The following is a 115,343-nucleotide window of genomic DNA, read 5'->3' as shown; positions in this document are numbered from 1 at the left end:
CCGAGGATCTGCGACTCCTGCCCGCGCCACCGGGTGAACAGCATCGGCTGCCCGTAGGACGCCTCGGGCAGCTTCCAGGACGAGTGGTCGAAGTCGCGGATCCGCCCGTGCCACAGCGGTTCGCCCCAGGGGGTACGGGTGTAGAAGGTGAGGGTCTGCGCGAGGCGCCGGTCGGCCCACAGCACCGGCAGGTCGCGGTCGTGCTCTTTCAGGTGGACGCGCAGTTCGTTCCACGCCGTGTCGCGCGGCAGGTACGGGACGGTGCGCACGGCCGCGGCGACATAGGCCGTGCCCAGGACGACGGCCAGGGTGGGCGCGACCACCGTGCGGAGCCGGAAGCGCGCCACCGCCTCCTGGGGAAGCCGCCGGGCCAGCAGGATCAGCGACCCGGTGCCGCCCGCCAGCAGCGCGGGGAACACCGCGAACCAGTACCGCAGCAGCCAGGCCCGCAGCGAGATGTCGTGCGGGTCGATCACCCCGGCGAACAGCGTCAGCGGGACGGCCAGCGCCAGGAACCACACCAGCGCCAGCGCCAGCCGCCGGTCCCTGGTCACCGCCCAGCCCACCACGGTCAGGACGAGCGCCACCACGAAGATCACACCGAAGGCGTTCCCGTCGTCCATCGCCCGGACGAACGACGCGAGCGCCAGCGCCCGGGTCACATGGTCGCGGGACTCGCCGCCGTGCGACGCCGCCGACATCAGCCCGGCCAGCGGGTCGCCCCAGACCAGCGCGTTGTGGACGAGGCTGGCGGCCAGGACCGCGATCATCGGCAGCGCGACCGTGACGTTGCGCCGCCACCCGATCCGCAGCAGCGCCAGGTACAGGGGGATGGCCAGGAACAGGAACGCCAGGAACTCCCTGACCAGGAAGGACGCGCCGAACAGGGCGCCCGCGGCCAGCAGCGCCCGGGTCTGGGCGCGTCCCGTCCGGCGGCTCGCGGCCACCAGCGCGGCCATGCCGAGCGCGAACAGCCCCGCGCCGGGCATGTCCGGCAGCATCACCCCGTGCGACCAGGTGATCTCCACCCCGTACGGGTTGGTCAGCGTGAAGAACGGGTGGACGATCAGCGGCAGCGTGGCGGCGACCCCGGCCAGGTCGCCGAACAGCGACCGCACGGCCAGGTAGCAGCCCACGAAGAACAGGCAGCCGCCGGCCGCCGCGACCGTGAAGTACGCGATCTGGCCGTCACCGAGCAGCTCCTGCGCCGCCCGCGCGGGCAGGACGAGCCCGAGCCTGGTGACCTGGTGCGGGACGGTGCTGTAGGGCCACTGGTCGAGGGGGATGTCCGGCCAGCCGCGGGCGGCCAGCCACACGTAGTACGGGTCGAAGTACAGCGGCGGCGTGTCGATCACCCATTGGGCCAGGACGGCGCACGCGGCCACCAGCCCCGACAGCCACCAGACGCGGCCCCGGCGCCCGCCCCCGCCGCGGGTCCGGGCGCGTTCCGGGGCGCCGGCCGCGGCCTCGTTCTCGCCGGCCGGCTCGCGGACCGTGGTCTGGGGCATGGCGTGGTCAACCTTCGCTCGCGGGGCCGGGGGATGTCCGGTCCGCAGGGTATCGGCAGGCCCGCCCTGCCGGGCGGGGATATCGTCCGAGCGGGCCCCCGGGCCCTCTAGTCTGGAGACATGTCCTCGTCGAGCCGACACATCCTCACCGCGCCCGCCTGGCCGTACGCCAACGGGCCCCGCCATATCGGGCACGTCTCCGGCTTCGCGCTGCCCGCCGACATGTTCAGCCGCTACCAGCGGATGGCGGGCAACCAGGTCCTGATGGTCAGCGGCACCGACGAGCACGGCACGCCCATCCAGGTGCAGGCCGACAAGGAGGGCGTGACGGCCCGGGAGCTGGCCGACCGCTACAACCGGGTGATCGCCGAGGACCTGCTCGGGCTGGGCATGTCCTACGACCTGTTCACCCGCACCACCACGGCGAACCACTACGCGGTCGTCCAGGAGATCTTCAAGGGCCTGTACGACAACGGCTATATCTTCCCCAAGACCACGATGGGCGCGATCTCGCCGTCCACCGGCCGCACCCTGCCCGACCGCTACATCGAGGGCACCTGCCCCATCTGCGGGTACGACGGCGCGCGCGGCGACCAGTGCGACAACTGCGGCAACCAGCTCGACCCGATCGACCTGATCAACCCGGTCAGCCGGATCAACGGGGAGAAGCCCCAGTTCGTCGAGACCGAGCACTTCATGCTCGACCTGCCCGCGTTCACCGAGTCCCTGGGCCGCTACCTGCGCTCCAAGCAGGGAGGGGCGGGGAACGGCGAGGGGCAGTGGCGGCCGAACGTCCTGAAGTTCGCGCTGAACCTGCTGGACGACCTCCAGCCGCGGGCGATCAGCCGCGACCTCGACTGGGGCGTCCCCATCCCGCTGGAGGGCTGGCGCGACAACCCGGCCAAGAAGCTGTACGTGTGGTTCGACGCGGTGGTCGGGTACTTCTCCGCGTCCGTCGAATGGGCCCGCAGGAAGGGCGACCCGGAGGCGTGGCGCGCCTGGTGGCAGGACCCCGACGCCCTGTCCTACTACTTCATGGGCAAGGACAACATCGTCTTCCACGCCGAGATCTGGCCGGCGATGCTGCTCGGCTACAGCGGCAAGGGCGACAAGGGCGGCACGCCGGGCTCGCTGGGCGAGCTGAACCTCCCGACCGAGGTGGTGTCGTCGGAGTTCCTGACGATGGAGGGCCGCAAGTTCTCCTCGTCCCGGCAGGTGGTCATCTACGTCAAGGACTTCCTGGAGCGCTACGACGTCGACGCGCTGCGCTACTACGTGGCGGTGGCCGGCCCGGAGAACCAGGACACCGACTTCACCTGGGCCGAGTTCGTCCGGCGCAACAACGACGAGCTGGTCGCGGCCTGGGGCAACCTGGTCAACCGGTCGATCAACCTGGCGGCGCGGAACGTCGGGGCGATCCCGGAGGCGGGCGAGCTGACCGATGCCGACCGGGCGCTGCTGGAGCGCAGCCGCGACGCGTTCGGGACGGTGGGCGCCGAGCTGCGGCGGTCCCGGTTCAAGAACGCGATCACCGAGGCGCTGGACGTGGTCCGCGACGCCAACCGGTACCTGTCCGACCAGGCGCCGTGGAAGCTCAAGGACGACCCGGAGCGGGTCAAGTCCATCCTGCACGTGGCGCTGCAGGTGGTGGACGACGCCAAGTCGCTGCTCACCCCGTTCCTGCCGAACTCCTCGCAGAAGGTGTACGAGATGCTGGGCGGCGAGGGCGTCTGGAGCGGCATGCCGCGGCTGGAGGTGGTCTCCCAGGAGGGCGGCCCGGACTACCCGGTGCTGACCGGCGACTACGCCACCGAGGCGGTGTGGGAGTCACGCCCGATCAAGCCGGGTGTGCCGCTGGCCAAGCCGGTGCCGCTGTTCAAGAAGCTGGACCCCTCGGTCGTCGACGAGGAACTGGCCCGCCTCCGCGAGGAGGCGGGGGAGACCGAGACCGGGGACGCCGGCGGCTCGGGGGAGGGCCGGTGACAGGTCGGGCCGGGGAGGCCCCGCGGCCCCTCCCGCCGCTTCCCGAACCGCTCCCGGTGGAGGTGTTCGACAGCCACTGCCACCTGGACGCGGCCGGCACGCCGATCGAGGAGGCGCTGGCGTCCGCCCGCGCCGCCGGGATCGGGCGCATCGTCACGATCGGCTGCGACCTGCCGTCCTCGCGGTTCGCCGTGGACGCCGCCCGCGAGCACGAGCGGGTGTTCGCGGGCGTGGCGATCCACCCCAACGAGACCTCGGGGATCACCGACGCCGTCCTGGCCGACATCGAGGCGATGGCCGCGCACGACAAGGTCGTCGCGATCGGTGAGACCGGGCTCGACTACTACCGCGACCGGGCGTCCAAGGACGACCAGCACCGTTCGTTCCGCGCGCACGTCGCGATCGCCAAGCGCACCGGCAAGGCCCTGGTCATCCACGACCGCGACGCCCATGACGACGTCCTGCGGATCCTCCAGGAGGAGGGCGCCCCGGAGCGGGTGGTGTTCCACTGCTTCTCGGGGGACGCCGCCATGGCCAAGGTGTGCGCCGACCGCGGCTATGTCATGAGCTTCGCCGGCAACGTCACGTTCAAGAACGCCGAGCCGCTGCGGGAGGCGCTGCGGGCGGCGCCGCTCGATCTGATCCTGGTGGAGACGGACGCGCCGTTCCTCACCCCGGTGCCGCACCGGGGCAAGCCGAACGCCTCCTACCTGATCCCGCACACGGTCCGTTTCATGGCCGAGGTGAAGGGCGTCGACGTCGCCGAGCTGTGCACCGCCATCGCCTCCAACGGCGAGCGGGTCTTCGGAGCCTGGTGACCGCGCGGTTGCTCGGACCCGCCGAGGTGCGGGACCTGGCGGCGCGGCTGGGCGTGCGCCCGACCAAGACCCTGGGCCAGAACTTCGTCATCGACGCCAACACCGTCCGCCGCATCGTGCGGGCCGCCGACCTGGCGCCCGGCGACGTGGTCCTCGAGGTCGGCCCCGGGCTGGGCTCGCTGACGCTGGCGCTGCTGCCCGAGGTGCGCAGGGTCGTCGCCGTGGAGATCGACCCCGTCCTGGCCGGGGCGCTGCCCGCGACGGTCGCGGAGCGCGCCCCCGGCCTGGCGGAACGGCTGGAGGTCGTCAACGCCGACGCGCTGCGCGTCGAGTCCGTGCCGGGGCCGGAGCCGACCGCGCTGGTCGCGAACCTCCCTTACAACGTCGCCGTCCCGGTCGTCCTGCACCTGCTGGCCGCGCTGCCGTCGCTGCGGCGCGCGCTGGTGATGGTGCAGGCCGAGGTCGCCGACCGGATGACCGCGAGCTCCGGCAGCAGGATCTACGGGGCGCCGTCGGTCAAGCTCGCCTGGTACGGGCGGGCGCGCCGGGCCGGTCCGGTGAGCCGGGCGGTCTTCTGGCCCGTGCCGAACGTGGACTCGGGCCTGGTGTCCTTCACCCGCGGCGATCCGCCGCCGTGCCGGGTCTCGCGGGAGGAGGTGTTCGCGGTGGTGGACGCGGCGTTCGCGCAGCGCCGCAAGACCCTGCGCGCCGCGCTGGCGGGCTGGGCCGGGTCCGCCGCGGCGGCCGAACGGGCGCTGCGCGCCGCCGGTGTGGATCCCCGGGAACGGGGCGAAGCGCTCGACGTGGCCGCCTTCGCCAGGATCGCCCAGTATGGTCCAGGGGGCGTGCTGGACCGGAGCGAGGCGGAGGACCATGCTGAAGGGGCGGGCGACGGTGCGTTCGCGGACGAGAGCGGACAGACCCGCGGTGGTGGTGGCGGCGCTGGCGCTGGCGCTGGCGACCGGGTGCAGTGACGGGACGAACGCCACCCCGAAGATCACCACCACCGCCCGTGCCGGCGTGGCCCCGGTGCCGCCCAAGGAGGGCGCGTACTTCGGCGCCTGGGTCCCCCGTTCCGCCGACGCGTCGCGCTCCCCGTCCAGCGAGGCCCCGGAGCCCGGGGACGCGCCGCCGGGCGCGCCGTCCGCGCGGCCCCTGCCCGGCCCGATGGGCGACTTCGAGCGGCATCTCGGCCGGCCGCTGGACATCGTCCACCACTACCGGGGCTGGAAGAGCGACTTCCCGACCAGGGAGGACACCCAGGTGCTGGGCGCCGGCTCCCGCTACCTGCTGCTGACCTGGGGCGGCGCCGACACCCGTGAGATCGTCGCGGGACGGCACGACGCCCTGATCCGCAAGCGCGCGAGGGCCGTCAGGAACACCCGCAAGCCGGTCTTCCTGCGCTGGCAGCAGGACATGGACACCGAGGGCGCCCAGGCCAGGACGCACGGCGCGAGGAACTTCGTCGAGGCGTGGAAGCACCTTCGGACGATCTTCGCCCAGGAACGGGTCGACAACGTCGCGTGGGTGTGGTGCCCCACCGCGAGCGGGTTCGGCAGCCGCAACGCGCAGTCCTTCTACCCGGGTGACGACCAGGTCGACTGGATCTGCGCGGACGCGCAGCCCGGCGGCGACCACGACTACCAGGACCTGTCGGAGACCCTGGAGCCGTTCCTCGACTGGGCCGGGGACCGCCCCAAGCCGATCATGGTGGCGGAGTTCGGCGTCCCGGTGTCCTACGGCGTCCGCCGCGCCGAATGGCTGCGCAGGGCCGCGGAGACTTTGCAGAACCCGCAGGTCAAGGCGGTGGTGTACTTCAACTCCGACGAGCGGGCGCGGACCCCGGGCGACCGCCGCCGCCGGTACGCGGTGACCGGCGACAAGCAGGCGGTGTCCGCGCTGCGCGAGCTGGCCACCACGCCGTACTTCAACCCGCGCAACCTGCCGGTCACGAGTGGCTGACCGGGGCGATGCCTTGGGACGGGGCCGGGGTCCTCTACGCTTCCGTGACGTGACCTCTGTGACCGTACGGGTGCCCGCCAAGGTCAATCTTCAGCTCAGCGTCGGGCCGCTCCGCGACGACGGGTATCACGACCTCGTCAACGTCTTCCACGCCGTCTCGCTCACCGACGAGGTGACCGCCGTCCCGTCCGAGCGGCTCCACATCTCGGTGGAGGCCGCGCCGCGTTCCCGGGTGGACGTCGCCGGCGTGCCGACCGGCCGCGGCAACCTCGCGGCGCGGGCGGCGCTGCTGGTGGCGGCGCGGCTGGGGGTGGAGCCGCAGGCCGCGCTGAGGATCCGCAAGGCGATCCCCGTCGCGGGCGGGATGGCGGGCGGCAGCGCCGACGCCGCCGCCGCGCTGGTGGCCTGCGCGCGGCTGTGGGACGACCGGGAGGACCCGCTGCTCGGCCGTGCCGAGCTGCTGGAGCTGGCCGCCGAGCTCGGAAGCGACGTGCCGTTCGCGCTGGTCGGCGGGACGGCGGTGGGCCTGGGACGGGGGGAGCGGCTGACCCCGGCGCTCACCCGCGGCACCTTCCACTGGGTGTTCGCCCTCGCCGAGGGCGGCCTGTCCACGCCCGCCGTGTACGACGAGTGCGACCGGCTCCGCGCCGCGCGAGGGGAGCGGCCGCGGTCGCCGAAGGTGTCGGAGGAGCTGATGACCGCGCTGGCGACCGGGGACGCCAAGGGCCTCGGCGGCGCGCTGACCAACGACCTGCAACCCGCGGCGCTGCTGCTGAAGCCCGCGCTGCGCCGCACCCTGGCCGCCGGGCGGGACCTCGGCGCGCTCGGCGCGCTGGTGTCGGGGTCCGGCCCGACCTGCGCGTTCCTCGCCGAGTCCGACGAGCACGCGGCGGACCTGGAGGCCGGCCTGGACGCCGCGGGCGTGGCGGCCGCGCTGGTCCGCGCGCACGGGCCCGTCTCCGGGGCGACGATCATCTGATCATCTCGGCCGAACCATGGCGTCCCCGCGGGCGTCCCATACCGAAACCCCCTTGCGGAAGGGAGGCCAGATGGGTTCCATCGCTCTTCTGGCGGTACTGGTGATCGTGGTCGCCATCGTGGGCGTGCTGGTGGCGCTGGTCGTCGTCGCCGTGAACGCGGGCGGATCGGGCGCCTCGTACGGGGCCGGATACGGCGCGGGGACCTACTACGACGAGCCGGGTGCCGCGCCCGCCACCCCCGACCCGGGCTCCTCCGAAGGGTCCTGGCACGGCGGCTGGAGCGGAAGCGACAGCGGTGGAGGCGACAGCGGTGGAGGCGGCGGCTTCTGACCGCGCGCCGCGCGTCCGGTACCGCCCCGGCGGGGCATTAGCCTGGACAGCGCCGTGAATCTGATCAACGTTGAGAACGTCACCAAGAGCTACGGGCCCGAGCCGCTGCTGGACGCGGTCTCCCTCGGCATCGACGAGGGCGACCGCGTGGGCGTCGTCGGGCGCAACGGCGGAGGCAAGACCACCCTGGTGGAGATCCTCGCCAAGGCCGCCGAGCCCGACGAGGGCCGCGTCACCCACGCGCGCGGGCTGCGGGCCGGGTACCTGACCCAGCGGGACGCCTTCCCGCCGGGCGCCACCGTGCGCGGCGTCGTCCTCGGCGACCGTCCCGAGCACGAGTGGGCGGGCGACACCCGCGCCCGCGACATCCTGTCCGGGCTGATCGGCGACCTCGACCTGGACGCCACGCTGGACGGCATGTCCGGCGGCGAGCTGCGCCGGATCGCGCTGGCCCGGCTGCTGGTCCCCGACCTCGACCTGATCATCCTGGACGAGCCCACCAACCACCTCGACCTGGAGGCCATCGACTGGCTGGCCCGCCACCTGCGCGGCCGCCGCGTGGCGCTGCTGGTGGTCACCCACGACCGGTGGTTCCTGGACGAGGTCACCGACCGCACCTGGGAGGTCGTGGACGGCCGGGTCGAACGCTACGAGGGCGGCTACTCGGCGTACGTCCTGGCCAAGGCCGAACGGGCACGGATCGCCGCCGCCACGGAGGCCAAGCGGCGGAACCTGCTCCGCAAGGAGCTGGCCTGGCTGCGCCGCGGCCCGCGGGCCCGCACGTCCAAGCCCAAGTTCCGGGTGGACGCCGCGCAGGCGCTGATCGCCGACGAGCCGCCGCCGCGCGACGCGGTGGAGCTGACCCGGTTCGCCACGGCCCGGCTCGGCAAGACCGTCCTGGAGGCGGAGGACGTGACCGTCCGGGTCGGTGCTCCGTCCCGGACCCTGTTCGAGCACCTCACCTGGCGGCTCGGCCCCGGTGACCGGATCGGGGTGGTCGGGGTCAACGGCAGCGGCAAGAGCACGCTGCTGCGGTTGCTGGACGGCTCGGTCGCCCCCGGCTCGGGACGGCTCGTGCGCGGGCGCACCGTCCAGCTCGCGCACCTGTCGCAGAACCTGGAGGAGCTGGACCCGTCCCGGCGGGTGCTGGAGTCGGTCGAGGAGATCAGGCGCCGCATCACGGTCGGCAAGCGGGAGTGGACGGCAGGCCAGCTCCTGGAACGCCTGGGGTTCCGGGGCGACCGGCAGTGGACCCCGGTCGGCGACCTGTCCGGCGGCGAACGCCGCCGCCTCCAGTTGCTGCGGCTGCTGATGGGCGAGCCGAACGTGCTGCTGCTGGACGAGCCCACCAACGACCTCGACATCGAGACCCTCACCGAGGTCGAGGACCTGCTGGACGGCTGGCCCGGCACGCTGGTCGTCGTCAGCCACGACCGGTACTTCCTGGAGCGGGTCACCGACCGGGTCGTGGCGCTGCTCGGCGACGGCCGGGTCTCGCCGCTGCCCGGCGGAGTGGATGAGTACCTGCGGCGCCGCGCGGAGGGCACCGTCCCGGCCCGTGCCACCGCGTCCGGGACGACCGCGACGGCCGTCACCGCGCCCAAGCCCGCGGACGGCGGGGCGAAGGGCGGCGCGGCGAAGGGCGGCGGTCAGGAGTGGCGGGCGCGCAAGGAGCTGGACCGGCTGGAACGCCGCCTCGACCGGCTCGCCCAGCAGGAGGCCGAGCTGCACGAGCAGCTCGCCGCCGCCGCCACCGACTACGAGCGTCTCCAGGAACTCGACGGCAGGCTGAAAGCGATCCAGGCCGAGGCCGCCCGGGTCGAGGAGGAGTGGCTGATGCTCGCCGAGGACGTCTCCTGAACGCCGCGCCCGTGACCTACGGGCGCTCGGGCGTGTCGAACGGGATCAGCAGCTTGCGCAGCAGCCCGGACAGCGTCTCCCGCTCGGCCGCGGTCAGCCCGTCCAGGATCAGGTGCTCGCGGGCCAGCAGGTCGGCGAACGCGGCGTCCACCCGGGTCATCCCCGCCTCGGTGAGCCGGACCAGCACACCGCGCTTGTCCGCCGGGTCGGGATGGCGCTCCACCAGCCCGGCCGCCGCCAGCCGGTCGATCCGGTTGGTCATGGTGCCCGAGGTGACCAGCGTCGCGCGCAGCAGCGCGCCGGGGCTGAGCTGGTAGGGGGCCCCGGCGCGGCGCAGCGCCGTGAGCACGTCGAACTCCCAGCCCTCCAGCTCGTGCGCGACGAACACCGCACGCCTCGCGCGGTCGAGGTGGCGCGCCAGGCGCGACACCCGGCTGAGGACCTGCAAGGGCCGGACGTCCAGATCCGGGCGCTCGGTGTTCCACGCCTCGACCAGCCGGTCCACCTCGTCCTGCATGGCGGACAGCCTAGCCCGTCTCGATCTCCAGACGACTTTTCTTGACATCAAGATTACCGCCTTGGCATGCTGTCTCTCGATGTCGAGACAAGCAGCCGCTCCCAGGTGGGACCCCGTCCAATACGGGGCGTTCGGCGACCACCGGGCGCGGCCGTTCGACGAACTGCTCGCCCGCGTCGACCTCACCGCACCCGCCCGCATCGCCGACCTCGGCTGCGGATCGGGCGAACTGACCGCCCGGCTGGCCCGCCGCTGGCCCGACGCCTCCATCGAAGCCCTCGACGCCTCACCCGAGATGATCGAGGCCGCCCGCGCCCACGCCATCCCCGGACGGCTCGCCTTCACCGTCGGCGACCTCACCCGCTGGCGCCCCCGAACGCCGGTCGACCTCATCATCTCCAACGCCGCCCTGCACTGGATCCCCGGCCACACCGACCTGCTCCCACGCTGGACCGGCGACCTCGCACCCGGCGGACGGCTCGCCTTCCAGGTCCCCGGCAACCACGACGCCCCCAGCCACGCACTCCTGCGCGAACTGTGCCAGGCACCGCGCTGGCGCGACCGGCTCGGCGCACTGGCCCCCCAGCGGCCCGTCCTCGACCCCCAGGGATACCTCGACCTGCTCACCCGCCACGGCTGCGCGGTCGACGCCTGGGAGACCACCTACATCCAGGTGCTCCAAGGGGACGACCCCGTCCTCGAATGGGTCAAAGGGACGACCCTGCGCCCCATCCTCACCGCCCTCGGCACCGGCGAGGCACAAGACTTCCTGGACGCCTACGGCGCCCTGCTGCGCGACGCATACCCGCCCGGCCCGTACGGCACCGCCTTCCCCTTCCGGCGCGTGTTCGTCATCGCGGGCCGGGCCGGCCCATGAACCCGCCGCCCACCGTGCGCGACCAGTGGCTCGTTCCCCTGCGGTGCGCGGGAACGCGCGGCGGGCGGCGCCCCGCCACGCCCCGAACAGGGCCACGGCGGCGGGCCATCACCATCAGGACTCCCGGCCTCGAAATCCGACGGCCGGGCCAGCCGGTAACACGGTGACCCCTGCCGGTGGCCGCCGGGACGAACTCCAGGCGGCCACCGGCTCACCCAGGGCCTACGACTCCCCGCGCTCCGGGGCTCCCAGCGGAGCCGCCTCGTCCTGCGCCGGCGCGACACCGTCCTCGGCACCGTCCTTGGACGCGGGCTCCACGGCAGGCGGCGCCTCGGCGCCCTCGGACTTACGGCTCTTGCGCCGTTCCTTCTCGGCCTTGGCCGCCGCCTTCTCCTCGGCCTTCTGCGCCTTCTCGGCGGCCTTCTCGGCCCGCTTCTCCTGCCGTTCCTGCTCCTTGCGGCGGCGCTTGGGATCGAGGGACGGACGCGCCTCCAGCCCCGACAACCCGTTCCAGGCCAGATTCACCAGATGCGCCGCGACCTCCTCCCGCTTCGGCCGCCGCGCGTCCAGCCACCACTGGCCCGTCAGCGCCACCATGCCGACCAGCATCTGCGCGTACATGGGCGCGTACTTGTCGTCGTAATCACGGCGATCCAGCTCCTGCGCCATCACATACTCGACCTCACCCGCGATCTCGCTCAGCAGACTGGCGAAACTCCCCGTCCCCGTCCCCCCGTGCGAATCGCGCACCAGGATCCGGAAACCGTCGGTGTTGGTCTCGATGTACTCCAGCAGCGCCAGCGCCGCCTTCTCCAGCTTGCCGCGGTAGTGGACCGCCGAGTTCAGCGCGTCGATCACCAGGGCGAGCAACCGCTCGAACTCCCGGTCCACCACCACCGCGTACAGCCCCTCCTTGCCGCCGAAGTGCTCGTACACGACGGGCTTGGACACCCCGGCCTTGGCGGCGATCTCTTCCACCGAGGTGCCGTCCAGCCCGCGCTCGGCGAACAACGTCCGGCCGATATCGAGAAGTTGTTCGCGGCGTTCCTTACCGGTCATCCGCTTTCTGCGGGATCTGGGGGCGGGTTCTGTCACAGACTCGATTGTGACGCTCACGCGGCGCGCTTCGTGCGCTTGGCCGCCAAACGCTCCGCATTCGGCCACCGCACATTGTGCGCCCAGCCCGCCTTCTCGAACATCCAGATGATCCGGGCGCTGATGTCCACCTGCCCGGGCAGCACCCCGTGCCGAGCGCACGTCGGGTCGGAATGGTGCAGGTTGTGCCACGACTCACCGAGCGACGGGATCGCCAGCCACCACACGTTGCGCGACTTGTCGCGGACCTCGAAGTCCTCGACGCCGAAGGTGTGGCAGATCGAGTTGATCGACCAGGTGACGTGGTGCACCAGCGTGACCCGTACCAGGCCCGCCCAGAAGAACGCGGTCAGCGCGCCCGCCCACGACATCGTGATCAGGCCACCCAGCACACCGGGCAGCAGCAGGCTGACCGCCACCATGGCGGGGAACGCCTTGTGGATCCGGACGATGTCCTTGTCGTTGAGCAAATCCTTGGTGAACCGCTCCTTGGACGTGCGGTTGCCGTTGAACAGCCACCCGTAGTGCGCCCAGGCCAGGCCCTTGGTCAGCGCCTTCCAGTCGTTGCCGAAGCGCCACGGCGAGTGCGGGTCAGCCTCCTTGTCGGAGTGCTTGTGGTGCCGCCGGTGGTCGGCCACCCACGTGATCACCGGGCCCTCGATGGCCAGGCTGCCCGCGAGCGCCATCGCGATCTTCAGCGGCCGCCTGGCCTTGAACGAGCCGTGCGTGAAGTAGCGGTGGTAGCCGACGGTGATGCCGGCCGCGGAGACCAGGTAGAAGATCGCCATCAGGATGACGTCGGTCCACCCCAGGAAGTTTCCCCAGGCCAGCGGCACGGCGGCGAAAAGCGCCAGGAACGGAACTCCGGTGAAGACCCCGACGAGGACCCGCTCGAGCCTCCCCTGCGGTTCCGGCTCGACTTCGGGACGGCCTTGTGGGCGGGGTGGATCGAGAGCGGGGGCAGTAGCCATGAGTCACCACTTCCTGCTTCTTGGCTGCCTTACCTACGCTAACGTAACCTACGGTCCCGTAGGTTGGACAGGGCCCAAGCGTAAAATCGTCGGGATCCGTCCCGGCCGCCACCGGTCGGCCCCAGAAACACCTGGTCAGAGCGTTCACGGGACGCGACCGAGTGATGCCTCTCACCTCCCCGGCAACGTCCGGCACGCCCCAAAGGTTCGCGCGCGCACCGCCCTCCCGTGCCGGCACCGGACTCCCTCGCGCGCTCGCCTTCCACCCCATCCGCTTGTCGCACCACCTGCGCGCCTCCCCGTTCCGGGAAAACGGGCAGGTGGCTTGGAACGGTGCGTGCTCGCTAAGAAGCAACCTAAACCACCCTCACCTGAACAAAAGCCATCAAGTTCCGATCAATGGTGACTGGGAGTGGTTCCATCGCTACGGATTGTCGGTGCGCCGCCGTACCTTGCGCGCATGACCAAAAAACTCCCCGAAGAACTCCGGGAACTGGCGATCTCCCTCCGCAGGGAAGGCAAGACCTACCGCGAGATCGCCGGCTCCCTCGGAGTCTCCATCAGCACCTGCTCCCTCTGGCTCCACGACGTCCCCGCCCCCGAGCGCCCCGGCTACCACCAAGAGCGCGTCGCCGCGATGTGGGAGTCGCGCTGGGCGCCCTACCACACAGCCCGAGAGCAGGCGCGTCTCCAGAGGAAGCTCACTGCGGCGGGCCAGATCCGAGCCCTTACCGATCGCGAACTGATCATCGCCGGGGCCCTGATCTATTGGTGCGAGGGTGCCAAGGACAAGGTCTACCGGCGCTCCGAGAAGGTCAACTTCATCAACAGCGATCCTGCGGTCATCACCCTATTCATGCGGTTCCTTCGGGCCGTAGGGGTGTCCGAGGAGCGGCTCCGGGTCCGGGTTCACATCCACGAGACGGCCGATGTCGAGGCGGCTAAGCGCTACTGGGCGGGCATCGCAGACGTGCCTGTGGACAAGTTCCAGAAGACCATCCTTAAGCGCCACAACCCCAAGACGGTGCGTAAGAATCTCACGGAGGACTACAGGGGGTGTCTGCAGGTTCTCGTCCTGCAGAGCGCCGAGCTGTACCAGCGCATCGAAGGATGGGCATACGCGTGCATGCTAGGGGAGGAAGGAGCCGAGGCTTTCTTCCGTGAACGCTCTGAGCGCATGCTCGGACGCCTGGCGCGGCCGCGGCCGCCGTCGCCCCCGGCCAAATAGGTCGGGGACGGGAGACGGTCGTCGCTATCATGGTGGCCGTCTCCCGTTCTTGTCGGGCACATGTCCGACTTGAGATGTTTGATCCGCCGTGGCGTAATTGGCAACGCATCGGGTTTTGGTCCCGAAGTTCCAGGTTCGAGTCCTGGCGGCGGAGCTCCTTGTTCGGATCCCGGCGGGCGGAGGCCCGCCCCCGGGCCGGAGCGGGCCGCGCCCCCGTCCTGAGGGTGGGCGCCGGGGTGACATGAGGCGGCCTGACGGTATCCTTCGGATGTCGGGCGTGTTGCCAACCTGTTCGAGCAGGTGGATCTCGATGGGCTGAGCCCCGTGATCGGCGTCCGAGGCCAAAAGGATCCCGTCCCCGCGATGCCGAGGAGCTTTCACGTGCCCGCTCGCCGCCCGGCCGCCGTCATCGTCCTCGCCGCCGGTGAGGGCACCCGGATGAAGTCCCGCACCTCCAAGGTGCTGCACGAGCTGTGCGGGCGGAGCATGCTCGGGCACGTGCTGGCCGCGGCCGGCGCGCTGGAGCCGGAGCGGCTGGTGGTGGTGGTCGGGCATCGCCGTGAGCAGGTGATCGCACATCTGGAGGAGATGGAGCTGACGCCGCGTCCCGAGCCGGTGGTGCAGGAGCGCCAGGGCGGTACGGGGCATGCCGTGCGGATGGCGTTGGAGCAGGCGTGGGGCGAGGAGAAGGGCGAGCTGTGCGGCACGGTGGTGGTCACCAATGGGGATCATCCGCTGTTGCGTGGTGAGACGCTGGCCGAGCTGGTCCGGGTGCATGAGGACGAGGGCAACGCGGTGACGGTGCTCACCACGGAGATGCCGGACGCGACGGGTTACGGCCGGGTCCTTCGTGAGGAGGACGGCGCGGTCGCGGCGATCGTGGAGCACAAGGACGCGACGGAGGCGCAGCGCGCGGTCCGTGAGATCAATGTGGGGATGTACGCGTTCGACGGGGCGTTGCTGGCGGACGCGCTGAAGCAGGTGACCACCGATAACGCCAAGGGCGAGGAGTACTTGACCGATGTGGTCGGGATTCTGCGGGGGCATGGGCATCGGGCGGGCGCGTTCCTGACGCCGGACTGGGTGGAGACGCAGGGTGTCAATGACCGGGTGCAGTTGGCGCAGGCGCGGCGGCAGTTGAACGATCGTCTTCTGGAAGGTCACATGCGTGCCGGGGTGACGATCGTGGATCCGGCTACGACGTGGGTGGATGTGCAGGTGACGGCTGAGCCGGACGTGGTGGTGCATCCCGGTACGCAGTTGCGTGGCCGTACGCACTTGGGTGAGGGTGCGGAGGTCGGCCCTGGTTGCACGTTGACGAACACTCGTGTGGGGGCGGGTGCGACGGTGGTCAACGCGGTGTGCGTGGACGCGGAGGTGGGTCCGGAGGCGTCGGTGGGCCCGTACGCGTACTTGCGGCCGGGTACCCGGCTGGCGCGCAAGTCCAAGATCGGCACGTATGTGGAGACGAAGAACGCCGATGTGGGCGAGGGCAGCAAGGTCCCGCATCTGACGTATGTGGGGGACGCGGAGATCGGCGCGGGGTCGAACATCGGGGCGGCCTGCGTGTTCGTCAATTACGACGGGGTGTCCAAGCATCGCAGTGTGGTGGGCGACCATGTGAAGGTCGGCAGCGACAACATGATCGTGGCGCCGGTGACGATCGGGGACGGCGCGTACACGGCGGCCGGCTCGGTGATCGTTCAGGATGTGCCGCCCGGGGCGATGGCGGTGGCGCGGGGGCGGCAGCGGAACATCGAGGGCTGGGTGGAGCGGAAGCGGGCGGGGACGCCCGCGGCCGAGGCCGCGCGGCGGGCGGCCGAGCGGGCCGCCGCGGTGGGTGACCGCCGGGCCGCGGACGGGCTTGAGGACGAGTCCGGGGACGGGGACGGCGACCGATGATGACTTCCCGGGGCGCGCTGAGGGCGGCCGTGGGAGTGGGGACGTGCCACGAGGGTGGGATCCCCGCGAGAAGCACCGTTCCATTGAGGGGGAGTTGTCCAAGGTGAGTGGGATCAAGGCGAGCGGCCAGAAGAAGCTGATGCTCTTCACCGGCCGCGCCCACCCGGACCTGGCCAGGGAGGTCGCCGACAACCTCCAGCTCGAGCTGACGCCGACGTCGGCGTACGACTTCGCCAACGGCGAGACGTTCGTGCGCTTCCTGGAGTCGGTGCGCGGGTCGGACGCGTTCGTGATCCAGAGCCACACGGCTCCCATCAATCAGTGGATCATGGAGCATCTGATCATGGTGGACGCGTTGAAGCGGGCGTCCGCCAAGCGGATCACCGTGGTGGCGCCGTTCTTCGGGTACGCGCGGCAGGACAAGAAGCACCGTGGTCGTGAGCCGATCTCGGCGCGGTTGATGGCGGATCTGTTCAAGACGGCGGGCGCCGACCGGCTGATCACGGTGGATCTGCACACGGCGCAGATCATGGGGTTCTTCGACGGTCCGGTGGATCATCTGTTCGCGTTGGATCTGCTGGCGGCGCATTTCGAGTCGCGGCTGGATCTGGCGCGGGTGACGGTGGTGGCGCCGGACGCGGGCCGGGTGCGGGTGACGGAGCGCTGGTCGGATCGGCTCGGGGGTGTCCCGATGGCGATCATCCACAAGAAGCGTGATCCGGACGTGGCCAACGAGGTGAAGGTCTTCGACGTGGTCGGGGAGGTGGAGGGCCGGACGTGCGTGGTGGTCGACGACATGATCGACACCGGTGGCACGATCGTGAAGGCGGCGGACGCGTTGTTCGACCATGGCGCCGCGCGGGTGGTGGTGGCGGCGACGCACGGCGTTCTGTCGGGCCCGGCGGTGGACCGTTTGAAGAACTCGCGGGTGTCCGAGGTGGTGTTGACGAACACGCTGCCGATCCCGGAGGAGAAGAGGTTCGACAAGCTCACCGTGGTGTCGATCGCGCCGCTGGTGGCGCGGGCGATCAACGAGGTGTTCAGCGACGGCTCGGTGACCAGCCTGTTCGGCGGGCACAGCTGATCGGCGCGGTGCGCGGCGGGCCGGGGGCGGCTCGGCCCTTGGCCCGCTGGCTTCGTGGGCGGGGACGATCGGCTAGACTTGCGGGGTCCGCGTAGGGCCCGGGTCGTCTCAGTGTGGCTCCGCCAGAGGACTCGCGCTCCCCGGGTTACGCAAAGAATCTTCGAGGCGCCTGACGCATCGAGCAACGCCTGATTCGCTTTGTCCGTAGCGGACGTCCAGCGCTGGACGGCCGTGGATCGCAACAACGAGGAGTTTTCGCCGTGTCCGAGGTACGTATCGCCGCCGAGCCGCGCACCGAGTTCGGTAAGGGTGCCGCGCGGCGCACCCGCCGGGCCGGCAAGGTTCCCGCCGTTCTGTACGGTCATGGCACCGAGCCGCAGCACATCTCGCTGCCCGGCCATGACCTGATGCTGGCGCTGAAGACCCCGAACGTGCTGCTGCGCGTGGAGGGCGTGGGTTCCGGTTCGGAGCTGGCGCTGCCGAAGGACGTGCAGCGCGACCCGATCAAGGGTTTCCTTGAGCATGTCGACCTGTTGCTGGTCAAGCGGGGTGAGAAGGTCAGCGTGTCCATCCCGATCCAGGTGACCGGTGAGGTGGTGGCCGGTGGCCGGCTGGTGCAGCCGGAGGTGGAGATCGCCGTCGAGGCGGAGGCCACGCAGATTCCGGAGGCGGTGACCCTCGACATCGAGGGCCTGGAGATCGACTCTCAGGTGCTGGCCAAGGATCTGACGCTGCCGGCGGGGACGACGCTGGTCGCGGACGAGGATCTGCTGATCGCGCAGATCGTCGACGCGTCCATGTCGACCGAGCCGGCCGCCGAGGAGGCCGAGGCGGAGGCGGAGGCCGCTCCCGAGGCGGAGGCCGAGCCCACCGAGTGACCGTGGTCGCCTGGTGCGATCGGTGTGGTGTCGTGGCGGCTCCGTCGGCGTTCGCGCCGGCGGGGCCGTCGGTGTTGTGAGCCGGAGGGAAGGGTGAGGCGGGTGCGCGGTGACGCCGGCCTGTTTCCCCTTGCCGATGGGGCGTCGGGCGTTGCGGTCGGGTCCGGAGGCGGGTCCGGGCTTGCGGGAGGCTGATCGCGGAGTGGGCCGTGAAGGCGGCGAGCGCGGTTCGCGGCCGCGCTCGGGGCCGTGGGTGGTCGTGGGGTTGGGCAATCCGGGGCCGTCGTACGCGGGGAATCGGCATAACGCCGGGTTCATGGTGCTGGACGTGCTGGCGGAGCGTGCCGGGGGGCGGTTCAAGTCGCATCGGTCGCGGTGCGATGTGCTGGAGGGGCGTCTGTCGGGTGTGCGGGTCGTGCTGGCGAAGCCGCGGAGTTTCATGAACGAGTCGGGTGGCCCGGTGAAGGCGCTGCGGGACTTCTACAAGGTGCCGGTGGAGCGTCTCGTGGTCGTCCATGACGAGCTGGACATCCCGTACGGCGCGGTGCGGTTGAAGCGCGGTGGTGGTGACGGCGGGCACAACGGGTTGCGGTCGGTCACCCGGGCGCTGGGGGACCGGGAGTACCTGCGGGTGCGGTTCGGTGTGGGCCGCCCGCCGGGGCGGATGGACGCGGCCGCGTTCGTCCTCAGGGATTTCTCGTCGGCCGAGCGCAAGGAGCTCGACCTGAACGTGGAGCGGGCGGCGGACGCGGTCGAGGCGCTGCTGACCGGGGGGCTGGAGGCGGCCCAGAACGTCTTCCACGCCTCCTGAACGTTCGATCCTTCCGGTCCTGATCACTTTCCGGGTTCCCGTTGGTGCGGGCCGTGGTCGTCCGCGTGGGTGTGCCCGGCCTTGTCATGCATCGGATTGTTCAGTCTTCAGGTGGTTCGTGACTCGCCTTTATAAAATGCTGCGCAATATGCGCGCGGGACGTGTGAACCTCACCTGTCGTTCAGCCGTCTTCGAGACGGATCGTGCGTGACGGGGCGCATGCGGCAGGGGTGGTGATAGTCGGTGGCCGTCGTTGACGAGATCGGCAGGGCGCAGGCCCGGACCGGGCCTGGACCGGCTCGGCGTCCTTCGGGGCCCACCTGGACGTCCCGGTATCGCCGGTACGCGGTTTCCCTGGATCTGGCCAGCATGCTGTCCGCCGGCGTGATCGCGTTCGTGCTGCGGTTCCCGGGGATCCCGAAGGAGCCGAACGTCCCCTACGTCGCGCTGACCGTTCTGCTGCCGCTGCTGTTCCTGTCGGTCCTGGTGCTGTGCCGGGCGTACGAGCCGCGTTTCGTCGGTGTCGGGTGGGAGGAGTTCCACCGGGTGCTGCGGGCGGGGTTCGTGCTGACCGCGACCGTGGCGATCGCGGCGTACGCGACCAAGACAGAGGTGGCGCGCGGGTACGTGGTGATGGCGTTGCCGCTGGGCACCTTCCTGGCCCTGGTGGCGCGGTACCGGCTGCGCAAGTGGCTGCACAAGCGGCGCTGGAAGGGCGACTTCATGCGCCGCGTGGTGGCGGTCGGGCACCGCACGTCGGTGGCCGACCTGATCAAGCTGCTGCGGGAGAAGCGGTACCACGGGATGGACATCGTGGGGGTGTGCCTGCCGCCCGCCATGGCCTCCGGTGAGGACGCGGTCGACGAGGTCGAGGGCGTGCCGGTGCTGGGCGACTTCTCGCAGGCGGCGGGCGTGGTGCAGCGCAGCGGCGCCGACTCGGTGGCGGTGCTGGCGTGCCCGGAGATGGACGGGGTGGCGCTGCGCAGGCTGGCGTGGCAGATCGAGCGGGACGACGTCGAGCTGGTGGTGGCGCCCGCGCTGATGGACGTGACCGGCCCGCGCATCTCGATCCGGCCGGTGGCGGGGCTGCCGCTGCTGCATGTGGAGCATCCGGAGCTGGAGGGCGCCCGCAAGCTGCTCAAGGGCCTGTTCGACCGGGCGTGCGCGCTGGCCGGGCTGGTGCTGCTGAGCCCGCTGCTGCTGGTGGTGGCCGTCCTGATCAAGGTGACCAGCGAGGGCCCGGTGATGTTCCGGCAGGTCAGGGTGGGCCGGGACGGCCGCGAGTTCACCGTGCTGAAGTTCCGCACCATGGTGCGGGACGCCGAGCTGCGCAAGGACGAGCTGATCGCCTACAACGAGCATGACGGCGGCGTGCTGTTCAAGATCAAGTCCGATCCGCGGATCACCGCGGTGGGCCGCCGGCTGCGCCGCTACTCGCTGGACGAGCTGCCCCAGCTGTTCAACGTGCTGCGCGGGGAGATGTCCCTGGTCGGGCCGCGCCCGCCGCTGCCGGACGAGGTCGCCCGGTACGGCGGGGACGTGTACCGGCGGCTGGCGGTCAAGCCGGGCATGACGGGGCTGTGGCAGGTGAACGGCCGGTCGGACCTGTCCTGGGAGGAATCGGTCCGGCTCGATCTCCGTTATGTGGACAACTGGACGCTGGCGCTGGATCTCCAGATCCTCTGGAAGACCTGGTCGGCGGTGTTCCGCGGCTCGGGGGCGTACTAGCCTCCACGCTCCTACCAGGGGCCCTGGTGTCCCGGCGGGTGTCCGGTGTGCAGGACAATGTGTACCGGGCATCTGGTGACGCATGAGCCGGGGACGTGAGGGCCGATGACGGAGCGACCGGCGGCGGGGACCGCCGTCACCGCGGACGACCATGAGCTGGCCGGGGAACTGGCCGGTCAGGCGGGGCGGCTGCTGCTGGCGGTCCGCGACGAGGTCGGTTTCGCCGACGCGCGTGCCCTGAAGGACACCGGTGACCTGCGGGCGCACGAGTACCTGATGGGGGAGCTGGCCGGGCGCCGTCCCGGTGACGCCGTGCTGTCGGAGGAGGGCCGGGCGTCGGTGGCGGGCAAGAGCGTCACCGCGGTCGCGATGGAGGGCCCGCCCACGGCCAACACCGACGAGGCGCTGAGGCTCGCCGCGTCCCGGGTGTGGATCGTGGACCCGCTGGACGGGACCCGCGAGTTCGCCGAGGAGGGCCGCGGCGACTGGGCCGTCCATGTCGCCCTGTGGGACGGGGCGCGCGGCGCGCTCGGCGCGGGTGCCGTGGCGCTCCCGGCGCAGGGGGTGACGCTCAGGACCACCCCTCAGGGCGCCGTGAGCGCCTCCCTCAAGGACGGCTCCGAGGAGCCCCTGCGGATGGCGCCTCCGGCGCCCGGGGCGCTGCGGATCGCGGTGAGCCGCTCCCGTCCGCCCGAGTTCGTGGGCCGCCTGGCCGAACGGCTGGCGGACGGCGGTGTCGCGGTCGAGCCGGTGCCCATCGGCTCGGCCGGGGCGAAGATCGCCGCCGTGCTGCTGGGCGAGGTGGACGCCTACGTCCACGCGGGCGGCCAGTACGAATGGGATTCGGCCGCTCCGGTCGCGGTGGCGCTGGCCGCGGGCGCCCACGCGTCCCGGATCGACGGCTCGGCCCTGACCTACAACCGTGAGGACCCGCGGCTCCCGGATATCCTGGTGTGCCATCCCGGGTCGGCATCGACGCTGCTGACCGTCATCCGGGAGGTCACGGGAGGCCCGCCGGGCTGACGGGGCGGCGTCCGGGTACATCTCATCCGGATCGTCCGCCGAACCGACCAGGTGCACTGCCAGACGAGCGTGGAGAGACACCAGACCATGCAGCGTTGCGATTACCTGCTGTCCCAGCTAGACGTCCTCGAGGCCGAATCGGTCCACATCATCAGGGAGGTCGCCGCCGAGTTCGAGCGGCCGGTCCTGCTGTTCTCCGGCGGCAAGGACAGCATCGTGATGCTGCACCTGGCCCGCAAGGCGTTCGCGCCCGCGCCGATCCCGTTCCCGGTGATGCACGTCGACACCGGCCACAACTTCCCCGAGGTGATCGAGTTCCGGGACGGGACGGTCGCCCGGATGGGCGTGCGGCTGGTGGTGGCGTCCGTGCAGGAGTCCATCGACCGGGGCCGGGTGGTGGAGGAGACCGGGCGGCGGGCGTCCCGCAACCGGTTGCAGACCACCACGCTGCTCGACGCGATCGAGGAGCACCGGTTCGACGCGGCCTTCGGCGGCGCCCGCAGGGACGAGGAGAAGGCCCGCGCGAAGGAGCGGGTGGTCTCGTTCCGGGACGAGTTCGGCCAATGGGACCCCAAGAACCAGCGTCCCGAGTTGTGGAACCTTTACAACACCAGGATCCGGCAGGGCGAGCACGTGCGGGTGTTCCCGCTGTCCAACTGGACGGAACTGGACATCTGGGACTACATCCGGCGGGAGGGGCTGGAGCTGCCGCCGATCTACTTCGCCCACACCCGGCTGGTGTTCGAGCGGGACGGGATGCTGCTGGACGCCGAGACCACGTTCGCCAACCGCGGCGACGACGAGCCGGCGTTCGAGGCGACCGTCCGCTACCGCACCGTCGGCGACGCGTCCTGCACGGGCGCGGTGAAGTCCAGCGCCGCCACGCTGGAACAGGTGATCGAGGAGATCGCCGCCACGCGCGTCACCGAGCGCGGCCAGACGCGGGCCGACGACCGGTCGAGCGAGGCGGCCATGGAGGACCGCAAGAAGGAGGGGTACTTCTGATGCCCGCGCAGGAGACCGCGCAGACCGCTGGACCGGCCACGGGCCATCAGATGGACATCCTGCGGTTCGCCACCGCCGGGTCGGTGGACGACGGCAAGTCCACGCTGATCGGGCGGCTGCTGTTCGACTCCAAGTCGATCTTCGAGGACCAGCTGGAGTCGGTGGAGCGCACCAGCGTCGACCGCGGCGAGGAGTACACCAACCTGGCGCTGCTCACCGACGGCCTGCGGGCCGAACGGGAGCAGGGCATCACGATCGACGTGGCGTACCGGTACTTCGCCACGCCGCGGCGCAAGTTCATCATCGCCGACACCCCCGGGCACATTCAGTACACGCGGAACATGGTCACCGGGGCGTCCACCGCTGACCTGGCGATCGTCCTGGTGGACGCGCGCAAGGGCATCCTGGAGCAGTCCAGGCGGCACGCGTTCCTGACCACGCTGCTGAAGGTGCCGCACCTGGTGGTCGCGGTGAACAAGATGGACCTGGTCGGCTACGACCGGGGGACCTTCGAGCGGATCGTGGACGAGTTCACCGCGTTCGCCACCAAGCTGGAGGTGGCCGACCTCACCTTCATCCCGATCTCGGCGCTGCACGGCGACAACGTGGTGGACCGGTCGCCGAACATGCCCTGGTACAAGGGCACCTCGCTGCTGCACCACCTGGAGCACGTGCACATCGCCTCCGACCGCAACCTGATCGACGTGCGGTTCCCGGTGCAGTACGTGATCCGCCCGCACGCGTCCACCGACCCCGAGCTGCACGACTACCGCGGCTACGCGGGGCAGGTCGCCGGCGGCGTGCTCAAGCCCGGCGACGAGGTGGTGCACCTGCCGTCCGGGCTGACCACGACGATCACGCACATCGACGGCCCGAACGGCCCGGTGGAGGAGGCGTTCCCGCCGATGTCGGTCACGCTGCGGCTGGCCGACGACATCGACATCTCCCGCGGCGACATGATCGCCCGGCCGAACAACCGTCCCGAGGTCGCGCAGGACCTGGACGCGATGGTGTGCTGGATGACCCCGGACCGGCAGCTCACGCCGCGGATGAAGGTCGTGATCAAGCACACCACCCGGACCGCCAGGGCGATGGTGAAGGAGCTCAACTACCGGCTGGACGTCAACACCCTGCACCGGGACGAGAACGCCCCGGCCCTGGGGCTGAACGAGATCGGCCGGATCTCGCTGCGGGTCACCCAGCCGCTGTTCGTCGACGACTACGCCCGGAACCGGATGACCGGCGGCTTCATCCTGATCGACGAGTCCACCAACAACACGGTCGCGGCCGGCATGATCGTCGGCGCCCGATAGGCGGCGTCCGGCAGGCGTAGGCGATACCCCCGGGAGGGGCTGGTCCTGGCCCGGCCATCGGGACACCCGGCGCGGCGGACTACCGGTAATCTCGGCGGGTAACCAGACTTTTCCGGCATCACTGGAGCCTCGTTGAGACCGTCCGTTCCCAGCAGTTCCCAGGCGGCGCCGTGAAGGCCCTGGTCCTGGCCGGCGGCTCCGGGTCGCGGCTGCGGCCGATCACGCACACCTCGGCCAAGCAGCTGGTGCCGGTGGCCAACAAGCCGGTGCTCTTCTACGGCCTGGAGGCGATCGCCGACGCCGGCATCCGCGAGGTCGGGATCGTGGTCGGCGACACCGCCGCGGAGATCCGGGCGGCCGTCGGCGACGGGTCCTCGTTCGGGCTGACGGTGACCTACCTGCCGCAGGAGGCGCCGCTCGGGCTGGCGCACGCGGTGCTGGTGGCCCGCGAGTTCCTGGGCGAGGACGACTTCGTCATGTACCTGGGCGACAACTTCATCGTCGGCGGCATCACCGGGCTGGTGGAGCGGTTCCGGCGGGAGCGCCCGGACGCGCAGATCATGCTGACCCGGGTGAAGGACCCGCGCGCGTTCGGCGTGGCCGAGGTGGACGCCTCGGGACGGGTGATCGGCCTGGAGGAGAAGCCGGAGCGGCCCAAGAGCGACCTGGCGCTGGTCGGCGTGTACATGTTCGGCCCGGCCGTGCACGCGGCGGTGGCGGGGCTCACGCCGTCCTGGCGGAACGAGCTGGAGATCACCGACGCGATCCAGGCGCTGATCGACGGCGGCGCCCGGGTGGAGTCCACGGTGATCTCCGGCTACTGGAAGGACACCGGCAACGTCACCGACATGCTGGAGGTCAACCGGCTCGTCCTGGAGGGCCTGGAGCCGTCGGTGCGGGGACGGGTGGACGAGGCCAGCGAGCTGATCGGCCGGGTCGTGGTGGAGGAGGGCGCGGAGGTCACCGGGTCCCGGGTGGTCGGCCCCGCGATCGTGGGCGCCGGATCGGTGGTGCGCGACTCCTACATCGGCCCGTTCACCTCGATCGACCGGGACTGCACGGTGCTGGACAGCGAGATCGAGTACTCCATCGTGCTGCGCGGCGCGTCCATCGACGGGGTCGGCCGGATCGAGGTGTCGCTGATCGGCCGGGAGGCCGCGGTGACCCCGGCGCCCCGTGTCCCGAAGGCGCACCGCCTGGTCCTGGGCGACCACAGCGCCGTGCAGATCAGCGGATAGATGAGGACGGTCGGCAGATGAGGGTCCTGGTCACCGGCGGCGCCGGTTTCATCGGCTCGCACTTCGTGCGCGAGCTGGTCTCGGGCGGCTACCCCGCGTGGGCGGGGGCGGAGGTGACCGTGCTGGACCGGCTGACCTACGCGGGCAACCTGGCCAACCTGGAGCCGGTCGAGGGCGGGTTCACGTTCGTGCACGGCGACATCTGCGACGACGAGCTGCTCGCGCAGGTCGTGCCCGGCCACGACGTGGTGATCAACTTCGCGGCCGAGTCGCATGTGGACCGGTCGATCGCCAGCGCCGGCGAGTTCGTGCGCACCAACGTGCAGGGCGTGCAGGCGCTGCTGCGCGCCTGCCTGGCGGCCGGCACCCCCCGGATCGTCCAGGTGTCCACGGACGAGGTGTACGGCAGCATCGACAGCGGCTCGTGGGACGAGTCGGCGCCGGCCGCGCCGAACTCGCCGTACTCGGCGTCCAAGGCGGGCGGCGACATGATCGCCCGCGCGTACGCGCGGACGCACGGGCTGCCGGTCAGCATCACCCGTTGCGGCAACAACTACGGCCCGTACCAGTACCCGGAGAAGGTCATCCCGCTGTTCGTCACCAACCTGATGGACGGCCGCCCGGTCCCGCTGTACGGGGACGGCGGCAACGTCCGCGACTGGGTGCACGTGGCCGACCACTGCCGCGGCGTCCACCTGGTCGCCGAGGTCGGCGCGCCGGGCGGGATCTACCACATCGCCGGGACGGCGGAGCTGACCAACCTGGAGCTGACGCGGCGGATCCTGGACGCGCTGGGCGCGGACTGGGACATGGTGCGGCGGGTGCCCGACCGCAAGGGCCACGACCGCCGCTACTCGCTGAACGACGCCAAGCTGCGCGCCCTCGGCTACGCCCCGCGGGTGTCGTTCGAGAACGGGCTGGAGGAGACGATCCGCTGGTACGCGGAGAACCGGGCCTGGTGGGAGCCGCTCAAGAAGCGCGCCCATGACCGGTTCGGCGAGGGCCCGGGTGCCTGGGAGCCCGCGCCCGGACGGCACACGGACGCCCGGTGACCTGGCTGATCACCGGCGCGGGAGGGATGCTCGGCACCGACCTGGTGGAACGCCTGGGCGGTGAGGCGGTCGGGCTCACGCGCGCCGAGCTGGACCTGTGCGACCCCGCCGCCGTCCAGGCCGCGCTGCGCCGTCACCGCCCGGCCGTGGTCGTCAACTGCGCCGCCTGGACGGCCGTGGACGACGCCGAGACCCAGGAGGAGGCCGCCCTGGCCGTCAACGGCACCGCCGTGGCGGCCCTGGCCCGTGCCTGCGGCGACGCGGGCGCCACGCTCGTCCAGATCTCCACCGACTACGTCTTCGACGGCAAGGGGGACCGCCCTTATCCCGAGGACGCACCGACCTGCCCCATCAACGCCTACGGTCGTACCAAGCTCGCCGGTGAACAAGCCGCGGCCAGCGTGAACGCCTACATCGTCAGGACGGCGTGGCTGTACGGGGCGCACGGCGGCAGCTTCGTGCGGACGATGGCGCGGCTGGCGTCCGAGCGTGACACGGTGAGCGTCGTGAACGACCAGACCGGCCAGCCCACCTGGACCGGGGACCTGGCCGACCGCGTCATCGCCCTGGTCTCCGCGGGCGCCCCGCCGGGGATCTATCACGGCACGAACGGGGGCGCCACGACCTGGTACGGCCTCGCCCGCGAGGTGTTCACGCTGCTCGGGCTGGACCCGGACCGGGTACGGCCCACCACCAGCGCCGGCTTCCCCCGGCCCGCCCCGCGCCCGGCGTACGGCGTCCTCGGGCACGACGGCTGGGCCAAGGCGGGGCTGCCGCCGATGCGCGACTGGCGCGATGCCCTGCACGAAGCCTGGCCCACCCTGCGGGCCGTCTGGTCCTAGCCGTCTTGACCGCCCTGGCCGCCCTGGCGTCCGGCGTAGAAGTCCAGGCACGTGCGGTAGTCGGGGAGCAGCCCCGACTTCTCGGCCTCGGCGAGGGTGGGCGCGGCGGCGTCCTTGGGCGACAGGATCGGCTCGACATCCGAGGGCCAGGGGATGCCGAGGTCCGCGTCCAACGGATGCACCCCGTGCTCGCGCCGCGGCGCGTACGGTTCCGAGCACAGGTACATGACCATCGTGTCGTCCGCCAAAGCCATGAAGGCGTGGCCGAGCCCTTCGGCGATGTAGAGGCAGCGGCGGTTGCCCGGGTCCAGCGTCACGGCCTCGTGCCGTCCGAACGTGGGTGAGCCGACACGCAGGTCCACGACGACGTCGAGGATCGCGCCGCGCACGCACGTCACGTACTTCGCCTGCCCCGGCGGGACGTCGGCGAAGTGCACGCCGCGCAGGACGCCCTTGGACGACACCGAGCAGTTCGCCTGCGCGAGCCCGAAGGTGTGACCGGTCCGCTCCAGGTGGTCCTGCCGGAACCACTCGTGGAACGAGCCGCGCTCGTCATCGTGCGCTTGGGGGGTGAAGGCGTAGGCGCCTTGGATGGTCAGCGGATCCACGCCCGCGAGTTTAGGGGTGCCGGTCCGTGCCCGGTCCGGCCCGCACCGCCTGTACGGGGACCGGGTCGCCTCCCTGGCGGCGCAGCACCTCCGTCCACGCGACGAGGAGCAGCAACCAGATGCCCGAGACGTTGGCGGGCGCCGCCATGCCCTCGTTGGTGATGCCGTTCAGCAGGAAGCAGGACAGCATGCCCAGCAGCATGCCGGCGTCGGTGCGCAGGCTGCGGTGACGCGCCAGCAGGAGCAGGACGAACCCGAGCGTGAGCAGGAGCGCGGCGAAGATGGCCGTGCCGACCGCCCCGTTGTCGACCAGGGTGTTGACGAACGCGTTGTGCGCGCCGCCCAGGCCGATGTCGTCCAGGAACAGGCCCCTGGACGCGCCCAGGCCGCGCCCGAAGACCGGCTCTTCCGCGTAGGCGCGCATGGCCAGCGCCCACAGCTCCGTGCGCGAGTTGAGGGAGGCCAGACTCTCGGCCGACTCGCCCCGCGACACGAAGGCCAGGATCTTCTCGGAGAACGCGAGCGCGGCGACGGTCGAGACGGTGGCGCCGAGCACCAGCACGTCCACGCGCCCGCGCGGGCCGCGCGAGGTGGCCAGCAGCACCACCAGCCCGGCGGCGCAGCCCGCCGCCGCTCCGCGCGTCCCGGTGGCGATCAGCGCCCCGGCGAGCACGGCCATGGCGCCGAGGTACAGCAGCGGATGCCACAGCCGGTGCTGCGGCGTCTCGAAGCGGATCAGGTAGCTCACCGTGAGCAGCAGCGCCACCGCCAGGTACACGGCCGCCTGGACGGGGTGCACGTACAGCCAGTTGAAGCGGTCCTCGGTGAGCGAGGTGCGCGGGAACGGGTGGGCCACGCCGATCGCGACCGAGGCCAGCGCGATCGCGATGAAGGCGTGCCCCAGCCGGTGCATGTCGCGCGGTTCCGCCCGGGTCGCCAGGACGTACGCCAGGGACATGGTGATCAGCAGCTGGACGCCGCGGACGAGGCCCAGCGAGAGGAAAGGCGACCACAGCGCGGACAACGCCAGGTAGGCGGCGAACGCCCACGCGGCCAGCAGCAGCCCCGTCGTCGGCCGGGACGGGGGGCGCAGCCCGAACCTGTAGTAGAGGTAGATGGCGGCGAAGCCGTAGATGCCGATCTCCGTCAGGATCGTGAGGTCGGCGCTGCCGCTGACCGTCTGTTCCGCCTCGCGGCTGCGCAGCTTGTAGTCGCTGGACAGCATGAGGGCCAGCGGCACCACGACGGCCCACCACCCGGACACCGGCGGCAGCGGCCGGTACCGGGGGAGGAGGGTCAGGCGCGGGAATCGCCCCGGTGCGGTCATCGCGTTCTCCTGTTGGTGCACGGCGCCCCAAGGATAAGCCGCCCCGCGCCCGGTGACGCTCAGTCGGAGGCCATCGGCCACGCGCCCGTGTGACGGGCTCCGGCGGGACGGCCGAGCAGGGCGGCGACACGGGCGGGCAGGGGACGCGCGGCCGACGCGGCCCGTGCGGCGACGGCGGAGGAGAGCGCGCCGTCCGCGCCGGCCGCCGCCGGGTCGTCCACGGCGATGCCCGCCCTCTCCTGGCCGGTGGCGTCCCGGAACGCGGCCAGGCCGGTGTAGGCGTCCGGTGCGCCCGCGCCGCGCGACCACACGATCAGCCGCCGCGGCGAGCCGGGGCCGGGCCGGACGAACACGTCACCGTCGGCCGTGATCCCCATCGCGGCCGCCGAGCGGTCGTGCGTGTGGTCCTCCACGCACAGCAGGCACGGGGCGCCGGGACGCGCGTCCGCGAGCACGTTGTTGCCCAGCGTGATACGGCCGAGCCGCCAGGTCATCGTGGGATCGGGGAACGGCCGGCGGGGGTCGCGGCCTCGCGCGCCGGGCGCCTCGGGCCGCCGCTCGTCCTGCACGAGATGGACGGCGCGGCCGTTCGTCACCAGCGTGTTGTTCCAGATCTGCACGCCCTCGGTGTCGTTGACGCGGAGCCCGTCGCCGCCGTTGTCCCGGACGAGGTTGCCCGCGACGACCGCCTCCGCGCTCAGCTCCAGGACGATGCCGTGACCGGCGTTGCGGGCCACCCGGTTGCCGGTCACCGTGATGCCGTGCACCGACTCGTCCAACCAGAGGCCCTTGCCGAGGTTGCCGGACAGGACGCTGCCGGTCACGGTCACCCCCCGCGACCGGGTGACCTTGACGCCGCCCGACACCGGCGCCTGCTTGAAGCGCTCCAGGTTGTTACGGGTGCTGCGGACGCGTTCGAGACGCAGGTCGTCGGCCTGGTTGCCGTGGACGCCGAGCATGCCGTTGCGGGTCAGCGTGACCCGGCGGACGCGGGCGTGCGGCCCCACCACGCTGAGCCCGGTCGTGGCCGAGTCGGTGACCGCCACGTTCTCCACGCTCACCCCGGAGCCGGTCACGCGCACGCTGGCGAGCTGCGGGAGGGACGGAGCGTAGCGGCGCACGCCGACCCCGCGCAGCGCCGACCCGTCCCCGCCGATCGTGATCGCGATGCCGAGCGTGCTCGCCCGCACCGTCCGCCCGCGCGGGTCCGAGCCCAGGTACAGTCGTCCGGCCCGCTCGTCGACGTAGAACGCGCCGGCGGTCACCTCGTCACGGGAGGAGACCTGGCGCTGCGCCACATCGTCGATCCACACCTGGTCGGGGTGGGCCGCCATCGGGTGGGCGGGATCGATGAACTGGAAGTTCGGGTTGTCGCTGGGCGGCGCCCCGCGCGTGTAGGACGGGCTGGCGTCGAACCTGACCGTCCAGCCGTCCTTGACCCAGGCGTCGCCTTCCCGCGTCCAGCCGTCCACGGGGGAGCTGCCGTCGAACCAGGCGGCCTCGCCCGGGTGGGACTGGACGGTGAGGCGCTTGCCCGGCGGGATGGTGACCGACTCGTGGTAGGTCCCGCCGCGCAGCACGATCGTGCCGCCGGAGGGCGCCAGCGCGATCGCCCTGCCCACGGTGCGCAGAGGTGCCTGCATCGTGCCCGCCGCCGTGTCGTCCCCGGACGGGGAGACGACGGTGGCCTTCTCCGGCACCTCGTAGGCCGCGGTGCCCACCGTGACGGCGCCCGCGGCGCCCGCGGCGGTCGCCGTGCCGGGGGACGGCCCGGCCTCCCCCGGGTCCCCGTCCAGAGGCCGCCAGACCAGCAAGGCGGCGACGACGGTCACGGTCAGCGCCGGCACGCCGGCGACGAGGACCCGACGTGCCGGGCTCACCGCTGGAGCGATCCCGCGAACACGGCCGTCTTGTGCTTGTCGTCGAAGGCCACGCCCAGCACGACCGCGCCGTAGCCCTCGGGCGGCAGGTCGAAGGCGTACGAGGCCGAACGGCTCTGGCCCGGCGCCACCGTCCCGTAGAAGTCGTTGATGTTGGCGTACGAGGTGGGGCTCGCCTGCGTGCGGGCCTTGCCGTAGCGGGCGACCACCTGGACCTTGTTGAGGTCGAGCGGCTGCGCGGACCCGTTGGTGAACCGCAGCGTGAAGATCGTCAGGTTCCGGCCGGTGATCTCGCCCGGCCCCATGGCCTGGTTCTTGGCGTACCGGATGTCGGTGATCGCGACGGTGATCTTGTCCGGGTAGGTGACGGGCTTGCGCAGCCCGGTCATGTCCTTGAACGCCACGGCCCCGGGCGCCGCGGTGGTCTCCGCCTCGGACCGCTCGCTGGGCGGCGGGGGCTTGGGGCCTGAGGCGGGCTTCTTGTCGCCCGAGCATCCCGCCACCGCCACCGCGAGTGCGAGGGACAGCGCGAGAGCCGTGCCCCGGCCCGCCGAGCGAGAAAACGTGGATGGGCGCGATCCCCGGAGGGGCATGCGGATATCTCCTCGGTCGTGTGTCGCGGAAAGATCGGCGCCCGAGTGAACGGGGAGCCCGGAGCGCCGCTAGTGGCCAACAGTTTAGACAGTGGCTCCGCTAATCTTCCTTTGCCTTCTTTAGCTTGGATGGGGGATTTCAGCCGGTGATAACTGTCTCCGTCTTGCGCCCGGCCGTGAGAAGGGCCGTCCTGGCCACCGTCACGGCCTTCGGCACGGCCGTCTTCGGTCTCACGGCGATGCCCGCGGCCCCGGCCGCGGCCGACACCGCGCCGCCGCCGGGCACCCCGCCGACGGTGAGCGCCGACGCCTTACCGACCTGGCAGGTCAACGGGGTCGTGTGGAGCATGACGACGGTCGGCAACACCGTCTACGCCACGGGCAACTTCACCAAGGCGCGGCCGCCGGGCACGGCGGCGGGCAGTCCGCAGGAGGTGACCCGCAACAACATCCTGGCCTTCGACATCAGGACCGGTGAGCTGGTCACCTCGTTCGACCACTCGCTGAACGGCCAGGGACTGCGCATCGTCCGCTCGCCCGACGGCAGCCGGGTGTACGTGGGCGGCGAGTTCACCACGGTCGACGGGCAGCCGCGCAGCCGGATCGCCGCGTTCGACACCGCCACCGGCGCCCTCGACCCCGACTTCAAGCCCACCGTGTCCAACGTGGTGCGGGCGATCGCCGCGACCGACTCGACGGTGTACTTCGGCGGCAACTTCTTCAACGTCAACGGCAGCTCGCGGACCCGGCTGGCCGCGGTGCGGGCCTCCGACGGCGCGAACATCAACACCTGGCGCCCGACCGCCGACGACAACGAGGTGTACGCGATGGTGATGGCGCCCGGCGACACCCGGGTGCTGGTCGGCGGCCGGTTCCAGACGCTCAACGGCGCCTCCCAGGTCGGCATCGGCGCGATCGACGCCACCACGGGCGCGCTCGCCCCGTGGAGCAGCCGCCCGATCCCCAGCAGGTCGGGCAGCAACTTCTCGTACGTGACCGACCTGTTCGTGTCGGGCGACACCGTGTACGGGTCGGCCAACGGTGAGGGCGGTCACTGGTTCGACGGGCGGTTCGCGGCCAAGGCGGCGACGGGCGACCTGGTGTGGCTCGACAACTGCTACGGCGCGACCTACGGCATGTTCGTCGAAGGCCAGTCCGTCTACAGCGTCTCGCACGCGCACGACTGCTCCTCGCTGGGCGCGTTCCCCGAGACCAACCCGAGGAGCTGGCACCGGGCCCTGACCGAGACCACGTACCCGACCGGGACGGACCTGATGCCGCCCGGCACCAACAGCAACTACAGCGGGCAGCCCATCCCGAGCCTGCTGCACTGGTACCCGACCCTGTCGGCGGGCACGTTCACCGGGCAGAGCCAGGCCGCCTGGGCCGTGACGGGCACCTCCGACTACGTCGCCATGGGCGGCGAGTTCCCCCGGGTCAACGGCGTCAACCAGCAGGGCCTCGTGCGGTTCGCCGTCAAGGACAAGGCCCCCAACGACCAGGGGCCGATCGCGTCCGAACTGGGAACGCCCACCGCCCAGTCCGTGCCCGGAGGCAAGGTCCGCGTGAGCGTGACCACGACGTGGGACATGGACAACAACACGCTCACCTACGAGCTGCTCCGCGGGAACGGCACCACCCCGGTCGCCACCGTGGAGAAGCCATCGACGTTCTGGCGGAAGCCCATCGTGTCGCTGTTCGACACCACGGCGGAGGCCGGGTCGTCCAACACCTACAGGGTCCGCGTCAAGGATCCGAGCGGTAACACCATCACCAGCGCGGCCTCCAACGCGGCCAGTCCCGGAAGCGGGACGCCCGGCACGAGCGGCCCGTACAGCGGCGTCGTCCTCGGGGACGCGCCCGACGCGTACTGGCGGCTCGGCGAGCCCAGCGGTTCCGCCCTCGACCACGCGGGCAGGAACGACCTCACCCTGGGCTCGGGGGTCACGCGCGGGCAGACGGGCGGCATCTCCGCCGACTCCGACCGGGCGATGGCGTTCAACGGCACCACCACCGGCACGGGCGCCAGCGGCGCGGTGCCCACGCCACGCGACTTCTCCATCGAGGCATGGGTGAGGACCACCAGCGCCAGCGGCGGAGAGATCATCGGGTACGGCAACAGGACCAGCGGGAACAGCACCAACTACGACCGCAACCTGTACCTGACCAACGACGGCCGCGTGGTGTTCGGTGTCAACAGCGGCGGCGTCAAGACCATCATGAGCGGTCCCGGCCTCAACAACGGCCAGTGGCACCACGTCGTCGGCACGCTCGACTCCGGCGCCGGCATGAAGCTGTACGTGGACGGGCAGCAGGTCGCCGCCAACGCCACCATCAAGAAGGGGCAGGCGTTCTCCGGCCTCTGGCGCGTGGGCGGCGACAACCTCAGCGGCTGGACCAACAGGCCGTCCAGCGACTACCTCAACGGGACGCTGGACGAGGTGGCCGCCTACCCGCGCGCCCTGACCGCCGCCGAAGTGGCCGAGCACCACGGCGTGGGCGCGGGCACGGTCACGCCCAACCAGCCGCCCACGGCCGCGTTCACCTCGTCCTGTGACGAGCTGGAGTGCTCGTTCGACGCGTCCGGGTCCACCGACGGCGACGGCACCGTGGCGTCCTACGCCTGGGACTTCGGCGACGGCCAGACCGGTACGGGGGCCACGCCGTCCCACTCCTACGGAGCGGCGGGCCAGTACACGGTGAAGCTGACGGTCACCGACGACGACGGCGCCACCGACGAGGTCACGCACACCGTCACCGTGACCTCGTCGACGCTCGCGTCCGACGCGTTCGAGCGCACCGTGGCCGGCGGTTTCGGGACGGCCGACGTCGGCGGCGCGTGGACGAGCCTCGGCACGCCAGGCGCCGTGTCGGTCTCGGACGGCGCCGGCCGCGTCACGCTGGCGGCGCCGACCAACAGCGGCGGCGCGTACCTCAACGGCGTCAGCACCGACGCGTCCGACGTCTCGCTCAAGGTGTCGGTCGACAAGGAGGGCACCGGCAACGGCGTCTACTTCTGGGCGCTCGGCCGCCGCGTCACCGGGGTGGGCGAGTACCGGGCCAGGCTCAGGCTGCGGCCCTCCGGCGTCGTGTCGGCCTGGATCGTGCGTACCGACGCCGCGCAGGCCGAGGCGGGGATCGTCGCCGAGCAGACCCTGCAGGGGCTCACCTACACGCCGGGACAGCGGCTGCGGCTGCGCTTCCAGGTCACCGGCGCCTCGCCGACCACGCTGAGGATGAAGGCGTGGGCGGACGGGACGGCCGAGCCCGCCGCGTGGCAGCTCACCGGGACCGACGACACCGACGGCATGCAGGTGGCGGGGAGCGTCGGGCTGCGGGCCTATCTCTCCGGCAGCACCACCAATGCGCCGATCGTGGTCTCGGTGGACGATTTCCTGGCGACCAGGGCCGGCGGCTGACCGACGAAGGGGACGACGCATGAAGGCGCCCCGGGGTTGTCATCCCCGGGGCGTTTTCTTTCCGTTCTGAAAGGTTCTCCCGGACGCGTGCGAGGACCGGTGTAGAGGGATTCATCACGATTTCGATAAGTGACCCTTCCCTCGCCCCGCGGAGGCTTACTATCGCCAGGCCAGTGTGACCGCAGGGGTCACAGGGGGCTATGAGCAGGGGAACCGATCACGTGAGAGCTGGACTGCTTGCGCGCCGCGCCGCATCGCGGAGCCGCCTTCCCGTCGCGGTAGCGTCCATCGTGCTTCTCGGCGCCGGACTGGTGCCCGCGGGGACGGCCGCGGCCGACACCGCGCCCGCCCAGGGGACCCCGCCGACGGTGAGCGCCGACGCCTTGCCGACCGTGCAGGTCAACGGCGTCGTGTGGAGCATGACCACGGTCGGCAACACGGTGTACGCGACGGGCAGGTTCACCAAGGCCCGTCCCGCCGGAGCGGCGCCGGGAAGCGCGCAGGAGGTGACCCGCAACAACATCCTGGCCTTCGACATCAGGACCGGGAAGCTCATCACCTCCTTCAACCACTCGCTGAACGGCCAGGGACTGCGCATCACCCGCTCGCCCGACGGCAAACGCGTGTACGTCGGCGGCGAGTTCACCACCGTGGACGGGCAGGCGCGCAGCCGCCTCGCCGCGTTCGACACCGCCACCGGCAAGCTGGTCGCCGGGTTCAAGCCCAAGGTCTCCAACGTCGTGCGCGCCATCGCCGCGACCAACAAGTGGGTGTTCTTCGGCGGCAACTTCTTCAACGTCAACGGCAGCTCGCGGACCCGGCTGGCCGCGGTGCGGGCCGCGGACGGCTCGCTCGGCTCCTGGAAGCCCTCCGCCGACGACAACGAGGTCTACGCGATCGCGATCCACGGCAACCGGGTGATCGTCGGCGGCCGGTTCCAGAAGCTGAACGGCACGGCCAAGGTCGGCATCGGCGCGTTCAACGGCTCCACCGGCGCGCTGGAGCCCTGGAGCAGCCGCCCGATCCCGACCAGGAAGGGCAGCAACTACTCGTACGTGACCGACCTGTTCGTGATGGGCGACACCGTGTACGGGTCGGCCAACGGTGAGGGCGGTCACTGGTTCGACGGGCGGTTCGCGGCCAAGGCGGCGACGGGCGACCTGGTGTGGCTCGACAACTGCTACGGCGCGAGCTACGGCGTGTTCGCCACGGGCCAGTCGCTCTACAGCGTCTCGCACGCGCACGACTGCTCCTCGCTCGGCGCGTTCCCCGAGACAAAGCCGATGACCTGGCACCGCGCGCTGGCCGAGACCACCTACGCCACCGGCAAGGACAAGGCTCCTCCCGGGACCAACAGCAACTACAGCAAGCAGCCCGTCCCGAGCCTGCTGCACTGGTACCCGACTCTGACGGCGGGCACGTTCACCGGGCAGAGCCAGGCGGCCTGGGCCGTCACCGGCAACGCGAGCTACATCGCGATGGGCGGCGAGTTCCCCCGGGTCAACGGCGTCAACCAGCAGGGGCTCGTGCGGTTCGCGGTCAAGTCGATCGCGCCGAACAAGCAGGGCCCGATCGCGTCGGCCCTCGGCACGCCCCGCGCGGTCAAGAGACTGAACGGCATCACGGTCTCCTGGAAGACCACGTGGGACATGGACAACAAGAACCTGACCTACGAGATCCTCCGGGACAACGGCACCACCCCGATCGGCACCGTGAAGCGCGACTCGACCTTCTGGTCCATGCCGACGCTGTCGTTCACCGACAAGTCGGCGCCCGCCGGGTCGCACACCTACCGGATCCGCGTGAAGGACCCGCTCGGCGTGACGATCACCAGCGCGCGGTCCAACGCGGTCGGCTGAACGGGACGACGGACGAACGGACGAAGACGCGCCCCCGGGTGACCGGCCACCCGGGGGCGCGTTCACGTGCGCACCGGCTTCGTCTACCGCCGTGCCCTGACGGTCTTGCGGGTCAACCTGCGGGCCACCAGGTCCTCGCAGAGCCGTTCGTAGGCGGCGGCCACGTCGTCCCACACATAGCGTTCCGCGGCCCGCTTGCGCGCCGCGGCGCCCCGTTCCGCCGCGGCCTGCGGATCCGCCTCGGCGGCCTCGATCAGGTGCGCCAGCGACACGGCGTCGTCGAAGAAGCGGCCCGCCTCCTCGCCGAGCACCTCGCGGTTGAAGTTCACGTCATAGGCCACCACGGACGCCCCGGCGCCCATCGCCCGCAGCAGCGACGGGTTGGTGCCGCCGACCGAATGCCCGTGGACGTAGGTCAGCGCCCCCGCGTACAAGGCGTCCAACAGGTCCTGGTCCCAGACGCCGCCGAGGAACCGGATCCGCGGGTCGTCGCCCGCCAGCTCACGCACCCTCTCGGTGTAGGCGTCGGAGTACGGCGCCGAGCCGACGACCACCAGAGGCTTGACGGCACCGCTGCGCCGGTAGCCCTCGACCGCCAGGTGGACATGGTTCTCCGGCTCGAACCTGGCCACCACCAGGTGGTAGCCGCCCGGCTGGTAGCCGGCCTCGGTCAGCTTGGTCACGTCGGTGCCGGCCAGGATCGGCGCGCCGTAGGCGATGAACACCGAGGACGCCCCGAACCGCTCGGTGTAGTAGTCCTGGATGCCGCGGGCGTCGGCGATCAGGGCGTCCGACCAGCGCACGGCCAGGCTCTCGGCGTTGCGGTAGTAGCGGCGGCCCGCCCCGCTCCACTTGGTGCGCTTCCACTCCAGGCCGTCCACGTGCGTGGCCACCGGGATCCGCATCATCCGCAGCACCGGCAGCAGCGGCGCGTTGGCGGCGTTGAAGACGAGCGCGACGTCCGGGCCCTTGCGGGCGACGCGGCGCGCCGCGGTGTGCGTCACGGAGAACGCCGTGTGGCTGAGCGTCTCGGCCACCTTCTTCTTGACGGCGGGCAGATGAACCAGCCGCATCCCGAGGTACTCGCCTCCGGGATGGCGCTCTCCCCGGCAGTAGACGGTCACCTCGTGCCCCGCCTTCACCAGCCGCCGGCCGATCTCCTCGACCGCCGTCTCGAAGCCGCCGTAGCGCGCCGGCACTCCGCGGGTCCCAACCATGGCGATGCGCAACGTGACCTTCCGCCTCCTCTTCGCGACATTTCCGCCCAGGACTCGGCATTTTGCGCCGAGGCTGCTAACCGCTGCGGTCTTCAGACGTCTAGACCGTAAAGGAGAGTTAATCTGAGCGTGGCGCGAAAGCGGTAGTCAGGTTGTCAGGGATTGCAGAGGGAGGCACGTTGGCCGAACGTGACGCAGGTCCCGTGGTGGTGCTCGCGCACCCCTCGCCCGACCTGTACGGCTCCGACCGCATGCTGGTCGAGTCGGTGCGGGCGCTGGCGCCCACCCGCCAAGTGGTGGTGACACTACCGGCCGAGGGTCCGCTTTCGCAGGTGCTCAGGGACGCCGGGGCGCGGATCGAAATCCTTCCCATCCCGGTGCTCCGCAAGGCGTACATGTCCCCGATGGGCCTGCTGCGGCTGGCCTTCGCCAACCTGCGCGCGCTCCCGAAGGCGCGGCGGCTGCTGCGGCGCACCGGGGCCGAGGCGCTGTATGTGAACACCATCACCATCCCGATCTGGCTGGCCGCCGCCAAGCTCGCCCGAGTCCCCGCGCTGTGCCACGTCCACGAGGCGGAGGAGGGTCTGCCTCGCCCCGTGCGCGCCGCGCTGTCGGCCCCGCTGCGGCTGGCCCGCACGGTCGTCGTCAACGGCCGGGCCAGCGCCGCCGTCCTCGGCTCGGCCGGGCGGCGCGCCCAGATCATCCACAACGGCGTGGAGGAGCCCCCCAGCGTCACCGAGCCGCGGGCCACGCTGACCGGCCCGGTGCGGATCACGCTGGTCGGCCGGCTGACGCCGCGCAAGGGGTCCGACATCGCGATCCGCGCGGCCGGACTGCTGCGGGAGCGCGGGTACGATGTCATCTTGACCTTGGTCGGCAGCGTCTTCCCTGGCTACGAGTGGGTCGAAGAGGAACTGCGGGAACTGGCCGGCGACGCCTTGGAGGACGGGCGCGTGGTGCTGGCCGGGTTCCGCCCCCAGGTCTGGGACTCGCTGGCCGAGACGGACGTGGCGATCGTGCCCTCCAAGGTCGAATCGTTCGGTAACGCCGCGGTGGAGGCGATGCTGGCCGGCCGCCCGGTGGTGGCGTCTGACCTGCAGGGCCTCGCCGAGATCGTGACCGATGGCGAGAACGGTGTGCTGGTCCCGCCCGGCGACCCGGTCGCTCTGGCGGACGGGGTGGCCCGCCTGCTGGACGATTGGGACGGGGCACTGGCCATGGCCAAACGCGCACGCGCGGACGCCGCCCGGCGGTTCGGCAAGGATCGGTACCACCGGGAGATGCGGGAGGCGGTCCGTGCCCTCACCGATCCCGGTGCCCCTATGAGGACTTCGAGCATCCGATGACAGCACAGACCCCCGCCACACCAGAGATCGGCCTGGTGGAGGCCGTCTGGCGCTTCAGGCTGATGTCGTTCCTCATCATCCTGGCCAGCGTGCTGGCCGCCGCGGCGGCGACGCAGCTGGTGTTCAGCGACGTCAAGGCCACCGCGAGGTTCGCGGTGACCGACCCCACCAACACCAACAACGTGCTGCGGCAGGGCGTGATGTCCGGGCAGGGCTACGCCGCCTACACCGCGCAGCGGGCCGCGTTCGCCGGCTCCACCGCGGTGATGAGCCGCGCCGCCGAGATCCTCAAGGAGGAGAGCGGCGGGCCCGTCCTGACCGGCGGGGCGCTGCGGGCCCGCGTGCAGACCTCCAGCAAGCCCGACGGCGGCGTGGTCATCGTGACCGCGACCGCGTCCACCATGCGCGAGGCCGCCATGCAGGCCAACGCGGTGGTGAAGGCGTACCAGGAGGTCACGGTCAGGACCAACCAGCAGCAGCTGGACAAGCAGCTGGCGACCCTCCAGGCCACGAAGCAGAAGCTCACGAACCGGCTGCAGCTGGCCACCCCGGGGACCCGCGAGTACCGGGTGCTGACCGCGGACCTGCTCAAGCTTCAGGAACGCGAGTCCGGCGTGATGTCGGCGCGTTCCAACACCAACGACGGCGTGCAGTTCGTCGACACCGCCGACCCGTCCGCCGCCGCGCCGAGCAAGCTCCCGCGCAACGCGGCGATCGGCCTGGCGATCGGGACGATCCTGGCCTGCGTGGTGTCGTTCCTGCGGGCCGCGGGCCTGGCCCGGCGCGAGGCCCTCGCCATGGCCCAGGGCCCCGCGTCCCCCGGTCCCGGCCTGGCGCCGCGCGGCTACGAGCTTCCGCCCGGGTACGGCGAACCGCAGACCGGCTACGGCGATCTGCCGCCGGGCGGCGGCTACGGCCGGCTGCCGCGCGGCTCCTACGCCGAGAACGAGGTCCGCGGCGAGCTGGAGGCACCGGCCGCCCGCGCCGAGATCCCCCGCCCGGCGGCACCGCCGCGCCGCGCCGGGGGCGGCGAGCGGTCCAGGGGCGGGCGCCGCCGCGGCGCGCGTGACAGGGTGTCCGAGCCGCCGGCCGACCGGCCGGGACGCCGCCGGTCCGACGAGGTCAACGGCGCCGCGCCGGCGCCCTCGCCCTCGTCCTCGTCCTCGTCCTCGTCCGTGCCGTCCTCACCTAAGCCCCCGCCCCCCTCCACCGAGGCGCTGCTCGACCGCGCCGAGGCGCTGCTCGACCGGCAGGAGCCCGGCGCCGCCACGCCCGGCCCGCCTCCACCGCCTTCCTCGCCGCCCCCTTCGTCCAGCGGCGGCCCGCTCGGCCGTTCCGGCTCGGGGAGCGGCGCGTCGTCGCGCGCCAAGAAGCCCGCGGCTCCCAAGCCGCCGGCCTCGGCGTCCGCGGACGCCAAGGTCGCCGGCGGTCCCAAGAGGTCACGTTCCAAGGGCGGCGCGCACGCCGCCGACGCGCCCGCCGACGATCCGGCGAAGAGGGATATCTCGGCAGAACTGTGGGCGGAAGGCATCGATCTGAGCGGGGACCCGAACCAAACGATGAAGGACAACCCGATCATCTCCGACACGGACGCGGCCGCCATGGACGCGGCCGCCATCCTCAGGGAACTGAGCGAAGAGGCGGAGAAGGGCAAGGGCGGCGGCTCGTCGTCCCTGATGCGCTACAACGACAAGTGAGCCCGCGCCGTCCCGGAGGGGCCGGGCGGGGACTGGGCCGGGCGGGACGGCTGCTGTCGTCCGCGGGCGGCGCGGTGACGGTCCAGTTCGTCACCGCCGGCGGCAGCCTGGTCGTGCAGGCGCTGGCCGCCCGCAACCTGGGCGCCGACGGGTTCGGCGCGTACGCGCTGCTGCTGTCCGTGCTGGTGATGATCACGGCCCTGCAGACGTCCTTCGTGGGCGACACGCTCACCGTCTTCGACCGGTTCGAGCCGCGGATCCGCGGGGCGCTGCTGCTCTCGGTGGCCGGCACGGTCGCCGCGGGCACGCTGGCGGGCGCGGCGGTGGCGGTGGGCCTGGGCGTCGCGGTGCCCGTCGGCGCCGCGCTGTTCGCGCTCTGGCTGCTGAACGAGACCGGACGGCGGATCTTCACCGCGCGGGGGGAGTTCTGGCGGCTGGCCGCCAACGACTGATGCTACGTCGTGGTCACGCTGGGCACGCTCGCCGGTGCGCTGGCGCTGGACGTGCCGGCTTCGGTGGATCTGCTGCTGGGCGCCATGAGCGTGGGCTGCGCCGTCTCGATCGCGCTGGCCGTGCTGCGGCTGCCCAAGCGGGAGCTCGCGCCCGCCCCGCTGCGCGGCAGCGCGCTGAGGGAGGTCCTGGGGTTCGCCTGGTGGCGTTCGGTCCAGGCGGCGATCCGGCCGAGCGCGCTGCTGGCGGCGCGCTTCCTGATCGTCGCGTTCTCCTCTACCGCCGTGCTGGCCGGGATCGAGGCCGCGCGGCTGCTGCTGGCCCCGGCGCTGACCCTGATCAACGGGGCGGGCGGGTTCCTGCTGAGCCACTTCGCCAGGGCCGAGCGCGAGGGACGTCCCGTGGCCACGCGGCGGGCGTTGCGGGCCAGCGCGGTGCTGGGCGCCGTGGCCCTGGCGGTGAGCGCGGCGGGCGTCCTGCTGGCCGGTCCCCTCGGGCCGGTGGTGACCGGCGGCTCCTTCGAGGTGGACGGCACGGCGCTGATCGGCTGGGGCGTCTACGCGGTCTGCGTCGCCTGCACGCTTCCGCTGGCGATGCTGGCGACCGTCCGCAAGCAGTCCCGCACCGTGTTCCTGATCCGGGCGACGGAGGCGCTCACCGGACTGGCGGCACTGGCGGCGCTCCTGGTCGCCGGGGAGGGCAACGCCGTGTACGCGCCGTACTGCCTGGGGATCGGCGGGCTGGTGTCGTCCGCCCTGCTGTGGCGGATGCTCCGCCGGGGCGACCCCGATCAGCGTCCGCGGCGCAGGGACGCGGACGCCGCGGCGTCCTCCGGCCCGGCGGACGCCTTGGCCGCGAGCACGGGCACCGCCGGAAGGCCGTGACGGCGGCGCAGAAGCATCCACGCGACGCCCGCGGCCGCCGCCAGCCCCAGCAGTGTCCAGGCGAGCACGGTGTTGCTCAGGCCGAACATCTTCAGGGCCGAGGCGACCAGCACGAAGGCCAGGGCCCGCCGGATCAGGCCGCCGGGGGCCCTGGAGGAGATGCGCGAGCCGAGGTACACGCCGGGGATGGACCCGGCCAGCAGCGCGGCCGTGACCTCCATCTGGAAATCGCCGAACAGCAGATGCCCTAGGGCGGCGGCGAGGACCAGGGGCACGGCCTGGAGCAGGTCCGTGCCGACCAGGTGGTTGCTCTTGAGCGCCGGGTAGAGCGCCAGCAGCCCCACGATGATCAGCGAGCCGGAGCCCACCGAGGTCATCCCGACCACCAGCCCGCCGGCCGCCCCCACCAGCGCGGTCGGGAGGGGACGCACGGAGATCCCGGGGGCCTCCGCCGCCGACGGCTCGTCGGGCGCCACCGTGCGCCGCTCCGCCCCGGTACGGCCCGCCGCGCGGTCCTTCAGCGCCAGGTAGCCGCGGACCACCAGCCCGGCGGCGGCGATCAGCAGCGCCACCCCCATCGCCTTCTGGATCACGTCCTGGACGTTCTCGCCGTCGCCCAGCGCCCGCGCCACCAGCACTCCGCAGAACGCGGCGGGCACCGACCCGGCGCACAGCCAGCCGACCAGGCGCATGTCGATCGTGCCCCGCCGGTAGTGCACCGCGCTGCCGACGGGCTTCATCACGGCGGCGGCGGCCAGGTCGCTGGACACCGCGGCCAGCGGGCTGACCCCGAAGAAGGTCACCAGCATGGGCGTCATCAGCGCGCCGCCGCCCATGCCGGTCAGCCCGACGACGATGGCGACCAGGAAGGAGCCCAGCGCCATCGTCCAGTCGAAGCCGGCCAGCCATTCGAAGTCCATCGCTATGACCTACCGAGTAACAAGGGAATAAAGTCCGCCACAGCGTACGAGGCCCCCACAAAGGGGATGTAAGTGAGGGGTACCCCTTTCAGGAGCAACGCAGAGTGAATCCGGTCACGCGGGACGTACCCAGCCGCCGCTCTCCAGCAGCCCGAGCACCCGCGCGACCGCCTCGTCCGGCGTCATCCGCGAGGTGTCCAGCACCAGATCGGCGTCGTCCGGCTCCTCGTACGGGTCGGAGATCCCGGTGAACTCGGGGATGAGCCCCGCCCTGGCCTTGGCGTACAGGCCCTTGCTGTCGCGCCGTTCGCACTCCTCCAGCGGCGTGGCCACGTGGACCAGCACGAAGTCGCCCGCCGCGGACACCATCCGGCGCACCTCGGCGCGGGTCGCGGCGTACGGGGCGATCGGCGCGCAGATCGCCACCCCGCCGTGCCGGGTGATCTCGGTGGCCACGAAGCCGATCCGGCGGATGTTGAGGTCGCGGTCGGCGCGGGAGAAGGTCAGCCCGGCCGACAGCAGCCTGCGGACCACGTCCCCGTCCAGCAGCGAGACGGTGCGGCCGCCGCGCTCGATCAGCGCGTCCGACAGGCCCCTGGCCACGGTGGACTTGCCCGAGCCGGACAGGCCGGTGAAGAACACCGTGAGGCCGCGCTCGTGCTTGGGCGGGCGCGCCACGGCCAGCTCGGCCGCCACCGCGGGCGGGGTGAACCAGTCGGGGATCGGCTCGCCGCGGTCGAGCAGCTCGCCGAGCCGCTCGGGGGTCAGCTCGGCCTGGACGTGGTCGGGCTCGATCCTGGCGACCGGGCGCCACACCTCCACGTCGGCGTCGTACGCCCACGGCTCGGGCACCGCCACGGGGATCGCCGTGCCCTCGACGTCCTCCTCGGCCAGCAGGTGCGTGGCGCCGTAGGCGGCGGCGACGTGCGAGCGCAGGCGCAGGTCGCGCTCCGCCGCGCCCTCACCGCCCCGCAGCGGCAGCGGTACGGGGATGACCTGCGTGCCCTCGGGCAGCTCCTTGCGCACCGCCAGCAACGCCCGTACCAGGGCCTCGTCATGGCCGCCGCCCAGAAGCGGCAGCACCAGCACCCGCGCGTCCAGCCGCTCGGCGAGCTGCCGTAGCTGCCCAAGCTGCTTGCGGTGCAGTGGCTCGCGGGTCGCGACGGCGAGCACGTTGCCCTCGTACGGTTCGATCTCGTCGGGACGGCGGCGCAGCCTGTGGAACGGGCCGTGCGCCGGGGCGCGCAGCGGCTCCAGCGTCCCCGCGAGCCGCCAGCCCTGGGAGGTCGGGTCCTGCCAGACCTCGGCGACGTCCAGCACGGCCAGCGGCAGGCCCTCCGGGTCCTGGAGGACGACCCGCTCGTGCGCGGTCAGCTCCTTGGGGACGGCGAGCGTGACGGGGACCGGCCAGGGCGTCCCGTCGGCCAGCCGTCCGCCCGCGATCACCATGGCCGTGTCGAAGGACCCGAGGAACCCGGCCAGCGGCCGGTACACGCCCGCCAGCAGCAGCTCCAGGTCCGCGAGCTCGATCGCGTCCGGGGTCCACGCGGGCAGTTCGCGCAAAGTGTCGGGAAGGCCGGCGTCGGCGGTCACCACGGCTCCGATCCTGCCCGGCTCCCCGCCGGGCTGATCCAGGTCATCAGGGGTTTCCGCAGAAAAATACCGAGCCCTGGAAGGTGCGCGCACCACGGCCCGCCGCGATCGCGCCGCCCGGGTGCCGCGCCCATGCCGCGCCCATGCCGTGTCATGCCGCTCCGTGGCGGGCGCCGGCCCGTTAGAGGACCCTGGCGAACCGGCTCTCCGGCTTGCGGATCACCAGGGTCACCTCGCTGTGGTCGGCGCTCAGCCGGCCCCGGCTGAGCGCCGCCACCACCCGGCACAGGCCCGTCAGCAGCCGCGTTCCGGCCCCGAACGCCTCGATGCCGGCCCGCGAGGTGTACTCCTCGGCGATCACCAGCCCGCGCATCACGCAGTACCAGCGCATGCCCTGGCGGGACGCGACCGGGTCGTACAGCGCGGGCGGCGGCGGGCCGGTGGGCCGCCATCCGTCCGGATCCGGCCGCCGTGGCGCCGTGCGCGCCAGGCCGCGCCACATCCGCTCGCGCAGGCGGCGCGGGAGCAGGCGGTCGAGGAACCCGAAGGCGGTGTCGCGGTCGCGCAGCCGCACCAGCAGCAGCCCCCCGGGGCGCAGCGAGGCCACGAACCGGTCGAGGACCAGCTCGGCGTGCGGTACCCGCTCGATCAGGAACGGCGCGTGCACGATGTCGTAGGCGCGCGGCGGCATCGGCACCGTGCGCAGGTCGCCCAGATGCCACGCGTCCAGGTCGGCGCGCCTGCGGGTGTTGGCGCGCAGCGCCGGCGTGTCGAGGTCGACTCCGGTGGAGCGGTGCTCCCGCGTGCCCAGGTCGAGCCCCCGTCCCCAGCCGCAGCCCGCCTCCAGCACATGGACGTCGTGCAGCGGGCGGTCGTGGGCGTACTGGCGGGCGCGGGCGGAGAACAGATCGCCTGCCTCCGCCGGCGGCGGCCGCAGATCGGTGGCCTGCTCCTCCGCCGCACGGCGGGGGATTCCCCTGGTCGAGCTGGTCATCTGACCCGCTCCTTTCCGGGTGGTCGCTCGAGGCTTCGACGGTGCGACACTGCTCGGTCCGGCCGGCGGAACCGGCCGGATGATCGTTTCCCGGGGGGTGGGCGCCGTGCCGTGGCCCGGATCCGGGCCCGGAAGTCGTGGCGCCTTAACTCCGCAGGGTAATCTGCCGACCGCGGACTGTCCGCCATTTGTCCATTCCCGGCCGGGGTCGTGTCGCCCGGCCATCCGGAGGCGGGCGTGATGCGTCGAGAGGTACATCGGAGGAATTCTGAGCTGCTACCGTACGCCTGATTCCGGATATATCCGGCCTCGGGTTTATCAGGGCTCGGCCTGGTTCAGGGGGATGAATGCACAGCGTGGTCGGGTACGCGCCCGCCGTCTTCGACCTGTTCCACGTCGGGCACCTCGACCTGCTGCGCCGCGCGGAGGCCGGATGCGACCGGCTGGTCGCGGGCGTGTACACCGACGAGCTGGCCGAGTCCCTGCTGGGGTACCGGCCCGTGGTCCCGCTGATCGAGCGCATGGAGATCGTCGGTGATGTCCGGCACGTGGCCGAGGTGGTCGTGGTCTCCGAACCCGGTCTGCGCGACGCGTGGGAGTCGATCGGCTTCGGGCGGGTGTTCACCGGCTGCCCCGACGGGGTCGCGGCCGAGGCCGCCGAGCGCGAGCTGGCCGGGACGGGCGCGCGCGTGGTCGCCTTCGAGGGTCTGGCCGAGACCGGCAGCGCCATCCTCCGCAACGCCCTGGCGGGCGAGAGGGCCCAGGACAGGAGGACGTCGGTAGCGTGACCGCCCCATCCGGAACCGGAACCGCCTCGGCCCCTCATCCCCAGGGCCACAGGCCGCCTCAGGGCTTCGGAGAGGCCCTGGCCCGGCTCGCCTCCGTCCAGAAGAGCAACAAGGGCGCGCCCGCGTACTCGCGCTTCGTCAACCGCAAGCTCGGCAGGGTCCTGGCGGCCCTCTCCTACGTGGCCGGCCTGACCCCGAACCAGGTCACCGCGATCAGCGCGACGTTCACCTTCACCGGCATCGCCCTGATCGCGCTCGTGGACCCCGCGCCCTGGCTGGGCGCCGCGGTCTGCCTGGCGCTGGTGATCGGTTACGCCTTCGACGCCGCCGACGGGCAGCTCGCCCGGCTGCGCGGCGGCGGCTCGCGGTCCGGCGAGTACCTGGACCACATGGTCGACAGCGCCAAGATCTCCTCCCTGCACCTGGCCGTGCTGGTCTCCTGGTACCGCTTCGGCGATCTCGACGGCGCCGCCCCGCTGCTGATCCCGCTCGGCTTCACGGTGGTCGCCGCGGTGATGTTCTTCGGGATGATCCTCAAGGACCTGCTGGCCCGCGCGCACCGCGCCGCGACCGGGGCGCCGCCGCCCGCGCCCGCCCCGGCGTCCACGCTGCGCTCCCTGCTGGTGATCCCCACCGACTACGGGATGCTGTGCGTGGCGTTCCTGCTGATCGGGTTCCCCTCGGTGTTCGTGCCGCTGTACGGGCTGTTCTTCGCGGGCAACCTGCTGTTCCTGCCGGCCGCGTCGGTGAAGTGGTTCCGCGAGGTCGGCTCCCTGGACGCCGCATGAGCGGCGGCCCCATGGGCGGCGGCGCCGAGAGCGCGGGCGCGGGGCGCGGGATCATCGGGTACGTGCCGGGCGCCTTCGACATGTTCCACATCGGGCACCTCAACATCCTGCGCCGCGCCCGCCTGGAGTGCGACCACCTGATCGCCGGGGTGGTGACCGACGAGGTGCTGGAGAGGGTCAAGGGGCGGCCCCCGATCGTCCCGCTGGCCGAGCGGCTGGCGATCGTCGGCGGCATGGCCTGCGTGGACGAGGTCGTGACCGACGTGTCCAGCGACAAGGTCGTCATGTGGGAGCGGCTGCGCTTCGACGTGCTGTTCAAGGGCGACGACTGGAAGGGCACCGAGAAGGGCGACCGGCTGGAGGCCGACCTCGGGGCGCGCGGGGTGCGGGTCGTCTACTTCCCCTACACGGTGCACACCTCCAGCACCGCCCTGCGCCGGTTGATCACCGAAGCCTGACCTCGTTGCGGAATGTGGCGGGGCCGCGCCGCGTTGCAGCCCGTGGCGCGTAGTCTGGTGCCGGTACCGGGGTCCACTGGGGATCACCGGGGCTTCGGGCTGCCTCGCGGCCGGGCGGGTGGCCTGCCCGGCGGGGAGAAGTAACGGGCGATGACGCTTTCCACGATTGTTGACCTTGCATGTTCCGGTCCCGAGCTGAGGGGCGCGCTGACCTCCGCGCGCGTCGATCATGATCTTGTGGGGCCGCCGTCGCTGTGGCCGGTCGTCGGCGCGGCGCTGAGCCGTGCCCTGCGCGAGCGGGACGGCGCGGGCGTGGTGCTGGCGGTCACCGCCACCTGGCGCGAGGCCGAGGAGCTGACCGGCGCGCTGACCAGCCTGATCGGCGATGACCGGGTGGCGCACTTCCCGGCCTGGGAGACGCTGCCGCACGAGCGGCTGTCGCCGCGGGCCGACACCGTCGGGCAGCGCCTGGCGGTGCTGCGGCGGCTCGTCCACCCGGAGGCCGCCGCGTCCGAGAGCCCTGATCAGCACGGTGATGAGCACGGGAGGGGCAAGTCGGGACGGCTGGACGTCGTGGTCACCCCGATCCGCGCCGTGCTCCAGCCGATCGTGCCGGGCCTGGCCGACCTGGAGCCGGTGCGGCTGCGCGTCGGGGACGAGGCCGACCTCGAAGACGTCGTGCGCCGCCTGGTGGACGCCGGCTACAGCCGTGTGGACCTGGTCGAGAAGCGCGGCGAGATCGCGGTGCGCGGCGGGATCCTGGACGTCTTCCCGCCCACCGAGGAGCACCCGCTGCGGGTGGAGTTCTGGGGCGACACGGTCGAGGAGATCCGCTCCTTCAAGGCCGCCGACCAGCGCTCCCTGGACAACGCGCCGAACGGCCTGTGGGCGCCGCCGTGCCGCGAGCTGCCGCTGACCCCGGAGGTCCGGGAGCGGGCGCGGCGGCTGGCCGCCGAGCACCCGTCGCTGGAGGAGATCCTGACCCGGATCGCCGACGGCGAGATCGTCGAGGGCATGGAGGCGTTCTCGCCCGTCCTCGCGGGCGACATGGAGCTGCTCACCGACCTGCTCCCCAAGGGGTCGGCGCTGCTGGTGTGCGAGCCGGAGCGCATCCGCACCCGCTCGGCCGAGCTGGTCCGCACCAGCCAGGAGTTCCTTGAGGCGAGCTGGGTGAACGCCGCCGCGGGCGGGGAGGCGCCGATCGACCTGGGCGCCGCCGCGTTCCGTTCGCTGGACGAGATCAGGGCGCACAGCGCCGAGCTGGGCCTGCCCCGCTGGACGATCAGCGCGCTCAACCCCGGAGGTGTCACCCCCCTGGATGGCACAGAAGGGGCTCTCGACCTGGGCGCGCAGGCGGCCGAGGCGTACCGGGGCGACACCGCGCGGGTCATGGGCGACCTGAAGCGGTGGATCGACGGCGGCTGGCGGGTCGTGCTGGTCACGCCCGGCCACGGCCCCGCCGAACGGCTCGTCCAGATGGTGGGCGAGGAGGGCCTGGGCGCCGTCCTCACCGACCTGGCCGAGCCGCCGCGTCCCGCGCTGGTGAACGTCACCACCGGCCTGCTGGAGCACGGGTTCACCTGGGAGAGCGTCAAGCTCGCCGTGCTCACCGAGTCCGACCTGTCGGGGCAGAGGTCGTCCACCAAGGACATGCGGAAGATGCCCTCGCGGCGGCGTGGCGGTATCGACCCCTTGCAGCTCAGCCCCGGCGACTACGTGGTGCACGAGCAGCACGGCGTCGGACGGTACGTGGAGATGGTGAGCCGCACCGTCCAGGGCGCCACGCGCGAGTACCTGATCCTGGAGTACGCCAAGGGCGACCGGCTGTTCGTCCCGACCGACCAGCTCGACGAGCTGACCCGGTACGTGGGCGGCGAGGCGCCGAGCGTGCACCGGCTGGGCGGCGCCGACTGGCAGAAGGCCAAGTCGCGTGCGCGCAAGGCGGTCCGGCAGATCGCCGGGGAGCTGATCCGGCTCTACTCGGCGCGCATGGCCAGCCCCGGGCACGCGTTCGCGCCGGACACGCCGTGGCAGCGGGAGCTGGAGGACGCCTTCCCGTACGTGGAGACGCCGGACCAGCTCGCCGCCATCGACGAGGTCAAGGCCGACATGGAGAAGCCCGTCCCGATGGACCGGCTGATCTGCGGCGACGTGGGCTACGGCAAGACCGAGATCGCCGTGCGCGCCGCGTTCAAGGCGGTGCAGGACGGGCGGCAGGTCGCGGTGCTGGTCCCGACGACGCTGCTGGTGCAGCAGCACCTGTCCACCTTCTCCGAGCGGTTCGGCCCCTTCCCGGTCGTGGTCAAGGCGATCTCGCGGTTCCAGACCGACAAGGAGGTCGAGGAGACGCTGCGCGGCCTGTCCGAGGGCACCGTGGACGTGGTGGTGGGCACGCACCGGCTGCTGTCGGCGAGGACCCGGTTCAGGAACCTCGGCCTGGTGATCATCGACGAGGAGCAGCGGTTCGGCGTCGAGCACAAGGAGGAGCTGAAGCGGCTGCGCACGCAGGTGGACGTGCTGGCGATGTCGGCCACCCCGATCCCGCGGACGCTGGAGATGGGGCTGACCGGCATCCGGGAGATGTCCACCATCCTCACCCCGCCGGAGGAGCGGCACCCGATCCTCACCTTCGTCGGCCCGTACGAGGAGAAGCAGATCGCCGCGGCCATCCGCCGCGAGCTGCTGCGCGAGGGCCAGGTGTTCTTCGTGCACAACCGGGTGCGGTCCATCAACAAGGTCGCGGCGAACCTGGCGCGGCTCGTCCCGGAGGCCCGCATCGCGATCGCGCACGGGCAGATGAACGAGCACGAGCTCGAACGCGTCATGGTCGACTACTGGGAGCGCAACTACGACGTCCTGGTGGCGACGACCATCGTCGAGTCGGGCCTGGACGTGCCCAACGCCAACACGCTGATCGTCGACCGGGCCGACCTGTACGGGCTGTCGCAGCTGCACCAGCTTCGCGGCCGGGTCGGACGTGGACGCGAGCGCGCCTACGCCTACTTCCTGTACCAGCCGGAGGCGCCGCTGACCGAGACCGCGCACGAGCGGCTGTCCACCCTCGCCCAGCACACCGAGATGGGCGCGGGCATGTACGTGGCCATGAAGGACCTGGAGATCCGCGGCGCCGGGAACATCCTGGGCGCCGAGCAGTCCGGGCATGTCGCGGGCGTCGGCTTCGACCTGTACGTCCGGATGGTCGGTGAGGCGGTGCGCGAGCTGAAGGAGGGCGGCGGCGTGGAGGAGGCGCCCGAGACCAGGGTCGAGCTTCCCGTGGACGCGCACCTGCCGCACGAGTACGTCCCGGGCGAGCGGCTGCGCCTCGACGCGTACCGCAGGATCGCCGCGATCACCTCGGAGGAGGAGATCGCCCAGGTGCACGACGAGCTGAAGGACCGGTTCGGGCCGCCGCCCGTCCCGGTGCTGAACCTGCTGGAGGTCGCGCGGTTCCGTACGCGCGCCCGCAAGGCGGGGCTCACCGAGATCACCGTGCAGGGCAACTTCGTCAAGTTCTCGCCGGTGGACCTGCCGGACTCCCGCCAGGTGCGGCTGCAGCGGCTCTACCCGAAGAGCGTGCTCAAGCAGAATGTCGGGACACTCCTGGTCCCGATGCCCAAGACGGCGCCGCTCGGCGGGCGCCCGCTGCGCGACACCGAACTGCTCCGCTGGGCGACGGACCTGGTGGACGCGTTGTTCCTGGAGCCCGCGCGGCCGTAGTCTGGCGACCTCCACAAAGATCGGAAGCGACGAGGTGGGCTCCGTGCCGGGTAGAACGATCAAGATGCTGGCCGTCGCCGTGCCGGCGGCCGTGGCGCTGGCGGGCTGCGGCGGCGGGCCGGTCAGGACCGGCTCGGCCGCCATCGTCGGCGACCACCGCATCACGATCTCCACGCTCGGCCAGGCGGTGGAGGACTGGGAGCGCGAGTTCCGCGCCGACCCCAGGGCGAACCAGTTGCGCTCGATGAACCCTCCGCCCGCCGATACGGACGTCCAGAACGCCCTGTTCGGGCTGGTGCAGATCCGGCTGACCGATGAGGCGGCGCGGCGCGCCGGGCTGCGGGTGAGCGACGGCCAGGTCGACATGGCTCTCAACAGCCTCAACAGAGATCCGCGCAGGGGCCCCGCCTCCTCGTTCGCCCGCGCCCGGGGGCTGCCCGCCCGGTATGCCCGCGACCTGGCCCGCCAAGCGGTCATCGTGGGCGAGGTCCTCCGCAGGAACGGCGACGACGGGACCGGTTTCCGCACCCTGGTCAGCCAGACCGCCCAGAGCCTCGGCGTGAGGATCAACCCTCGTTACGGCACCTTCGATCCCGACCGCCTGGTCTTCGGCCCGGTCCGCACCACCCTCTCCAGTCCCGGATCGGGTGTCGGCTGATCCATGAGCGCCGAGTCGAGGCCCGCCACCGGGCTGGTCATGCTCGCCACCACGCATCGGGTGGCGCCTGGGTTGCTGTCCTGGCGTGCGTGGGAGGCGCTGCGGTCGGCCGACCGGGTCCTGGCCGGGTCCGGCGAGCATCCGCTGCTGCCGTACGCGCGAGACGCCGGTGTCGCGGTCGAGGTGACCGGGCCGGACGCCCGGCGGCTGGTCGAGGCGGCGCGAGGCGGGCGGGTCGTGTGGCTGGCCGCGCCCGACGGGGACGAGCCGCTGATGCGCGCGATCGGTGAGCTCGTGGTCGCCGACCCGCTCGACGTCGAGGTGCTGCACGGCTCCTACGACCTGCCCGGCGCCCGGGTGCTCGACCTGGTGTCGGTGATGGACAGGCTGCGCCGCGAGTGCCCCTGGGACGCCAAGCAGACCCACGCCACGCTCGTCCGGTACCTGATCGAGGAGGCGTACGAGGTCGCCGAGACCATCGAGGAGGGCGACTACGGCGCGCTGCGCGAGGAACTGGGCGACGTGCTGATGCAGGTGGCGTTCCACTCCGTGGTGGCGTCCGAGCGCACGGACGAGACGGCGTTCACCATCGACGACGTCGCCGCCGGGATCGTCGACAAGCTGGTGCGGCGGCACCCGCACGTGTTCGCGGACGTGACCGTCTCCGGCGCGGACGAGGTCAACGCCAACTGGGAGGCCATCAAGGAGGCCGAGCGGGTGGCCAAGAGCGGCGAGGACGCGTCCGCGCTGGACGGCGTCCCCCTCGGGCAGCCCGCGCTGTCGCTCGCCGCGCAGCTCCAGCGCCGCGCGGCCCGCGCCGGTGCCCCCGACGAGCTGCGGCCGAGCGGCGACGGCCTCGCCGAACGGCTGTTCGCCCTGGTCGCCGAGGCGCAGGACGCGGGTCTCGACCCCGAGGCGGAATTGCGGGCGATCTCCAGGGTATTCCGCGACCGTGTCCGGAGCTGGGAGCGGGAACGCCGGTAGAGCCAAGGCCGCCTGGAAGATCGCGCAGGCGGCCTTACTGGGCCTGGTCGGCAGGGTCGGGCACGTCTACGCTGAGCGCGTGCTGGCCAAGTCGCGGGACGAGCGAGCCACCGAACGGGGCATCTGGCGCGCGGAGAAGAGCACTCGCCCCACCGGCGCGGAGCGGGCCAAAGCGATCCGCGGGCTGGGCGGGCTCGGCGTCCTCGCCGGGGTCCTGGTCGCGCTGATCGTGCTGCCCACCGCCTGCATGACCGGTGTCGGCGCGCGTGACGCGGCCCACTGGTTCCAGAGCGAGCCGGACGACCTGGACACCTCGGGCGTGCCGCAGCGGTCCCGGATCCTGGCCGCCGACGGCAAGGTCATCGCCACGTTCTTCTACGAGAACCGGGTGAACGTGCGGCTCGACCAGGTCGCCCCGATCGCCCGCAAAGCCGTCCTGGCCATCGAGGACGCGCGGTTCTACGAGCACGGCGCGCTGGACTCGCAGGGCACGCTGCGCGCCCTGGCCAGCAACCTCGGCTCCGGCGAGGTCACCCAGGGCGGCTCGGGCATCACCCAGCAGTACGTGAAGAACCTGCTGCTCACCCAAGCCCGCTCGGAGGAGGAGCAGCGCCGGGCCAGGGAGGTCACGGCCGCGCGCAAGCTGCGCGAGCTGCGGTACGCGGTCGCGGTGGAACGGCGGTTCTCCAAGGACGAGATCCTGACCCGGTACCTGAACATCGCCTACTTCGGCGGCGGCGCGTACGGGATCGAGGCGGCGTCCCGGCACTTCTTCTCCAAGCCCGCGTCCAGGCTCACGCTGCCCGAGGCCGCCCTGCTGGCCGGGGTGATCCGCTACCCGTACGCCTACGACCCGGTGCGCAGGCCCGGCGCGGCCAGGGATCGCCGCGACGTCGTGATCGACCGGATGCTGGAGCTGGGCTGGATCGGGAAGCGGGAGGCGGCGGCCGCGAAGGCGCGCCCGCTGAAGCTGCGCGTCCACAAGACCCCCAACGGCTGCGTGACCAGCTCCGCGCCGTTCTTCTGCGACTACGTCCAGCGGGAGATCCTCACCAACCCGGTGTTCGGCGCCACCGCCGAGGAGCGCGAGAAGCTGCTCAAACGGGGCGGCCTCACCATCCGCACCACCCTCGACCGGCAGACGCAGCGGGCCGCGCAGCGCGCCGTCGACCGGCACGTCCCGCCGAAGAACTCGGCGCGCAAGGCGGCGGCGGAGGCGCTCGTCGAGCCCGGCACCGGCGAGATCAAGGGCATGGTGGTGGACCGCGACCTCGGGCCCGACTCCGAGCGCGGCAAGACCTGGATCAACTTCGCCGCCGACGCCAGCCACGGCTCCAGCATCGGCATGCAGGCCGGGTCCACGTTCAAGGCGTTCACCCTCGCCGCCGCGCTGGAGGAGGGCATGCCGTTCGGGACGCGCCTCATGGCGCCGCGCACCTTCATCCCGAGGGGCTTCAAGGACTGCGAGGGCCGCCCGGTGTCCAGCAACGAGCCGCTGCGCAACTCCGCCGACGGCGAGGGCGGCAAGCAGTTCAGCCTGGTCACGGGAACGCACCACTCGGTCAACACGTTCTTCCTCGCCCTGGAGCGCGAGGTCGGCCTGTGCGACACGGTCGAGATGGCCGAGAAGCTGGGGCTGAGGCAGGCCAGCGGGAAGCCCTTACAACAGCTCCCGTCGTTCACGCTCGGGTTCAACGAGGTGTCGCCGCTGCGGATGGCCGCCGCGTACGCGGCGTTCGGCGCCCGCGGCAAGTACTGCGAGCCGATCGCCATCAAATGGATCACCGACTCCTCGGGCCGGCGGCTCAACGTCCCCGGCCGCAAGTGCAAGCAGGTGATGGACAAGGGCGTCGCGGACGCGGTCAACCACGTGCTGCGCGGCGTCCTCACCAAGGGGACGGCGCGCGGGATGGGCATCGGCCGTCCCGCGGCCGGCAAGACCGGCACGGTCGACAACTACTCGGCCGCCTGGTTCGCCGGGTACACGCCCGAACTGGCCGCGGCCGTCTGGGTCGGCGACCCGCGCGGCGGCTACCGGTACCCGATGACCAGCCTGTGCATGGACGGCCGCTGCTACGGCGCGGTGTTCGGCGCCACCATCCCCGCCCCGATCTGGCGGGACAGCATGATCGGCGCGCTGCGGGGACGGGACGCCTCGTCGTTCCGGCCGCCGCCCTCCCGCTTCTTCAGCCGCGGTTCCGGCGAGGAGCGGGGCAGGCTGCCCGACGTCCGCGGGCTGTCGATCGGCGACGCCCTCGACAGGCTGCGGTCCGCCGGCTTCCAGGCGCGGGTCGGCGGGGGCGTCCCGTCCGACGAGTACCCGGCGGGGACGGTCGCGGAGATGTCGCCCGGCCCCGGCGCCGCCGACCCGGGCGTGATCGTCACGGTGCGTCCCAGCACCGGTGGCGGCGCGGACGTCGAGGACGACGAGCCGCCTTCGGACCCCGCTCCGCCCCGGCCGCCGATCACCATCCCACCGTTCCCGGGGCCGAGCCCGCAGGAGTGATACCCGCCTCCCGTACCGCACGTTGTGTGACCTGGCCGGGGGCGGGGTAGGTGGGGCGATACCGGCCCGCCGTATGGGCCGGCCAGGGGGAATCGGGAGTCGGGGAACGTCATGAGAGCCATCGCCATCTCCGAGCTGGGGGCCGCCCCGGTCCCCATGCGCCTGCCCGTGATGGAACCGGGGCCGGGCGAGGCGCTGGTCCGGCTGTTCGCGGCCGGGCTGAACCCGGCGGACTGGAAGATCGCCGACGGGATGCTCAAGGACTCGGTGCCCTACTCCTTCCCGCTGATCCTGGGCCTGGACGGGGCGGGCGTGGTGGACGCCACCGGCCCCGGAGCCCGGTTCCCGGTCGGGGAGCAGGTCTTCGGCCGGTTCTTCGGGGTGCCGCGCGGCCAGGGCACCTACGCCGAGTACACGATCGCGAGCGCGGACGACGCCGTGGTGCCGATGCCCGAGGGCATGCTCTACACCGAGGCCGCCGCGCTGCCCACCGCGGGCATGACCGCCCTGACCGCCGTCGAGGAGGCGGGGATCGAGAAGGGGAGCGACGCGAAGGTGCTGGTCGTCGGCGCCACCGGCGGCGTGGGCCAGCCCACCGTACGGCTGGCCGCGTCCCGCGGCGCCGACGTGCTGGCCACCGCGCGTCCCGACGCGGCCGGGCGGATGCGCGAGCTGGGCGCCGCCGACGTCGTCGACTACGGCGAGGGCGAGCTGGTGGAGCTCGTCCGCGCCGCGCGCCCGGACGGCCTCGACGCGATCATCGACCTGGTCAGCGACCGCGGGGAGGTGGAGCGGCTGGCCGGGCTGCTGCGCCCCGGCGGCGTGTACGTCAGCACCGTGTGGGCGGTGAACCCCGACTCCCTGGACGCCCAGAACGTGCGCGGCGTCAACCTCGACTACACGCCCACGCCCGAGCTGCTGGAACACGTCGTGGCCCTGGTCGCCGACGGGGCCATGGAGATCACGATCGAGGCGGAGGTCTCCCTGGAGGAGGCGCCCGCCGCGATCGCCCGCAGCCGGAGCGGCGGCGCCCGCGGCAAGACCGTCATCCGACCCTGACCGCACCGCCCGGCCGTCCCGCCGTCCGGGCGGGCGGACTGAACGGGCGCCCAGCGGGCATGGAGGAGCCCGTGAGGCCCGACGGCCACGGAAGGGGGACGAGCCCATGGCTGAGGACACCCGGCGCGCCCGGATCCGCGACATCGAGGAGACGCTCTCGGTCCTGCGCGGCGAGCTCGGCGAGCGCAGCGACGATCCCCGGGACTTCGGCGACTCCGCCCAGGACCTGGAGGCCAGGGAGGAGCACGAGACCCAGATCCGGGCCCTGGAGGACGAGCGCCGCCTGCTGCTGGAGCAACTGGGCGAGGGCTGACCGAGCGTCGCCGGCACCGTCCTCGCGCTCAGTCCTGTGCGCCCTCCTCGGGAGGCAGCGCCGGCAGCCGGAGGACGAACCGGGCGCCGGAACGCCCGTCGAGGCGGCCGGTCAGGACCAGCGAGCCGCCGTACGCGGTCGCGATGTCCCGTGCGATCGCCAGGCCGAGCCCGGTCCCTCCGGCGTCCCGGTGCCGGGCGTCGGAGAGCCGGGTGAACCGTTCGAAGACCCGCTCGCGGTCCTCGGGCGGAACGCCGGGCCCGTCGTCGAGGACCTCGATCACCGCCGTCCGCGTGCCGTCGTCCGCGGTCTCGGACCGTACGATCACCGTGACGGTGCTCGCGGCGTGCCGGTCGGCGTTGTCCAGCAGGTTGGTCAGCAGCCGGTCCAGCTCCGACCGCCCGCCGAGCACCCTCACCGGCTCGCCGTTCTCCACCGAGAACCGGGCGCGCCGCGGCCTCGCCAGCACGCACCGGTCGGCCAGCTCCTGGAGTTCGATGGGCTCCTTGGTGATGTGCTTGCCGGACTCCAGCCGGGCGATGGACAGCAGGTCGTCCAGGACGGTCTCCAGCCGTTCGGTGTTGTCCTGGAGCGTGCTCAGCGTCTCTCGCGAGCGCTCGTCGTCCACGTCCGAGAGCGCCAGCTCCAGCTCCATCCGCAGCCCGGTCAGGGGGCTGCGCAACTCGTGCGAGACGTCGGAGACGAAGCCGCGGAGCCGGGCCACCGCGCCCTCCAACCGGTCCAGGGTGGCGTTCACCGATACGGCCAGCCGGGCGATCTCGTCCTCGCGGGGCGGCACCGACACCCGGCGTTGCAGGTCGGTGGCGGTGATCTCGTCCAGCTCCGCCGTGATCTCCTCCACCGGGCGCAGCGCGCGGCCGGCGGCGATCCAGGTCGCGTAGCCGGTCAGGGATACGCCCAGCGGGACCGTCAGCGCCATGAGCACCGCCTCGGGGACGTTCGGCACCAGTCCGGGCTCGGGCGCCAGGGCGTAGACGAACCATGTTCGCGATCCCAGGTGGACCCGGAAGGAATTGATCAGGAAGCATGGGCCGCCCGGGGCCCGGACGTGGCAGCTGCGGCCTTCGGTACGGGTCCTGTCGGGCGGAGGCACCGTGAAGCCGACCGGCGGGTAGCCGGCCATGGACACGCTCGCCGACACGATGTTCCCTCGGCTGTCGACCACCTGGATCAGATCGTCCCTGAGCAGCCAGCGGTTGAGCCGGTTGGCCGCGAGGAGACGGGCCGCGGTCTCTCCGAGCTCGTTGAGCTCGTCCCTGACCTCGGCGATGGCGTCGCGGCGTTGCAGCGCCTGCAACGCGATGTAGCCCCCGCCGAAGACCACGGTGGCGGCGAGGACCGCCAGAGCGGTGACGCGCGTGCGGAGAGTGGGGGTGAGCAGGCGCCCCTCATGCCTTGGCGGCGTGCCCCCCGCGGGTCGATCGCGTCCCTCCACCGCACAGGAGTTCCCTGGCGGTGGTAATGGCGAGCGCCTTTCTCGGCCAACGATGCGTTCGCCCGCCCGGCACGAGGGCCGGGCGGGCGAAGGGGTACAGATGGGGGTACCGGCGGCCCCTGCTCAGGTTGACGGGGCGGCGGCCTTGTCCGAGTCGGGCGGGGTCCCTCCGGCCGCGGCCACGGCCTCGGCCGGGGGCTCCAGGTCGCGCTCGGCGAGGTGGCGCCGGATGGAGTAGGTCAGCGCGGCGGCCCACACCACGTAGATCACCGCGTAGAACGCGTACCGGACGCCGTCGGCGGCGTCGATCCAGTCACTGCGCAGGATGGTGCGGGTGTTGGTGAGGACGATCAGGCCGCCGACCGCGCTGCCCAGCACCCGTGGCGGGATGTGCCGCACCAGCCAGGCCGCGATCGGGGCGGCGATGATGCCGCCGATCAGCAGCGCGGCGACCCAGTCCGCCTTGACGCCCTCGCCCTCGATGCCGACCAGGAAGCCGATGCTGGCGGCGACGGCGATCAGGAACTCGCTGGTGTCGATGGAGCCGATGGTCTTGCGCGGCTCCAGGCGCCCGCTGGCCAGGATGGCCGGGGTGCCGACCGGGCCCCAGCCGCCACCGCCGGTGGCGTCCACGAACCCGGCGACCACGCCGAGCGGGCCCAGGAACCGCTTGCGCAGCGGCTTGCCGAGCTGGTCGCGCCGCAGGCCGCGCAGGGTGAACCTGATCAGGATGTAGAGGCCGAGCGCCAGCAGGATCGACGCCATCACCGGCTCGGCGGTCTCGGTGGACAGCCCCGACAGGAAGGTGGCGCCGGCGAACGCGCCCACCGCGCCGGGCACGCCGATCTTGAGGACCACCGGCCAGTCGACGTTGCCGAACCGCCAGTGCGAGGCGCCGGACACCAGCGTGGTGCCGATCTCGGCGAGGTGGACGGTGGCCGACGCGGCGGCCGGGCTGGTGTTGATGGCCAGCAGAAGCGTGGTCGAGGTGACCCCGTAGGCCATGCCGAGGCTGCCGTCGACGAGCTGGGCGCCGAGGCCGACCAGGGCGAGCAGGACGAGTTTTCGCACGAGTTCACCGCCAGGGGCTGGGGATATTTCCCACCTTTTTAGTGTGGTTAGCCTTGATAGTAGACATTGTAGGGATTCCCGAGTCAAGTGACAGGTACGCCCCATACGCGGCCATCACGGCCATCTCGCCAATAGGCCACCAAACCCGAAGATCCGGGCGAACGGGCGTGCCAGGTGGGCGCCCCGGGGGCGGCGCGGATAGGCTCGGTGACCGACCAACCGCCACAGCTCAGCTCAGGGGAGATGCCCGTGTCGTCGATCGAGGCCGTACTCGCCCGGGAGATCCTGGACTCCCGCGGCAACCCGACCGTCGAGGTCGAGGTGCTGCTCGCCGACGGGACCGAGGCCCACGCCGCCGTCCCCAGCGGCGCCAGCACCGGCCAGTTCGAGGCCGTCGAGCTGCGCGACGGCGGCGAGCGCTACGGCGGGAAAGGGGTGCGGAACGCGGTCAAGGCCGTCAACGAGACCATCGACGAGCGCCTGGTCGGCTACCCCTCCACCGAGCAGCGCCTGATCGACCAGCTCCTGCTCGACCTGGACGGCACCCCCGGCAAGTCCGAGCTGGGCGCCAACGCGATCCTGGGCGTCAGCCTCGCCGTGGCCAAGGCCGCCGCCGAGTCCTCGGGGCTCCCGCTCTTCCGGTACGTGGGCGGGCCCAACGCGCACCTGCTGCCCGTCCCGATGATGAACATCCTCAACGGCGGCGCCCACGCCGACAGCAACGTCGACGTCCAGGAGTTCATGATCGCCCCGATCGGCGCGCCGACCTTCTCCGAGGCGCTGCGCTGGGGCGCCGAGACCTACCACGCGCTCAAGTCCGTGCTCAAGGGCAAGGGCCTGAACACCGGACTGGGCGACGAGGGCGGGTTCGCCCCCGACCTGCCCAGCAACCGCGCCGCCCTCGACCTGATCCTGGAGGCCGTGGGCAAGGCCGGATTCACCCCCGGCCGCGACATCGCCCTGGCCCTGGACGTGGCCGCCACCGAGTTCCACTCCGACGGCTCCTACGAGTTCGAGGGCTCCAAGCGCTCCTCCGAGGAGATGGCCGCCTACTACGGCGAGCTGCTGGACGCCTACCCGATGGTCTCCATCGAGGACCCGCTGGACGAGGAGGACTGGGCCGGCTGGGAGGCGCTCACCGGCTCGGTGGGCTCCCGCGTCCAGCTGGTCGGTGACGACCTGTTCGTCACCAACCCCGAGCGGCTCTCCCGCGGCATCGCCTCCGGCGCCGCCAACGCGCTGCTGGTCAAGGTCAACCAGATCGGCACCCTCACCGAGACCCTGGACGCGGTCACGCTGGCGCAGACCAGCGGCTACCGCTGCATGATGAGCCACCGGTCCGGCGAGACCGAGGACACCACCATCGCCGACCTCGCGGTGGCCACCAACTGCGGCCAGATCAAGACGGGCGCCCCCGCGCGCAGCGACCGGGTCGCCAAGTACAACCAGCTCCTGCGCATCGAGGAACTGCTGGGCGACGCGGCCCGCTACGCAGGCGCCGCCGCGTTCCCACGGTTCTCCTGGGAGGGCTGACCCGCATTGGCCACGGGTGACGAAGACCGCGCCGGTCGTGCCGACCGTAAGCGTGCCGACCACGAGCACGACCGCGCCGACGCGTCCCGTGGCAGCCCCGCCCTGACCAGCCGCGCCGCGATCCTGGCGGTGGTGGTCTGCGCGATCGCGCTGAGCCTGGCCTATCCCGTGCGGGAGTACGTGGCGCAGCGGCAGGAGATCGCCGAGCTCAGGCAGCAGGAGCGCGTGGCACGCCGGGAGGTGGACGAGCTCACCAGGCGAAAGCAGCGACTTGGTGAGGAGTCGTACATTAAACGGGAGGCCACGCGCAGGTTCCACTACTGCGAGCCGGGCGTGAAGTGCTACATCGTCCTGGACGGCAGCGGCGGCGAGGGCCGGCGGCCACCGAAGCCCGCCCCGTCCAAGCGTCCGCCGTGGTACGAGGCGCTCTGGCGGTCCGTGGAGGCCGCCGACCGGCCTCGCTAGATCCCAGTCCCGGCCACCGGGAACTCCTCGGGGGGCATTCAGACATGATCGACGAACACGACGAGGCCGCGGTCGCGGCGCAACTGGGGCGCCCGCCGCGCGGCGTGCGGCGGGTGGCCCACCGCTGCCCGTGCGGCGCCCCCGCCGTGATCGAGACCGCGCCCCGGCTGCCCGGCGGGACCCCGTTCCCGACGCTGTTCTACCTGACCTGCCCCAAGGCCGCGTCCGCCATCGGCACGCTGGAGGGCGGCGGCATGATGCGCGAGATGCAGGCACGCCTCGCGGACGACCCGGACCTGCGCGCCGCCTACACCGCCGCCCACGAGGACTACCTCCGCCGCCGCGACGAGGCCGCGCGCGACGAGGGCGTCGAGCCGCTGCCGCCCGGCACCCAGAGCGCGGGCGGCATGCCCGAACGCGTCAAGTGCCTGCACGCCCTGGTCGCGCACGAGCTGGCCGTCCCCGGCGCCAACCCGTTCGGACGCGAGGCCCTGGACGCGCTCCCCGACTGGTGGCGCTCAGGATCATGCGTCCCCGCCGATTCCACCGCCGCTTCCAGGACACGGGAGGCCCGATGACTCGCGTCGCCGCCGTCGACTGCGGGACCAACTCCGTCCGCCTGCTGATCGCCGACATGCCCTCCGGGGACGGCGGGACGCTGACCGACGTGGAACGCCGGATGGAGATCGTCCGGCTCGGCCAGGACGTGGACAAGACCGGGCGGCTGGCGCCCCAGGCGCTGGAGCGTACCTTCACCGCGATGCGCCGGTACGCCGAGCTGATCGATCGGCACGGCGCGGAGAAGACCCGGGTCGTGGCCACCAGCGCCACCCGCGACGCCGCCAACAGGGACGAGTTCGTCTCCGGCGTGGTGGACATCTTCGGCGCCGTACCCGAGGTGATCACCGGGCACGAGGAGGCGGAACTGTCGTTCATGGGCGCCACCCGGGAACTGGCCGAGCTCCGCCCGCCCCGCCCCTACCTGGTGGTCGACATCGGGGGCGGCTCCACCGAGTTCGTGCTGGGCAGCTCCTCCGTCCAGGCGGCGCGGTCGGTGGACATCGGCTGCGTCCGGCTGACCGAGCGGCACCTGCGCGACGACCCGCCCTCGCCCGAGCAGATCACCTCCGCCGTGGCCGACATCGACGGCGCGCTCGCCCGGGTCCGCGAGACCGTCCCGGTGGACGAGGCCCGCACCCTGGTCGGCCTGGCCGGCTCGGTGACCACGGTCGCCGGGATCGCCCTCGGCCTGCCCCACTACGACCCCGCCAGGATCCACCACTCGCGGATCACCGCGGCCCAGGTCCACGACGTCACCCGCGACCTCCTGCACGCCACCCGCGCCGAACGCGCCAGGATCGGCGTCATGCACCCCGGCCGTGTGGACGTGATCGGCACCGGGTCCCTCATCCTCGACCGCGTCATGCGCGAGTACGGCTTCGGCGCGGTCGTCGTCAGCGAGCACGACATCCTCGACGGCATCGCCTGGTCGCTGCTCTGAGCCCCTCGCGCTAGGCCGCCTGTAAGGCCGCCAGCAGCGCCGGGATGAGGACGGCGTTCGGATTCTGCTGCGGCACGTACAGGACGGGCGTGGTGCTGCCCGACTGCTGGATCCAGACCCGGCCGCCCTCCAGCACCGCCCCGGAGATCGCCCGCCAGCTCAGCGACACCCGCTCGGCGCGCACCCCGCCGGGATGCACGGTCAGCCCGTGCGCCACGTCGATCGACTCGCCCGCCAGCACCCGTCCGGCCAGCTCGGACACCAGCCGCCGCTCCGCCAGCACCTGGCACAGCCCGACCAGGCCGCGCCAGACCTTCTCGGCCACACCGCTCGCCGGGCCGTTGCCCGGCGCGCCGTCGAGCCGGGCGCCGGGACGGCCGTGCAGGGTGATCGCGCTGTCCTCGATGACCACCTCGACCTTGGGGCCGCCGAGGAAGGGATGCCGTCCCGCCTGGAAAATCCACTGAATGGCGGGCCGCCCGTACCCGCCGGGGACGCTCGCCGCCCAGTACGCCACCCACTCCACGTGAACCCAGGCCATGGACGAGCCGCCGTACGCCACGACCTGCTCGTCGGCGTGCAGCAGCAACCCGCCCACGGTGGCGTCGATCAGCCGGACCGTCTCCTGCCCGGCGTCCCACCCCGCCCCCTGGAACGGCTCCTGGACGGGAGCGGACTGGTAGCCGGGCCGCTGGGCCGCCGGAACACGGCGCCGGGAACCGCCGGGCGGCTCGGGGTTGAGGTTCTCGGTCCAGTGCGTCCCGTTCCACCAGCGCAGGCTGCCGCTCCCTGCGGGATCGGGATACCAGCCTGGGCCTGGTTGCGACAAGGACTGCCTCCGCTTCGCATGGAGCGCCGGAACTACCTCCCCGACTCGGCGCTCCGCATCGTACCGAGCCCGCCACCCCATGCGCCGACCGAAACTGGACGCATGTCCAGCTCCACCGGGCCCTCGCCGTGGGGGGCGACCCCCACACCCCCGAGAGGAAGGGCACGACCGCCCTCCGGGCGCTCGGTCGGTCGTGTTGTTGTGGGGGCGACCCCCACACCCCCGGGAGAAGAGCACGACCGCCCTTCGGGCGCTCGGTCGGTCGTGTTGTTGTGGGGGGCGACCCCCACACCCCCGGGAGAAGAGCACGACCGCCCTTCGGGCGCTCGGTCGGCAGTGCTTTGTGGGGGGCGACCCCCACACCCCCGAGAGAAAGGCACGACCGCCCTCCGGGCTCTCGGTCGGCAGTGCTTTGTGGGGGACGACCCCCACACCCCCGACGGAAGGGCACGACCGCCCTCCGGGCTCTCGGTCGGTCGTGCTTTGTGGGGGACGACCCCCACACCCCCGACGGAAGGGCACGACCGCCCTCCGGGCTCTCGGTCGGTCGTGCGACCATCGCATCCATGACGAACGCTCAGCCGGACGCGGAAGGGCGGGCGCCGTTCGTGCCGCCTGGGACGGGGTGGCCCGGTGACCCCGCCACACCTGACACGCCCGTGGCGCGTACGGCGCAGGACGTGGTGGAGCTGGCGGCGGACGCCTCGGAGCTGGAGGAACTGGCCGCCCGCGAGTCGGTGTGCAGGGCGTGTCCGCGGCTGGTGGAGTGGCGGGAACGGGTGGCCGTCGAGCGGCGCCGCGCGTACGCGCACGAGCGGTACTGGGGGCGCCCCGTCCCGGGATGGGGCGAGGACGAGCCGCGCATCCTGCTCGTCGGCCTCGCCCCAGCGGCGCACGGCGGCAACCGCACGGGACGGATCTTCACCGGTGACCGGTCGGGCGACTGGCTGTTCGCGTCCCTGCACCGGGTGGGGCTCGCGAGCCTGCCCACCAGCGTCCATGCGGGCGATGGCCAACGGCTGATCGGGGTCAGGGTGGGCGCGACGGTCCGTTGCGCGCCGCCCGACAACAAGCCGACCCCTGAGGAGCGCGGCAGGTGCCAGCCGTGGCTGGCGCGTGAGGTGTCACTGGTCGCGCCGTTCATGCGCTGCGTGGTGGTCCTCGGCGGGTACGCGTGGCAAGGCGTGTGGGCGGCGCTCCAGCAGGCCGGATACCAGGTGCCGCGCCCCAGGCCCGCGTTCGGCCATGGCAAGGAGGTGGAACTGGCGGCACCGGCAGGGAAGCCGCTGACCTTGCTGGGCTGCTACCACCCGTCCCAGCAGAACACCTTCACCGGGCGGGTCACCGAGCCGATGCTGGACGCCGTCTTCGCCCGCGCCCGCGACCTCGCCGGGCTGCCGAAGCCGGCATGATCCGGGAGCGGGGCGGACCCTCGGGCAAGCGAACGGCGGGGCAGGGCCTTGGCCAAGCGGCCGGGTCCGATCGCACCCCGCAGGCGATCGCCGTCCCGGCCGCTTGACGCCCCCGTCGGGCCCTGTCCCGCCGCCGTTCCCTCGATACATCCATGTGTGATGCGGGCGAGGGCCCGTGAGTTCGCGGCGGGCCGGGGAAAAATGACGGATTGCGGTGTTGGTGGCGCCTTGCGTGATCCGGGCCGTCTATCGGGTACCGCTCCGGGCATGGCTGCTGAACCAGCGAACACCACCCAGCGCATCGTGATCGTCGGCGGTGGCTACGTCGGCATGTACACGGCGCTGCGCCTGCAAACCCGGCTGCGGCGCGAGCTGAGGCGCGGCGAGGTCACCATCACGGTGATCGACCCCCATCCGTACATGACCTACCAGCCCTTCCTCCCGGAGGCCGCCGCGGGGAACCTGGAGCCCCGGCACGTGGTGGCCCCGCTGCGCCGCGTCCTGCGCCGCTGCCGCGTGCTCACCGGGCACGTGACCAGGATCGAGACCGCTCGCAGGGTGGTGGAGTTCTGCCCGGTCGGAGCGGAGATGAGCACCGGCGCCGAGCAGATCGGCTACGACCGGCTGGTGGTGGCGGCCGGATCGGTCTCGCGGACGCTGCCGATCCCCGGCCTGGCCGAGAACGGCGTCGGCTTCAAGACCGTCGAAGAGGCCATCTACCTGCGCAACCATGTGATCCGCCAGCTCGACGGCGCCGCCTCGCTCAACTACCGCCATGACGGCTCCCAGCGGGCCGAGGCCGAGATCAAGGCCCGGCGCAGGGCGCTGACCTTCGTGTTCGTCGGGGCCGGCTTCGCCGGGATCGAGGCGATCGGCGAACTGGAGGACATGGCCCGGGACATCTGCAAGTGGTATCCGGGCATCGACCCGGACGAGATGCGCTGGATCATGATCGAGGCCACCGAGCGGATCCTGCCCGAGGTGGGCCCGGAGATGGGGCGCTGGACGGCCGAGGCGCTGCGCGCCCGGGGCATCGAGGTCAGGACCGAGACGCTGGTGAAATCCGCCGAGGACCGGCACATCGTGCTCAGCGACGGCGAGGAGTTCGACGCCAACACCCTGGTGTGGACGGCGGGCGTCAAGCCCCATCCGGTCGTGCACGAGGGCGACCTGCCGATCGACCGGCAGGGCCGGGTCAAGGCCACCGCCGAGCTGACCGTCGAGGGCCTGGACGGGGTGTACACCGCGGGCGACAACGCCGCCGTCCCCGACCTGACCAAACCGGGCGAGTTCTGCGCGCCCAACGCCCAGAACGCCGTCCGCCAGGCCAGGCGCCTCGGCGACAACATCGTGGCCGACATACGCGGCAGGCCACGCAAACCGTACCGACACGCCTACGCGGGCTCGGTGGCCAGTCTCGGCCTCCACAAGGGCGTGGCCAACGTGTACGGCCTGAAGATCCGGGGTTTCCCGGCATGGATGATGCATCGGACCTACCACCTGTCCCGGATGCCGACGGTGAACCGTAAAATTCGGATCACCGCCGACTGGACGCTCGCCGCGTTCTTCCGGCGCGAGATCGTCTCGATGGGAGAGCTGTCGCGGCCCCGGCACGAGTTCGAGTACGCGGCCGGCCGGCGGAGATGACGATCGGGGTCCTACTCGTCCGAGAGGAGGTGCTGCCGCTGATGCACGACGGTGTCGCCTCCCGGCTCGCCCCCCTGTTGAGCAAGATCATGCTGGGCGAGGAGTGGGACGGCGGGACCGCCTCCGACCTGCCGATCCAGGTACGTGCCTGGGACGGCAGCGTCATCGGCCCGCCGGGAGCGCCCGCGTTCGTGATCCGGCACCGCCGCGCGCTGCGGCGGCTGCTGTGGAAGCCGGGCGAGATGGGGCTCGTCCGCGCCTACGTCGCGGGCGAACTGGACATCGAGGGCGACGTGTTCGCCGCGCTCGACGCCGTGCAGCGGGTGATGCGCAGCGGCGACGAGCAGATCCGGCTGAGCAGCGACGACAAGCGCGAGATCGTGCGTACCGCGGTGATGCTCGGCGCCGTCGGGCCCGAGCCCAAGCCGCCGCCCGAGGAGTTCCCCCCGGGACGCCGCGGCGACCGCTCGTCCGGCCCGCTGACCGAGTCGGCCGCGTTCTTCGCCCGCATGCTCGGCCCCGAGATGGCGCACTCCGGCGGCCTCTGGGACGAGGCGATCGACCTCGACGACGCCCAGCGGACCGCGCTGGAGAGCGTCACCGAACGGCTCTCCCTGTTCCAGGGGGCCCGCGTCCTCGACCTCAACGCCGGATGGGGCGCGCTCGCCTGCCACCTCGCCGCCCGCCACGGCTGCCGCGTCGTCGCCCTGACCCGTACGCCCGAGCAGGCCGCCTACATCAAGGACCGTGCGGCCGGGCTCGGCGACCGCGTCCAGGTGCTCGGCTGGGACCTGGACGAGGCGGGACGCGGCCCCTACGACGCGATCGTGGGGCTCACCGAGATCGAGCCGCTGGACCGGGACGCCGCCCGCCTGTACGAGCTGCTGGCCCCCGGCGGGCGGCTGGTGCTGCAACAGCCGGTGCGCCGGCCGGGGCCGCACCGCGTCCGCCGCACCTTCACCACGAGCTACATGTTCCCGGAGGACGGTGAGCTGCTGCCGCTCGGCGAGCTGATCGCCACCCTGGAGAACGCCGGCCTGGAGGTGCGCGGCGTCGCCGCCCTCCGCGAGCACCACGCCCGCACGCTCCGCGCCTGGGCCGCCAACCTTGAGCGGCACTGGGCCGAGTGCGTCGAGCTGGCCGGAATCGGCCGCGCCCGGGTCTGGCTTCTCTACTTGGCGGCCTCCGCGCTGGCCACCGAGAGCGGCCGGATCGGCGTCCATGAGATCCGCGCGATCCGCCGCGACCGCGACGGCCGGGCGGGCACCACCCTCGTCGAGGGCCGCTCCGTCCCGGGCCGGGTGGCCCCGTAACTATGCCCTTTTCATGCGGTAATCGCCGTCGGTAGCGGTATGGATACCGCCGATCGGCGGCTCGTTTCGCGGTAGGGCCGTCCAAGATCGGGAAGGTATCGCCGCGAGTTTCGGGGACGATCCACGGCACGGAGGGAGGGAAGCGACCGCCCGGGACGGGCCGCCCGATCCGGCGGAAAAGCGGTCTCGGCCGAATATCGGTTGTCTGGTAGTTCGATGTATCCCGGTATGATTACGCCGCCCCTGTAGCCCAATGGCAGAGGCAGGCTCCCTAAAAGAGCTTTTGTGTCGGTTCGAGTCCGACCGGGGGCACCACAGGCCCGGCGCCGTGACGCGCCGGGCCCGTTCTTTCCTCAGGCCGATACCGAGCCGACACCTTGCCAGGAACCTCAACCTGGGCTCGGCCGTCTAGACTGATCAGGAAAGGTCGCCCCTCAGGAGGCATCCATGGAGAGCAGGAACCCCGCCTTCCGGGGTAACGCCTTCGGCCAGCAGACGGGCTGGCGTAGGGAGCAGGGTCTCCAGCCCGGCGCGCAGCCGTACATGTACGGCGCGCCGCCCGCGGCCCCTCCGGCCGTCCGCCCGATGACCCTTGACGACGTGGTGGTCCGCGGGTTCCTCACCCTGGCCACGCTGGTCGTCACGGCCGCCCTGGCCTGGGCGCTGATCCCGGTCGAGCTGGCCGTGCCGGTGCTGGTGGTCTCGATGATCGCGTCCCTGGGCGTCTGGGCGTTCATCACCTTCGGGCGGAACGCCAAGGCTCCCCTGGTCATGGCGTTCGCCGCCTTGTACGGCGTGATGGTCGGCATCATCAGCCACGCCTACAACGACGTCTACCACGGCGTGGTGTTCCAGGCCGTGATCGGCACCGCGCTCGCGTTCGGCGCGATGCTCGCCGTCCACGCCCTGCGCATCATCCGTGTCACGCCCAAGTTCACCCGCTTCGTCATCGCCGCGGGCTTCGCCCTGATCGGCCTGATGCTGATCAACCTCGTGGTCCAGCTCTTCGGCGGCGAGGACGGCATCGGCATCCGCGACCCGGGCAACCCGCTGGCCTACGTGTTCAGCGTCGTCGCGATCCTGGTGGGCTGCTTCTTCCTCCTGCTGGACTTCGACTCCATCGAGCAGGGGGTCCGCCACGGCGCACCGGAGAGCTTCGCCTGGTACTGCGCCTTCGGCCTGGTCCTCAGCCTCGTCTGGATCTACCTGGAGCTCCTGCGCTTCCTGTCCTACTTCGCCGGCCGAGACTGACCAACGACCACCAAAAGGGGCCGGGCCCCAGGCCCGGCCCCACACACCGCGCAGTAAGCGCACTAGCGTCTGCAACGCTCCGCAACCTCCGAACGGCGCCCAAGCGTTGCGATCGCGTCCGAAGGCAGGTTCCGAGCTTGCGAGGAACCTGATCGCGTAGCGAGCCCCTAGGCGAGTCGGAGCGATGCAGCGATCGCCGCAGGCGCGACCAGCGACGAGCCGCCAGGCGAGGAGCGCCGCTCGCGTCTGCAATAAACAGAGAGTCGGAGCGATGCAGCGATCGCACGCGGTGCTGGAGAAGGAGGGCGCCCCGCGCCCGACGCCGCAGGCACCGCCAATTGAACGCAGCGCGACGAGCCGCCAGGCGAGGAGCGCAGCTCACGCTCGCCTATAAACACAGTCGCACTCACCTCAGCCCGTCACCCCAGCCCCGAACGGTCGCTCAGGCGTTGCGATCGCGTCCGAAGGCAGGTTCCGAGCTTGCGAGGAACCTGATCGCGTAGCGAGCCTCTAGGCGAGTCGGAGCGATGCAGCGATCGCCGCAGGCGCGACAAGCGACGAGCCGCCAGGCGAGGAGCGCAGCTCGCGCCTGCTAATAATGACGAGCGCGGCGGGTGCGTTCGTGTTCGCGGACCAGGGCGGCGGCGTAGCCGTGCGAGAGGCCGTGTTCGTCGGCGAGCCAGTTGCTGCGCTCGTCGCAGCGGACGAAGCTTGGGCCGTTCTCGATGGTGGTGAACCACTCGGGGATGTCACGTCCTGTGACTTGCGGAATGCGTGCGATGAGCTTGCTGTGCGTCTCCGGCGAGTGGTTCAGTGACAATTGGCACCTCCAGGTCGCGGGGCTCCTTCCTGCCGACTCTGCAACAGGAGCGGGGATGTGACAACCCCCTAACGCGGACCTATCCATGACGTTACTTGGATCATTCGTAACGTGATGGCCCCGGTGAACGCGCAGGTGGCCCGGGCGGGTCGCCCGGGCCACGGGTGTGGGGCTCAGCTCAGCCGCTCGACGATCATCGCCATGCCCTGGCCGCCGCCGACGCACATGGTCTCGAGGCCGAACTGCTTGTCGTGGAAGGCGAGCGAGTTGACGAGGGTGGAGGTGATGCGGGCGCCGGTCATGCCGAAGGGGTGGCCGACGGCGATGGCTCCGCCGTTGACGTTGAGTTTGTCGATGTCGATGCCGAGGTCTTCGGCGGACGGCAGTACCTGCGCGGCGAACGCCTCGTTGATTTCGACGAGGTCGATGTCGTCGATGGTCATGCCGGCCTTGGCGAGGGCCTGCTTGGACGCGCCGACGGGGCCGAGCCCCATGATCTCGGGGGAGAGGCCGGTGACGCCGGTGGAGACGATGCGGGCGAGCGGGGTGATGCCGAGTTCGGCGGCCTTGGTGTCGCTCATGATGACGACGGCGGCGGCGCCGTCGTTCAGCGGGCAGCAGTTGCCGGCGGTGACGGTGCCGTCGGGCCTGAACACGGGCTTGAGGGCGGAGACCTTTTCGTAGGTGGTGCCGGGACGGGGGCCGTCGTCCTTGCTGATGACGGTGCCGTCGGGGAGCGTGACGGGGGTGATGTCCTTCTCCCAGAAGCCGTTGCTGAGCGCTTTCTCGGCCAGGTTCTGGGAGCGGACGCCGAACTCGTCCTGCGCTTCGCGGGAGACTCCGCGGATCTGCGCGACGTTCTCCGCGGTCTGGCCCATGGCGATGTAGATGTCGGGGAGCTCGCCGTCTTCGCGAGGGTCGCGCCAGGTGTCGGCGCCGCCTTCGGCGCGCTTGGAGGTGCGGGCCTCGGCGTCGGCGAACACGGGGTTCTGGGTGTCGGGGAGGCCGTCGCTGCTGCCTTTGGAGAACCGGCTGACGGTCTCCACCCCGGCCGAGATGATCACGTCGGCCTCGCCGGCCTTGATGGCGTGGAAGGCCATGCGGGTGGTCTGGAGGGACGACGAGCAGTACCGGGTGATGGTGGCGCCGGGCACGTCGTCCCAGCCGAGCAGCACGGAGACGACCCTGGCCATGTTGTAGCCCTGTTCGCCGCCGGGCAGGCCGCAGCCCAGCAGCAGGTCGTCGATCTGGGACGGCTCCAGTTGCGGGACCTTGGCCATCGCGGCCTCGACCATCTGGACGGTCAGGTCGTCGGGACGGATGTCCTTGAGCGACCCTTTGAACGCGCGGCCGATCGGCGAGCGCGCGGTGGCGACGATGACTGCCTCGGGCATGTGGATCTCCCTGGATCGAGCGACCTGTGTCCGGCTCGCGATGCTACTCGCCGGTCATTTCCCGCAATGTAACGTGCGTGCCGGGTTCGTCTAGAGGGCAGGTCCCCGGATGGCCCGTACTGTGTGGCCGGACTCCGCCGTGACGTCCTCTGCGTTGTGGCGTGGCACATGCCCATCGTCCAGGCGCGTCTTATGGGGCTCTTATCTACATGCCGTACATGCCGGGCGCGCTGCCTTCGGTGTCGTGGATGCCGTGCAGGGTGCCCTGCTCGTCTCGCCACACCCGCCAGCCGCCGGACGATCCGGTGTACCAGGCGGGTGGTGCCCCGGGGGACGTGACGCGGCGGCCGGTGGAGATGTCGTACGCGCACAGTGACGCGACGGGGTAGAACCCGCGCTGGCCGGTGATTTTCAGTGGGGACGGGTTCAGGTCGCAGAACGTCCAGCCGTGTGTGCCTCCGCCGATGAGCTTGGCGCCGTCCCGCAGCCGGTAGGCGGGGCCGGGCTTGTCCTGGACGACGAATCCGAGCGTGGACAGGTCGGGCGGGAACGACAGCTTCCACGGCGGCTCCGGTGCCCTGTCCGCGGGCAGGGTCGTCACGGTACGGCCGGTGCGCGGGTCGATCCGCTCGAAGCCGCCGGCGTCGCCCTGGCCGGTGAAGCTCCGGGCGAACAGGGCGACGGCGGGGTTGGCGCTGGGGTAGACGCGGACCATCCGTTCGCGCGTCCACAGCGGCTTCCCGTCCGACAGGCGCAGGCCGAAGAAGCCGTAGGGCGACAGCCGTCCGCGCTTGCGCGGTTTGTAGGGCGCCATGTGGCCGACGAGCACGTCGTCACCGGGTGTCACTCCGAAGGTCCAGCCGCCGGCGAAGCTGACGCCCCGTCCCAGGGCGCGGTCCACCGGGAACTTCCACAGGGCCTTGCCGGTACGCGGGTGGCGCGCCTCAAGGGAGGGTCTGGGCGTCATCCGGAACAGCACGATCCGTGCGGGGTCGGCGTGCTCGACTTCGGCGATGCCGGGTGTCGCCCACCGGGTGCGGCCGGTGGCGGGGTCCAGCGCGACGAACCGTGACTCCTTCGTGGACGTGGCCTCCGACAGGCACACGTCCGTCCCGCAGCGCGCCGGGCCGAGCGTCGAGGCGACGGGGCGGGTCCATCTCTCGGTGCCGGTACGGGCGTCCCGCGCGGTCAGCGTGGCGCGTCGCCGGCCGGTCCTGGGCGGCTCCACCGCGACCACCACCGCGGAGCCGGGGGTGCCGGTGATGGCGGGCGGCTGGACGCCCATGCCCGCGGGGCGCCCCACCATGGTCGCGGGATAGGACCACAGCCGCGTCCCCGTGGCCAGGTCGAATGCGACGGTCTCCAGCGTGCCGTCGGAACGGAGTCCGGTCACCGAGGCCACGCCCGCGCCCGCGACGGGACGGCTGACGGCGTTGGTCCCGGACCCCGCCCACGCCCGCGCGTCCTGGGCATGGTCGTCCTCGGAAGGGGAACAGCCCGCCGCCCCAGCCGCCATGGAAATCACCGCCACCACGAGAAGTCGCGAATTGGATGCGGAAAGTAGCCGGCGGTGGGCGTGCGAAGACATGGATCGAGTTCCCCCTGGAATGGCCGAAGAAAGGCGGAAGAAAAGCGGTTATGGGCGGGCCGGGGTCAGGCGGCTCCCGGTGTCACCGCGGTCGCACCGCCGGACTCGCCCGGGTGGGCGTCCCCGTCGTCGGACCGGTCGACGCCGCGGCGCCGCAGCAGCGTGGCCCAGCGTCCCCGAGGACCGCGCTCCCGTCCGGCGACCCGGGCGCCGGAGACCTCCATGCCGGGCTCCTCGGCGGCCTCGGCCGCCGCGAGGTAGACCGGCAGGATGCCCTGGCCGGGACGGAAGCCGGGGAGGGACTCCAGGTCGGGCTCCAGCCCCAGCGCGGCCGCCATCGACGGCAGCATCGCGGCGGCCGCGGCGGCGTAGCCCCGCGCGGACGGGTGGTAGCGGTCGGCGCTGAACATCTCCAGCGGGTCGGCCGCGAACTCCCGTCCCAGCAGGTCGCCGATCGACACCGACCGGGCGCCGCGCTCGACCGCCACGATGGTCTGGGCCGCGGCGAGCTGGCGGCTGGCGCGCCGGGCGAACCACCGCAGCGGCTGCATCAGCGGCTTCACCGAGCCGAGGTCGGGGCAGGTGCCCACCACCACCTCGCAGCCGGTCGCGCGGAGCCGCTGGACCGCGGCGGCCAGATGCCGGATCGACTCGCCCGCCGGCACCCGGTTGGTGACGTCATTGGCGCCGATCATGATGACGGCGATCGCGGGCCGGGCCTTCAGCGCCCGTGTCACCTGCTCGGCCAGCGCCTCGGAGCGGGCGCCCGAGCGGGCCACGTTGGTGAGCCGCACCGGCCGTCCCGAGATGGACGACAGCCCGGTGGCCAGCAGCGCCGCCGGGGTCTCCTCGGGCGTGTGGACGCCGAGCCCGGCGGCGGTGGAGTCGCCCAGGACGACGAAGGAGAGCGGCTCGCCCGGCAGGCCCTTGCCGTAGACGCCGTCGGCGACGGGGGGATCGCCGTTGGGCGTGGCGAGAATGATCTTCCTGGCGAGCTTGGCCTCCACCACCAGCAACCCGAAGGTGAGGCCGCCGACCACGGTCAGCCCGCCGCCTCCGTACGCCGCGGCCGTCGCGATGCGCCGTGCCGTGAACGCCCTCAGCATTGCCATTGCCGTCGACCCTCCGTGACCATCCGGAACCGATCCCGACCTTGGTGAGCCGTCCGCGGCGCCCAGTGGGCTACCGTCGGAAATTGAAATCTATCCGACTTCACATCCTCCTTCTCCGCAGGACACGCGCCTGTTACGAGGATCGCAGGGGGATGAAACACGGCAGCTACACAAGGGACATCGCGGTGCGCGTACACGATTCGCTGGTCGAGCTCATGGGTGACACCCCGCTCGTCCGGCTGCGCAAGGTGACCGGCCGGGGCCGGGCCGACGGCGGGGGGCCGCAGGTGCTGGCCAAGGTGGAGTACTTCAATCCCGGCGGGTCGGTGAAGGACCGGATCGCGGTCCGGATGATCGAGGCCGCGGAGCGGTCGGGCGAGCTGCGCCCCGGCGGCACGATCGTCGAGCCGACCTCGGGCAACACGGGGGTGGGGCTGGCGATCGTCGCGCAGGAACGCGGCTACCGGTGTGTCTTCGTGTGCCCCGACAAGGTCGCCAAGGACAAGCTGGACGTGCTGCGCGCGTACGGCGCCGAGGTGGTGGTGTGCCCGTCGGCGGTGTCGCCCGATCATCCCGACTCCTACTATTCGGTCTCCGACCGGCTGGCGGCCGAGATCCCGGGCGCGTGGAAGCCGGACCAGTACCGCAACGAGAACAACCCGCGCTCGCACTACGAGACGACCGGCCCGGAGATCTGGGAGCAGACCGACGGCAAGGTGACCCACTTCGTCGCGGGCATCGGCACCGGCGGCACGATCAGCGGCACGGGACGCTACCTCAAGGAGGTGTCGGGCGGCTCGGTCAAGGTGATCGGCGTCGATCCGGAGGGCTCGGTGTACTCGGGCGGCTCCGGACGGCCGTACCTCACCGAGGGCGTCGGCGAGGACATCTGGCCCGACACCTACGACCGGACGATCTGCGACGAGGTCATCGCGGTGTCCGACAAGGACTCGTTCCTGATGACGCGCCGGCTGGCGCGGGAGGAGGCGCTGCTGGTCGGCGGGTCCTGCGGGATGGCGGTGGTCGCGGCGCTGCGGCTGGCGGCCCGGCTCTCCGAGGGGCCCGGGGCGTCGGACGCGGTGATCGTGGTCCTGCTGCCGGACGGCGGCCGCGGCTATCTCTCCAAGATCTTCAACGATGACTGGATGGCCGACTACGGCTTCCTCACCCCGTCCACCGAGGAGGCCAGGATCGGCGAGGTGCTGACCCGCAAGGGCGGGACGCTGCCGGAGTTCGTGCACGTCCACCCGGAAGAGAGCGTGGAGACCGCGATCGCGGTGATGCGCGAGTACGAGGTGTCGCAGCTTCCGGTGATGAAGCAGGAGCCGCCGGTGATGGCGGCCGAGGTGATCGGCTCGATCGTGGAACGCGACCTGCTGGACGCCCTGGTCAGGAACCGGGCCCGGCTGGACGACCCGATCGAGGCGCACATGTCCTCGCCGCTGCCGATCGTGGGTTCGGGGGAGCCGGTGAGCAAGGCGGTGACGGCGCTGGAGAGCGCGGGCGCCGCGGTGGTGCTGGTGGACGGCAAGCCCAAGGGCCTGGTCACCCGCCAGGATCTGATCACCTTCCTGGCCAACTCCGCCGAACGCTAGCCCGGAACGGCGAAGCGCCGGAGACCCGCGGGTCTCCGGCGCTTCCTCTCATTCGATCTTCATCTATGTAAGGAGTCGGGTTGCGGTCCGCGGCCTTGTGGGCGGCTTTCCGGACCGCGGTTCCCGCAACCCGACGTCTGGGGGGACGGCGGTGAGCCCTAGCGGCCCATCCCCGAGGGTTCGTACTCGCCCTTGTGGAGGACGGGGGGCTCACCACCGGTCGGCCGGTCGGGCTCGTCGCCGTGGCCGGGCCACCACGCCTTGTGCCCCAGCATGGCGGTCAGGCCGGGCACCAGGAAGGTCGACATCACGAAGGCCGACAGGGCGATGCCGATCGCGACCGAGAAGCCGATCTGCTGGAGCATCGACACCGGGGCCAGCACCATGACGGAGAACGTCCCGGCGAGGATCAGCCCGGCCGCGGCGACCGTGGGCCCGCCGTGCTCGACCGCCAGCGCGGCGGCCTTGCGCGGCTCGTTGCCCTCCCTGGCCTCCTCACGCAGCCGCGCGGTCATCAGGATGTTGTAGTCGGTCCCGATCGCCAGGACGAACAGGTAGAGCACGATCGGCAGCTGGAAGCTGACCCCCGGCTCGTTCATGGCGCCCTGGAAGACGTACACCGCGGAGCCGAGCGTGGCGGTGAAGCCCAGCAGCACGGCCACGACCAGGTAGATCGGCGCGACCAGCGACCTCAGCAGCAGGGCCAGGATCAGCGCGATCAGCACCGCCGCCACCGGCAGGATCACCGACAGGTCCCGGTTGTTGACCGCGTTGATGTCGGCGAAGATCGCCGTCTGGCCGCTGACGTAGGACCGCACGCCGTCGGGCGTGGCCCTGTGCACGGCCGGCGTGAGGTCGTCCTTGACGAGGCTGATCGACTCGTTGGACATCGGGTTGTCCTTGAGCAGCAGGTCGACCCGCGCGACGGACTTGTCGCGGGCGCCCACCTCGCCCGGCCGGATCTGCCCGACGCCCGGCGCGCCCTTGACCGCCGCGCTGAACGCGCCGATCTGCTGCTGCGAGATCGGCTGCCCGTTCTCGGTCTTGAGGAAGACCTGGACCGGGGTGGCGATGCCGGGCGGGAAGCCCTTCTGCATGTCCTTGGTGGCCTGCGCGGACTCGGTGTCCTGCGGGAAGCCGGCGGCGAAGTCGTAGTCGGCCTTGAACCCGAACACGCCCGCCGCGAGGGCGACCATCAGACCGCCGGAGACCAGGGCGACCAGGGCGGGACGCCGGCCCACCTGCCGGCCGAGGGCCGCCGCCCCCGAGCTCTTGGGCTGCTTCTTCCACGCCTTGGACGGCCAGAACACCGCGGGGCCGAGCAGCACGATGATCGCCGGGAACAGGGTGAGGGACGTGACGCCCATCACCATGACCGCGATGGCGAGGGACGGGCCCAGGGCGCTGAACCCGCCGAAGGCGGCCAGCAGCAGCACCAGGAAGCTGACCGCGATCGCGGCGGCGGCCGAGGTGATGACCTCGCCGACCCGCTCCAGCGCGGTCGTCATGGCGGTCCGCTTGTCGTCGCCGGCGCGCAGCCGCTCGCGGAACCGGAACATCAGGAACAGGTAGTAGTCGGCGCCGATGCCGAACAGCACGATCAGGATGATCGTGGACAGGCTCTGGTCGCCGGAGAAGTCGAAGATCTTCGAGGCGATCCCGATCACGCCCATCGCGACCTGCATGGTCAGCGAGATCACCAGGATGGGCAGCAGCGCCGCCAGCGGGGCCCGGAAGATCAGCAGGATCAGGCCGATGATCAGCACGAAGGTGGCGATGCCGACGATCTCGAAGGACTGGTTGAAGGAGTCCTCGTTGTCCACCCAGCCGGCCACGTCACCGCCGACCTTGGCCTCCAGGCCGGTCCCGTTCAGCTGGGTCTTCAGGTCGGCGCGGATCTCCTTGACCGCCTCGGACTGCTTGGTCTGGGCGTCGCTGTCGAACCCCTTCATCGGCACGGCGACGACCTGGACGGCCCTGTTCGGCGCCACGGTCTGGGGTCCCGCGAGGAAGCCCTGCACCGTCTCCGGCTTGTCGGAGTTCAGGGTCTGGGCGATCTGGTTCACCTTGGCGGTGTCCGCCGTGGTCAGCGGCGCCCCGTCGGTACGCTTGACCACGATCAGGGCGGAGGTGTCCTCCTGCTGGGGGAACGCCTTCTGGGCGATCTCCATCCCCTGGACGGACTCATACGACGAGGGCAGGAAGTCGCCCTGGTCGGACTCGGTGGACAGCTGGGGTGAGAAGGCGATGACGGCGACCGCGGCGACCAGCCAGGCCACGATCGTCCACCACGGGTGTCTCACGACGGCGCGCGCCAACCGTGCGAACATGCGACATCCTTCGGAAAGGTTCGGTGGAATCGGAGTACTCCAGGTTCGAGTACCTTTCACACGGTAGAGAGCGGCGGGCTCTTTGAGGTCAACCCGGGTACCGAAATGCCGGGTGATACCTGCGGTGGACGGTCTCCTCCTCCAGGAGGGGAGACCGGTGGATAGCCTCGTGCCTATGGACAAGGACGTTCACCAGGGTTTCGAGACCCTGGCCATACATGCAGGTCAGGAACCTGACCTGACGACGGGGGCGGTCGTCCCGCCGATTCACCAGACCTCCACCTACAAGCAGGACGGTGTGGGGCTGCTGCGGGCCGGCTACGAATACTCGCGGGCGGGCAATCCGACGCGTACCGCTCTGGAGGTATGCCTGGCGGAGGTCGAGGGGGGAGCGCGGGGGCTGGCGTTCGCGTCCGGGCTCGCCGCGGAGGACACCCTCCTGCGCGCGCTGTGCCGTCCCGGCGATCACGTGATCATCCCTGGTGACGCGTACGGCGGGACGTACCGCCTGTTCACCAAGGTGGCCGAGCCCTGGGGGCTGGTGCAGGACCCGGTGCCGCTGGGCGACCTGGACGCGGTACGGGCCGCGGTCCGCCCGGAAACCAAGATCATCTGGGTGGAGACCCCGACCAACCCGCTGCTGGGCATCGCCGACCTCGCCGCGCTGGCGTCCGTCGCGCACGAGGCGGGCGCCCTGCTGGTGGTCGACAACACCTTCGCCTCGCCGTACCTCCAGCGCCCGCTGACCCTGGGTGCGGACGTGGTGATGCATTCCACGACCAAGTACATCGGCGGGCACTCGGACACGGTCGGCGGGGCCCTGGTCACGGCCTCGGCCGAGTTGGGGGAGCGGCTGGCGTACTACCAGAACGCCATGGGCGGCGTCGCCGGGCCGTTCGACTGCTGGCTGACGCTGCGGGGGCTCAAGACCCTCGGCGTGCGGATGGACCGGCACTGCGCCAACGCGACGGCCGTCGCCGACATGCTGTCGGGACGGGAGGAGGTGCGCTCGGTGCTGTACCCGGGGCTGCCGGAGCACCCGGGCCACGGCATCGCCGCCAAGCAGATGAAGGCGTTCGGGGGGATGGTGTCGTTCCGGATGGGCTCCGAGGAGGAGGCCGTGCGGGTCTGCGAGTCCACGAAGCTGTTCATCCTCGGCGAGTCGCTGGGCGGGGTGGAGTCGCTGATCGAGCATCCGGGCCGGATGACCCACGCCTCGGCCAAGGGGTCCCCGCTGGAGGTCCCCGGGGACCTGGTGCGGCTGTCGGTCGGCATCGAGGACGTGGACGACCTGCTCCGCGACCTGGAGCGCGCGATCACCGCGGCCACCCGGTGACCGGCCGCCATGCCCGGCCCTGACCGGATCTTCGACCGGTCCGTACCGGGCGATTCGGATGGCTTTGCCTGCCGCTAGGTGATCAAGGCTCTATGATATGGCGCGCCGGGTGTCCGATGAGAAGGGACCGGGAGTGCGCAAAGTTCTGGTCTGCGGGGCGGCGTTCGCCGCGACGTGCATCTCCGCCGTGGCGGTGTCCGGCGCGGCGGGAGCCGCTCCGCCGGTGCCCTCACCGGGGTCCTCGTCACCTGCCTCGCCCGGCCAGGGCGAAGGACCGGGAACGCAGGCCCCGTCCGGCTCGCCGGGCTCCTCCGGCCCGTCGTCGACCGCGCAGGCCGGGAACGGGCAGTCGTCCGCCCCCGACCCCGTCGTGTCGACCCGGGCCGTCATGGTGACGCCCAAGCTGCCCAGGACCGCCACGTACGCCTACGGCGTCCACCCGCGCCAGCGCATCGACGTCTACTGGCAGGACACCACGCCCGAGGGCCGGGACGACGACGCGGGGGCGGCGACGCGACAGGCGCGCGGGACCGCGCCCACCCCGGCCGTGCTGCTCTTCCACGGCGGTTCGTGGATCGGCGGGGACAAGTCGGGCTGGAAGTACTTCGCACGCCGCCTCACCGCGCAGGGCTACACGGTCTTCGCCGCCAACTACCGGCTCGCGACCCAGGCGCCCTGGCCCGCGCAGCGGGACGACGCCATGGCGGCCCTGACCTACGTCAAGCGGCACGCGGTCAAGTGGAACATCGACCCGGACCGTGTCGCGGTCATGGGGTCGTCCGCCGGCGGTCTGCTGGCGAGCCAGCTCGCCACCTATGGCGAGGGCGGCACGCGGGTCCGCGGCGCCGTGTCCCTGTCACCGGTGAACATCCCGTACCTGGCCTACCAGGCGGGCGAGAGGCCGGACGCCACGAACAGCCAGCGCAAGCTGCGCCGCGCGGTCGTGAAGCTGCTGGGCTGCGTGCCCGTCGAGACCGACCCCGACTGCATGGCGCAGGCCGAGGACACCAACACCATCAGCCATGTCTCCCCGGGCGACGCGCCGATGCTGCTGCTGCACTACAAGGACGAGTTCGTCCCGCCCGCGCAGAGCACCGGCCTGGCCGCCGCCCTGCGCGGGGTCGGCCTGGACGCGCGCGTCAAGGTGTACCCGGGCAGGCAGCACGCGACGGCGCTGCTGAACGAGGAGACCGCCGTCCCGCTGATCATCTCCTGGCTCAAGCAGCGCACCGCCCCCTGAGGGCTCAGGACCCGTTCCACACCATCAGCACGAGGATGATCAGCCAGAGCAGCGCGACGACGCCCGAGATCGCGGCGATCCGGCCGCGCTCGACCTGAGCGATGTCCTGATCCCGCGGGGCGGTGGCGGTCGCCTTCTCCTCCGCCTCGGCCTCCCCGTCCTTGGCGGTCTCCTGGGACGGCCCGGGGGCCGAGGACGCCTCGGCCCGTTCCAGCAACTGGGCGGCCTTGCGCTGGTCGCGCTCCACGAGGAGCAGCAGCACCAGCGCGACGACGAACAGGGTCATCGACACCACGAGCCAGATCTCGTCCATCCGCCCCTGCCCCAGGAACAACCCGAACAGGAAGACACCGAGCGTGCCGAGCCCGTAGATCCGGGTGTTGCGGTTGAGGAAGCGCACCACGGCCGGGTCCCGCCTGCGGATGTAGCGCGGGGTGACGGAGGTCGCGGCGGTCAGCGGGCCCAGCGTGAAGATCGCGAAGCCGATGTGCAGGACGAGCAGGAGCCGGTCGGAGGTGGACATGGCCACGACCCTAACGGCCGGGCCCGCCGCGGGCGGCGCACCCCCGCGCGATCACCGGCGTCCGCGCCGCACCCGCAGGTAGTCGCTGACCACGTACTGGCCGAGCCGTTCGGCGTCGGGCGCGAACACCCGCCCGCCGTTGCGCCGCGCGACCTCCTCCACGAACGACACCAGCCGCCGGTCCTCGGCCAGCATGAAGAAGTTCATGCTGGCGCCGCGCCTGGTCATCTTGTCGACCTCGGCCAGCGTCAGCACCAGCGTGTCGGGGGAGGGTGGGTAGTCGAACAGCGACCGCCCGTCGGGACGCAGGTGCGCGGTCGGCTCGCCGTCGGTGACCACCAGCACGATCGGCTCGAAGTCGGGGTGCCGGTCCAGATGGCGGCCCGCGATCATCAGCGCGTGGTGCAGGTTGGTGCCCTGCACCATGTCCCAGTCCAGCCCGGCCATCTCGGTGGGGTGCAGGGTCCTGGCGTAGTTGGAGAACCCGATGATCTGGATGGCGTCCTGCGGGTACTTGCTGGTGACCAGCGCGTGCAGGGCCAGCGTGGTCTGCTTCGCCGCCGCCCACGTGCCGCGCAGCACCATGGAGTACGACAGGTCCACCAGCAGGCACACCGCCGCGGCGCTGCGGCGCTCGGTCTCCTGCACCTCGAAGTCGTCCACGCTCAGCTTGACCGCGCCGTTCCGCCTGGTGACCGCCCTGGGCGCGGTGAGCCCGCCGTACGCGCCCGCAGCGTCCAGGACGGGGGCGTCCAGGACGGGCGCGTCCAGCGCCGCCGCGGACGGCTCCATGGCGCTGCGGCGGATGGCGTTGCTGACGGTGCGGACCACGTCCAGGGGCTGTTCGTCGCCGAACCGCCACTCGCGGCTCGACCCCGTCAGCTCCCCGGCCTGCCCGGCGTCCCGCTGGTCGTGGTCGCCCTGCCGGCCCGCGGTCAGCTGGGAGAACACGCGGCGCAGCGCGGTGTCGCCCAGGCGCCGCACGGCCTTGGGCGTCAGCTCCAGCTTGCCGCGCTTGCGCTGCAAATAGCCCTGGCGCTCCAGCTCGGCCTCGATCCGGCGCAGCGCCTCCAGGTCGTCCACGGCCCGGCGGCCCAGCGCGCGCCGCACCGCCTCCTCGTCGATGTCGTCGAGCCGGGCGCCCGGGTAGTCCTGGGCCAGCGCCGCCTCCAGCTCGGCCAGGTCGGCCAGCTCGGCCAGCGCCGTCGTGGCGTCGCCCATGCCCAGCGCCTCGTCGCCGGTCATCCGTTCCGGCTGCCCCCAGCCCAGGTCGGGACGGCGGGCGCGCAGCGCGTCGTTCAGCCGGGACATCTCCATGGCCAGCCCCGCGTCCTGCATGACCTGGTCCATCAGGGCGGCCAGCTCCGCCCGCTGCTCGGGGCTCAGCGAGGCCAGCAGCCGGTCCATCGCGGCGGCGCGGCGGGCCAGCGAGTCGACCAGCTCCTCCAGGTTCCGCGGGTTGTCGGGGAACATGTCCCCGTACCGCTCCATGAACCGGTCGAAGTCCTCCTGCGTGTGCTCGCCGCGGGCGTCCTTCTCCAGCATCTCGTTGAGCGCGGCCATCATGTCCTTGACGCGCTGCATGGCCTGCGGGTCCTGGCTTTCCAGGGCCTGCTTCATGCCCTGGAACTGCGCGTCCAGGACGTCCCTGCGGAGAAGGTCCTTCAGCCGTTCGAACGTGGCGCGGGCCGCGTCCGACCTCCACTGGTAGTCCGACAGCCGCCGGATCGCCTGGGCGGTGTCGTCGGGGAGCGCGTCCAGCTCGGCCTCGCGCAGCCGCGCGTCGTCACTGGGGTCGGGGAACAGCTCGGCCCGCTCCTGCCCGATCGCGGTGTCGAGCAGGGCGCGCGCCTCCTCCAGCGTCCCGTCGAGCCGCCCGCGTTCGCGCAGCCTGCGGCGCCGCTCCCGCACCTGCCGCAGCAGGTCGTCGAGACCGCGGCGCCCCTCGGCGCCCGGCAGGCCACGCCGCAGCAGCTCCCGCAGCGCCTCCTCGGGACGGGTGCCCTCCAGGACGGAGTCGCCCATCGCGTCCAGCGCGTCCCGTACGTCGTACGGCGGGGCGAGCGGGTCGGGACCCTCCTCGTACGCCCCGTACCGGTAACGGCTCATCGCACTCCCCAACTCCTCAGGACGCCTACGTCTGCGCTGCCCGCGCGGGGGGACGACCCTCCGCACCCCCCGGAGAAGCGGCGCTCATGCCCTCGCTCTGTTCGGTCGTGCCGGCGGCACCTCACGTGCGGTAGGTGGCCGTACCGTCCGCTCCGCCCTCCCGGACGTCCTTGGACAACCTGCGGGTGAGGTACAGGCCCTCCAGGGCGAACTCCAGCGCGGCGGCGGCCTGCTCGGGGGACTCGCCGCTCATGCCGAGCCGCTCCATGATCTTGGCGAGCCCGGGGACCTGGCCGATCCGGCGCAGCAGCTCGGCGGCCGGCACCAGCTCGCCCGACTCCACCTGCTCGCCGGAGTCGAACTTCTCCAGCAGCCCGGTCAGGTCGGCGGGGCCCAGCGTGCGCCGGTAGGTCTCGGCGATGGCGCGGCGCAGCAGGTGCTCCAGCACCTCCTGCTCGCGGCCCTCCTCGCTGACCTCGAACTCCACCTTGCCCATCAGGGACGGCACCACCGCGGGCAGGTCGCAGACCCGGGCCACGGCGCGCTCCTCGCCCGCGAGCGCGGCCCGCCGCACGGCGCCCGCCGCCACGGTCTCGGCCCCGGCCAGCGCGAACCGCGCCGACACGCCGGACCTGGTGTCCACCGCCGTCGACTCGCGCACCAGCCGGGTGAACCTGGCGATCACCTCGATCAGATGGTCGGGCACCTCGGCCGGCTGCCCGGCCAGGTCGGCGAACTCCGCCTCCTGGCGGATCAGCTCCAGCTCGGTGCCCAGCTCCAGCGGGTAGTGGGTGCGGATCTCGGCGCCGAACCTGTCCTTGAGCGGGGTGATGATCCGGCCCCGGTTGGTGTAGTCCTCGGGGTTGGCGCTGGCCACCAGCAGCAGGTCCAGCGGCAGCCGCAGCGCGTACCCGCGGACCTGGACGTCCCGCTCCTCCAGCACGTTCAGCAGCGCCACCTGGATCCGCTCGGCCAGGTCGGGCAGCTCGTTGATGGAGAAGACGCCCCGGTTGGTGCGCGGCACCAGGCCGAAGTGGACGGTCTCGGGGTCGCCCAGCGGCCGGCCCTCGGCCACCTTGATCGGGTCCACGTCGCCGATCAGGTCGCCGACGCTGGTGTCGGGCGTGGCCAGCTTCTCCCCGTACCGGTCGTCGCGGTGCTTCCAGGCCACCGGCAGGGCCTCGCCCAGCTCGCCGGCCATCCTGCGGCACCGCACGCACACCGGCGCGTACGGGTGGTCGTTGATCTCGCATCCCTCGACGACCGGGGTCCACTCGTCCAGCAGCCCGACCAGGGTGCGGATCAGCCGGGTCTTGCCCTGGCCGCGCTCGCCGAGCAGGACCAGGTCGTGCCCGGCCAGCAGGGCGCGCTCCAGATGGGGCAGCACCGTGTCGTCGAACCCGACGATGCCGGGGAAGCGGGGCTCGCCCGATCTCAGGCGGTTCAGCAGGTTGTGCCGGATCTCGGCCTTGACCGAGCGGTGCACGTGGCCACTGGTGCGAAGCTCGCCCAGTGTTCTCTCGCGAGGTTCGGATGGACGCACGCGATCGACACTACGTCGCCGATCCGCGATATCGCACCCTCACGGGCCCGATTCCCTTGCGGCTCGGGCGTCCCGGACTCGGCGGCCGCCCTGTTTGGGTGGCGTGCGCGTGAAGGGGGAAACTGGAAGTGTGAACGACCCGCTGAACCGTGAGGGAGGCTCCGCCGATGGCCCGATTCGGTGACGGCCTCGCCCTCGGCCCTGACCTGACCGCGGCGGCGCGGACCGCGGTGCGCACGGCGCTGGAGCCGCTCAGCGCCCCACCGGACCTGGTCTGCGTCTTCGTCTCCGCCGACGATCCCGGCGCGCTGGAGGCGGCCGGGCTGGCCGCGATGGAGGCGGCCGGCGCCCGGACGGTGCTGGGCTGTAGCGCCAACGGGGTGATCGGGGGTTCCCGCGGCGTCGAGGAGGCCAGCGCGGTCAGCGCCTGGGCCGGGGTGCTGCCCGGCGCCCGGCTGGAGCCGTTCCGGCTGGAGACGCTCAAGGCCGAGGACCGGCTGATCGTCGTCGGCATGCCCGAGGGCCAGGACGACGACGTGGTGGGCGTGCTGCTGGCCGATCCCTACAGCTTCCCGGTGGACGCCTTCGTGGAGCGGTCCGGGGAGGCGCTGCCCGGGCTGCCGCTGGTCGGCGGCATGGCGGACGGGCCGAGCCGCGGCGCCACCCGCCTGTTCCTCAACGGGGACGTGTACGACACGGGCGCGGTCGGGGTGGTGCTCGGCGGCGCCGTGACCGCGGTCACGGTGGTCAGCCAGGGCGCCCGCCCGATCGGCCCGGACATGGTGGTGACCAAGGCCGACGAGAACATCCTGTACGAGCTGGCCGGCACGCCCGCGCTGGAGAAGCTGGAGCAGATCGTCCTCGGCCTGTCCGTGGAGGAGCAGGAGATGGCCGGCCAGGGGCTGCTGATCGGCGTGGCCATGGACGAGTACGCCGACGAGCACGAGCGCGGCGACTTCCTGGTCCGGGGCGTGGTGGGCGCCGACACCGACACCGGGGCGATCGCGATCGGCGACGTGGTCGACGTCGGCCGCACCGTCCGCTTCCAGGTCCGGGACGCGGGCGCCGCCGAGGCCGACCTCACCACGCTGCTGGAGCGTTTCGACCTGGCGCCGGTGGAGGGGGCCCTGCTGTTCTCCTGCAACGGGCGGGGCCGCGCCATGTTCCCCGACTCCGATCATGACGCCCGGGTGCTGGAACGCGCGTTCCGCCCGTCCGGGGTGGGCGGGTTCTTCGCCGCCGGTGAGATCGGCCCGGTGGCGGGGCGCAACCACGTGCACGGGTTCACCGCGTCCATCCTCGCCTTCGGCCCCGAACAGGAGATCACGTTCGTCCCGGACCAGGACGGCGGGTCGTGAGCGACCGGGGCTCCGAGGTGCCCGTGCTGGCGATCGACATCGGCGGGACCAAGCTGGCCGCCGCCATGGTGGGCGCGGACGGGCACCTGACGGCCTACGAGCGCGTCGAGACGCCGAACCGGCCGATCGGACACCCGGACCCGGAGGCGCGGAGCCGGGACGCCGAGGCCATCTGGGCGGCCCTCGACGCGCTGGTCGGCAAGGTGCTCGCCGCCGCCGGAGCGGACGCGGAGCGGATCGCCGGCGTCGGCGTGGGCTGCGGAGGCCCGATGACCTGGCCCGCCGCCGAGGTGTCGCCGCTCAACATGCACGCCTGGCGCGGCTTCCCGTTACGTGACCGCCTGCGGGCGCGTTTCCCCGGCGTGCCCGTGCGCGTCCACAACGACGCCGTCTGCGTCGCGATCGCCGAGCACTGGCAAGGCGCCGGGAAGGGGTACGGCAACGTCCTCGGCATGGTGGTCTCGACCGGCGTGGGCGGCGGCCTGGTCCTGGGCGGGCGCCTGATCGACGGCAAGAGCGGGAACGCCGGTCACGTCGGGCATATCGTCGTGGACCCCGACGGCCCGCCGTGCGGCTGCGGGGGCCGCGGCTGCCTGGAGGCGATCGCGCGCGGGCCGGGCCTGGCGGCGTGGGCGCGCGAGCAGGGCTGGCGGCGGGACGACGAGCGCGACCCCACCGGCGTGGACCTGGCCGCCGACGCCCGCGCGGGCCACCCGGTCGCCATGGCCGCCATGCGCAGGGCGGGCCGGGCCCTGGGCATCGCCCTGGCGTCCACCGCCAACCTCCTGGACCTGGACGTGGTGGCGATCGGCGGGGGCCTGTCCCAGGTGGGCGATCTGCTGTTCGGCCCGCTGGAGGAGGCGTTCTCCGTTCACGCCCGCATGGACTTCGCACGGCGGGTGCGCATCGTCCCGGCGAGGCTGGGGCAGACCAGCGGGCTCATCGGCGCGGCGGCTCTGGTCCAGCGGCCCGACCTGTACTGGGGTGGGGACGACCGGTAGCAGGGGCGGGTGGGCCCCCGGAGACGCCTTCGACCGCAGGCTGCTTGCCCCCATGCTGCTGGGTACGGTGCTGAACCCGATCAACTCCTCGATCCTCGCCGTCTCGCTGGTGCCGATCGGGGCCGCGCTGGGGGCGCCGCCGTCCGAGACGGCGTGGCTGGTGGCCGCGCTGTACATGGCGACCGCGGTCGGGCAGCCGGTGACCGGGCGATTGATCGACCTGTTCGGGCCGCGCCGCCTTTACCTGGCGGGCATGGCCCTCACCGGGGTCGCGGGCCTGATCGGCATGCTGGCGCCGAACCTGGGCGTGCTGATCCTGGCGCGGGTGCTGCTCGGCTTCGGCACCTGCGCGGGCTACCCGTCCGCGATGTACCTGATCCGCAGCGAGGGGGACCGCACCGGACGCGACAGCCCCGGCGGCGTGCTGACCGCGCTGGCCGTCTCCAGCCAGGTCATGGCCGTGATCGGGCCGAGCCTGGGCGGGTTGCTGATCGAGCTGGGCGGATGGCGCACCACCTTGGCCGTCAACCTCCCGCTGGCCGTGGCCGGAATGGTGCTGGGCATGCGGCGCCTGCCGAGGACGCCCATGCCGCCGCGCGCCCCCGGGGAGCGGCGGCTGTCCCGCCTCGACCTGCCGGGCGTGACGCTGTTCTCCGCGATGCTGATCTCGCTGCTGCTGTTCCTGATGAACCCCGTGTCCGCGCGCTGGTACCTACCGGTCCTCAGCGTGGCGGCGGCGGTGTGCTGGGTGGTACGCGCGCTACGGGTGCCGGAGCCCTTTCTCGACCTGCGCGTCTTAGCCGGGAACGTGCCGCTGCTGACCACGTACTGCCGCGCCTTACTCGCCTACGTCGTCGGCTATGCGGCCCTGTACGGCTACACGCAATGGCTGGAGGAGGGGCGGGGCCTGTCGGCCGCGCATGCGGGCTTCCTGCAATTGCCGCTGTTCGCCACCGCGATCGTCGCCGCCACCTACTCGGGCCGCCGCTCGGAGATCCGCGGCAGGCTCGTCGTCGGCGCCGTGGTCCAGGTCGTCGCCTGCCTGCTGCTTCTGCTGCTGGACTCGCACAGCGCCATCTGGCTGCTGCTCGTGGTGGCGTTCGCCTTCGGCATCCCCCAAGGGCTGAACGGGCTCGCGCTGCAGAACTCGGTGTACTACCAGTCCGACCACGAGCGCACCGCCTCCTCGGCCGGGCTGCTGCGCACCTTCACCTACATCGGTGCGATGATCACCTCCTGCCTCACCGGCCTGTTCTTCGCCGAGCGCGCCGACACCTCCGGCCTGCACGCGCTGGCCCTGTCCATGCTCGGGATGGCCGCGCTGTTCCTGCTGATCACCATCCCTGATCGCGCGCTGTCCGGGCTCGGCAAGCGCGGCGCATAGGATCGCTGCATGCCGCTCGTCAACGCCGACGACATCCGATCCGCCCGCGCGCTGCTGCGCGACGTGGTGGTCCCCACCCCTCTCATGCACTCCCGGGCGCTGTCCGAGGCCATCGGCGGCCCGGTCTACCTGAAGTGCGAGAACCTTCAGCGCACCGGATCGTTCAAGATCCGCGGGGCGTACGTGCGGATCGCGCGGCTCAGCGACGAGGAACGCGCCCGCGGGGTCGTCGCGGCGAGCGCGGGAAACCACGCGCAGGGCGTGGCGCTGGCGGCGTCCATGCTCGGCTGCAAGGCCACCGTGTTCATGCCGGAGGGCGCCCCGCTGCCCAAGGTCGCCGCGACCAGGGCGTACGGCGCCGAGGTGGTCTTCACCGGCCCCACCGTGGACGGCTGTCTGGACGCGGCCATGGAGCACTCCGCCAGGGAAGGGGCCGTCCTGATCCACCCGTTCGACCATCCGGACGTGGTGGCCGGGCAGGGGACGATCGGCCTGGAGATCCTGGAGCAGTGCCCCGACGTGCGGACGGTCGTCGGCGGCGTGGGCGGCGGCGGGCTGATCTCCGGGGTCGCGGCGGCGCTGAAGCAGGCCGCCGATCACGACGTCAAGGTGGTGGGCGCGCAGGCGAAGAAGGCGGCGGCGTTCCCGCCGTCCCTGGCGGCGGGCAAGCCGGTCCGGGTGGACGTGCAGCCCACGATGGCGGACGGCATCGCGGTCGGGCGGCCGGGCGAGCTGACCTACGAGCTGGTGACCGAGCTGGTCGACGCGGTGGTCACGGTGACCGAGGAGTCGATCTCGCAGGCGCTGCTGCTCTGCCTCGAACGCGCCAAGCAGGTGGTGGAGCCCGCCGGGGCGGCGGGCGTGGCGGCGTTGCTGGAGCACTCCTACGCGGTGCGGACCCCCGTGGTGGCGCTGCTGTCGGGCGGGAACATCGACCCCGTGCTGCTGGCCAAGGTGCTCAGGCACGGGCTGGCGGGCGCCGGCCGGTACCTGGTGGTGCGCTGCCGGCTGATCGACCGTCCCGGCGCGCTGGTGACGCTGCTGCGCGAGCTGGCCGAGCTGGGTGTGAACGTGCTGGACGTGATGCACGAGCGGGTCGCCGCGCGCCTCCACGTCGAGGAGGCGGAGGTGCTGATGCACCTGGAGACGCGCGGCCCCGACCACTGCGAGGAGGTCCTTGGCCGGCTCAGGGACAGGGGCTACGCGGTGCTCGCCGCGTGAGCGGCCGATGTGAGCGGCCGATGTGAGCGGCCGATGTGAGCGGTTCGGTGCCTGCCTCTCACGCGCGCGAGCGCCACGTCACAGGGACGGCTTGCCGGAGGTGAAGACCCACTTCCGGAAGAGGTCGTCCAGCCGCTCCCCGGAGAGGTCCTCGGCGAACCGGATGAACTCGCGGGTGGTGAAGGTCTTCCCGCGGTTGCGGGTCGGCCATTCCTTGATCAGCCGGGCGAAGTCCTTCTCGCCGATCTCCAGCCGCAGGGCGTGGACGGTCATCGCGCCGCGGTCGTAGACGGTGGGGTGGAAGATGTTGTCCCGGCCGGGGTCGGCCGTGAGCGGCTTCCACAGGTCGTCGTCGGCCGGTGTGGCGTAGATCTCGTCGAAGCTCTGCTGGACCGGCTTGTTCTGAAACCTCTCCAGGTACAGCCACTCGGCGTAGGTCGCGAACCCCTCGTTCAGCCAGATGTCCGACCACCGCTCCGGCGTGCTGCTGTCGCCGTACCACTGGTGCGCCAGCTCGTGCGCGATGGTCGTGCGGGACGGCAGCGTCCCGGGGGCGTGGGCGCGGTCGTAGATCGAGCGCGCCTGGGTCTCCAGCGCGTACCCGATGTTCGCCCTGACGACGACGCCTCCGGTGGAGGTGAACGGGTACTTGCCGAACTTGGTGGCCAGGAAGTCCTGGATGAGGGCGGTCTGGTCGTGGAACTCCCGGCCCAGCGCGGGGCTGATGCCGAGCGCCCGGTCGGTGGCGGTGAGGTTGGGGATGCCGGTGGAGGTCCTCCCGCTGATCACGTCGTACTTGCCGATGGTGAGCATGCTCAGCTCGCTGGCCATCGGCTGGCGCATCTCCCAGCGCGTGGTGGTGAGGCCGCCCTTGGTGACCTTGCCGGCGAAGTCGCCGTTGGCCAGCGTCGTCAGCGACTTGGGCGCGGTCAGGAAGAACCTGTAGGTGGCCTTGTCCGCGGGCGTGTCGTTCACCGGGTACACCGTGGCCGCGCCGAACGGCTGATTGACCATCAGCGCGCCGTCACTGGTCGGCACCCAGCCGGAGGTGCCCAGCGTGGCGTCGTTGATGGGCTGGGGGACGCCCGAGTAGGCGACGGTGACCGTGAACTTGCTGTTCTTCCGCAGCCCCTTGCGCGGGGTGATCACCAGTTCCTGGGCGCCGGTGCGCTTGAACGAAGCCTTGGCGCCGTTCACCCGCAGTGAGGAGATCCGCAGGGGACCGAGGAAGTCCAGGTTGAACCGGGACAGGTTCTGGGTGGCGCGCGCCCGGATGTCGGTGACGGCCTGGATCCCCTTGCCGACCGGGTCGTATTTCAGCGCGATGTCGTAGTGGGCGACGTCGTATCCGCCGTTGCCCATGTCGGGGAAGTAAGGGTCACCGGCTCCCGGAGCGCCGGGCGTGTACTTGGTGGTGGCCCCCGCGGGCACCGCCGACACCAGGATTCCCGCCGTGGCGGCGAGCGCCACCACGGCCATCCCTTTCGGGGCTCTGCTGCTCATCGCCCAAAAGTTTCAGCGCGGGCACCACTGATCAAGCGCGATTCGGTTTCGATGTGGACCGGTTGAGGACAGTCGCATCCTCGGACGGGCGGTACGTCCGTTTCGGCATGGCGGGCCGTCGCGGCTCATAGAGCCAGTCCTGGAAGAGCGGGTCGAGGTCCCTTCCGGACACCTGCTCGGCGAGCCCGATGAGGTCGCGGGTCGTGCCGTGGCCGTAGGCGCGCGTGGCCGTCCAGGCGCGCAGGATCCGGAAGAACGCGCGGTCGCCGACGGCGGCGCGCAGCGCGTGCACGGTCATGGCCCCGCGCGTGTAGACGGAGAAGTGGTCGAACAGGCCCTTCGGACCCGGCTTGCCGGTGGGCCGCTCCCAGTCCTTCGCGCTCGCGCCCTTGTACGCCTGCCGGAAGAACTGCTCGGCGGTCCGGCCCTTGTGCTGCTCGCTCCACAGCCACTCGGCGTACGTGGCGAAGCCCTCGTTCAGCCAGATGTCCTCCCAGCGCCGCAGGCTGACGCTGTTGCCGAACCACTGGTGGGCGAGCTCGTGCACGATCAGCGGGACGTCGGCGGCGCTCGGGTAGACGGGTCGGCTCTGCGTCTCCAGCGCGTAGTTGACCGGGACGTTGTCGATGACGCCGCCGGAAGAGCCGAACGGGTACCGGCCGAAGAGCCGCGCCGCCCAGTCCGTCACCGTGCCGGTGGTGGCGTGGAACCGGGCCAGGTCCTGCATCAGCGAGGCGTCCACCGCGCTGATCGTCCGGATCCCGGCGGGGGAGCGTCCCTCGCGCACGCGGAACCTTCCGATCGCCACCATGGCCAGGTAGCCCGCCATGGGCTGCCGGGACCGCCACAGGTGCGTCACGGTCCGCGGCGCGCCCACCTGGTCGCCCGTCCGGAACGACCGCACCGGCTCGCCGTTGGCCAGGACGGACAGCCCCTCCGGCACGGTGATCCGGTAGGAGTACGTGGCCTTGTCGGTGGGATGGTCGTTCAGCGGGAACCAGGTGGCCGAGCCCTGTGGCTGCGACAGGCTGACCGCGCCGTCGGGGGTGCGGATCCAGCCGGAGCCGCGGCCGTTCGGCGCGCCCGTGTAGGTGACGGCGACGGTGAAGTGGTGTCCCTTCACGATGCCCGAGCGCGGCGTGACGACGAGCTCCTGGCCGTCCCGGCGGTACGCGGCGGGGGTCCCGTCGACGGTGACCTCATGGACCTGGTTGCCGACGAAGTCCAGGTCGAATCGGGACAGGTTCTGCGTCGCGACCGCGGTGACCCGCGTGGTGGCCGCGATCCGCCGGTCGCGCGGCTCGTACCGGAGCCGGATGTCGTAGTGGCGGGCGTCGTAGCCGCCGTTGCCAGCGCGCGGGAAGTACGGGTCGCCGGCGCCCGGAGCGCCGGGGGTGAACGCTCCGTTCTGCGCCGGGTGGCCCTGTGCGGGCCGTGGCGGCGCGGGCGAGGCGGTCGCGGCGGTGAGGGCGCTCGCGAACAGCGCCGGGACCAGGATCAGGGAGGCGGCGGAGGCGCGCGCCGCGGAGCATGTCACCACGCGGCCACCATGGCGAGCCCGCCCGCTCCTGTCGCGCGGTCAGACCATGGCTTTCCGGATCCGTTGCCCACTCCTGGGGATCGGTTGCCGATCCCCAGGGGTCAGCGCCGTGGCCGTCCCCGCTCGTACAGCCAGCTCTGGAAGAGGTCGTCGAGCTGCTTCCCCGACACCCGCTCGGCGGTCTCGATGAACTGCGCGGTCGTGGCGTTGGAGTGGCGGCGCTCCTTGGTCCAGGTTTGCAGGATCTTGAAGAACGTGTCGTCGCCCACCCGCTTGCGCAGCGTGTGCAGGGTCATCGCGCCCCTGTCGTACACCGTGCGGCCGAACATCTGGGCCCTGCCGGGGTTCCCGGTCGGGACGTCCCACAGCTCGCGGTTGCCGGAGTCGGAGTACAGGGAGTCGAACTGCGACTGCACCGACCGCCCGCCGGCCTTCTCCTCCCACATCCACTCGGCGTAGGTCGCGAAGCCCTCGTTCAGCCAGATGTCCTGCCAGCGGGTCACGCTGACGCTGTCGCCGAACCACTGGTGCGCCAGCTCGTGCGCGACGATCCCCTCGCTGGCGCCGAACGCCCCGTACACCGGGCGGGTCTGGGTCTCCAGCGCGAAGTTCACCCTGGCGTTGTCGACCAGGCCGCCGGTGGAGCCGAACGGGTAGGGCCCGAACCGGCGCGCCCACTCGTCGGTGATCTCCGAGTTCTTGGCGTAGAAGGCGTCCAGCGGGGTGCCGATCACCGAGGGGTCCACGGCCGTGATGTTGGTGATGCCGCCGGGCGTCTTGCCCGTCCGCACGCCGAACCTGCCGACGTTGACGGTGGCCAGGTAGGTGGCCATGGGCTGGGCGACCTTCCAGGTGGAGGTGACCCGCCCGCTCTTCGCCGCGACCGGGCCGATCACGGGGCTCGGCTGCGCCGGTACCTGGCCCGGGGGCACGCCGGGCCGCGCGGTCGGCACCCCGGCGCCGCCGCCTTCGGACCCGGTGACCGGCGTGGACGGCTCGCCGTTGGAGATCGCGGTGAGCCCGGCGGGCACGGTCAGCTGGATGTCGAAGGTGGCCTTGTCGCTGGGATGGTCGTTGCTGGGGAACCAGGTGTGCGCCCCGCTCGGCTGGCAGGCCACGAACACCCCGTCGGGGGTGCGGATCCACCCGTACCGGCCCAGGATCGGGTCCTCCACGGGACGGGGCGTGCCCGCGTACCGCACGGTGACGGTGAACCTGGCGCCCTTCTCCACGGGCGTGGCCGGATTGATCACCAGTTCCTCGTCCTCGCGCCGGTGCCGCGCCGCCGCGCCGTTCACCCGCACGTCCGAGACGTTCAGCCCGGTGAGGTCGAGGTTGAAGCTCGGCAGCCGCTGCGTCGCCGACGCGGTGATCTCCGCCGTGCCGTCCAGCTCGTTGGGGGCTCCGGGGGTGATGTCCAGCCTCAGGGTGTAGTGCTGGACGTCGTACCCGCCGTTGCCGTTGCCCGGAACGTAGGCGTCGCCGACGCTGTCGGGGCCCGCGGGGCCGGTGGGCCCCGGGGATCCGGCGTCCGGTGGCAGCGGCGGCGCCTCGTCATCCTGGGGAAGGCTGATACAGGCCGTCAGCGCGCCCGCGACGGCGAGGGCGGACAGCCCGGACACGCCGCGACGGACGTGGCTGCGGGCCCCGCGAGGGCTCCTGGGCGTACTTCCGGCCGTGTGCACGTTGCCAAGACTGCCCGTGCCCGGCACACGGGGCAACTCGGATGAATTGCCCCGTGGTCACTTATGGCGATTCTTTCCGGCCGAAGGCGATGGATCGGGTGATGCGGGTCACAGATTGCCGCGCCTGGCCTGCTCCCGCTCGATCGCCTCGAACAGCGCCTTGAAATTGCCCTTGCCGAAGCCCATCGATCCGTGCCGCTCGATCAGCTCGAAGAACACCGTGGGACGGTCCTGAACCGGCTTGGTGAAGATCTGCAGGAGATACCCGTCCTCGTCCCGGTCGACCAGGATTCGGCGCTTGCGCAGTTCCTCCACGGGCACCCGCACCTCGCCGATCCGGGCGCGCAGCTCCGGGTCCTGGTAGTAGGAGTCGGGGGTGTCGAGGAACTCCACGCCCGCGGCGCTCATCGCGTCCACGGCGGCGAGGATGTCGCCGGTCGCCAGGGCGATGTGCTGCACGCCCGGCCCGCCGTAGAACTCCAGGTACTCGTCGATCTGCGACTTCCTGCGGCCCTCGGCCGGCTCGTTGATCGGGAACTTGACCTTGCGCGTGCCGTCCGCGACGACCTTGGACATCAGCGCCGAGTACTCGGTCGCGATGTCGTCCCCGATGAACTCGGCCATGTCGGTGAAGCCCATCACCTTGTGGTAGAAGTCCGCCCACTCGTCCATGCGCTCGACGTTGCCCACGCAGTGGTCGATCGCCTGGAAGTACCGTCCGGAGGCGGGCGGCTCCACGATGGGCGCGGCCGGGACGAAGCCCGGCAGGTAGGGGCCGGCGTAGTTGGAGCGGTCGACCAGCGAGTGCCGGGTCTCCCCGTAGGTGGCGATCGCGGCGACCACCACCTTGCCGTGGTCGTCCTCCAGGACGTGCGGCTCCTCGACCCCGCGGGCGCCCCGGGAGGTCGCGTGCTCGTACGCGGCCTCCACGTCCGGCACCTCGATGGCCAGGTCGGTCACCCCGTCCCCGTGCTCGGCGACGTGCCTCCCCAGCTCCGTGCCCGCCCGCACCGGGCCGCGGAAGACGAACCTGGCGCTTCCCGACTCCAGGACGTGCGCGGCCTCGTCCGGGCTCCCGTTCTCAGGCCCGCGATAGGCGACCCTGCGCATCCCGAAGGCCGTCGAGTAGAAGTGCGCGGCCTGCTTGGCGTTGCCGACGGCGAAGACGACGGCGTCCATGCCCTTGACCGGAAACTCATCCATGCCCCCAATCTCCGCACCGCCCCGCAGAGTGCGCAAGAGTTACCTGAATCAGTGGACAATCTGTACAGTGAATCGCCGGAATGGCAGGACGTCCTGTGCAGTCTGACCACGAGGGGACGGGACCGGATGATCGACGATCTGGACGCGCGGCTGATCGCGCTGTTCACGGCCGAGCCCAGGATCGGCGTGCTGGAGGCGTCCCGGCGGCTCGGGGTGGCGCGCGGCACCGTCCAGGCCCGGCTCGACCGGCTGTCCGGACAGGGGGTGATCCGCGGCTTCGGCCCGCAGATCGACCCGGCCGCGCTCGGCTACGGGGTCACGGCGTTCGTGACTCTCCAGATCCGCCAGCCCGGCGGCCACGACCCCGTCGCCGAGCGGCTGGCCGGCGTGCCCGAGGTGATCGAGGCGCACACCATCACCGGCGCCGGCGACATGCTCTGCCGCGTGGTCGCCCGCAGCAACCAGGACCTGCAACGGGTGATCGACATGATCGTGGCGGTGCGGGGCGTGGAACGCGCCTCCTCGGTGATCTCCCTGGCCACCCAGGTGCCGTACCGCACCCTCCCCCTGGTCGCCGCGGCCGCGGGCACGGAAAACGCCCCCGAACCCGGCCGCGGACGGGGTATCGGGGGCGTTCCGGCGAACGATGGAGCGCTCTGAGGCACCGGGCCGGCGCCCGGCGTCAGCTTCCCGCGTAGGGGGTGGCGTCAAGGATCTCCACGGTCATGCTCCGGCCGTTGGGGAGCGTGTAGGTGGCCTTGTCCCCGACCTTCTTGCCGTTGATCGCGGCGCCGAGGGGGGAGTTGGGGGAGTAGACGTCGATGGGAGCGCCGCTCTCCTCGCGGGACGCGAGCAGGAAGGTGACCTCCTCGTCGTCGCCCTCGAAGGAGACCGTGACGGTCATGCCGGGGCCGACCACGCCCTCGGTGCGGGGGGCCTCGCCGACCCGGGCGTTCTCAAGGATGGACTGGAGCTGGAGGATGCGCCCCTCGATCTTGCCCTGCTCCTCCTTGGCCGCGTGGTAGCCGCCGTTCTCGCGCAGGTCGCCCTCCTCCCGCGCCGCCTCGATCTTCTGAGCGATCTCGATGCGGCCCGGGCCCGACAGGTGGTCCAGCTCAGCCTTGAGCCGGTCGTACGCATCCTGGGTCAGCCAGGTTACGTTGTCAGCGCGGGTCTCGGTCACGGGTACTCCTCATCCACATGTAGCGATCTCGCCGGTCCCGGCGGGACGGGCGACACATCGACATGAAGTGCGGCCGGGTGAAACCTCTAGCCTATCCGGTGTGTGCGGGTAAAGGTTCCCTGAACGGCTCGCACGCAACCCGCCAAAACCGGCCGGGCTTTCACCAGGTGATTCACACCTTGTGGCAATCTTTGACGCGGGCGCCCGTGGCCCGTTTCAAGGTGCTCAAGGTGTCGGTCCGAGTGATCTTCGAGACGCCCTTCGGAACGGTGATCCGCTGGGCCGCCACAATGGCGAAGCTTTCGTCGAAGGCGTCCACCGTGCACTGGACCACATCGGCCTCGTCCTTGGCGACGGCATACTTGACCTGCACCGATGTGTCGCTCTGTATAACGAACGCAATGGTCTGCGAGGCGATTCCCGGGGTGTTGCCCGCATGACCGACGATCACCGCCCAGCCGGCCGCGAACACCACCGCGAGCAGGCCGATCACCACGGCGCCCAGCCGGCCGAGGCGGCGGCCGTCCCTCCCGTCCCGCTCCGGACGGTGGCCACCTCCGGACGCTCCGTCCCCTGGGGGCCACTCGCCGGGCGGCCCGTCGTGCGCCGCCACCGGACCGCGCTCCTCGCCGTCGCCTTCCCGGTCGCCCGCCCTGTCATCCGTCCGGGCGGGCAGGGTGGACGCCGGTGACCTCGGCTTGACGCTCGTTGACATGCGGGGAATCTCCGTGCGGCGCGTGGACGTTGTCAGGAACAATTCTCTTCCGTCGCGAGGGGTGCTCCGAACCGGGGTCCCTTCAAGGCGATTCGCGTGCAGGTTGTTGAGAGGGAGTATCCGTGTCCGAGGCCATAGACCAGGCCATAGACGAGGCGCCGCTCGATCCGTCCGATGGGCCGGGGCGAGGGCTGCGGCTGATGGCCGTGCACGCCCACCCGGACGACGAGTCGAGCAAGGGCGCGGCCACCATGGCCCGGTACGTCGCCGACGGCGTCGAGGTGCTCGTGGTCACGTGCACCGGAGGCGAGCGCGGCAGCATCCTCAACCCCGCGATGGACCGTCCCGAGATCAAGGAGAACATCGGGAAGGTCCGCGAAGAGGAGATGGCGCGCGCCCGGGAGATCCTCGGGGTGGAGCAGCGCTGGCTCGGCTTCGTCGACTCCGGCTTCCCCGAGGGCGACCCGCCGCCGCCTCTGCCGGAGGGCTGTTTCGCGTTGCAGCCGCTGGAGGTCGCGTCCGAGCCGCTGGTGCGGGCCGTCCGCGAGTTCCGCCCGCACGTGATCTTGACCTATGACGAGAAGGGCGGCTACCCGCACCCCGACCACGTGAAGTGCCACGAGGTGTCGGTGGAGGCGTTCGAGGCCGCGGGCGACCCGGACCGTTACCCGGGCGCGGGCGAGCCCTGGCAGCCGCTCAAGCTCTACTACCACATGACCTTCAGCAAGGAGCGGATCCTGGCGCTGCACGCCGCCATGGAGAGCAAGGGCCTGGAATCCCCGTACAAGGAGTGGATCGAGCGCTTCGAGAAGGACGAGCGCCCGGCCCTGTGGGACGTGACCACCCGCGTCCCGTGCGGGGACTTCTTCGAGACCCGGGACAAGGCGCTGCTGGCCCACGCCACCCAGATCGACCCCAACGGCTTCTGGTTCCGCGTCCCGCTCGACGTCCAGCGCGAGGTATGGCCCACCGAGGACTACCATTTGGCCAGGTCCCTGGTCGACACGGAGCTGCCGGAGGACGATCTGTTCGCCGGCGTCCGGGAGAAGGTATGTCTGTAGTGTCCGTTTTCGCCGCCCTGCCGACGCATGGGGCGCCGCTCGCGATGCCGCTCAACGACGACACCGTGACCCCGGGGTTCCTCGGATTCGGGGTGTTCGTGGCCCTGCTGGTCGCGCTGATCTTCCTGATCCGGTCGATGAACAAGCAGATCCGCAAGATCCAGGCTCCTCGCGAGGCGGACCTCAAGCAGCAGGAATGGGAGGCCGCCCAAGCCGCCAAGGCCGCCCAGGGCTCCCAGGCCGTCAAGGACGAACCCTCCGAGAAGTCCTGAGCCGCCCCGAAACGGGTTGAGCTTCTCCCTGCCCGGGGAGGACGTCGGTGTGCGTGCCGACGAGACGCAGGAGGAACCGGCCGTCCCGCTGGAGGATCTGGAAGAGGACCTCCGGCGCGCCGAGCGGACCGGCGACGAGCGCGCGATCCTCCTGGCCCGCTACCGGCTGGGCCGTGCGGTCTGCGCGGCCGGTGACACCGACCGCGCGGCGGACCTGCTGCAACCCCTGCCGAACGCGTTCGCGGCCTTGGAGGAGCCCGACCGTTTCAACCGCGGACGCGCCCTGACCGGCCTCGGCGAGGTCTGCCTGGCCCGGCGCCTCCCGGTGGTGGCGATCAACTTCTTCGGCCAGGCGCTGGAGATCATGCGTGCCGAACGGGCGCTCGCGCAGGAGGCGGACGTGTGGGCGCACTTCGCCGAGGCGGCCCGCATGCGCTCCGATCCCGACGCCGAGCGCGCCTCCCTGGACAGGGCGGACGCCGCGCGGCGGTCCCTTGAAGCGAGCAGGGAAATGAGAAGGGGAGTGAACGGGGAGGCGGCCGGATAATCGGCGGCCGGCCGCGGCCGATCACCGGCACCATGGGGGCATGTCCGTACGCGATCTGCTGGTGCTCGGGTCCGCCGGCGCGGTGCCGACCAAGACCCGCAACCACAACGGCTACCTGCTGCGCTGGGACGGGCACGGCCTGCTGTTCGACCCGGGCGAGGGCACCCAGCGGCAGATGACGTTCGCGGGCGTCACCGCCACCGCCGTCACCTGGCTCTGCCTCACGCACTTCCACGGCGACCACTGCCTCGGCGTCCCCGGCATGATCCAGCGGATCGCGAGGGACGGGGTGGAGCATGTGGTGAACGCGGCGTTCCCCGCGAGCGGGGAGGAGTACTGGCGGCGCCTGCGGCACGCGACGTCCTTCTACGACACCAGTGATATCGCGGAACATCCGCTCGCGGGCGACACGGTGCGGCTGGACACCGGGCCGGCGCCGTTCACGCTGACCGCGCGCCGGCTCGACCACTCCATCGAGGCGTACGGGTACCGGCTGGCGGAGCCGGACGGGGTGACGATGCTGCCCGGGGAGCTGGCGGCGCGGGGCGTGCGCGGCCCGCTCGTCCGGAGGCTGCGGGACGAGGGCCGGGTCACGGCGCCGGACGGCCGCACGGTCGCGCTGGAGGAGGTGAGCGTCCGGCGCCCGGGGCAGAAGGTGGCGTTCGTGATGGACACCGGCCTGTGCCCCGCCGCCTACGAGCTGGCCCGGGACGCCGACATGCTCGTCATCGAGTCCACGTTCCTGGACGCGGACGCGCGGCTGGCCGAGGAGCGCAAGCACCTGACGGCGGGGCGGGCGGGCGAGATCGCGGCGGTCGCCGGCGTGCGCCACCTGGTCCTGACCCACTTCTCCGAGCGCTACCGGGCCGAGGACGAGCGCCTGTTCGCCGAGCAGGCGGCGGCGCGCTTCGACGGTGAGATCACGATCGCGCACGACCTGGACCGGATCCCGATGCCGCGCCGCCGTTCCGCGTCCGTGGCGCGCACGGGCTGAGCGGCCCTCGTCCGAACCGGGCCGGACAGGTGATAACCGGCTCTGCCCGGGGACGCCCTTGGTCATGGCTGACGAAGTCGACGTCGTGGTGATCGGGCTCGGGCCGGGGGGAGAGGAGGCCGCGGGGCGGCTCGCGGGGGCCGGGCTGGACGTGGTCGGCGTCGAGGACCGGCTGGTCGGCGGCGAATGCCCGTACTTCGCGTGCGTCCCGACCAAGATGATGGTGCGCGCCGCGGGCCTGCTGGCCGAGGGGCGGCGGATCCCCGGGACGGCCGGGGACGCGACCGTCCGCCCCGACTGGTCGCAGGTCGCCCGGCGGATCCGGGACGAGGCGACCAGCGGATGGGACGACCGGGCCGCCGCCGAACGGCTCACCGCGAGGGGCGTCACGCTCGTCCGCGGCCGCGGGCGGATCACCGCGCCGGGTGAGGTGAGGGTCGGGGACCGGACGTTCCGCGCGCGGCGCGGGCTGCTCATCAACGTCGGCACCGATCCCGCCGTGCCCGCGATCGACGGGCTGGAGGGCACCCCGTACTGGACGAACCGCGAGGCGGTGCGGGCCGAGCGGGTGCCGCGCTCGCTGGCGGTGCTCGGCGGCGGCGTGGTCGGCGTGGAGCTGGCGCAGGCGTTCGCGCGCTTCGGCAGCGAGGTCACGGTCCTGGAGGTGGCCGACCGGCTGCTGGGCACGGCGGAGCCCGAGGCGTCGGAGCTGGTCGCGAGGGTGTTCCGGAACGAGGGCATCGCCGTGCGGACGGGCGTCGCGGTCTCCGCCGTCCGGCACGGGAACGACGCGTTCACGCTCGACCTGGGCGGCGGCGAGACCCTGACCGCCGAGCGGCTGCTGGTCGCGGCCGGGCGCCGCAGCGACCTCAAGGGTCTCGGCGTGGCCGCGGTGGGACTGGACGAGAACGCCACGACGATCCCCGTTGACGGCAGCATGCGCGCGGCCGAGGGCGTATGGGCGATCGGGGACGTGACGGGCAAGGGCCACTTCACCCACATCTCGGCCTACCAGGGGGCCATCGCCGTCCGGTCGATCCTGAGGGAGAAGGGGCCGACGGCCGCGTACCGGGCCGTCCCGAGGGTCACGTTCACCGACCCGGAGATCGGCGCGGTCGGGCTGACCGAGGCGGAGGCGCGGGATCAGAACCTCTCCGTCCGCACCGGTGTCACGCCGCTGGAGCAATCGGCTCGCGGCTGGATCCACAAGGTGGGCAACGAAGGGTTCATCAAACTCGTGGAGGACGTGGAGTCGGGGGTTCTGGTGGGCGCGACCGTGGCGGGGCCGTCCGGGGGCGAGGTCTTGGGCGCGCTGTCGGTCGCCGTGCACGCCGAGGTCCCCACGGACGAGCTGCGCGGCATGATCTACGCCTATCCCACCTTTCACCGTGCGATCGAGGCGGCCCTGGCATATCTGGAGGAGTAGCCCGGGGGTGCACGCCCCTCCCGATGGGGCAGGATCGACCTATGAACCGGCTCAAGGACGCCACCAGCCCGTACCTGTTGCAGCACGCGGACAACCCGGTCGACTGGTGGGAGTGGTCGGACGAGGCGTTCGCCGAGGCGCGGCGCCGGAACGTGCCGATCCTGCTGTCCGTGGGGTACGCGGCCTGCCACTGGTGCCATGTCATGGCGCACGAGTCGTTCGAGGACGCGCGAACGGCCGGGCTGATGAACGAGCTGTACGTGAACATCAAGGTCGACCGGGAGGAGCGGCCCGACGTCGACGCGGTCTACATGGAGGCCACCCAGGCCATGACGGGGCAGGGCGGCTGGCCGATGACGGTGTTCATGACGCCGGAGGGCCATCCGTTCTACTGCGGCACCTACTTCCCCCGGCCCCAGTTCCAGGCGTTGCTCCAGGCCGTCCACAAGGCGTGGACGGAGCAGCGGGACGAGGTCGTGGACCAAGGGCAGAAGGTCGTGGCGGCGCTCACCTCGCGCGGCGGCATCGGAAGCGCCGAGGGCGTGGCGGACCAGGGGGCGCCGCGCGTGCCCGACTCCGGCGAGCTGGAGCAGGCCGTGCGGGTTCTCGCGCGCTCGTACGACGAGACGCGCGGTGGGTTCGGCCGGGCGCCCAAGTTCCCGCCGTCGATGGTGCTGGAGTTCCTGCTGCGGCATCACGCCCGTACAGGGGACGACCAGGCGCTTGCGATGGCCGGGCACACCCTTGAGGCCATGGCGCGTGGCGGCATGTACGACCAGCTCGGAGGCGGCTTCGCGCGCTACTCGGTGGACGACTCCTGGGTGGTGCCGCACTTCGAGAAGATGCTGTACGACAACGCGCTTCTCGCCCGTGTGTACGCGCATTGGTGGCGGCTCACCGGTTCGCCGTTCGCGCGCCGGATCGCCTTGGAGACGTGCGACTGGATGCTGCGCGACCTCCGCACGCCCGAGGGTGGCCTGGCCTCCGCCTTGGACGCCGACAGCGAGGGCGTGGAGGGCAAGTTCTACGTATGGACGCCCGGCCAGTTGCGCGAGGTGCTGGGCGAAGAGGACGGCGCCTACGCGGCCGAGCTGTTCAACGTGACCGGGCCGGGCACGTTCGAGCACGGCACCTCCGTGCTGCAACTGTTGCGGGATCCCGAGGACGAGGACCGGTACGAGCGTGTGCGCACGAGACTGTTCGCGGCGCGCGAGCAACGCGTCCCACCGGCCCGTGACGACAAGGTGGTGGCCGCTTGGAACGGGTTGGCCATCGCCGCCTTGGCCGAGTGCGGCGCGTTGATGGGCCGGGCCGACCTGGTGGCGGCGGCGACCGAGGTCGCGGCGCTCATCACACGGCTGCACATGACCGACGCCCGTCTCTTGCGGACGTCCCGGAACGGCGTGGCCGGGGCCAACGCGGGCGTCCTCGAAGACTATGCGGACGTGGCCGAGGGGCTGCTGGCCTTGCACGGTGTCACGGGCGACCCTGCGTACGTCGCTCAGGCAGGTGCGCTGCTCGACACGGTCTTGGACCGGTTCGGGGACGGCATGGGCGGTTTCTACGACACCGCCGACGACGCCGAACGACTCTTCCGCAGACCGCAGGATCCGACAGACAACGCGACCCCGTCCGGGCAGTTCGCCGCTGCGGGCGCGCTGCTGTCGTACGCGGCGCTGACCGGCTCCGAGCGGCACCGCGAGGCGGCGGGCGCCGCGCTGACCCCGGCAGGGCTGCTGGCGCGCGAGCACGCCCGGTTCGCAGGCTGGGGCCTGGCCGTGGCCGAGGCGCACGCCACCGGGCCGCTGGAGATCGCGGTGATCGGCGGCCGGGACGACGAGCGGACCCGTGTCCTGCACAGGACCGCGCTCATGGCGACGGCGCCCGGGGCGGTGGTGAGCATCGGTGAGCCCGGAGCGGACGGGGTTCCGCTGCTCCAAGGGCGAGGACTGGTGGACGGTGCCCCCGCGGCGTATGTATGCCGGGGCTTCACCTGCCGGCTTCCCGTGACGACACCGGCGGACCTGGGGCGTGAGCTGCGGGTTTGAACGGCTCGCACCGGGAAGGCCGGATTTATGGCAAGGTGACCTTGATCCTGGGCCGTCCTTGGTGTTACCACTGAGTAGCAAAGCCGGGCTGGCGGAGTGCATCCCTTATGCCTGGGATGGCCCCCGGAGGCGGGGGGTAGTCCAAGGGGGATCGACTGCGGCTCGGGACCGTAGTCTGGGCCCCGCCAGGCCGACCGCGAGGGAGTGTTGCCGTGCGCAAGCCGGACCGCCGGATGGCTCCGACGATCATCGGCGTTGCGGTGGTGACCACGCTGGCCGCCAACGGGGCCGTCCTGCTGGCCCAGAACCAGGCGAAACCCGAGGCGACGGCCCGCGCGGAGAACCCGAGGTTCGTCGCGGCCAACAGCACGATCTCCCCGGACGTGGTGGCGCCCCTGGGCAAGCGCATGGACCCGCACGTCCTGATCGCCGCGCCCGCCACGCTCCCGGTGAACGTGGTCGACCGGGTCCGCTCGGTCAAGGGCGTCGCGGGCGTCGAGGTCGTGGACGCCGTCCAGGCCGTCGTCGCGGGCAGGCGGGTGGGCGTGATGGGCGTCGACCCGTCCACGTTCCGCAACTACACCCCGAAGCCGACCGCGCAGTCCGACGCGCTGTGGCGCAACGTGGCCGCCGGGGACGTGGCGATCTCCTTCACCATGGGCAACGACGGCGGCGTACAGCTCGGCAGCCAGGTCCCGGTCGGCGGGAGGCGGAAGCAGACCCGGCTGCGCGTCGGCGCCTACGCCACGATGGGCATGGGCGACGTGGACGCGGTGGTCTCGCACGCCACGGCGCAGGAGCTGGGCATGCCGTCGGGGAACGCGATGCTGGTCAGCGTCCCGAAGGGCAAGTCCGCCGCCTACCTCAAGCGGTTCAAGAAGCTGCTGCCCAAGGGCGCCAAGGCGGTCGAGGTCAACCCCTCCATCGACTACCCCACGGCCGGGGAGGTGCCGACGGCGCGCGGCCAGGTGATGACGGCGGCCCAGGTGCGCACCGTCATCCGCGCCGCCTACAGCCGGCTCGGCTGGCCGTACGTGTGGGGCGGCGAGTCCGAGGCCGAGGGCGGCTACGACTGCTCCGGGCTGATGCAGTACGCGTTCGCCAGGGCCGGGATCAGGCTGCCCCGGGTGGCGGCGGACCAGGCACGGGCCGGCTGGGTGATCCCGTACAGCAAGGCGCGGCCCGGCGACATGCTGATCTGGGCCAACGACCCGACCGCGCCCGGCTACATCTCGCACATCGCGCTCTACATCGGCGACGGCAAGATGATCGCGGCGCCGCGCCGGGGCACGGTCGTCCAGGTCCAGAACGTCTACACGCGCAACATGAAGGGCGCCGTGCGGGTCAACCCGCGGCACGCCGCCACCATCGCGGGCTGACCGGGATTCACAGCGGGAGCCCGGCGTCCAGGAACGCCAGGTTCTCGTCCACCAGCGCGGGCAGGTCCAGGTTCCCGCCGCTGTCGAGCCAGGCGTACAGCGCCGACATCATCGCGCCGAGCACCGCCCAGGCGAACACCTGGACCCGCTGGTCGCCGGGGTCGTGTCCCGTCCGCTCCGCCGCCAGCTCGGCTATCGCCGCCTGCGTGCCGGTGCGCAGCTCCTCGAACAGGCGGCCGCGCAGCGCCGGCTCGTTCAGCATCAGCCGGGTCCGCCGCGTGATCGTCTCCCGCTCCTGCTCGTAGACGTAGGGGAAGATGTCCCGCAGGGCGGCGCGCAGCGCCTCGATCGGGGAGAGCTCCCGCGGCTGGTGACGGAACATCTCGATCAGGATCGGGTCGTACTCGTCCGTGATGACCACGTCTTCCTTGGTCGGGAAGTAGCGGAAGAACGTGCTCGGCGAGATCTCGGCCGCCGCGCAGATCTGCTCCACGGTGGTCGCGGCGTAGCCCTGCTCGGTGAAGAGCCGGAGGGCGTGGTCCTGGATCGCCTTCCGGGTCCGCAGTTTCTTGCGTTCGCGCAGGGGCAGCCGTCGCAGGTACTCGTCGTACCGCTCCAGCGACCGCTCAGGAAGCGACGTGCTCATGCTCCGATTGTCGGTCATCGGCGGACGGGGCCGCATGGGGTGGGAGGAAGGCCGCCACCAGCGCGGCCGCGATGAGGGCGACCGCCGCGCACGCCGCCAGCGCCACGTCCATGCCCTGGACGTAGGCGTCCCGGGCCGAGGCGAGGAGCGCGCCGTCGCCGAGCCGTTCGGCGACCGCGGCGGCGCCGCCGATCGAGTCCCGGGCGGTCTCGGCCGCCGCCGCGGGCAGGCCACCCGGGTCGATCCTGTCCCGGTAGACGGACGAGACGATGCTGCCGAGCCCGGCGATGCCCAGCGCGGCACCGGTCTGCCGCAGCGCCTGGACGAGCCCCGAGCCGCGTCCCGTGCGGTCGCCGGGCAGGCACGACAGCACGGTGTCCATCGCGGGGATCATGGCGAGCCCGACGCCCAGCCCGGCCACGGTCAGCCAGGCCGCGGTGAACCCGTAGCCGTCGCCGGTGCCGGTCGTCGCGCCCAGCCCGAACCCGGCGCCCAGCAGGACCAGCCCCGCCACCATGATCGGCTTGGTCCCGACGCGCCCGGCCAGCCGCTCGGTGACGATCCCGCCCGCCATCAGGCCGAGCAGCATCGGGATCAGCCGCACACCGGTGCCCAGCACGTCGTTGCCCTGCACGACCTGGAGGTACTGCGGCACCGTGAACAGCGCCCCCGCCATGATCACCGCGGAGAGGGTGCCGGCCGCCAGCGCCCACACGAACCGGCGGTCGCGGAACATCGCCACGTCCATGATGGGTTCGCGGGCCCGCCGCTCCCACAGGACGAACAGGGTCAGCAGCACCAGGCCCCCGCAGATCGCGCCGAGGGTCAGCGGGTCGGCCCAGCCCCGTACCGGGCCCTCGATCATCCCGTACACCAGCGCCACCAGGCCGGCCATCGACAGCGCCGAGCCGCCCAGGTCGATCCGGGGCGCGGCCGGGTCGCGGGACTCGGGCAGCAGCAGCGCGATGGCGATCCCGCCGAGCGCCACCACGGGCACGTTGATCAGGAAGATGGAGCCCCACCAGTAGTGCTCCAGCAGCCAGCCGCCCAGCAGCGGCCCCAGCGGCAGGCCCAGCGCCATCGACGCCGACCAGACCGCGATGGCGCGGGTGCGCTCCTCCGGCGGGAAGATCGTGGGCAGGATCGACATCGAGAGCGGCATCACGAGCGCGGCGCCGATGCCCATGCCCGCGCGGGCCGCGATCAGCGTGGCGGCGTCCCCGGCGAGCGCGCCGGCCAGGGAGGCGGCGCCGAACAGCGCCAGCCCGGCCAGCAGCAGGCGCTTGCGGCCGAACCTGTCTCCCAGGAGCCCGGCGGGCAGCAGCAGCGCCGCGAACACCAGCACGTAGGAGTCCACGATCCACTGCAGCTCGCTGGTGCTCGCGTCCAGATCCTCCGAGAGCGTGGCCAGCGCCACGTTCAGGATCGTCAGGTCGAAGCCCAGCGCGAGCAGCGCGACCGCGAGCGCCCCCAGGCCCCACCACCGCCGGGCGTCCGGTCCCCTCATGACGGTTACCTCCTCATGAGCTTCTCTATGAAATGAAAGTAACTGTCAAAAGATGGTGGATGTCAACTCCGGGAGTCGCTCGACCGGTGCGAGGGAACGCTGTAATTTTGATTACATGACTACGAGTGAAGCGGCCGAGGAGCTTCGCGGCTGGTTCTCCGGCCGGCTGCCGGAGGTCTGGTTCGAGGGGACGCCCGAGATCGTCGTCGACCGGGAGGAGGTCAGCGTCGTGGGCCGGCTGCCCGAGCCGGAGGCGGCGCGCGGCGTCGGCGAGAGCGAGCGGGCCGGGGTGCTGGCCGGCCACATCCAGCGCTTCCGCGAGGAGACGCGCGACCAGCGCATCGCCATCGCCCGCGAGGCCGAGCACAAGTTCGGCCACAAGGTCTCCTGGGGCGTGGAGTGCGGCGACCGCCGGGAGATGTTCACGACCCTGTCGGTGCCGGTGATGACCCGGCTGCGCCAGCCCGAGCGGCGCGTCCTCGACACCCTGGTGGAGGCCGGCGTCGCGCGCAGCCGCAGCGACGCGCTGGCCTGGTGCGTACGGCTGGTCGGCAAGAACACCGACGAGTGGCTGGGCCGGCTCCGCGAGGCCCTGGAGCACGTGGAGCGCGCCCGCGCCGCCGGTCCCGACGCCTGAGGACCCGCCGTCACCGTCCGTCCCGGTCGCCCCGGTCCTCGCTACCCTCCAGGTGACCGCGGAGTCGATGAGCTCCTGCGGTATATCCCGTAATGGCCGATACGGTGGGATATCTATCTCCGCCGGGTCATAATTGGGCGGCGTTTGTGTGCAGGGGTGATTGCGCGAAGGGAAGCCCGCATGGGGTTTCGGCGTGGTGACGAGGACCGGGGCGGACGGGGGGATTCCATGCGGGAGCAACGAGTCCGGAGGGCGGCGTCCGGCGGCGTGAGCAGGGTGGGCTCGGCGATCCGCCGCAGCGGCCCGTACGCCAGGATCCGCGACGCCGTCTACCGCCTGTACGAGCGGCGGGTGGAGTCGTCACTGCCCGCGACCGGCGTGATCCCGCGCCATGTCGGGGTGATCCTGGACGGCAACCGGCGCTGGGCACGCGCCATGGGGCTCGCCGACGTCAACGACGGCCACCAGCGCGGCGCCGACAAGATCTCCGACCTGCTGCAATGGAGCACCGAGGCCGGGGTCGAGGTGGTCACGCTCTGGCTGCTGTCCACCGACAACCTCAACCGGCCCGCCGCCGAGCTGGACCCGCTGCTGGAGATCATCGAGAACACCGTGCGCAAGCTCGCCGTCGAAGGCTGGCACGTCAAGCCGGTCGGCGCGCTGGACCTGCTGCCCGATAAGACCGCACGCGTCCTGAAAGACGCGGGTGAGGCCACATCTGACGCCCCTGGCCTGATTGTGAACGTCGCCGTTGGGTATGGGGGTAGGCGTGAGATCGCTGATGCGGTGCGCTCTCTGCTGCTCGAGCAGGCAGGCAAAGGCACCAGCATCGAGGAACTCGCCGAGATCCTCGATGTCGAGCACATCGCGGAGCATCTCTACACGCGCGGTCAGCCGGACCCTGACCTGGTCATCCGCACCTCGGGCGAGCAGCGGCTCTCCGGTTTCATGCTCTGGCAGAGCGCCCACTCGGAGTTCCACTTCTGCGAGGTCCACTGGCCGGACTTCCGCAAGGTCGACTTCCTGCGGGCGCTGCGCTCGTATGCCGCGCGGCACCGGCGCTTCGGTTCCTAAGGGCACGCGCCCGCCTCTCTCTGGGCGGCCGCACGCCACCGCTCCGGGCCGGGTCGCCGGCCACCGGGGGGCGGACCGGGGTGCCCTCGGCAGTTCCCCTCATTTCAGGGAGATCGAGTGGCCACAACCTCCGCGCGCCGTCCCGACGACTCCGGGATCCCCACCGGGACGACGGCCGTCGCCGGCCGGCGCACGTACGTCCTCGACACCAGCGTCCTGCTGGCCGACCCCGGAGCGATGACGCGCTTCGCCGAGCACGAGGTCGTACTTCCCATCGTCGTCATCTCCGAGCTGGAGGCCAAGCGGCACCATCCCGAGCTCGGCTACTTCGCCCGCCAGGCCCTGCGCACGCTGGACGACCTGCGTCTGGAGCACGGCCGGCTGGACGAGGCGCTGCCGCTGGGCGACCAGGGCGGGACGCTGCGGGTCGAGCTCAACCACTCCGACGCCAGCGTCCTGCCGGACGGGTTCAGGCTCGGCGACAACGACACCCGGATCCTGTCGGTGGCCGGCTGGCTGGCCCGCGAGGGCCGTGACGTCGTGCTGGTCTCCAAGGACCTGCCGATGCGGGTGAAGGCGTCGGCGGTGGGGCTCGCGGCCGAGGAGTACCGGGCCGAGCTGGCGGTGGTGGAGTCCGGCTGGACGGGCATGCGCGAGCTGGAGGTGCCCGGGGCACGCCTGGAGGCGCTGTACGAGACGGGGACGGCCGACCTGGAGGAGGCGCGGGAGCTGCCCTGCCACACCGGGCTGCGGCTGCTGTCGGAGCGCGGCTCGGCGCTCGGCCGGGTGCAGGCCGACAAGTCCGTCCGGCTGGTGCGCGGCGACCGCGAGGTGTTCGGCCTGCGCGGCCGCTCAGCCGAGCAGCGCGTCGCGCTGGACCTGCTGATGGACGAGGACGTCGGCATCGTCTCGCTGGGCGGGCGCGCCGGCACCGGCAAGTCGGCGCTGGCGCTGTGCGCGGGTCTGGAGGCGGTGCTGGAGCGCCGCCGCCACCGCAAGGTGGTGGTCTTCCGCCCGCTGTACGCGGTGGGCGGCCAGGAGCTCGGCTACCTGCCCGGTTCGGAGAACGACAAGATGTCGCCCTGGGCGCAGGCGGTCTACGACACCCTGTCCGCGGTGACCACGCCGGAGGTCATCGAGGAGGTTTTGGACCGTGGCATGTTGGAGGTCCTGCCCCTCACCCACATCCGGGGCCGCTCGCTGCACGACGCCTTCGTGATCGTCGACGAGGCGCAGTCGCTGGAACGCGGCGTGCTGCTGACCGTCCTGTCGCGGATCGGCGCGGGCTCGCGCGTGGTGCTCACCCATGACGTGGCGCAGCGCGACAACCTGCGGGTCGGACGGCACGACGGCGTGGTGGCGGTGGTGGAGAAGCTGAAGGGGCATCCGCTGTTCGCGCACGTCACGCTGACGCGCTCCGAACGGTCCCCGATCGCCGCCCTGGTGACCGACATGCTGGGGGATGTCGGGGTCTGACCGCCCGGACGCCATGCTCGGGCCCCGGTGGAGATCATCGGGGCCCGTCGCGCGCCGTCGCGGGCCGCTGTGACGATCACGTCCCGTGATCGCCGAATGGCGGCCTGTGTGCTTGTGATGAAGGTCACAGGCACCGGGGCGGGCATGCGGAATCGCAGCTCTGCTGGGCGTTTCGCGGCCCCGCCGGATGAGTTGACAACCGGCACATCCTTAGCTTTTGTCTCGTTCCGGTTGCGGAACATGCCTTGACCTCAGGCATTGTGTCTCCCCGTAAGCACCCCCAGAACACGGTGTGGGCCACATGCGTCACCCCTGTCACGACGGCGCGGCGGCCCGCCGGTGTTCCGGGTCCGGGCCGCCGGAGCTCCCGGTCTGGCCGCCGGACCGGGGGTGGAAGCAGTTCATGGGCGCGTCCATGCGCTCATGACCGTCGGAAGGACCGCCTTGTACGGAGACCGCCCCGGGTCCCCTAGGCGAGACGATCGACAGAGCTTTGCACCCCAGGATTCTCTGGGTCCCGCTTACGCACCCACGTACAACGAGGACGTCAAGGTCGCCGGTCCCCCCAACGGCGCCGCCTCCGGCGGCGGCGCGGGCGGCACGGCGGCCATGGAGGCCGTCCAGGGAGATTCCTGGACGCCCCGCATGGCCCTGGGCGCCGCGCAGCAGCCGCTCTACCTCAACCAGGACGGCCCGCGGGCCGACACCGCGCGGAGCGCCGTCCAGGCGCTGGCCGAGCTGGGCAACCCCGGACCGCTGGGCACCGCTCAGGCGAACGCCCCGTCCAGCACGAACGCCCCGTCCAGCACGTACGCGCCTCCTCCGATGGAGGCCCTGGACTTCATGGGCCCGCCCAGCCCTCCGAGCGACGACCCCTCCGCCGAGGGACGGCCGCCGTCGCGGTCCGGGGGCGGCAAAGGCGCCGGCCTCAAGATCGCGATCGTGGCCGCGGGGGCGGCCGTCGTGGTCGGCGGTGGCGCGGTCGCCGCGATGGCGATGACCGGCGGCGACGCGGACGGCACCGCCACCGTGGCCGCCCAGCGCCCCGGCACGGCCACGCCCACCGTCAACCCGTGGGTCGAGCAGCAGCAGCGCCGCAAACTCGCCTACGAGCGGGCCGTCAGGGCGGCGCGCCAGGCCCCCGCCCAGAGGCCGAAGCTGCTGCCCAGGGGCGAGCCCATCCCCACCAAGAAGCCCGAGCCCAGCGGCCCGCCGACCGCCGGCAACCCCGTCCCCGCCGGTGAGGCGCAGGCGATCGCCAAGGCGATGCTGCCCAGCTTCGGCATGGACCCCGACACCCAGTTCGGGTGCCTGGTGAAGCTGTGGAACAAGGAGAGCGGCTGGCGCGTCACCGCGTCCAACCCCTCGGGCGCCTACGGCATCCCGCAGGCCCTGCCCGGCTCCAAGATGGCCAGCGCGGGCGCCGACTGGCGCACCAGCGCCCGTACCCAGATCAAGTGGGGCCTCGGCTACATCAAGGACCGCTACGGCACCCCCTGCGCCGCCTGGCAACACTCCCAGTCGGTCGGCTGGTACTAGTCTCGTTCGCTCCAGCGGCCCGCGGCGTCCTGGACGCCGCGGGCCATGGCGAGGACGTCGAGGGCGGCGTCGAGCTGCTCCACGGTCAGCTTGCCCTCGGCCACGTAACCGCGTTCCAGGACGACCTCGCGGATCGTCTTGCGTTCGCTGAGGGCCTGCTTGGCGACCTTGGCGGCCTCCTCGTAGCCGATGTAGCGGTTCAGCGGGGTCACGATCGACGGTGAGGACTCGGCGTACTCGCGCAGCCGGTTCACGTCCGCCTCGATGCCCGCCACGCAACGGTCGGCCAGCAGCCGCGACACGCCGGCCAGCAGGCCGATCGACTCCAGCAGGTTGCGGGCCAGCATCGGCAGCGTCACGTTCAACTCGAAGCCGCCGGACGCGCCGCCGAACGCGATCGCGGCGTCGTTCCCGATGACCTGGGCCGCGACCTGGATGACCGCCTCGGGGATCACCGGGTTCACCTTGCCCGGCATGATCGACGAACCCGGTTGCAGGTCGGGCAGGCGGATCTCGGCGAGCCCGGTCCGCGGGCCCGAGCCCATCCAGCGCAGATCGTTGGCGATCTTGTTGAGGCCGACCGCGATGGTGCGCAGCGCCCCGGACGCCTCCACCAGGCCGTCCCGCGCGCCCTGGGCCTCGAAGTGGTCGCGCGCCTCGGTCAGCGGCAGCCCGGTCGCCCTGGCGATCTCCTCGATGACCCGGGGGGCGAAGCCGGGCGGGGTGTTGATGCCGGTGCCGACCGCCGTCCCGCCCAGGGGAAGCTCCGCCAGCCGCGGCAGGACGGCCTCCAGCCGCTCCACCCCGTACCGGACCTGCGCCGCGTACCCGCCGAACTCCTGGCCCAGTGTGACCGGCGTGGCGTCCATCAGGTGCGTGCGGCCCGACTTGACCACGGTGGCGAACTCGCGGGCCTTGGCGTCCAGCGTCTCCTCCAGATGCCGCAGCGCCGGGATCAGGTCGTGCACGACGGCGCCCGTCGCCGCGATGTGGATCGAGGACGGGAACACGTCGTTGGACGACTGCGAGGCGTTCACATGGTCGTTGGGATGCACCGGACGGCCCAGCCGCTCCTGCGCGAGGGTGGCGATCACCTCGTTGGCGTTCATGTTCGAGGACGTTCCGGAGCCGGTCTGGAACACGTCGATGGGGAACTGGTCGTTCCAGCGCCCCGCCGCGACCTCCAGGGCGGCCTCGGCGATGGCCTCCGCGAGGTCGCCGTCGAGCACGCCCAGCTCGGCGTTCACCTTCGCGGCGGCCGCCTTGACCTGTCCGAGCGCGGCGATGTGCGCCGGCTCCAGGCCGCGTCCCGAGATCGGGAAGTTCTCCACCGCGCGCTGCGTCTGCGCGCGCCACTTCGCCGCCGCCGGAACCCGCACCTCGCCCATGGAGTCGTGCTCGACGCGGAACCCGTCCTCCGTCATGATCGCCACCTCCGTCTCGGAACCACCCCTCCTGTCAAGGGCAGCCTTGAGAAGGCCACGGTCATTCCCGCCACGCGGTGGTGGATGCCCGCGCGGCGTTCAGCCTCCGGGGGTGCTGGGCTGGACGGTGTAGGACTTGCGCTCGCCGGGCGATCCACCCGGCTGCCGCGCCCCGTTCACCCAGACCTCGCAGGCCGCAGCGTCGTACACCACCGCGTTGAGGTGGGGCTGGTCGTACTGCCGGGCGTCGCCCATCGCCAGCGTCTCGTCGGAGACCACGTTGATCGTCGGCCCCGGCACCGAGACGAAGATCTTGCAGGGGCCGGTGCGCGCCATCACCACCAGCGTGCTCGTCCCCACGCCCGCGGGCGGCGACGTGCCCGCCTGCGGCCCGGAGGCCGAGGCGACGGGGGACGGGGCGGGGCTCTCCCGCATCATCCCGACGACCAGCGCCGTCGTGGCGATCGCCAGCACCAGCACCACGGCGGCGACCAGCGCGATCGCCGTGATCATCTGGTGCCGGGGGGTGGGCGGGCGACGGCGCCCGGCGCGCGGCCCGGTCAGGGCGCGTTCCAGCCGGTCGGCGGCGCGGGCGTGGCCGAGCCGCCGGGTGGGGTTCTTCTCCAGCAGCCCCGTCACCACCGGCGTCAGCGCCCCGGCGTTCTGCGGGTACGGCGGCGACTCGTTGGCCAGCGCGCTCAGCGTGGCCATCACGTTCTCCCGCTCGAACGGCGGGCGTCCCTCCAGCGCCGCGTACAGGGTGGCGCCCAGGGACCACAGGTCGGAGCGCGGCGTGGCCTTCTCACCGGCCGCGACCTCGGGCGCCACGTACGCGGGCGACCCCATGAAGTGGCCCGACTTGGTGAGGCTCGGCGACCCCGAGGAGAAGGCCAGCCCGAAGTCGGTGAGCACGACCCGGTCGCCGTCCAGCAGCACGTTGCTGGGCTTGAGGTCGCGGTGCACGATCCCGGCCTTGTGCGCGATGCCGAGGGCGTCCAGTAACTGGCGGCCGATCTCGCCCACCCGCTCGGGCGGCAGCGGGCCGTCCCGCTCGATCAGCTGCTCCAGGTTGGGCGCCTCGATCAGCTCCATCACGATCCAGGGCCTGCCCTGCTCGATCACCACGTCGTAGACCTCGACGATCGAGGGGGTGCGCAGCTGCGCCGGCGCGCGCGCCTCACGGAGCGTGCGCCGGTAGAAGACGACCCGGTCGTCCTCGGAGAGGTCATCGGGGAGCCGCAGCTCCTTGATCGCTACAGCGCGATCGAGGAGGTCGTCATGCCCTCTCCACACGATGCCGTTGGCGCCCTGACCTATTTCCGAGTCCAGCCGGTAGCGCGTCGCTAGTACGAGGCGCTCTGACTGAGACATGGCCGAAAAGATACCGGA

General features: G+C 71.9%; 95 protein-coding genes and 2 tRNA genes (1 of these 97 only partly in view). 64 read left to right on the top strand and 33 right to left on the bottom strand.

Features of this window, described 5'->3' with window-relative positions; all coding sequences use genetic code 11:
• Positions 1-1,508: the 5' portion of an ArnT family glycosyltransferase gene (locus ACGWYJ_RS05315; protein ID WP_395104431.1), read on the bottom strand. Its footprint begins 91 nt before the window's first position; only the first 1,508 of its 1,599 coding nucleotides appear in the window; its start codon is at positions 1,506-1,508; its stop codon lies off the left edge, out of view.
• 120 nt (positions 1,509-1,628) lie between these two features.
• Between ACGWYJ_RS05315 and metG the strand changes: the two genes are divergently transcribed.
• From metG to ACGWYJ_RS05280, 7 genes are all read left to right on the top strand, one after another.
• On the top strand, positions 1,629-3,491 hold the full coding sequence (metG, locus tag ACGWYJ_RS05310) for a methionine--tRNA ligase (protein ID WP_395104430.1): 1,863 nt from the start codon (positions 1,629-1,631) through the stop codon (positions 3,489-3,491).
• On the top strand, positions 3,488-4,309 hold the full coding sequence (locus ACGWYJ_RS05305; RefSeq protein WP_395104429.1) for a TatD family hydrolase: 822 nt from the start codon (positions 3,488-3,490) through the stop codon (positions 4,307-4,309). The genes metG and ACGWYJ_RS05305 overlap by 4 nt, the downstream gene beginning before the upstream one ends.
• Positions 4,306-5,283 carry a 16S rRNA (adenine(1518)-N(6)/adenine(1519)-N(6))-dimethyltransferase RsmA gene (gene rsmA / locus ACGWYJ_RS05300; protein WP_395104428.1) on the top strand — a complete coding sequence of 326 codons (978 nt, stop codon included), beginning with the start codon at positions 4,306-4,308 and terminating at the stop codon, positions 5,281-5,283. The genes ACGWYJ_RS05305 and rsmA overlap by 4 nt, the downstream gene beginning before the upstream one ends.
• Entirely contained in the window at positions 5,240-6,271 is a 1,032-nt protein-coding gene (locus tag ACGWYJ_RS05295) for a glycoside hydrolase family 26 protein (RefSeq protein ID WP_395104427.1), read from the top strand. Before rsmA ends, ACGWYJ_RS05295 begins: the two co-directional genes overlap by 44 nt.
• Before the next feature lie 58 nt (positions 6,272-6,329).
• On the top strand, positions 6,330-7,250 hold the full coding sequence (locus ACGWYJ_RS05290) for a 4-(cytidine 5'-diphospho)-2-C-methyl-D-erythritol kinase (RefSeq protein WP_395104466.1): 921 nt from the start codon (positions 6,330-6,332) through the stop codon (positions 7,248-7,250).
• Positions 7,251-7,320: 70 nt separating this feature from the next.
• Positions 7,321-7,581: a hypothetical protein gene (locus ACGWYJ_RS05285; RefSeq protein ID WP_395104426.1), complete on the top strand. Its 261-nt coding sequence runs from the start codon at positions 7,321-7,323 to the stop codon at positions 7,579-7,581.
• A gap of 54 nt (positions 7,582-7,635) precedes the next feature.
• Entirely contained in the window at positions 7,636-9,441 is a 1,806-nt protein-coding gene (locus ACGWYJ_RS05280) for an ABC-F family ATP-binding cassette domain-containing protein (RefSeq protein WP_395104425.1), read from the top strand.
• A 16-nt stretch (positions 9,442-9,457) separates the two neighbouring features.
• On the opposite strand, the gene ACGWYJ_RS05275 is transcribed toward ACGWYJ_RS05280, so the two are convergent.
• Positions 9,458-9,958, bottom strand: a complete 501-nt coding sequence (locus ACGWYJ_RS05275; RefSeq protein WP_395104424.1) for a MarR family winged helix-turn-helix transcriptional regulator — start codon at positions 9,956-9,958, stop codon at positions 9,458-9,460.
• A gap of 79 nt (positions 9,959-10,037) precedes the next feature.
• On the opposite strand from ACGWYJ_RS05275, the gene ACGWYJ_RS05270 reads away from it, so the two are divergent.
• Positions 10,038-10,835 carry a trans-aconitate 2-methyltransferase gene (locus tag ACGWYJ_RS05270; protein WP_395104423.1) on the top strand — a complete coding sequence of 266 codons (798 nt, stop codon included), beginning with the start codon at positions 10,038-10,040 and terminating at the stop codon, positions 10,833-10,835.
• A gap of 222 nt (positions 10,836-11,057) precedes the next feature.
• Here the strand turns inward: ACGWYJ_RS05270 and ACGWYJ_RS05265 are convergent, their stop codons facing one another.
• The gene (locus ACGWYJ_RS05265) at positions 11,058-11,894 is read right to left on the bottom strand and encodes a TetR/AcrR family transcriptional regulator (protein ID WP_395104422.1); all 837 of its coding nucleotides are present in this window, start codon (positions 11,892-11,894) and stop codon (positions 11,058-11,060) included.
• Positions 11,895-11,947: 53 nt separating this feature from the next.
• On the bottom strand, positions 11,948-12,901 hold the full coding sequence (locus ACGWYJ_RS05260) for an acyl-CoA desaturase (RefSeq protein ID WP_395104421.1): 954 nt from the start codon (positions 12,899-12,901) through the stop codon (positions 11,948-11,950).
• Positions 12,902-13,361: 460 nt separating this feature from the next.
• Here ACGWYJ_RS05260 and ACGWYJ_RS05255 point away from each other — a divergent pair, with 460 nt between their 5' ends.
• The 13 genes from ACGWYJ_RS05255 (at position 13,362) to rfbD (ending at position 27,005) form a co-directional block, all read left to right on the top strand.
• The gene (locus tag ACGWYJ_RS05255; protein WP_395104420.1) at positions 13,362-14,129 is read left to right on the top strand and encodes a hypothetical protein; all 768 of its coding nucleotides are present in this window, start codon (positions 13,362-13,364) and stop codon (positions 14,127-14,129) included.
• An 82-nt stretch (positions 14,130-14,211) separates the two neighbouring features.
• Positions 14,212-14,283: transfer RNA gene (locus tag ACGWYJ_RS05250), tRNA-Gln, on the top strand.
• A 227-nt stretch (positions 14,284-14,510) separates the two neighbouring features.
• Positions 14,511-16,031: a bifunctional UDP-N-acetylglucosamine diphosphorylase/glucosamine-1-phosphate N-acetyltransferase GlmU gene (glmU, locus tag ACGWYJ_RS05245; RefSeq protein WP_395104419.1), complete on the top strand. Its 1,521-nt coding sequence runs from the start codon at positions 14,511-14,513 to the stop codon at positions 16,029-16,031.
• A 103-nt stretch (positions 16,032-16,134) separates the two neighbouring features.
• Positions 16,135-17,115, top strand: a complete 981-nt coding sequence (locus ACGWYJ_RS05240; RefSeq protein ID WP_395104418.1) for a ribose-phosphate diphosphokinase — start codon at positions 16,135-16,137, stop codon at positions 17,113-17,115.
• A 260-nt stretch (positions 17,116-17,375) separates the two neighbouring features.
• Positions 17,376-17,993, top strand: a complete 618-nt coding sequence (locus tag ACGWYJ_RS05235; protein ID WP_395104417.1) for a 50S ribosomal protein L25/general stress protein Ctc — start codon at positions 17,376-17,378, stop codon at positions 17,991-17,993.
• 136 nt (positions 17,994-18,129) lie between these two features.
• A complete protein-coding gene (pth, locus tag ACGWYJ_RS05230) occupies positions 18,130-18,804 on the top strand; it encodes an aminoacyl-tRNA hydrolase (protein ID WP_395104416.1) in 675 nt (224 codons plus the stop codon).
• A gap of 243 nt (positions 18,805-19,047) precedes the next feature.
• Complete coding sequence (locus tag ACGWYJ_RS05225; RefSeq protein WP_395104415.1) at positions 19,048-20,532, top strand: sugar transferase; 1,485 nt, start codon at positions 19,048-19,050, stop codon at positions 20,530-20,532.
• A gap of 105 nt (positions 20,533-20,637) precedes the next feature.
• Positions 20,638-21,555, top strand: coding sequence for an inositol monophosphatase family protein (locus tag ACGWYJ_RS05220; protein WP_395104414.1), 918 nt, complete (start codon positions 20,638-20,640; stop codon positions 21,553-21,555).
• An 87-nt stretch (positions 21,556-21,642) separates the two neighbouring features.
• Positions 21,643-22,560, top strand: coding sequence for a sulfate adenylyltransferase subunit CysD (gene cysD / locus ACGWYJ_RS05215; RefSeq protein WP_395104413.1), 918 nt, complete (start codon positions 21,643-21,645; stop codon positions 22,558-22,560).
• A gap of 50 nt (positions 22,561-22,610) precedes the next feature.
• Complete coding sequence (locus ACGWYJ_RS05210; RefSeq protein ID WP_395104465.1) at positions 22,611-23,873, top strand: sulfate adenylyltransferase subunit 1; 1,263 nt, start codon at positions 22,611-22,613, stop codon at positions 23,871-23,873.
• Positions 23,874-24,043: 170 nt separating this feature from the next.
• Positions 24,044-25,111 (top strand): glucose-1-phosphate thymidylyltransferase, encoded by a 1,068-nt coding sequence (locus ACGWYJ_RS05205; protein ID WP_395104412.1) that lies wholly within the window; start codon positions 24,044-24,046, stop codon positions 25,109-25,111.
• 17 nt (positions 25,112-25,128) lie between these two features.
• The gene (gene rfbB / locus ACGWYJ_RS05200) at positions 25,129-26,163 is read left to right on the top strand and encodes a dTDP-glucose 4,6-dehydratase (RefSeq protein ID WP_395104411.1); all 1,035 of its coding nucleotides are present in this window, start codon (positions 25,129-25,131) and stop codon (positions 26,161-26,163) included.
• A complete protein-coding gene (gene rfbD, locus ACGWYJ_RS05195; RefSeq protein ID WP_395104410.1) occupies positions 26,160-27,005 on the top strand; it encodes a dTDP-4-dehydrorhamnose reductase in 846 nt (281 codons plus the stop codon). Before rfbB ends, rfbD begins: the two co-directional genes overlap by 4 nt.
• Here rfbD and rfbC read toward each other — a convergent pair.
• Genes rfbC through ACGWYJ_RS05175 form a run of 4 tightly spaced genes read right to left on the bottom strand, consistent with a single transcriptional unit; the run spans position 27,002 to position 31,413 of the window.
• Positions 27,002-27,613, bottom strand: coding sequence for a dTDP-4-dehydrorhamnose 3,5-epimerase (rfbC, locus tag ACGWYJ_RS05190; RefSeq protein WP_395104409.1), 612 nt, complete (start codon positions 27,611-27,613; stop codon positions 27,002-27,004). The two genes, rfbD and rfbC, sit on opposite strands and share 4 nt — an antisense overlap.
• Positions 27,614-27,623: 10 nt before the next feature.
• Positions 27,624-28,940: an O-antigen ligase family protein gene (locus tag ACGWYJ_RS05185; protein WP_395104408.1), complete on the bottom strand. Its 1,317-nt coding sequence runs from the start codon at positions 28,938-28,940 to the stop codon at positions 27,624-27,626.
• Positions 28,941-28,999: 59 nt separating this feature from the next.
• Positions 29,000-30,820, bottom strand: a complete 1,821-nt coding sequence (locus tag ACGWYJ_RS05180; RefSeq protein WP_395104407.1) for a right-handed parallel beta-helix repeat-containing protein — start codon at positions 30,818-30,820, stop codon at positions 29,000-29,002.
• Positions 30,817-31,413: a hypothetical protein gene (locus ACGWYJ_RS05175; protein ID WP_395104406.1), complete on the bottom strand. Its 597-nt coding sequence runs from the start codon at positions 31,411-31,413 to the stop codon at positions 30,817-30,819. The genes ACGWYJ_RS05180 and ACGWYJ_RS05175 overlap by 4 nt, the downstream gene beginning before the upstream one ends.
• Before the next feature lie 176 nt (positions 31,414-31,589).
• Here ACGWYJ_RS05175 and ACGWYJ_RS05170 point away from each other — a divergent pair, with 176 nt between their 5' ends.
• Positions 31,590-34,832 (top strand): LamG-like jellyroll fold domain-containing protein, encoded by a 3,243-nt coding sequence (locus ACGWYJ_RS05170; RefSeq protein WP_395104405.1) that lies wholly within the window; start codon positions 31,590-31,592, stop codon positions 34,830-34,832.
• Between the two features lie 221 nt (positions 34,833-35,053).
• Positions 35,054-36,691, top strand: coding sequence for a hypothetical protein (locus ACGWYJ_RS05165; RefSeq protein ID WP_395104404.1), 1,638 nt, complete (start codon positions 35,054-35,056; stop codon positions 36,689-36,691).
• 83 nt (positions 36,692-36,774) lie between these two features.
• Here ACGWYJ_RS05165 and ACGWYJ_RS05160 read toward each other — a convergent pair whose 3' ends face one another.
• On the bottom strand, positions 36,775-37,908 hold the full coding sequence (locus tag ACGWYJ_RS05160) for a DUF1972 domain-containing protein (RefSeq protein ID WP_395104403.1): 1,134 nt from the start codon (positions 37,906-37,908) through the stop codon (positions 36,775-36,777).
• A 179-nt stretch (positions 37,909-38,087) separates the two neighbouring features.
• Between ACGWYJ_RS05160 and ACGWYJ_RS05155 the strand changes: the two genes are divergently transcribed.
• The 4 genes from ACGWYJ_RS05155 to ACGWYJ_RS05140 are packed head-to-tail and all read left to right on the top strand — an operon-like array spanning position 38,088 to position 42,285.
• Positions 38,088-39,254, top strand: coding sequence for a glycosyltransferase family 4 protein (locus ACGWYJ_RS05155; RefSeq protein ID WP_395104402.1), 1,167 nt, complete (start codon positions 38,088-38,090; stop codon positions 39,252-39,254).
• On the top strand, positions 39,251-40,951 hold the full coding sequence (locus ACGWYJ_RS05150; RefSeq protein ID WP_395104401.1) for a hypothetical protein: 1,701 nt from the start codon (positions 39,251-39,253) through the stop codon (positions 40,949-40,951). Before ACGWYJ_RS05155 ends, ACGWYJ_RS05150 begins: the two co-directional genes overlap by 4 nt.
• Positions 40,948-41,403, top strand: coding sequence for a hypothetical protein (locus tag ACGWYJ_RS05145; RefSeq protein WP_395104400.1), 456 nt, complete (start codon positions 40,948-40,950; stop codon positions 41,401-41,403). Before ACGWYJ_RS05150 ends, ACGWYJ_RS05145 begins: the two co-directional genes overlap by 4 nt.
• A gap of 9 nt (positions 41,404-41,412) precedes the next feature.
• Positions 41,413-42,285, top strand: coding sequence for a hypothetical protein (locus ACGWYJ_RS05140; protein WP_395104399.1), 873 nt, complete (start codon positions 41,413-41,415; stop codon positions 42,283-42,285).
• Here ACGWYJ_RS05140 and ACGWYJ_RS05135 read toward each other — a convergent pair.
• From ACGWYJ_RS05135 to ACGWYJ_RS05125, 3 genes are all read right to left on the bottom strand, one after another.
• Entirely contained in the window at positions 42,192-43,205 is a 1,014-nt protein-coding gene (locus ACGWYJ_RS05135; protein ID WP_395104398.1) for a sulfite exporter TauE/SafE family protein, read from the bottom strand. The two genes, ACGWYJ_RS05140 and ACGWYJ_RS05135, sit on opposite strands and share 94 nt — an antisense overlap.
• Positions 43,206-43,319: 114 nt before the next feature.
• On the bottom strand, positions 43,320-44,798 hold the full coding sequence (gene cysC, locus ACGWYJ_RS05130) for an adenylyl-sulfate kinase (protein ID WP_395104464.1): 1,479 nt from the start codon (positions 44,796-44,798) through the stop codon (positions 43,320-43,322).
• 181 nt (positions 44,799-44,979) lie between these two features.
• The gene (locus ACGWYJ_RS05125) at positions 44,980-45,792 is read right to left on the bottom strand and encodes a class I SAM-dependent methyltransferase (protein WP_395104397.1); all 813 of its coding nucleotides are present in this window, start codon (positions 45,790-45,792) and stop codon (positions 44,980-44,982) included.
• Positions 45,793-46,139: 347 nt separating this feature from the next.
• Here ACGWYJ_RS05125 and ACGWYJ_RS05120 point away from each other — a divergent pair, with 347 nt between their 5' ends.
• The 9 genes from ACGWYJ_RS05120 (at position 46,140) to ACGWYJ_RS05080 (ending at position 57,063) form a co-directional block, all read left to right on the top strand.
• Positions 46,140-46,580 carry an adenylyltransferase/cytidyltransferase family protein gene (locus tag ACGWYJ_RS05120; protein WP_395104396.1) on the top strand — a complete coding sequence of 147 codons (441 nt, stop codon included), beginning with the start codon at positions 46,140-46,142 and terminating at the stop codon, positions 46,578-46,580.
• Positions 46,577-47,368: a CDP-alcohol phosphatidyltransferase family protein gene (locus ACGWYJ_RS05115; protein ID WP_395104395.1), complete on the top strand. Its 792-nt coding sequence runs from the start codon at positions 46,577-46,579 to the stop codon at positions 47,366-47,368. Before ACGWYJ_RS05120 ends, ACGWYJ_RS05115 begins: the two co-directional genes overlap by 4 nt.
• On the top strand, positions 47,365-47,826 hold the full coding sequence (locus ACGWYJ_RS05110; protein WP_395104394.1) for an adenylyltransferase/cytidyltransferase family protein: 462 nt from the start codon (positions 47,365-47,367) through the stop codon (positions 47,824-47,826). The genes ACGWYJ_RS05115 and ACGWYJ_RS05110 overlap by 4 nt, the downstream gene beginning before the upstream one ends.
• Before the next feature lie 150 nt (positions 47,827-47,976).
• Positions 47,977-51,543, top strand: coding sequence for a transcription-repair coupling factor (gene mfd / locus ACGWYJ_RS05105; protein ID WP_395104393.1), 3,567 nt, complete (start codon positions 47,977-47,979; stop codon positions 51,541-51,543).
• Between the two features lie 43 nt (positions 51,544-51,586).
• Complete coding sequence (locus ACGWYJ_RS05100) at positions 51,587-52,201, top strand: SurA N-terminal domain-containing protein (RefSeq protein WP_395104392.1); 615 nt, start codon at positions 51,587-51,589, stop codon at positions 52,199-52,201.
• A gap of 3 nt (positions 52,202-52,204) precedes the next feature.
• Positions 52,205-53,185 (top strand): MazG family protein, encoded by a 981-nt coding sequence (locus ACGWYJ_RS05095; RefSeq protein ID WP_395104391.1) that lies wholly within the window; start codon positions 52,205-52,207, stop codon positions 53,183-53,185.
• The gene (locus ACGWYJ_RS05090; RefSeq protein ID WP_395104390.1) at positions 53,154-55,691 is read left to right on the top strand and encodes a penicillin-binding protein; all 2,538 of its coding nucleotides are present in this window, start codon (positions 53,154-53,156) and stop codon (positions 55,689-55,691) included. Before ACGWYJ_RS05095 ends, ACGWYJ_RS05090 begins: the two co-directional genes overlap by 32 nt.
• A 111-nt stretch (positions 55,692-55,802) precedes the next feature.
• Complete coding sequence (locus tag ACGWYJ_RS05085) at positions 55,803-56,750, top strand: NADP-dependent oxidoreductase (RefSeq protein ID WP_395104389.1); 948 nt, start codon at positions 55,803-55,805, stop codon at positions 56,748-56,750.
• Between the two features lie 106 nt (positions 56,751-56,856).
• Complete coding sequence (locus ACGWYJ_RS05080) at positions 56,857-57,063, top strand: hypothetical protein (protein ID WP_395104388.1); 207 nt, start codon at positions 56,857-56,859, stop codon at positions 57,061-57,063.
• A 28-nt stretch (positions 57,064-57,091) separates the two neighbouring features.
• Here ACGWYJ_RS05080 and ACGWYJ_RS05075 read toward each other — a convergent pair whose 3' ends face one another.
• Together ACGWYJ_RS05075 and ACGWYJ_RS05070 are read right to left on the bottom strand one after the other, a co-directional pair.
• The gene (locus ACGWYJ_RS05075; RefSeq protein ID WP_395104387.1) at positions 57,092-58,519 is read right to left on the bottom strand and encodes a sensor histidine kinase; all 1,428 of its coding nucleotides are present in this window, start codon (positions 58,517-58,519) and stop codon (positions 57,092-57,094) included.
• A gap of 123 nt (positions 58,520-58,642) precedes the next feature.
• On the bottom strand, positions 58,643-59,590 hold the full coding sequence (locus ACGWYJ_RS05070; protein ID WP_395104386.1) for a sulfite exporter TauE/SafE family protein: 948 nt from the start codon (positions 59,588-59,590) through the stop codon (positions 58,643-58,645).
• 249 nt (positions 59,591-59,839) lie between these two features.
• Between ACGWYJ_RS05070 and eno the strand changes: the two genes are divergently transcribed.
• The 4 genes from eno to ACGWYJ_RS05050 are packed head-to-tail and all read left to right on the top strand — an operon-like array spanning position 59,840 to position 63,089.
• Entirely contained in the window at positions 59,840-61,123 is a 1,284-nt protein-coding gene (gene eno / locus ACGWYJ_RS05065; RefSeq protein ID WP_395104385.1) for a phosphopyruvate hydratase, read from the top strand.
• 6 nt (positions 61,124-61,129) lie between these two features.
• Positions 61,130-61,588 (top strand): septum formation initiator family protein, encoded by a 459-nt coding sequence (locus ACGWYJ_RS05060; protein WP_395104384.1) that lies wholly within the window; start codon positions 61,130-61,132, stop codon positions 61,586-61,588.
• Positions 61,589-61,632: 44 nt separating this feature from the next.
• A complete protein-coding gene (locus ACGWYJ_RS05055; RefSeq protein ID WP_395104383.1) occupies positions 61,633-62,166 on the top strand; it encodes a DUF501 domain-containing protein in 534 nt (177 codons plus the stop codon).
• Complete coding sequence (locus ACGWYJ_RS05050) at positions 62,163-63,089, top strand: exopolyphosphatase (RefSeq protein WP_395104382.1); 927 nt, start codon at positions 62,163-62,165, stop codon at positions 63,087-63,089. The genes ACGWYJ_RS05055 and ACGWYJ_RS05050 overlap by 4 nt, the downstream gene beginning before the upstream one ends.
• A gap of 10 nt (positions 63,090-63,099) precedes the next feature.
• Here the strand turns inward: ACGWYJ_RS05050 and ACGWYJ_RS05045 are convergent, their stop codons facing one another.
• Positions 63,100-63,918 (bottom strand): DUF2510 domain-containing protein, encoded by an 819-nt coding sequence (locus tag ACGWYJ_RS05045; protein ID WP_395104381.1) that lies wholly within the window; start codon positions 63,916-63,918, stop codon positions 63,100-63,102.
• A gap of 566 nt (positions 63,919-64,484) precedes the next feature.
• Here ACGWYJ_RS05045 and ACGWYJ_RS05040 point away from each other — a divergent pair.
• From ACGWYJ_RS05040 to ACGWYJ_RS05020, 5 genes are all read left to right on the top strand, one after another.
• On the top strand, positions 64,485-65,330 hold the full coding sequence (locus tag ACGWYJ_RS05040; RefSeq protein WP_395104380.1) for a uracil-DNA glycosylase: 846 nt from the start codon (positions 64,485-64,487) through the stop codon (positions 65,328-65,330).
• 267 nt (positions 65,331-65,597) lie between these two features.
• Positions 65,598-66,977 (top strand): NAD(P)/FAD-dependent oxidoreductase, encoded by a 1,380-nt coding sequence (locus ACGWYJ_RS05035; RefSeq protein WP_395104379.1) that lies wholly within the window; start codon positions 65,598-65,600, stop codon positions 66,975-66,977.
• Positions 66,974-68,290: a class I SAM-dependent methyltransferase gene (locus tag ACGWYJ_RS05030; RefSeq protein WP_395104378.1), complete on the top strand. Its 1,317-nt coding sequence runs from the start codon at positions 66,974-66,976 to the stop codon at positions 68,288-68,290. The genes ACGWYJ_RS05035 and ACGWYJ_RS05030 overlap by 4 nt, the downstream gene beginning before the upstream one ends.
• Before the next feature lie 239 nt (positions 68,291-68,529).
• A tRNA-Leu gene (locus ACGWYJ_RS05025) sits at positions 68,530-68,605 on the top strand.
• A 132-nt stretch (positions 68,606-68,737) separates the two neighbouring features.
• Positions 68,738-69,541, top strand: a complete 804-nt coding sequence (locus ACGWYJ_RS05020; RefSeq protein ID WP_395104377.1) for a Bax inhibitor-1/YccA family protein — start codon at positions 68,738-68,740, stop codon at positions 69,539-69,541.
• 592 nt (positions 69,542-70,133) lie between these two features.
• Here the strand turns inward: ACGWYJ_RS05020 and ACGWYJ_RS05015 are convergent.
• The 4 genes from ACGWYJ_RS05015 to ACGWYJ_RS05000 form a co-directional block, all read right to left on the bottom strand.
• Positions 70,134-70,361 (bottom strand): DUF4287 domain-containing protein, encoded by a 228-nt coding sequence (locus ACGWYJ_RS05015; protein WP_285695609.1) that lies wholly within the window; start codon positions 70,359-70,361, stop codon positions 70,134-70,136.
• 173 nt (positions 70,362-70,534) lie between these two features.
• On the bottom strand, positions 70,535-71,755 hold the full coding sequence (locus tag ACGWYJ_RS05010) for an acetyl-CoA C-acetyltransferase (RefSeq protein WP_395104376.1): 1,221 nt from the start codon (positions 71,753-71,755) through the stop codon (positions 70,535-70,537).
• 205 nt (positions 71,756-71,960) lie between these two features.
• The gene (locus ACGWYJ_RS05005; protein WP_395104375.1) at positions 71,961-73,271 is read right to left on the bottom strand and encodes a PQQ-binding-like beta-propeller repeat protein; all 1,311 of its coding nucleotides are present in this window, start codon (positions 73,269-73,271) and stop codon (positions 71,961-71,963) included.
• 137 nt (positions 73,272-73,408) lie between these two features.
• Positions 73,409-74,449: an SGNH/GDSL hydrolase family protein gene (locus ACGWYJ_RS05000; RefSeq protein WP_395104463.1), complete on the bottom strand. Its 1,041-nt coding sequence runs from the start codon at positions 74,447-74,449 to the stop codon at positions 73,409-73,411.
• Between the two features lie 191 nt (positions 74,450-74,640).
• Between ACGWYJ_RS05000 and ACGWYJ_RS04995 the strand changes: the two genes are divergently transcribed.
• Positions 74,641-76,050 carry a cystathionine beta-synthase gene (locus ACGWYJ_RS04995; RefSeq protein WP_395104374.1) on the top strand — a complete coding sequence of 470 codons (1,410 nt, stop codon included), beginning with the start codon at positions 74,641-74,643 and terminating at the stop codon, positions 76,048-76,050.
• Positions 76,051-76,208: 158 nt separating this feature from the next.
• On the opposite strand, the gene ACGWYJ_RS04990 is transcribed toward ACGWYJ_RS04995, so the two are convergent.
• Positions 76,209-78,380 carry an MMPL family transporter gene (locus ACGWYJ_RS04990; protein ID WP_395104373.1) on the bottom strand — a complete coding sequence of 724 codons (2,172 nt, stop codon included), beginning with the start codon at positions 78,378-78,380 and terminating at the stop codon, positions 76,209-76,211.
• A gap of 175 nt (positions 78,381-78,555) precedes the next feature.
• Between ACGWYJ_RS04990 and ACGWYJ_RS04985 the strand changes: the two genes are divergently transcribed.
• A complete protein-coding gene (locus ACGWYJ_RS04985) occupies positions 78,556-79,716 on the top strand; it encodes a cystathionine gamma-synthase (protein WP_395104372.1) in 1,161 nt (386 codons plus the stop codon).
• 133 nt (positions 79,717-79,849) lie between these two features.
• Positions 79,850-80,956, top strand: coding sequence for an alpha/beta hydrolase (locus ACGWYJ_RS04980; RefSeq protein ID WP_395104371.1), 1,107 nt, complete (start codon positions 79,850-79,852; stop codon positions 80,954-80,956).
• Positions 80,957-80,960: 4 nt separating this feature from the next.
• Here the strand turns inward: ACGWYJ_RS04980 and ACGWYJ_RS04975 are convergent, their stop codons facing one another.
• The 3 genes from ACGWYJ_RS04975 to ACGWYJ_RS04965 all read right to left on the bottom strand — a co-directional run bounded on the left by ACGWYJ_RS04975 (position 80,961) and on the right by ACGWYJ_RS04965 (position 85,131).
• On the bottom strand, positions 80,961-81,479 hold the full coding sequence (locus tag ACGWYJ_RS04975; RefSeq protein ID WP_395104370.1) for a hypothetical protein: 519 nt from the start codon (positions 81,477-81,479) through the stop codon (positions 80,961-80,963).
• A gap of 51 nt (positions 81,480-81,530) precedes the next feature.
• Positions 81,531-83,588 (bottom strand): hypothetical protein, encoded by a 2,058-nt coding sequence (locus ACGWYJ_RS04970; protein WP_395104369.1) that lies wholly within the window; start codon positions 83,586-83,588, stop codon positions 81,531-81,533.
• Positions 83,589-83,709: 121 nt separating this feature from the next.
• Positions 83,710-85,131: a magnesium chelatase gene (locus ACGWYJ_RS04965; protein ID WP_395104368.1), complete on the bottom strand. Its 1,422-nt coding sequence runs from the start codon at positions 85,129-85,131 to the stop codon at positions 83,710-83,712.
• 167 nt (positions 85,132-85,298) lie between these two features.
• On the opposite strand from ACGWYJ_RS04965, the gene ACGWYJ_RS04960 reads away from it, so the two are divergent.
• From ACGWYJ_RS04960 to ilvA, 4 genes are read left to right on the top strand one after another with little or no spacing between them, the layout of a single operon-like run.
• Positions 85,299-86,489 carry an FIST N-terminal domain-containing protein gene (locus tag ACGWYJ_RS04960; protein WP_285695621.1) on the top strand — a complete coding sequence of 397 codons (1,191 nt, stop codon included), beginning with the start codon at positions 85,299-85,301 and terminating at the stop codon, positions 86,487-86,489.
• Positions 86,486-87,490 carry an ROK family protein gene (locus ACGWYJ_RS04955; protein ID WP_395104367.1) on the top strand — a complete coding sequence of 335 codons (1,005 nt, stop codon included), beginning with the start codon at positions 86,486-86,488 and terminating at the stop codon, positions 87,488-87,490. The genes ACGWYJ_RS04960 and ACGWYJ_RS04955 overlap by 4 nt, the downstream gene beginning before the upstream one ends.
• 52 nt (positions 87,491-87,542) lie before the next feature.
• On the top strand, positions 87,543-88,874 hold the full coding sequence (locus tag ACGWYJ_RS04950; protein ID WP_395104366.1) for an MFS transporter: 1,332 nt from the start codon (positions 87,543-87,545) through the stop codon (positions 88,872-88,874).
• 9 nt (positions 88,875-88,883) lie between these two features.
• Positions 88,884-90,095: a threonine ammonia-lyase gene (gene ilvA / locus ACGWYJ_RS04945; RefSeq protein ID WP_395104365.1), complete on the top strand. Its 1,212-nt coding sequence runs from the start codon at positions 88,884-88,886 to the stop codon at positions 90,093-90,095.
• A gap of 78 nt (positions 90,096-90,173) precedes the next feature.
• On the opposite strand, the gene ACGWYJ_RS04940 is transcribed toward ilvA, so the two are convergent.
• The 4 genes from ACGWYJ_RS04940 to hppD all read right to left on the bottom strand — a co-directional run bounded on the left by ACGWYJ_RS04940 (position 90,174) and on the right by hppD (position 96,026).
• Complete coding sequence (locus ACGWYJ_RS04940) at positions 90,174-91,598, bottom strand: M1 family metallopeptidase (protein WP_395104364.1); 1,425 nt, start codon at positions 91,596-91,598, stop codon at positions 90,174-90,176.
• A 31-nt stretch (positions 91,599-91,629) separates the two neighbouring features.
• Entirely contained in the window at positions 91,630-93,138 is a 1,509-nt protein-coding gene (locus ACGWYJ_RS04935) for a M1 family metallopeptidase (RefSeq protein ID WP_395104363.1), read from the bottom strand.
• 101 nt (positions 93,139-93,239) lie between these two features.
• The gene (locus ACGWYJ_RS04930) at positions 93,240-94,760 is read right to left on the bottom strand and encodes a M1 family metallopeptidase (RefSeq protein WP_395104362.1); all 1,521 of its coding nucleotides are present in this window, start codon (positions 94,758-94,760) and stop codon (positions 93,240-93,242) included.
• 171 nt (positions 94,761-94,931) lie between these two features.
• Positions 94,932-96,026, bottom strand: a complete 1,095-nt coding sequence (gene hppD, locus ACGWYJ_RS04925) for a 4-hydroxyphenylpyruvate dioxygenase (RefSeq protein ID WP_395104361.1) — start codon at positions 96,024-96,026, stop codon at positions 94,932-94,934.
• Between the two features lie 126 nt (positions 96,027-96,152).
• Here hppD and ACGWYJ_RS04920 point away from each other — a divergent pair, with 126 nt between their 5' ends.
• Positions 96,153-96,686: an Lrp/AsnC family transcriptional regulator gene (locus tag ACGWYJ_RS04920; protein WP_395104360.1), complete on the top strand. Its 534-nt coding sequence runs from the start codon at positions 96,153-96,155 to the stop codon at positions 96,684-96,686.
• A gap of 22 nt (positions 96,687-96,708) precedes the next feature.
• Here the strand turns inward: ACGWYJ_RS04920 and greA are convergent, their stop codons facing one another.
• Together greA and ACGWYJ_RS04910 are read right to left on the bottom strand one after the other, a co-directional pair.
• Positions 96,709-97,209 carry a transcription elongation factor GreA gene (gene greA, locus ACGWYJ_RS04915; protein WP_285695633.1) on the bottom strand — a complete coding sequence of 167 codons (501 nt, stop codon included), beginning with the start codon at positions 97,207-97,209 and terminating at the stop codon, positions 96,709-96,711.
• A gap of 172 nt (positions 97,210-97,381) precedes the next feature.
• Complete coding sequence (locus tag ACGWYJ_RS04910) at positions 97,382-97,822, bottom strand: DUF4307 domain-containing protein (RefSeq protein ID WP_395104359.1); 441 nt, start codon at positions 97,820-97,822, stop codon at positions 97,382-97,384.
• A gap of 302 nt (positions 97,823-98,124) precedes the next feature.
• Between ACGWYJ_RS04910 and mca the strand changes: the two genes are divergently transcribed.
• From mca to ACGWYJ_RS04875, 7 genes are all read left to right on the top strand, one after another.
• Positions 98,125-98,985, top strand: coding sequence for a mycothiol conjugate amidase Mca (mca, locus tag ACGWYJ_RS04905; RefSeq protein ID WP_395104462.1), 861 nt, complete (start codon positions 98,125-98,127; stop codon positions 98,983-98,985).
• Positions 98,976-99,257 carry a hypothetical protein gene (locus ACGWYJ_RS04900; RefSeq protein ID WP_395104357.1) on the top strand — a complete coding sequence of 94 codons (282 nt, stop codon included), beginning with the start codon at positions 98,976-98,978 and terminating at the stop codon, positions 99,255-99,257. Before mca ends, ACGWYJ_RS04900 begins: the two co-directional genes overlap by 10 nt.
• Positions 99,258-99,306: 49 nt before the next feature.
• A complete protein-coding gene (locus ACGWYJ_RS04895; protein WP_395104356.1) occupies positions 99,307-99,804 on the top strand; it encodes a hypothetical protein in 498 nt (165 codons plus the stop codon).
• A 40-nt stretch (positions 99,805-99,844) separates the two neighbouring features.
• Entirely contained in the window at positions 99,845-100,798 is a 954-nt protein-coding gene (locus tag ACGWYJ_RS04890; protein ID WP_395104354.1) for a ribonuclease Z, read from the top strand.
• Between the two features lie 64 nt (positions 100,799-100,862).
• Positions 100,863-102,224, top strand: a complete 1,362-nt coding sequence (locus tag ACGWYJ_RS04885; RefSeq protein WP_395104352.1) for a dihydrolipoyl dehydrogenase family protein — start codon at positions 100,863-100,865, stop codon at positions 102,222-102,224.
• A 41-nt stretch (positions 102,225-102,265) separates the two neighbouring features.
• On the top strand, positions 102,266-104,272 hold the full coding sequence (locus ACGWYJ_RS04880) for a thioredoxin domain-containing protein (protein ID WP_285695640.1): 2,007 nt from the start codon (positions 102,266-102,268) through the stop codon (positions 104,270-104,272).
• Positions 104,273-104,484: 212 nt separating this feature from the next.
• Positions 104,485-105,651 carry a C40 family peptidase gene (locus tag ACGWYJ_RS04875; protein ID WP_285695641.1) on the top strand — a complete coding sequence of 389 codons (1,167 nt, stop codon included), beginning with the start codon at positions 104,485-104,487 and terminating at the stop codon, positions 105,649-105,651.
• Positions 105,652-105,658: 7 nt separating this feature from the next.
• On the opposite strand, the gene ACGWYJ_RS04870 is transcribed toward ACGWYJ_RS04875, so the two are convergent.
• Both ACGWYJ_RS04870 and ACGWYJ_RS04865 read right to left on the bottom strand, forming a co-directional pair.
• A complete protein-coding gene (locus tag ACGWYJ_RS04870) occupies positions 105,659-106,297 on the bottom strand; it encodes a TetR family transcriptional regulator (RefSeq protein WP_285695642.1) in 639 nt (212 codons plus the stop codon).
• Positions 106,278-107,804: an MFS transporter gene (locus ACGWYJ_RS04865; protein WP_395104350.1), complete on the bottom strand. Its 1,527-nt coding sequence runs from the start codon at positions 107,802-107,804 to the stop codon at positions 106,278-106,280. The genes ACGWYJ_RS04870 and ACGWYJ_RS04865 overlap by 20 nt, the downstream gene beginning before the upstream one ends.
• A 115-nt stretch (positions 107,805-107,919) precedes the next feature.
• Between ACGWYJ_RS04865 and ACGWYJ_RS04860 the strand changes: the two genes are divergently transcribed.
• The 4 genes from ACGWYJ_RS04860 (at position 107,920) to ACGWYJ_RS04845 (ending at position 112,530) form a co-directional block, all read left to right on the top strand.
• A complete protein-coding gene (locus ACGWYJ_RS04860) occupies positions 107,920-108,441 on the top strand; it encodes a hypothetical protein (protein WP_285695644.1) in 522 nt (173 codons plus the stop codon).
• A 228-nt stretch (positions 108,442-108,669) separates the two neighbouring features.
• A complete protein-coding gene (locus ACGWYJ_RS04855; protein WP_395104348.1) occupies positions 108,670-109,515 on the top strand; it encodes an isoprenyl transferase in 846 nt (281 codons plus the stop codon).
• A gap of 156 nt (positions 109,516-109,671) precedes the next feature.
• A complete protein-coding gene (locus ACGWYJ_RS04850; RefSeq protein ID WP_395104461.1) occupies positions 109,672-110,991 on the top strand; it encodes a PhoH family protein in 1,320 nt (439 codons plus the stop codon).
• 609 nt (positions 110,992-111,600) lie between these two features.
• Complete coding sequence (locus tag ACGWYJ_RS04845; RefSeq protein ID WP_395104347.1) at positions 111,601-112,530, top strand: lytic transglycosylase domain-containing protein; 930 nt, start codon at positions 111,601-111,603, stop codon at positions 112,528-112,530.
• Here the strand turns inward: ACGWYJ_RS04845 and ACGWYJ_RS04840 are convergent.
• Positions 112,527-113,954: a class II fumarate hydratase gene (locus ACGWYJ_RS04840; RefSeq protein ID WP_395104345.1), complete on the bottom strand. Its 1,428-nt coding sequence runs from the start codon at positions 113,952-113,954 to the stop codon at positions 112,527-112,529. The two genes, ACGWYJ_RS04845 and ACGWYJ_RS04840, sit on opposite strands and share 4 nt — an antisense overlap.
• Before the next feature lie 99 nt (positions 113,955-114,053).
• On the bottom strand, positions 114,054-115,325 hold the full coding sequence (locus tag ACGWYJ_RS04835) for a serine/threonine-protein kinase (protein ID WP_395104343.1): 1,272 nt from the start codon (positions 115,323-115,325) through the stop codon (positions 114,054-114,056).
• Positions 115,326-115,343: the final 18 nt, after the last annotated feature.

This window comes from Actinomadura sp. SCN-SB (genome assembly GCF_043906805.1).
Lineage (GTDB): Bacteria > Actinomycetota > Actinomycetes > Streptosporangiales > Streptosporangiaceae > Spirillospora.
The sequence above is the reverse complement of the archived record's forward strand: the minus strand, read 5'-3'. Positions and strand labels throughout refer to the sequence as shown.

Coding starts and splice junctions, on each gene's coding strand:
- ACGWYJ_RS04900 (WP_395104357.1), top strand. CDS start 98,976: ATGTCTGTAGTGTCCGTTTTCGCCGCCCTGCCGACGCATGGGGCGCCG.
- ACGWYJ_RS05160 (WP_395104403.1), bottom strand. CDS start 37,908: ATGGTTGGGACCCGCGGAGTGCCGGCGCGCTACGGCGGCTTCGAGACG.
- ACGWYJ_RS05085 (WP_395104389.1), top strand. CDS start 55,803: ATGAGAGCCATCGCCATCTCCGAGCTGGGGGCCGCCCCGGTCCCCATG.
- ACGWYJ_RS04880 (WP_285695640.1), top strand. CDS start 102,266: ATGAACCGGCTCAAGGACGCCACCAGCCCGTACCTGTTGCAGCACGCG.
- ACGWYJ_RS04865 (WP_395104350.1), bottom strand. CDS start 107,804: ATGAGGGGACCGGACGCCCGGCGGTGGTGGGGCCTGGGGGCGCTCGCG.
- ACGWYJ_RS05030 (WP_395104378.1), top strand. CDS start 66,974: ATGACGATCGGGGTCCTACTCGTCCGAGAGGAGGTGCTGCCGCTGATG.
- metG (WP_395104430.1), top strand. CDS start 1,629: ATGTCCTCGTCGAGCCGACACATCCTCACCGCGCCCGCCTGGCCGTAC.
- ACGWYJ_RS05020 (WP_395104377.1), top strand. CDS start 68,738: ATGGAGAGCAGGAACCCCGCCTTCCGGGGTAACGCCTTCGGCCAGCAG.
- ACGWYJ_RS05175 (WP_395104406.1), bottom strand. CDS start 31,413: ATGCCCCTCCGGGGATCGCGCCCATCCACGTTTTCTCGCTCGGCGGGC.
- ilvA (WP_395104365.1), top strand. CDS start 88,884: ATGCCGCTCGTCAACGCCGACGACATCCGATCCGCCCGCGCGCTGCTG.
- ACGWYJ_RS05050 (WP_395104382.1), top strand. CDS start 62,163: ATGACTCGCGTCGCCGCCGTCGACTGCGGGACCAACTCCGTCCGCCTG.
- ACGWYJ_RS05120 (WP_395104396.1), top strand. CDS start 46,140: ATGCACAGCGTGGTCGGGTACGCGCCCGCCGTCTTCGACCTGTTCCAC.
- ACGWYJ_RS05005 (WP_395104375.1), bottom strand. CDS start 73,271: ATGGCGGCTGGGGCGGCGGGCTGTTCCCCTTCCGAGGACGACCATGCC.
- ACGWYJ_RS04840 (WP_395104345.1), bottom strand. CDS start 113,954: ATGACGGAGGACGGGTTCCGCGTCGAGCACGACTCCATGGGCGAGGTG.
- ACGWYJ_RS04860 (WP_285695644.1), top strand. CDS start 107,920: ATGACTACGAGTGAAGCGGCCGAGGAGCTTCGCGGCTGGTTCTCCGGC.
- ACGWYJ_RS05055 (WP_395104383.1), top strand. CDS start 61,633: ATGATCGACGAACACGACGAGGCCGCGGTCGCGGCGCAACTGGGGCGC.
- ACGWYJ_RS05285 (WP_395104426.1), top strand. CDS start 7,321: ATGGGTTCCATCGCTCTTCTGGCGGTACTGGTGATCGTGGTCGCCATC.
- ACGWYJ_RS04890 (WP_395104354.1), top strand. CDS start 99,845: ATGTCCGTACGCGATCTGCTGGTGCTCGGGTCCGCCGGCGCGGTGCCG.
- ACGWYJ_RS05040 (WP_395104380.1), top strand. CDS start 64,485: ATGACGAACGCTCAGCCGGACGCGGAAGGGCGGGCGCCGTTCGTGCCG.
- ACGWYJ_RS05135 (WP_395104398.1), bottom strand. CDS start 43,205: ATGGACTTCGAATGGCTGGCCGGCTTCGACTGGACGATGGCGCTGGGC.
- ACGWYJ_RS04950 (WP_395104366.1), top strand. CDS start 87,543: ATGCTGCTGGGTACGGTGCTGAACCCGATCAACTCCTCGATCCTCGCC.
- ACGWYJ_RS05110 (WP_395104394.1), top strand. CDS start 47,365: ATGAGCGGCGGCCCCATGGGCGGCGGCGCCGAGAGCGCGGGCGCGGGG.
- ACGWYJ_RS04985 (WP_395104372.1), top strand. CDS start 78,556: ATGGACAAGGACGTTCACCAGGGTTTCGAGACCCTGGCCATACATGCA.
- ACGWYJ_RS05255 (WP_395104420.1), top strand. CDS start 13,362: ATGACCAAAAAACTCCCCGAAGAACTCCGGGAACTGGCGATCTCCCTC.
- hppD (WP_395104361.1), bottom strand. CDS start 96,026: ATGGATGAGTTTCCGGTCAAGGGCATGGACGCCGTCGTCTTCGCCGTC.
- ACGWYJ_RS05010 (WP_395104376.1), bottom strand. CDS start 71,755: ATGCCCGAGGCAGTCATCGTCGCCACCGCGCGCTCGCCGATCGGCCGC.
- ACGWYJ_RS05000 (WP_395104463.1), bottom strand. CDS start 74,449: ATGCTGAGGGCGTTCACGGCACGGCGCATCGCGACGGCCGCGGCGTAC.
- ACGWYJ_RS04845 (WP_395104347.1), top strand. CDS start 111,601: ATGGAGGCCGTCCAGGGAGATTCCTGGACGCCCCGCATGGCCCTGGGC.
- ACGWYJ_RS05080 (WP_395104388.1), top strand. CDS start 56,857: ATGGCTGAGGACACCCGGCGCGCCCGGATCCGCGACATCGAGGAGACG.
- ACGWYJ_RS05260 (WP_395104421.1), bottom strand. CDS start 12,901: ATGGCTACTGCCCCCGCTCTCGATCCACCCCGCCCACAAGGCCGTCCC.
- ACGWYJ_RS05275 (WP_395104424.1), bottom strand. CDS start 9,958: ATGCAGGACGAGGTGGACCGGCTGGTCGAGGCGTGGAACACCGAGCGC.
- ACGWYJ_RS05035 (WP_395104379.1), top strand. CDS start 65,598: ATGGCTGCTGAACCAGCGAACACCACCCAGCGCATCGTGATCGTCGGC.
- ACGWYJ_RS05265 (WP_395104422.1), bottom strand. CDS start 11,894: ATGACCGGTAAGGAACGCCGCGAACAACTTCTCGATATCGGCCGGACG.
- mfd (WP_395104393.1), top strand. CDS start 47,977: ATGACGCTTTCCACGATTGTTGACCTTGCATGTTCCGGTCCCGAGCTG.
- cysD (WP_395104413.1), top strand. CDS start 21,643: ATGCAGCGTTGCGATTACCTGCTGTCCCAGCTAGACGTCCTCGAGGCC.
- ACGWYJ_RS04885 (WP_395104352.1), top strand. CDS start 100,863: ATGGCTGACGAAGTCGACGTCGTGGTGATCGGGCTCGGGCCGGGGGGA.
- ACGWYJ_RS04960 (WP_285695621.1), top strand. CDS start 85,299: ATGGCCCGATTCGGTGACGGCCTCGCCCTCGGCCCTGACCTGACCGCG.
- ACGWYJ_RS04870 (WP_285695642.1), bottom strand. CDS start 106,297: ATGAGCACGTCGCTTCCTGAGCGGTCGCTGGAGCGGTACGACGAGTAC.
- ACGWYJ_RS04975 (WP_395104370.1), bottom strand. CDS start 81,479: ATGTCCACCTCCGACCGGCTCCTGCTCGTCCTGCACATCGGCTTCGCG.
- pth (WP_395104416.1), top strand. CDS start 18,130: ATGGGGCGTCGGGCGTTGCGGTCGGGTCCGGAGGCGGGTCCGGGCTTG.
- rfbB (WP_395104411.1), top strand. CDS start 25,129: ATGAGGGTCCTGGTCACCGGCGGCGCCGGTTTCATCGGCTCGCACTTC.
- ACGWYJ_RS04855 (WP_395104348.1), top strand. CDS start 108,670: ATGCGGGAGCAACGAGTCCGGAGGGCGGCGTCCGGCGGCGTGAGCAGG.
- mca (WP_395104462.1), top strand. CDS start 98,125: ATGGCCGTGCACGCCCACCCGGACGACGAGTCGAGCAAGGGCGCGGCC.
- ACGWYJ_RS05185 (WP_395104408.1), bottom strand. CDS start 28,940: ATGACCGCACCGGGGCGATTCCCGCGCCTGACCCTCCTCCCCCGGTAC.
- ACGWYJ_RS05220 (WP_395104414.1), top strand. CDS start 20,638: ATGACGGAGCGACCGGCGGCGGGGACCGCCGTCACCGCGGACGACCAT.
- ACGWYJ_RS05095 (WP_395104391.1), top strand. CDS start 52,205: ATGAGCGCCGAGTCGAGGCCCGCCACCGGGCTGGTCATGCTCGCCACC.
- ACGWYJ_RS04835 (WP_395104343.1), bottom strand. CDS start 115,325: ATGTCTCAGTCAGAGCGCCTCGTACTAGCGACGCGCTACCGGCTGGAC.
- ACGWYJ_RS05210 (WP_395104465.1), top strand. CDS start 22,611: ATGGACATCCTGCGGTTCGCCACCGCCGGGTCGGTGGACGACGGCAAG.
- ACGWYJ_RS05125 (WP_395104397.1), bottom strand. CDS start 45,792: ATGACCAGCTCGACCAGGGGAATCCCCCGCCGTGCGGCGGAGGAGCAG.
- ACGWYJ_RS04990 (WP_395104373.1), bottom strand. CDS start 78,380: ATGTTCGCACGGTTGGCGCGCGCCGTCGTGAGACACCCGTGGTGGACG.
- ACGWYJ_RS04940 (WP_395104364.1), bottom strand. CDS start 91,598: ATGAGCAGCAGAGCCCCGAAAGGGATGGCCGTGGTGGCGCTCGCCGCC.
- ACGWYJ_RS04920 (WP_395104360.1), top strand. CDS start 96,153: ATGATCGACGATCTGGACGCGCGGCTGATCGCGCTGTTCACGGCCGAG.
- ACGWYJ_RS05270 (WP_395104423.1), top strand. CDS start 10,038: ATGTCGAGACAAGCAGCCGCTCCCAGGTGGGACCCCGTCCAATACGGG.
- ACGWYJ_RS04970 (WP_395104369.1), bottom strand. CDS start 83,588: ATGAGCCGTTACCGGTACGGGGCGTACGAGGAGGGTCCCGACCCGCTC.
- ACGWYJ_RS05150 (WP_395104401.1), top strand. CDS start 39,251: ATGACAGCACAGACCCCCGCCACACCAGAGATCGGCCTGGTGGAGGCC.